Annotated in this window: 106 protein-coding genes and 2 pseudogenes (2 of these 108 cut by a window edge); 67 read left to right on the forward strand and 41 right to left on the reverse strand. The window is 56.5% G+C overall.

Annotated features, from left to right (window positions below; translation table 11 throughout):
• Positions 1-6, reverse strand: partial view of a nicotinate-nucleotide--dimethylbenzimidazole phosphoribosyltransferase gene (cobT, locus tag LA5095_RS20530; protein WP_055118974.1) — the beginning only. The gene continues 1,017 nt to the left of window position 1, outside the view; the window shows 6 of its 1,023 coding nt (coding positions 1-6); the start codon lies at positions 4-6; its stop codon lies beyond the left edge, outside the window.
• 108 nt (positions 7-114) lie between these two features.
• On the opposite strand from cobT, the gene LA5095_RS20535 reads away from it, so the two are divergent.
• The 4 genes from LA5095_RS20535 to LA5095_RS20550 all read left to right on the forward strand — a co-directional run bounded on the left by LA5095_RS20535 (position 115) and on the right by LA5095_RS20550 (position 3,167).
• Entirely contained in the window at positions 115-987 is an 873-nt protein-coding gene (locus tag LA5095_RS20535; protein WP_055118331.1) for an adenosylcobinamide-GDP ribazoletransferase, read from the forward strand.
• 28 nt (positions 988-1,015) lie between these two features.
• A complete protein-coding gene (locus tag LA5095_RS20540) occupies positions 1,016-2,203 on the forward strand; it encodes an alpha/beta hydrolase (protein WP_055118333.1) in 1,188 nt (395 codons plus the stop codon).
• A 71-nt stretch (positions 2,204-2,274) separates the two neighbouring features.
• Positions 2,275-2,454 carry a DUF1289 domain-containing protein gene (locus LA5095_RS20545; RefSeq protein WP_055118335.1) on the forward strand — a complete coding sequence of 60 codons (180 nt, stop codon included), beginning with the start codon at positions 2,275-2,277 and terminating at the stop codon, positions 2,452-2,454.
• On the forward strand, positions 2,454-3,167 hold the full coding sequence (locus LA5095_RS20550) for a retropepsin-like aspartic protease family protein (RefSeq protein WP_055118337.1): 714 nt from the start codon (positions 2,454-2,456) through the stop codon (positions 3,165-3,167). The genes LA5095_RS20545 and LA5095_RS20550 overlap by 1 nt, the downstream gene beginning before the upstream one ends.
• 20 nt (positions 3,168-3,187) lie before the next feature.
• Here the strand turns inward: LA5095_RS20550 and dusA are convergent, their stop codons facing one another.
• A complete protein-coding gene (dusA, locus tag LA5095_RS20555) occupies positions 3,188-4,189 on the reverse strand; it encodes a tRNA dihydrouridine(20/20a) synthase DusA (protein WP_055118976.1) in 1,002 nt (333 codons plus the stop codon).
• Between the two features lie 518 nt (positions 4,190-4,707).
• Here dusA and LA5095_RS20560 point away from each other — a divergent pair.
• From LA5095_RS20560 to LA5095_RS20570, 3 genes are read left to right on the forward strand one after another with little or no spacing between them, the layout of a single operon-like run.
• Positions 4,708-5,190, forward strand: a complete 483-nt coding sequence (locus LA5095_RS20560) for an OsmC family protein (protein ID WP_196892638.1) — start codon at positions 4,708-4,710, stop codon at positions 5,188-5,190.
• 29 nt (positions 5,191-5,219) lie between these two features.
• Entirely contained in the window at positions 5,220-6,455 is a 1,236-nt protein-coding gene (locus LA5095_RS20565) for an NAD(P)-binding domain-containing protein (protein WP_082442837.1), read from the forward strand.
• Between the two features lie 12 nt (positions 6,456-6,467).
• Entirely contained in the window at positions 6,468-7,475 is a 1,008-nt protein-coding gene (locus LA5095_RS20570; protein ID WP_055118340.1) for an NAD(P)H-dependent flavin oxidoreductase, read from the forward strand.
• Here LA5095_RS20570 and LA5095_RS20575 read toward each other — a convergent pair.
• A complete protein-coding gene (locus tag LA5095_RS20575) occupies positions 7,472-8,173 on the reverse strand; it encodes a winged helix-turn-helix transcriptional regulator (RefSeq protein ID WP_055118343.1) in 702 nt (233 codons plus the stop codon). The genes LA5095_RS20570 and LA5095_RS20575 overlap by 4 nt on opposite strands.
• Positions 8,174-8,318: 145 nt before the next feature.
• On the opposite strand from LA5095_RS20575, the gene LA5095_RS20580 reads away from it, so the two are divergent.
• Positions 8,319-8,879 carry a carboxymuconolactone decarboxylase family protein gene (locus LA5095_RS20580; RefSeq protein ID WP_055118345.1) on the forward strand — a complete coding sequence of 187 codons (561 nt, stop codon included), beginning with the start codon at positions 8,319-8,321 and terminating at the stop codon, positions 8,877-8,879.
• Positions 8,880-9,066: 187 nt separating this feature from the next.
• On the opposite strand, the gene LA5095_RS20585 is transcribed toward LA5095_RS20580, so the two are convergent.
• From LA5095_RS20585 to murQ, 10 genes and pseudogenes are all read right to left on the reverse strand, one after another.
• Positions 9,067-9,942 carry a glucosamine kinase nucleotide-binding domain-containing protein gene (locus tag LA5095_RS20585; protein WP_055118347.1) on the reverse strand — a complete coding sequence of 292 codons (876 nt, stop codon included), beginning with the start codon at positions 9,940-9,942 and terminating at the stop codon, positions 9,067-9,069.
• Positions 9,939-11,195: a UDP-N-acetylglucosamine 1-carboxyvinyltransferase gene (gene murA / locus LA5095_RS20590; protein WP_055118349.1), complete on the reverse strand. Its 1,257-nt coding sequence runs from the start codon at positions 11,193-11,195 to the stop codon at positions 9,939-9,941. The genes LA5095_RS20585 and murA overlap by 4 nt, the downstream gene beginning before the upstream one ends.
• A gap of 5 nt (positions 11,196-11,200) precedes the next feature.
• Positions 11,201-11,653, reverse strand: coding sequence for a GNAT family N-acetyltransferase (locus tag LA5095_RS33285; RefSeq protein ID WP_235808866.1), 453 nt, complete (start codon positions 11,651-11,653; stop codon positions 11,201-11,203).
• Positions 11,654-12,760: pseudogene (locus LA5095_RS20595) on the reverse strand (anhydro-N-acetylmuramic acid kinase); the annotation flags it as partial.
• Positions 12,761-12,762: 2 nt separating this feature from the next.
• Entirely contained in the window at positions 12,763-13,770 is a 1,008-nt protein-coding gene (locus LA5095_RS20600) for a serine hydrolase domain-containing protein (protein WP_055118351.1), read from the reverse strand.
• A 3-nt stretch (positions 13,771-13,773) separates the two neighbouring features.
• Positions 13,774-15,498 carry an ABC transporter ATP-binding protein gene (locus LA5095_RS20605; RefSeq protein WP_055118352.1) on the reverse strand — a complete coding sequence of 575 codons (1,725 nt, stop codon included), beginning with the start codon at positions 15,496-15,498 and terminating at the stop codon, positions 13,774-13,776.
• Complete coding sequence (locus LA5095_RS20610) at positions 15,495-16,337, reverse strand: ABC transporter permease (RefSeq protein WP_055118354.1); 843 nt, start codon at positions 16,335-16,337, stop codon at positions 15,495-15,497. The genes LA5095_RS20605 and LA5095_RS20610 overlap by 4 nt, the downstream gene beginning before the upstream one ends.
• Complete coding sequence (locus tag LA5095_RS20615; RefSeq protein ID WP_055118356.1) at positions 16,334-17,293, reverse strand: ABC transporter permease; 960 nt, start codon at positions 17,291-17,293, stop codon at positions 16,334-16,336. Before LA5095_RS20615 ends, LA5095_RS20610 begins: the two co-directional genes overlap by 4 nt.
• Positions 17,294-17,313: 20 nt before the next feature.
• A complete protein-coding gene (locus tag LA5095_RS20620; protein WP_055118358.1) occupies positions 17,314-18,834 on the reverse strand; it encodes an ABC transporter substrate-binding protein in 1,521 nt (506 codons plus the stop codon).
• 34 nt (positions 18,835-18,868) lie between these two features.
• Positions 18,869-19,816, reverse strand: a complete 948-nt coding sequence (murQ, locus tag LA5095_RS20625; RefSeq protein WP_055118360.1) for an N-acetylmuramic acid 6-phosphate etherase — start codon at positions 19,814-19,816, stop codon at positions 18,869-18,871.
• Positions 19,817-20,096: 280 nt separating this feature from the next.
• On the opposite strand from murQ, the gene LA5095_RS20630 reads away from it, so the two are divergent.
• The 5 genes from LA5095_RS20630 (at position 20,097) to LA5095_RS20650 (ending at position 25,615) form a co-directional block, all read left to right on the forward strand.
• Entirely contained in the window at positions 20,097-20,945 is an 849-nt protein-coding gene (locus LA5095_RS20630; RefSeq protein WP_055118980.1) for a MurR/RpiR family transcriptional regulator, read from the forward strand.
• 163 nt (positions 20,946-21,108) lie between these two features.
• A complete protein-coding gene (locus LA5095_RS20635; protein WP_055118361.1) occupies positions 21,109-22,023 on the forward strand; it encodes a LysR family transcriptional regulator in 915 nt (304 codons plus the stop codon).
• Positions 22,024-22,153: 130 nt separating this feature from the next.
• Positions 22,154-23,173 carry a TAXI family TRAP transporter solute-binding subunit gene (locus LA5095_RS20640; RefSeq protein ID WP_158510421.1) on the forward strand — a complete coding sequence of 340 codons (1,020 nt, stop codon included), beginning with the start codon at positions 22,154-22,156 and terminating at the stop codon, positions 23,171-23,173.
• Between the two features lie 38 nt (positions 23,174-23,211).
• Positions 23,212-25,119, forward strand: a complete 1,908-nt coding sequence (locus LA5095_RS20645; RefSeq protein ID WP_082442835.1) for a TRAP transporter permease — start codon at positions 23,212-23,214, stop codon at positions 25,117-25,119.
• Positions 25,109-25,615 (forward strand): RidA family protein, encoded by a 507-nt coding sequence (locus LA5095_RS20650; RefSeq protein WP_055118368.1) that lies wholly within the window; start codon positions 25,109-25,111, stop codon positions 25,613-25,615. Before LA5095_RS20645 ends, LA5095_RS20650 begins: the two co-directional genes overlap by 11 nt.
• Positions 25,616-25,681: 66 nt before the next feature.
• On the opposite strand, the gene LA5095_RS20655 is transcribed toward LA5095_RS20650, so the two are convergent.
• The gene (locus LA5095_RS20655; RefSeq protein WP_055118370.1) at positions 25,682-26,338 is read right to left on the reverse strand and encodes a dienelactone hydrolase family protein; all 657 of its coding nucleotides are present in this window, start codon (positions 26,336-26,338) and stop codon (positions 25,682-25,684) included.
• A gap of 310 nt (positions 26,339-26,648) precedes the next feature.
• Between LA5095_RS20655 and LA5095_RS32810 the strand changes: the two genes are divergently transcribed.
• The 11 genes from LA5095_RS32810 to LA5095_RS20710 all read left to right on the forward strand — a co-directional run bounded on the left by LA5095_RS32810 (position 26,649) and on the right by LA5095_RS20710 (position 37,496).
• Positions 26,649-26,957, forward strand: coding sequence for a hypothetical protein (locus LA5095_RS32810; protein WP_055404473.1), 309 nt, complete (start codon positions 26,649-26,651; stop codon positions 26,955-26,957).
• On the forward strand, positions 26,954-27,679 hold the full coding sequence (locus LA5095_RS20665) for a GntR family transcriptional regulator (protein WP_055118374.1): 726 nt from the start codon (positions 26,954-26,956) through the stop codon (positions 27,677-27,679). Before LA5095_RS32810 ends, LA5095_RS20665 begins: the two co-directional genes overlap by 4 nt.
• A gap of 22 nt (positions 27,680-27,701) precedes the next feature.
• The gene (locus LA5095_RS20670) at positions 27,702-28,982 is read left to right on the forward strand and encodes an ABC transporter substrate-binding protein (RefSeq protein WP_055118981.1); all 1,281 of its coding nucleotides are present in this window, start codon (positions 27,702-27,704) and stop codon (positions 28,980-28,982) included.
• Positions 28,983-29,053: 71 nt separating this feature from the next.
• Entirely contained in the window at positions 29,054-30,070 is a 1,017-nt protein-coding gene (locus tag LA5095_RS20675) for a carbohydrate ABC transporter permease (RefSeq protein WP_055118376.1), read from the forward strand.
• A complete protein-coding gene (locus tag LA5095_RS20680; RefSeq protein WP_055118378.1) occupies positions 30,063-31,136 on the forward strand; it encodes a carbohydrate ABC transporter permease in 1,074 nt (357 codons plus the stop codon). Before LA5095_RS20675 ends, LA5095_RS20680 begins: the two co-directional genes overlap by 8 nt.
• Positions 31,133-32,143, forward strand: coding sequence for an NAD(P)-dependent oxidoreductase (locus LA5095_RS20685; protein ID WP_055118380.1), 1,011 nt, complete (start codon positions 31,133-31,135; stop codon positions 32,141-32,143). Before LA5095_RS20680 ends, LA5095_RS20685 begins: the two co-directional genes overlap by 4 nt.
• 15 nt (positions 32,144-32,158) lie before the next feature.
• On the forward strand, positions 32,159-33,250 hold the full coding sequence (locus LA5095_RS20690) for an ABC transporter ATP-binding protein (RefSeq protein WP_055118382.1): 1,092 nt from the start codon (positions 32,159-32,161) through the stop codon (positions 33,248-33,250).
• Positions 33,247-34,275, forward strand: a complete 1,029-nt coding sequence (locus LA5095_RS20695) for a Gfo/Idh/MocA family protein (protein WP_235808859.1) — start codon at positions 33,247-33,249, stop codon at positions 34,273-34,275. The genes LA5095_RS20690 and LA5095_RS20695 overlap by 4 nt, the downstream gene beginning before the upstream one ends.
• A gap of 10 nt (positions 34,276-34,285) precedes the next feature.
• Positions 34,286-35,305 (forward strand): Gfo/Idh/MocA family protein, encoded by a 1,020-nt coding sequence (locus tag LA5095_RS20700; RefSeq protein WP_055118385.1) that lies wholly within the window; start codon positions 34,286-34,288, stop codon positions 35,303-35,305.
• Positions 35,302-36,381: a Gfo/Idh/MocA family protein gene (locus tag LA5095_RS20705; RefSeq protein WP_055118387.1), complete on the forward strand. Its 1,080-nt coding sequence runs from the start codon at positions 35,302-35,304 to the stop codon at positions 36,379-36,381. The genes LA5095_RS20700 and LA5095_RS20705 overlap by 4 nt, the downstream gene beginning before the upstream one ends.
• A gap of 422 nt (positions 36,382-36,803) precedes the next feature.
• Positions 36,804-37,496, forward strand: a complete 693-nt coding sequence (locus tag LA5095_RS20710) for a GntR family transcriptional regulator (RefSeq protein WP_035898330.1) — start codon at positions 36,804-36,806, stop codon at positions 37,494-37,496.
• A 627-nt stretch (positions 37,497-38,123) separates the two neighbouring features.
• Here the strand turns inward: LA5095_RS20710 and LA5095_RS33535 are convergent.
• A pseudogene (locus LA5095_RS33535) lies at positions 38,124-38,201 on the reverse strand (hypothetical protein); the annotation flags it as partial.
• Between the two features lie 156 nt (positions 38,202-38,357).
• Between LA5095_RS33535 and LA5095_RS20715 the strand changes: the two are divergent.
• The 7 genes from LA5095_RS20715 (at position 38,358) to LA5095_RS20745 (ending at position 45,616) form a co-directional block, all read left to right on the forward strand.
• Positions 38,358-39,386, forward strand: coding sequence for a sugar ABC transporter substrate-binding protein (locus tag LA5095_RS20715; RefSeq protein ID WP_055118389.1), 1,029 nt, complete (start codon positions 38,358-38,360; stop codon positions 39,384-39,386).
• A gap of 63 nt (positions 39,387-39,449) precedes the next feature.
• Positions 39,450-40,490: an ABC transporter permease gene (locus tag LA5095_RS20720; RefSeq protein WP_082442833.1), complete on the forward strand. Its 1,041-nt coding sequence runs from the start codon at positions 39,450-39,452 to the stop codon at positions 40,488-40,490.
• Positions 40,487-41,455 (forward strand): ABC transporter permease, encoded by a 969-nt coding sequence (locus LA5095_RS20725; RefSeq protein WP_035898329.1) that lies wholly within the window; start codon positions 40,487-40,489, stop codon positions 41,453-41,455. The genes LA5095_RS20720 and LA5095_RS20725 overlap by 4 nt, the downstream gene beginning before the upstream one ends.
• The gene (locus LA5095_RS20730; protein WP_055118391.1) at positions 41,452-42,978 is read left to right on the forward strand and encodes a sugar ABC transporter ATP-binding protein; all 1,527 of its coding nucleotides are present in this window, start codon (positions 41,452-41,454) and stop codon (positions 42,976-42,978) included. The genes LA5095_RS20725 and LA5095_RS20730 overlap by 4 nt, the downstream gene beginning before the upstream one ends.
• Positions 42,975-43,838, forward strand: coding sequence for an amidohydrolase family protein (locus LA5095_RS20735; RefSeq protein WP_055118392.1), 864 nt, complete (start codon positions 42,975-42,977; stop codon positions 43,836-43,838). Before LA5095_RS20730 ends, LA5095_RS20735 begins: the two co-directional genes overlap by 4 nt.
• Before the next feature lie 288 nt (positions 43,839-44,126).
• Entirely contained in the window at positions 44,127-45,239 is a 1,113-nt protein-coding gene (locus LA5095_RS20740) for a mandelate racemase/muconate lactonizing enzyme family protein (RefSeq protein ID WP_055118394.1), read from the forward strand.
• A 47-nt stretch (positions 45,240-45,286) separates the two neighbouring features.
• Positions 45,287-45,616 carry an L-rhamnose mutarotase gene (locus LA5095_RS20745; RefSeq protein WP_055118396.1) on the forward strand — a complete coding sequence of 110 codons (330 nt, stop codon included), beginning with the start codon at positions 45,287-45,289 and terminating at the stop codon, positions 45,614-45,616.
• A 184-nt stretch (positions 45,617-45,800) separates the two neighbouring features.
• Here LA5095_RS20745 and LA5095_RS20750 read toward each other — a convergent pair whose 3' ends face one another.
• Positions 45,801-46,868, reverse strand: a complete 1,068-nt coding sequence (locus LA5095_RS20750) for an ABC transporter ATP-binding protein (protein ID WP_055118988.1) — start codon at positions 46,866-46,868, stop codon at positions 45,801-45,803.
• A 182-nt stretch (positions 46,869-47,050) separates the two neighbouring features.
• Between LA5095_RS20750 and LA5095_RS20755 the strand changes: the two genes are divergently transcribed.
• From LA5095_RS20755 to LA5095_RS20785, 7 genes are all read left to right on the forward strand, one after another.
• Positions 47,051-47,782 carry a GntR family transcriptional regulator gene (locus LA5095_RS20755; RefSeq protein WP_082442832.1) on the forward strand — a complete coding sequence of 244 codons (732 nt, stop codon included), beginning with the start codon at positions 47,051-47,053 and terminating at the stop codon, positions 47,780-47,782.
• On the forward strand, positions 47,779-48,750 hold the full coding sequence (locus LA5095_RS20760) for an alpha/beta hydrolase (RefSeq protein WP_144436137.1): 972 nt from the start codon (positions 47,779-47,781) through the stop codon (positions 48,748-48,750). Before LA5095_RS20755 ends, LA5095_RS20760 begins: the two co-directional genes overlap by 4 nt.
• A 28-nt stretch (positions 48,751-48,778) precedes the next feature.
• Positions 48,779-49,996 (forward strand): ABC transporter substrate-binding protein, encoded by a 1,218-nt coding sequence (locus LA5095_RS20765; protein ID WP_055118401.1) that lies wholly within the window; start codon positions 48,779-48,781, stop codon positions 49,994-49,996.
• A gap of 173 nt (positions 49,997-50,169) precedes the next feature.
• Positions 50,170-51,075, forward strand: a complete 906-nt coding sequence (locus tag LA5095_RS20770; RefSeq protein WP_055118403.1) for a carbohydrate ABC transporter permease — start codon at positions 50,170-50,172, stop codon at positions 51,073-51,075.
• Positions 51,072-51,905 (forward strand): carbohydrate ABC transporter permease, encoded by an 834-nt coding sequence (locus tag LA5095_RS20775; protein ID WP_055118405.1) that lies wholly within the window; start codon positions 51,072-51,074, stop codon positions 51,903-51,905. Before LA5095_RS20770 ends, LA5095_RS20775 begins: the two co-directional genes overlap by 4 nt.
• A 19-nt stretch (positions 51,906-51,924) precedes the next feature.
• The gene (locus LA5095_RS20780; protein ID WP_055118407.1) at positions 51,925-52,812 is read left to right on the forward strand and encodes a sugar phosphate isomerase/epimerase family protein; all 888 of its coding nucleotides are present in this window, start codon (positions 51,925-51,927) and stop codon (positions 52,810-52,812) included.
• Positions 52,809-53,801, forward strand: coding sequence for a Gfo/Idh/MocA family protein (locus LA5095_RS20785; protein ID WP_055118409.1), 993 nt, complete (start codon positions 52,809-52,811; stop codon positions 53,799-53,801). Before LA5095_RS20780 ends, LA5095_RS20785 begins: the two co-directional genes overlap by 4 nt.
• Positions 53,802-54,251: 450 nt before the next feature.
• Here LA5095_RS20785 and LA5095_RS20795 read toward each other — a convergent pair whose 3' ends face one another.
• Genes LA5095_RS20795 through LA5095_RS20805 form a run of 3 tightly spaced genes read right to left on the reverse strand, consistent with a single transcriptional unit; the run spans position 54,252 to position 57,359 of the window.
• Entirely contained in the window at positions 54,252-55,316 is a 1,065-nt protein-coding gene (locus LA5095_RS20795) for a TRAP transporter substrate-binding protein (protein WP_055118413.1), read from the reverse strand.
• Positions 55,317-55,332: 16 nt separating this feature from the next.
• Positions 55,333-56,889, reverse strand: a complete 1,557-nt coding sequence (locus LA5095_RS20800) for a TRAP transporter large permease (protein WP_055118415.1) — start codon at positions 56,887-56,889, stop codon at positions 55,333-55,335.
• Complete coding sequence (locus LA5095_RS20805; protein WP_208992792.1) at positions 56,886-57,359, reverse strand: TRAP transporter small permease subunit; 474 nt, start codon at positions 57,357-57,359, stop codon at positions 56,886-56,888. The genes LA5095_RS20800 and LA5095_RS20805 overlap by 4 nt, the downstream gene beginning before the upstream one ends.
• 512 nt (positions 57,360-57,871) lie before the next feature.
• On the opposite strand from LA5095_RS20805, the gene LA5095_RS20810 reads away from it, so the two are divergent.
• Positions 57,872-58,414 carry a peroxiredoxin gene (locus tag LA5095_RS20810; protein ID WP_055118418.1) on the forward strand — a complete coding sequence of 181 codons (543 nt, stop codon included), beginning with the start codon at positions 57,872-57,874 and terminating at the stop codon, positions 58,412-58,414.
• Positions 58,415-58,539: 125 nt separating this feature from the next.
• Positions 58,540-59,421 carry a Vgb family protein gene (locus LA5095_RS20815; protein WP_055118419.1) on the forward strand — a complete coding sequence of 294 codons (882 nt, stop codon included), beginning with the start codon at positions 58,540-58,542 and terminating at the stop codon, positions 59,419-59,421.
• A 48-nt stretch (positions 59,422-59,469) separates the two neighbouring features.
• Here the strand turns inward: LA5095_RS20815 and cydX are convergent, their stop codons facing one another.
• From cydX to cydD, 5 genes are all read right to left on the reverse strand, one after another.
• Positions 59,470-59,595 carry a cytochrome bd-I oxidase subunit CydX gene (gene cydX, locus LA5095_RS32115; RefSeq protein ID WP_082442831.1) on the reverse strand — a complete coding sequence of 42 codons (126 nt, stop codon included), beginning with the start codon at positions 59,593-59,595 and terminating at the stop codon, positions 59,470-59,472.
• 12 nt (positions 59,596-59,607) lie between these two features.
• Entirely contained in the window at positions 59,608-60,765 is a 1,158-nt protein-coding gene (cydB, locus tag LA5095_RS20820) for a cytochrome d ubiquinol oxidase subunit II (RefSeq protein ID WP_055118421.1), read from the reverse strand.
• A gap of 6 nt (positions 60,766-60,771) precedes the next feature.
• Positions 60,772-62,373 carry a cytochrome ubiquinol oxidase subunit I gene (locus LA5095_RS20825; protein WP_055118423.1) on the reverse strand — a complete coding sequence of 534 codons (1,602 nt, stop codon included), beginning with the start codon at positions 62,371-62,373 and terminating at the stop codon, positions 60,772-60,774.
• A gap of 254 nt (positions 62,374-62,627) precedes the next feature.
• Complete coding sequence (gene cydC / locus LA5095_RS20830; RefSeq protein ID WP_055118425.1) at positions 62,628-64,304, reverse strand: thiol reductant ABC exporter subunit CydC; 1,677 nt, start codon at positions 64,302-64,304, stop codon at positions 62,628-62,630.
• The gene (gene cydD, locus LA5095_RS20835) at positions 64,301-66,073 is read right to left on the reverse strand and encodes a thiol reductant ABC exporter subunit CydD (protein ID WP_055118427.1); all 1,773 of its coding nucleotides are present in this window, start codon (positions 66,071-66,073) and stop codon (positions 64,301-64,303) included. Before cydD ends, cydC begins: the two co-directional genes overlap by 4 nt.
• Positions 66,074-66,344: 271 nt before the next feature.
• Here cydD and LA5095_RS20840 point away from each other — a divergent pair, with 271 nt between their 5' ends.
• Positions 66,345-66,662, forward strand: a complete 318-nt coding sequence (locus LA5095_RS20840) for a hypothetical protein (protein WP_055118994.1) — start codon at positions 66,345-66,347, stop codon at positions 66,660-66,662.
• 58 nt (positions 66,663-66,720) lie between these two features.
• Here the strand turns inward: LA5095_RS20840 and LA5095_RS20845 are convergent, their stop codons facing one another.
• A complete protein-coding gene (locus LA5095_RS20845; protein WP_055118429.1) occupies positions 66,721-68,217 on the reverse strand; it encodes a CoA-acylating methylmalonate-semialdehyde dehydrogenase in 1,497 nt (498 codons plus the stop codon).
• 278 nt (positions 68,218-68,495) lie between these two features.
• Here LA5095_RS20845 and LA5095_RS20850 point away from each other — a divergent pair, with 278 nt between their 5' ends.
• Positions 68,496-69,380, forward strand: coding sequence for a LysR family transcriptional regulator (locus LA5095_RS20850; protein ID WP_055118997.1), 885 nt, complete (start codon positions 68,496-68,498; stop codon positions 69,378-69,380).
• 175 nt (positions 69,381-69,555) lie between these two features.
• Positions 69,556-69,789 (forward strand): DUF1871 family protein, encoded by a 234-nt coding sequence (locus LA5095_RS20855; protein WP_055118431.1) that lies wholly within the window; start codon positions 69,556-69,558, stop codon positions 69,787-69,789.
• Positions 69,790-69,841: 52 nt separating this feature from the next.
• On the opposite strand, the gene LA5095_RS20860 is transcribed toward LA5095_RS20855, so the two are convergent.
• Positions 69,842-70,447, reverse strand: a complete 606-nt coding sequence (locus LA5095_RS20860; protein WP_055118999.1) for a thiamine phosphate synthase — start codon at positions 70,445-70,447, stop codon at positions 69,842-69,844.
• 38 nt (positions 70,448-70,485) lie between these two features.
• Entirely contained in the window at positions 70,486-71,013 is a 528-nt protein-coding gene (locus LA5095_RS20865; protein WP_055118432.1) for a P-loop NTPase family protein, read from the reverse strand.
• A 147-nt stretch (positions 71,014-71,160) separates the two neighbouring features.
• On the opposite strand from LA5095_RS20865, the gene LA5095_RS20870 reads away from it, so the two are divergent.
• Complete coding sequence (locus LA5095_RS20870) at positions 71,161-72,096, forward strand: pirin family protein (RefSeq protein ID WP_055119001.1); 936 nt, start codon at positions 71,161-71,163, stop codon at positions 72,094-72,096.
• Positions 72,097-72,660: 564 nt separating this feature from the next.
• A complete protein-coding gene (locus LA5095_RS20880) occupies positions 72,661-73,554 on the forward strand; it encodes an ROK family protein (protein ID WP_055118436.1) in 894 nt (297 codons plus the stop codon).
• 4 nt (positions 73,555-73,558) lie between these two features.
• Here the strand turns inward: LA5095_RS20880 and LA5095_RS20885 are convergent, their stop codons facing one another.
• A complete protein-coding gene (locus LA5095_RS20885) occupies positions 73,559-74,560 on the reverse strand; it encodes a DMT family transporter (RefSeq protein ID WP_208992794.1) in 1,002 nt (333 codons plus the stop codon).
• Positions 74,561-74,864: 304 nt separating this feature from the next.
• Here LA5095_RS20885 and LA5095_RS20890 point away from each other — a divergent pair, with 304 nt between their 5' ends.
• Positions 74,865-75,377 (forward strand): MarR family winged helix-turn-helix transcriptional regulator, encoded by a 513-nt coding sequence (locus tag LA5095_RS20890; RefSeq protein WP_055119005.1) that lies wholly within the window; start codon positions 74,865-74,867, stop codon positions 75,375-75,377.
• Between the two features lie 35 nt (positions 75,378-75,412).
• Here LA5095_RS20890 and LA5095_RS20895 read toward each other — a convergent pair whose 3' ends face one another.
• On the reverse strand, positions 75,413-76,279 hold the full coding sequence (locus LA5095_RS20895) for a LysR family transcriptional regulator (protein WP_055118438.1): 867 nt from the start codon (positions 76,277-76,279) through the stop codon (positions 75,413-75,415).
• Positions 76,280-76,374: 95 nt separating this feature from the next.
• Here LA5095_RS20895 and tmpA point away from each other — a divergent pair, with 95 nt between their 5' ends.
• Both tmpA and tmpB read left to right on the forward strand, forming a co-directional pair.
• Positions 76,375-77,517, forward strand: a complete 1,143-nt coding sequence (gene tmpA, locus LA5095_RS20900; RefSeq protein WP_055118440.1) for a 2-trimethylaminoethylphosphonate dioxygenase — start codon at positions 76,375-76,377, stop codon at positions 77,515-77,517.
• Positions 77,514-78,110: a (R)-1-hydroxy-2-trimethylaminoethylphosphonate oxygenase gene (gene tmpB / locus LA5095_RS20905; protein WP_055118441.1), complete on the forward strand. Its 597-nt coding sequence runs from the start codon at positions 77,514-77,516 to the stop codon at positions 78,108-78,110. The genes tmpA and tmpB overlap by 4 nt, the downstream gene beginning before the upstream one ends.
• 51 nt (positions 78,111-78,161) lie before the next feature.
• Here the strand turns inward: tmpB and LA5095_RS20910 are convergent, their stop codons facing one another.
• A complete protein-coding gene (locus LA5095_RS20910) occupies positions 78,162-79,202 on the reverse strand; it encodes a M23 family metallopeptidase (protein ID WP_055404420.1) in 1,041 nt (346 codons plus the stop codon).
• A 111-nt stretch (positions 79,203-79,313) separates the two neighbouring features.
• On the opposite strand from LA5095_RS20910, the gene LA5095_RS33470 reads away from it, so the two are divergent.
• Positions 79,314-80,078: an FKBP-type peptidyl-prolyl cis-trans isomerase gene (locus tag LA5095_RS33470; protein WP_055119006.1), complete on the forward strand. Its 765-nt coding sequence runs from the start codon at positions 79,314-79,316 to the stop codon at positions 80,076-80,078.
• Positions 80,079-80,141: 63 nt separating this feature from the next.
• On the opposite strand, the gene LA5095_RS20920 is transcribed toward LA5095_RS33470, so the two are convergent.
• Positions 80,142-81,563: an 8-oxoguanine deaminase gene (locus LA5095_RS20920; protein ID WP_055118445.1), complete on the reverse strand. Its 1,422-nt coding sequence runs from the start codon at positions 81,561-81,563 to the stop codon at positions 80,142-80,144.
• A 115-nt stretch (positions 81,564-81,678) separates the two neighbouring features.
• Entirely contained in the window at positions 81,679-83,079 is a 1,401-nt protein-coding gene (gene sthA, locus LA5095_RS20925; protein ID WP_055118447.1) for a Si-specific NAD(P)(+) transhydrogenase, read from the reverse strand.
• A 405-nt stretch (positions 83,080-83,484) separates the two neighbouring features.
• Between sthA and LA5095_RS20935 the strand changes: the two genes are divergently transcribed.
• The 3 genes from LA5095_RS20935 (at position 83,485) to LA5095_RS20945 (ending at position 87,421) form a co-directional block, all read left to right on the forward strand.
• On the forward strand, positions 83,485-85,671 hold the full coding sequence (locus tag LA5095_RS20935) for an anthranilate synthase component I (protein WP_055118452.1): 2,187 nt from the start codon (positions 83,485-83,487) through the stop codon (positions 85,669-85,671).
• 66 nt (positions 85,672-85,737) lie between these two features.
• On the forward strand, positions 85,738-86,262 hold the full coding sequence (locus LA5095_RS20940) for a TerB family tellurite resistance protein (RefSeq protein ID WP_055118453.1): 525 nt from the start codon (positions 85,738-85,740) through the stop codon (positions 86,260-86,262).
• Between the two features lie 220 nt (positions 86,263-86,482).
• Positions 86,483-87,421 carry a hypothetical protein gene (locus tag LA5095_RS20945; RefSeq protein ID WP_208992796.1) on the forward strand — a complete coding sequence of 313 codons (939 nt, stop codon included), beginning with the start codon at positions 86,483-86,485 and terminating at the stop codon, positions 87,419-87,421.
• A gap of 16 nt (positions 87,422-87,437) precedes the next feature.
• On the opposite strand, the gene LA5095_RS20950 is transcribed toward LA5095_RS20945, so the two are convergent.
• The 3 genes from LA5095_RS20950 to LA5095_RS20960 all read right to left on the reverse strand — a co-directional run bounded on the left by LA5095_RS20950 (position 87,438) and on the right by LA5095_RS20960 (position 91,689).
• Positions 87,438-88,529 (reverse strand): metal-dependent hydrolase, encoded by a 1,092-nt coding sequence (locus LA5095_RS20950; protein ID WP_055118455.1) that lies wholly within the window; start codon positions 88,527-88,529, stop codon positions 87,438-87,440.
• A 134-nt stretch (positions 88,530-88,663) separates the two neighbouring features.
• A complete protein-coding gene (ilvD, locus tag LA5095_RS20955; protein ID WP_055118457.1) occupies positions 88,664-90,508 on the reverse strand; it encodes a dihydroxy-acid dehydratase in 1,845 nt (614 codons plus the stop codon).
• 212 nt (positions 90,509-90,720) lie between these two features.
• The gene (locus LA5095_RS20960; RefSeq protein ID WP_144436138.1) at positions 90,721-91,689 is read right to left on the reverse strand and encodes an AraC family transcriptional regulator; all 969 of its coding nucleotides are present in this window, start codon (positions 91,687-91,689) and stop codon (positions 90,721-90,723) included.
• A gap of 134 nt (positions 91,690-91,823) precedes the next feature.
• Between LA5095_RS20960 and LA5095_RS20965 the strand changes: the two genes are divergently transcribed.
• Positions 91,824-92,228 carry a DUF4345 domain-containing protein gene (locus LA5095_RS20965; RefSeq protein ID WP_055118461.1) on the forward strand — a complete coding sequence of 135 codons (405 nt, stop codon included), beginning with the start codon at positions 91,824-91,826 and terminating at the stop codon, positions 92,226-92,228.
• A gap of 95 nt (positions 92,229-92,323) precedes the next feature.
• Here the strand turns inward: LA5095_RS20965 and LA5095_RS20970 are convergent, their stop codons facing one another.
• The 3 genes from LA5095_RS20970 to LA5095_RS20980 form a co-directional block, all read right to left on the reverse strand.
• Complete coding sequence (locus LA5095_RS20970; RefSeq protein WP_055118463.1) at positions 92,324-93,427, reverse strand: alkene reductase; 1,104 nt, start codon at positions 93,425-93,427, stop codon at positions 92,324-92,326.
• Positions 93,428-93,543: 116 nt separating this feature from the next.
• Complete coding sequence (locus LA5095_RS20975; protein ID WP_055119010.1) at positions 93,544-94,143, reverse strand: TetR/AcrR family transcriptional regulator; 600 nt, start codon at positions 94,141-94,143, stop codon at positions 93,544-93,546.
• 103 nt (positions 94,144-94,246) lie between these two features.
• The gene (locus LA5095_RS20980; RefSeq protein WP_082442854.1) at positions 94,247-95,425 is read right to left on the reverse strand and encodes an ABC transporter substrate-binding protein; all 1,179 of its coding nucleotides are present in this window, start codon (positions 95,423-95,425) and stop codon (positions 94,247-94,249) included.
• A 289-nt stretch (positions 95,426-95,714) separates the two neighbouring features.
• On the opposite strand from LA5095_RS20980, the gene LA5095_RS20985 reads away from it, so the two are divergent.
• The 3 genes from LA5095_RS20985 to LA5095_RS20995 all read left to right on the forward strand — a co-directional run bounded on the left by LA5095_RS20985 (position 95,715) and on the right by LA5095_RS20995 (position 98,871).
• Positions 95,715-96,914 (forward strand): SH3 domain-containing protein, encoded by a 1,200-nt coding sequence (locus LA5095_RS20985; RefSeq protein WP_055118465.1) that lies wholly within the window; start codon positions 95,715-95,717, stop codon positions 96,912-96,914.
• A 127-nt stretch (positions 96,915-97,041) separates the two neighbouring features.
• Entirely contained in the window at positions 97,042-97,539 is a 498-nt protein-coding gene (locus LA5095_RS20990; protein ID WP_055118466.1) for a hypothetical protein, read from the forward strand.
• Positions 97,540-97,674: 135 nt separating this feature from the next.
• A complete protein-coding gene (locus tag LA5095_RS20995; protein WP_055118468.1) occupies positions 97,675-98,871 on the forward strand; it encodes a lytic murein transglycosylase in 1,197 nt (398 codons plus the stop codon).
• A gap of 257 nt (positions 98,872-99,128) precedes the next feature.
• Here the strand turns inward: LA5095_RS20995 and LA5095_RS21000 are convergent, their stop codons facing one another.
• The 3 genes from LA5095_RS21000 to LA5095_RS21010 form a co-directional block, all read right to left on the reverse strand.
• On the reverse strand, positions 99,129-100,034 hold the full coding sequence (locus LA5095_RS21000) for a class I SAM-dependent methyltransferase (RefSeq protein ID WP_144436139.1): 906 nt from the start codon (positions 100,032-100,034) through the stop codon (positions 99,129-99,131).
• 187 nt (positions 100,035-100,221) lie between these two features.
• Positions 100,222-100,776 carry a cupin domain-containing protein gene (locus LA5095_RS21005; RefSeq protein ID WP_055119012.1) on the reverse strand — a complete coding sequence of 185 codons (555 nt, stop codon included), beginning with the start codon at positions 100,774-100,776 and terminating at the stop codon, positions 100,222-100,224.
• Positions 100,777-100,802: 26 nt separating this feature from the next.
• Complete coding sequence (locus LA5095_RS21010) at positions 100,803-101,507, reverse strand: metal-dependent hydrolase (protein ID WP_055119013.1); 705 nt, start codon at positions 101,505-101,507, stop codon at positions 100,803-100,805.
• Between the two features lie 142 nt (positions 101,508-101,649).
• Between LA5095_RS21010 and ruvX the strand changes: the two genes are divergently transcribed.
• From ruvX to LA5095_RS21065, 11 genes are all read left to right on the forward strand, one after another.
• Entirely contained in the window at positions 101,650-102,132 is a 483-nt protein-coding gene (ruvX, locus tag LA5095_RS21015; RefSeq protein WP_055118471.1) for a Holliday junction resolvase RuvX, read from the forward strand.
• Positions 102,133-102,223: 91 nt separating this feature from the next.
• Positions 102,224-103,150, forward strand: a complete 927-nt coding sequence (locus tag LA5095_RS21020) for an AEC family transporter (protein WP_055119015.1) — start codon at positions 102,224-102,226, stop codon at positions 103,148-103,150.
• Between the two features lie 124 nt (positions 103,151-103,274).
• The gene (locus LA5095_RS21025) at positions 103,275-104,231 is read left to right on the forward strand and encodes an aspartate carbamoyltransferase catalytic subunit (RefSeq protein WP_055119017.1); all 957 of its coding nucleotides are present in this window, start codon (positions 103,275-103,277) and stop codon (positions 104,229-104,231) included.
• A 12-nt stretch (positions 104,232-104,243) separates the two neighbouring features.
• On the forward strand, positions 104,244-105,545 hold the full coding sequence (locus tag LA5095_RS21030; protein WP_055118473.1) for a dihydroorotase: 1,302 nt from the start codon (positions 104,244-104,246) through the stop codon (positions 105,543-105,545).
• A 132-nt stretch (positions 105,546-105,677) separates the two neighbouring features.
• Positions 105,678-106,457, forward strand: coding sequence for a DUF3108 domain-containing protein (locus tag LA5095_RS21035; RefSeq protein ID WP_158510422.1), 780 nt, complete (start codon positions 105,678-105,680; stop codon positions 106,455-106,457).
• Positions 106,458-106,618: 161 nt separating this feature from the next.
• Positions 106,619-107,284, forward strand: a complete 666-nt coding sequence (gene plsY / locus LA5095_RS21040) for a glycerol-3-phosphate 1-O-acyltransferase PlsY (protein ID WP_055118476.1) — start codon at positions 106,619-106,621, stop codon at positions 107,282-107,284.
• Positions 107,281-108,420: a DNA-processing protein DprA gene (gene dprA / locus LA5095_RS21045; RefSeq protein WP_055118478.1), complete on the forward strand. Its 1,140-nt coding sequence runs from the start codon at positions 107,281-107,283 to the stop codon at positions 108,418-108,420. The genes plsY and dprA overlap by 4 nt, the downstream gene beginning before the upstream one ends.
• A 340-nt stretch (positions 108,421-108,760) precedes the next feature.
• Positions 108,761-111,466, forward strand: a complete 2,706-nt coding sequence (gene topA, locus LA5095_RS21050) for a type I DNA topoisomerase (protein ID WP_055118480.1) — start codon at positions 108,761-108,763, stop codon at positions 111,464-111,466.
• Entirely contained in the window at positions 111,463-113,781 is a 2,319-nt protein-coding gene (rnr, locus tag LA5095_RS21055) for a ribonuclease R (RefSeq protein WP_055118482.1), read from the forward strand. The genes topA and rnr overlap by 4 nt, the downstream gene beginning before the upstream one ends.
• Positions 113,778-114,248 carry a DUF983 domain-containing protein gene (locus tag LA5095_RS21060; protein ID WP_235808858.1) on the forward strand — a complete coding sequence of 157 codons (471 nt, stop codon included), beginning with the start codon at positions 113,778-113,780 and terminating at the stop codon, positions 114,246-114,248. The genes rnr and LA5095_RS21060 overlap by 4 nt, the downstream gene beginning before the upstream one ends.
• On the forward strand, positions 114,245-114,881 hold the 5' portion of the coding sequence (locus LA5095_RS21065) for an NUDIX hydrolase (RefSeq protein ID WP_055118484.1). Its footprint extends 110 nt past the window's final position; 637 of the gene's 747 nt are visible here — the first part of the coding sequence; the start codon lies at positions 114,245-114,247; the stop codon falls past the right edge of the window. Before LA5095_RS21060 ends, LA5095_RS21065 begins: the two co-directional genes overlap by 4 nt.

The raw sequence follows: 114,881 nt of genomic DNA on the forward strand, positions 1-114,881 counted from the left end.
GGACATATTGTTTTTTTCCCGGTCTGTTTGAAGGTCAATGATCCGATACTTGGTGCTGTCAGGCGGCTGATCTATAACGACGCCTTGAAAAAACTCAAGCACAGGACCGGCCTGATGAACCCCGAAACCGACCAAACTTCCAATTCTCGGGAGAACCGCGGTTCCAACAATACCAAAAACAGGTCGAACGGGATGACAGGTGCTTTTTCCAAGCTTGCAGCAGACACCGCCGCGTGCGTGCGATTCTTTTCCCGCCTCCCACTGCCGCAGGTCAATTCTGCCGACGACCCTTCATCGCCACCCGACTTTTCCCGGATCGCGCGGGCCGCGCCCCTGGCCGGTGTTGCCGTTGCACTCCCGGCCGCCGGTCTGGGCATGTTTCTCGCCTATACGCATCTACCGGGGCTCGTGGTAGCTACCATCGCGATAGCTCTGCTCTGCGCAACCACCGGTGCCCTGCACGAAGATGGAATGAGCGATGTCGCGGACGGGTTTTTCGGCGGCACAACGCGGCAACGGCGTCTGGACATCATGAAGGACAGCAGGATCGGAGCATTCGGTGCCCTTGCCCTTGTGCTGACCGTTGTCCTGCGCATTTTTCTCCTCGCATCATTATGGCAAAAGTTCAGCCCCGCAGACGCTGCGCTGCTCTTTCTTGCTTCGGAAGCCATCAGCCGGACCATGCTTGTCTGGCAGTGGTACGAAAGACCTCTTGCCCGCCTGGACGGCCTGGCGGCCAGATATGGCAAACCCGGCGGCGAATCTGCGTTGCAGGCCGTGTTTTTAACTATTCCACTGCTCATTCCCGCGGCATTGATCCTGACTGTGCCGGCTCTTCTGGTCGGCGTTCTGGTTGCTGCAGCGGCGGCTTTTGGCACCGGACGCCTGTCGGTGCAGAAAATCGGCGGCGTCACAGGCGACGTATTGGGCGCTATTCAGCAAATCTGCGGACTTGGATTCCTCACCGGGATGCTTATGGTGCACTGAGAAAGTGCGGTGCAGGCAGCTACACGTCATGAAAAACGAATTTCTCGGCAATCCGATCGAAACATGGTCCTGGACAAACAGGATTGTGGTTCTGATTGCAGTCTTGTTTTGTCTGTCCGCCTGTGGAAGCAGGCCTGAAGTCGGCGCGCTTGCACTTACGGAAGTCCCGGCGCAGGGGGCCAAGACCCACGAGATCCTTGTTGTTACGACGCGAGAACGCGACAGTCGTCCCGACACATATTTCAACGGTGAACGAGGCGAGCAGGTCAACTACGCGCAGGCAACAATCTCCGTGCCGCCGAGCCACGAGCTAAGCCAGGTCGAATGGCCTGACAGCTTGCCCGGCAACCCGGATACGGATTTTGTGGCGCGCAATGCCGGATACATTGCCGACAAGGACGCCTTCACCAGGGAAATCAACACCAGGCTTTCGAGATTGCCGAAGGGCAAGCGAGAGGTCTTCCTGTTCATTCACGGCTATAACACATTGTTTCCGGAGGCGCTTTACCGGTTTGTTCAGGTCGTGCATGACGGAAACATCGAAGCCGTGCCGGTTCTGTTCACCTGGGCGTCTCGCGGCAAGTTGCAGGACTATGTCTATGATCTGAACAGCGCCGCCATCGCCCGACAGGCCCTGGCGCAGACGATGCTACAGCTTGCAAACTCCAAGGCAGAAAAAATCACCATCCTGGCGCATTCCATGGGCAACTGGCTGCTGATGGAAACCGCAATACAGTCGTCTCCGGCGCAAAGAAAAGCTCTTGAGGGCAAAGTCGATGTCGTCATACTCGCAGCGCCCGATATCGACATCGATCTCTTCAAGGCCCAACTGAAGAAACTCGGCACCCCGGCCAATCCGTATGTTGTCGTAGTGTCCCGGGACGACAAGGCGCTCCGCATCTCCCGGGCGATAGCCGGTGGCAAAGAGCGTGTCGGCGCCTATTCCAATGATGAGGAACTTGCCGAACTTGGCGCAATCGTGATCGATGTGACACAACTCGATTCGCTGGATTCTGCAAATCACTCGAAATTTGCACAGCTGGCACAACTCAGTCCGGAATTCCGCAAAACCCTCGGACAATCGGGACTTCGTTCTGCCACCGACGCCGGACGCGGGGCGACGCTCGGCGATAACCTGGGAACGTTCGTCGGCAACACGGTTGCTTTGCCGGTGAACATCATAACCGCGCCCTTTACCTATGGTGGCGGCGGCTGACGCCGTATCTGGGTTCTTTCCAGCCGCTTTCCAGTCTTGGCAAAGCCACAATCTGTCGCCATATCCGCTTCATGAATTCGCCTTGTATAAAATTCTGCCAGATCGATCAGGAATCCGGCCTTTGCGCCGGCTGCCTCCGGTCTCTCGATGAAATCGCCGGCTGGACGGGTTTCAGCGAAAAACAACGCAAGGAAATCCTGTCGCAAATCCCCAACCGCCGCCTGCCCGAGGCTGCCGAAGGCAGCGACTGATGGGTGGCCCCAGACAGATCCGGGGCCTGGTGGTCGCCGCATTGATCATTATCTGCGGCGTCATGATCTTTCTGGCCTTTTTCGGCAATCCGTCAGATCCGGAAAACATCAATTTCGACGACAGTGGACCGCGTCTCGTTGCGCTTTCAGCGTTGGCGTTCGTCTTTCTTGCCAGTTTCATTTTCGGTCAACCGAAAATCCGAGAAATCGTGCAAGGGACGCTATTCTGGGGCGGTCTGTGCGCCCTGCTTGTCGTCGGCTACACCTACCGCACCGATCTGGTTCAGGCCGGATACCGTGTACTCGGCGCACTGGCCCCCGGACTCGCCGTCACCCAACCTGACGGTTCGATCCTGATCGTGCGCGACGCAACCGGTCATTTTGTACTTGATGGCCGTGTCAACGGTGCGCAAACCCATTTTCTGCTCGATACCGGTGCCAGCGCCGTTGTCCTGACATACGGCGACGCCCAACGGGCAGGTTTTCATCCGGAAGACCTGTCGTTCACCGTACCTGTCTCGACCGCAAACGGCCGGACACTTGTGGCACCGATCCGCATCGACACGATCACCGTGGGAGACCATTCATTCAATAACATCCGCGGTTTCGTCGCACGCGAGGGCTCGCTGAGCGGCAGCCTGTTCGGCCTCACCGCCCTCGACCGGCTGCAGAGTTGGCGGATCGAAGGTGACCGACTGATCATGACTCCTTAGAACAAACGGAAAATTTCCCGCTATTCAGCGGCTTCCACATCAAGATCCGTCGGGCTGACTGCGGCCAGGGCCCTGTCAACGACCTCCAGTCCGGCACCGGGCTTGATTGCCTCGACCGTCAGGATCCGCCGCCATGACCGTGCTCCGGGACGTCCGTGAAACAGGCCGAGCATATGCCGGGTCATACGTGCAAGCTTGACACCCTTGCCAAGCTGTTCTTCCAGATAGTTCCTGTGAGCCCGCACCGCATCCCAAGGTGAGACGTCCCCTGTCGTGCCTCCATAAAAACGGCGGTCGACTTCTCCCAGCATCTGCGGTGTGTGATATGCAGCGCGGCCGAACATCAAACCGTCCAGCGTGTCAAGAAATGGCTCCGACTGGTCGAGCGTTTGCAGTCCGCCGTTCAGCCCGATGAACATTTCAGGAAACCGATTTTTCAGGCGCAGGACACGATCATAATCAAGGGGAGGAATATCACGGTTTTCCTTTGGGCTCAGTCCCTTTAGCCAGGCCTTGCGGGCATGTACCCAGAGCGCATCCGCACCGGCCTCGAATACCAACTCGGCCATGCGGTCGAGAGCCGTTTCGGGATCCTGGTCGTCCACACCGATCCTGCACTTGACGGTCACCGGTATCTCGACAGCATCCTTCATGGCCGAAACGCAGGAAGCGACGAGTTCCGGCTCCAGCATGAGACAGGCACCGAATCGCCCGGACTGCACGCGGTCGGACGGACAGCCAACATTGATGTTGACTTCACCATAGCCGTATTCGGCAACGATCCGAGCCGACTCGGCCATCTCCACCGGGTCTGAACCGCCCAGTTGACATGCAATCGGATGCTCCAGACCGGAAAACCCGAGCAGATGATCCCGGTCACCATGAATGACCGCCCCTGTCGTAACCATCTCCGTATAGAGCAACGCATGTCGCGACAACTGACGGTGAAACGCACGGCAGTGCCTGTCAGTCCATTCCATCATGGGCGCAACGGCGATCTTATGTTCTTGATATTTTTTCATTTTTCTTGTTTTCAAGGAACCGGAATTGCACGGGCAAGGTCCAGGTCGGACAAAATTGTCTGTCTTTCGCGGCGAAGTGATCTTCTGGAGAACACACGACGCACCCGCTGGATAGCAAAATTGGTCGCAATTCAAAAGCTCCCTTCTGGTAATTGCGGCGCAATGGTTTGTCGAAAGGACATCTTCAAGTCCGATAGGTTGCGGCGTCGCAAGGATGCCCAAAGCTGACTTTTGTTGCTCTTTATCCAGATGACCGAGATGCGGGACATTGCGGATCTTCAATTCGCGGCGCTGAATGTCAGCTCGGTGATTACTATCATTTGTGTAGTGGATTGCTTTCGTCCGAGAAGTATCTCGTGGTTCGTTCAGTCCTTAGAAGACGCGTCATGGAGCTGATCAATCCCAGCTCAAGACACTTCTGAAAGGATCTTACGATGACAACTTCTACACAAGACAAGCCAGTTTCAAACGGCGTAAACACCGAAGCGCTGATTGGTGCGCGGGGTGTATTTGCAGAGATGCCGCAAGCAGCGTCTTTTACATTCCGTAGCAACTGCGACTGGGTTGATGGCAGCGAGAGCCGCAACACAATCAACGGCTATTTCGGCCTGGGTGAAGAACACATCCGCAAGCAAACCTTCGTCATCAGTTCTGATCACCCGGCGGTGTTTTCGGCCACTGACAGAGCACCAACACCCCCGGAAATCGCGTTATCCGCATTGGCAAGCTGCCTGACCGGCGGCATAGCTGCCGTTGCACAGCATCGTGGCATCCAGTTGCGCAAAGTTCAGGCCGTTGTCGAAGGCGATATGGACATGCGTGGTATTCTGGGCATGGATCCCGACATTCGCAACGGCTTCAGCGCCGTCCGTGTGACGTTTAACATCGACGCGGATGCGAGCGATGACGATATCCGTGCTTTGGTCGCTCAGTCGCAGAAAAGATCGACTGTTTTTGATCTGATGACCAACCCCACCAACGTGCATGTTGTCGTTGCTTAGAAACCCGATGGAAACAGGGAGCGAGTGTCATGCGATGTATTTCGACCGTCATCATTGGCGCCGGGCAAGCCGGGCTCGCAATGAGCAAATGTCTCTCGGACCGTTCCGTCACCCATGTCGTGCTGGAACGGGGCGAGATAGCACAATCCTGGGTAAAAGACAGATGGGACAGTTTGCGCCTGCTCACCCCAAATTGGCAGTCCCGGTTGCCGGGTTTCAGCTACCGAGGACCGGATCCGGATGGATTCATGAACATGCCGCAAATCACGGATTACCTGCGTGATTATGCTCATGTGATTGCCGCGCCCGTGGAAGAACACACGACCGTTAGTTCCGTAACCCCGGACGGGAACAGCTATTTGGTCTGCACCAGCAGGGGCGACTGGATTTGTGACAATGTCGTCGTCGCAAGCGGAGCCTGCGCGCAACCAAGACTGCCGCAGATAGCCAACGCCGTTCCGACAAGTATCGCGCAACTCTCTCTCGCTACCTACAAATCGCCTAACCAGGTTGCACAGGGCGGTGTTTTGGTTGTCGGAGCCTCAGCAAGCGGTGTGCAGATTGCAGCTGAGCTCAGCACGACCGGGCATTCCGTGACCCTTGCGGTGGGTGAACATATTCGCGCGCCGCGTCACTATCGCGGGCGGGACATACAGTGGTGGCTGGATCGCACCGGTGTCCTGGATGCAGCCGTCAAGGATGTAGACGATATTGCCCGCGCGCGTCGCGTACCGTCCTTCCAGCTGATGGGCGACGCGGGGTTGGATGCGATCGATCTGAATACGCTTCAAGCCATGGGAGTAGCCATCACCGGCAGACTGGTTGGCATTCGGCACGGAAAGGCCCAATTTTCTGGCTCTCTGGCCAATCATTGCGCCATGTCGGATCTGAAAATCGGGCGGCTCCTTGAACACTTCGACGATTGGGCCATGTGCGTAAACCTCCCTGATCTGCAAGTCCCGCGGCGACTTCCTCCGACATGTTTTCCCAGTTCACCGCACCTGACGGCCGACCTGAACAATGGTGCATTCCGCACCATAGTTTGGGCAACGGGATATTCTCCGGATTTCAGCTGGTTGAAGCTTCCCGTGTTTGATCAGAAGGACACCCTGATCCACGACCAGGGCGTGGTCGCACCCGGTCTTTATGTGCTGGGGCTACCCTTCATGCGACGCCGGAAGTCCGCGCTGATCGATGGCGTGGGTGGCGACGCCCAGGCTCTTGCCGATCATCTTGTTGCAAATCGAACCAAGCGCGCTGCCTGAAGGAAATCGATCATGGGTACGAAGACAATCCGTCCGGCCATCCCAACGCCGTTCACCAGAATGGTCGGAGTAGATCATCCCATCGTGCTCGCCCCAATGGCAGGAGCCGTGGAAAGCGATCTGGCCGCCGCCGTTGGAAACGCAGGCGGGTATCCAATCATGCCTTGCTCCTGGAGCAGCAAGGAGACCATTGACACCGAACTGGCAAACCTGCGCGCAAAGACTGACGCACCATTTGCCGTCAATCTTTGCCTGGACATGCCCCAGGACGCGCGGCTGGAGTATTGCCTGTCACATCGCCCCAATGCAGTTCATTTCTTTTGGGGGGACGCTGCTCCCTTTGTAGAGCACGTCCATGCAAACGGGGCGTTGGTGATGCAGACCGTTTCAACCTCCAAAGAGGCGAAACGTGCCGTTGAGGCCGGCGTAGATGTGTTGATCGCACAAGGTTGGGAGGCTGGCGGACATGTTAAAGGCACAGTCGCGACATTGCCCCTGCTTCCCGCTGTGGCAGATGCTGCGGGATCAGTTCCCGTGTTGGCTGCAGGTGGTATCTCCGACGGACGCGGATTGGCGGCCGCACTATGTTTAGGGGCAAGCGGTGTTGTCATGGGGACCCGTTTTCTGGCGACGCCAGAAAGTGCAGCGCACGCTGATTACATCGCGCATGTCATTGCGGCCCAGCATTCGGACACAGTTCACGAAACCGACCTGTACAATGTCGGATGGTCAAATGCGGCACATCGCGTGTTGCGCAACGCGTTAGCGGATCGCTGGCTTGAAGAAGGCCGTCCCGACAACCAGACACGCCATCGATCCGGTGAAATCATAGCCAAGCGAGGTGGCAACTCCATCACGGCCTATCAATCTACAACCCCTCACCACACGATGACTGGCGAGATTGAGGCGCTGTCAATGTGGGCCGGCCAAAGCGTTGGTCTGGTAAACAGCGTCGACCCCACCGGCGCCATTGTAGACAGCATTATGGCAAAGGCGCATGCCGCGTTGCGATTGCCTTAACGCGTGGCCAAAATTTCCTCGGCATTCGGCAGACTTGCAAAAATGCAATCGGAGAGCCAACTTGAAATGTTACGTGTCAGAGCGGTAGGCCCAGTGATCTCCATCGCTCCAGAAGCCTTGGCCGCCTTGTAGGTTGTGCGACCCAACCACGCGTCCGCCATCGCGCGAACCCTGGTTGTGATAAACACGTCAACATCCAGGCCCGGATCGGTGGTGCAGACATCAACACTGTCACCCTCAACCGTGATCCACCACTTTGGTTGCTCGTTGAAATCCGTAAACTGGAACAGGACAACCGTTTTGTTGCCGGGTAGATTGTCGGGAACGATGCTGCGCTGAAGATACAGCATCAGCAGTTCAACATCGTAATCCGCGTCGCTCATGAATGCCTTCGACCATTCCATGCCCCAGCTGCCCAGTGCCAACAAGATCGGCTGCAGTTGCCGACAGCTCGCGGTCGGTATGTATTCGTGACCCCGGCCTCCCTGGATACGACGCTTGTACACCAGGTCATACTCCTCCAAAGTGACCAATCTGCGCGTCAAGAGCGTGGGCGAAATTGCTCCCAACCCTCGCTGGAGTTCGGAGAACCGCGTGCTCCCCATCAACAGTTCGCGCACAATCAGCATGGTCCATTTTTCGCCCAGAATCTCGGTCGATTTGGCGATTGGACACCACTGGCCATAGCTGTGCGACATCAAGGTTACTCCAGAAAGTGTAGCAAGGCGCTCCAATCCGTATAGTGTTTTGCTCCAACTTGTAAAGCATCCAGTCTCGTCAGGGTCAGGTAACTCTCATTGCATCAGGCGGCCCAGTCGTGGGTCTGCAAACCGGAGAGAACACATGAACCTACCTATCCACACGGCCCAAACAGCAGCCCTTAAATCACGTGCGATTTTTGAAGCTATCACTCAAGCGCGCGGTTTCGTTCCCAACGTTTATGCCGTCTATGGCAGCCTTCCCGGCGCAATGAACGGATTTGTCGGGCTGACGGGTGCATTTGGCGACAGCAGCCTGTCTCCCGCCGAACGCGAAGTGGTCCAACTTGCGGTGAGTGTCGCCAACAGGTGCCGTTACTGCGTTGCTGGTCACACGGCATTTGCCGCTGACGCGGGTCTCAAAGACGCCCACGTCCGCGCGATGCGCGATGGCCGGGACCCTGATGATGATCGTCTTGGTGCCCTGGCGCGGTTTGCCCGGAAACTAACAACAGAACGCGGCCGAAATTGCGCCAAAGAACGCACGGATTTTCTGATGGCCGGTTACAGCCCGGATCAGGCTCTGGAAGTGATCATAGGCGTCGCAAACAAAACACTGAGCAACATGACCGCCAACTTGCTGGAGCTGCCGCTCGATGAGAATTTTGCACCCTATGCATGGGATCCGAAGGTGGAAGCAGCATGAGCTTTGCAGGTCGCGAAAAAGGCTGAAGATCGCTCAGGCATTGCTTGACAGTATCTGCTGCCCTTGATGTGCCCTCACTATATGCAAAAAGACCTGGGTCTCAGGCCGATCCTGCAACGGACCTACCAAGCTTTCCAGGTCCTGACTTTCAAGTAGGGTGTTCAAGACGTTTCCTTTACGTCTTGTCCTACTCCCCGGCAGAGCGCTGTGCCAAGAGAATAGTGCCTGAGACCGCATCTCCGTCTGCCGGTTTCAAACGTCTGCGCACATCATGGGCAAGCCACGGCTCCAGAGGGCTTGCCAATCCACCGAGAAGAGAAACGCGTGGGGCTCCCTGTGCAAGCAGTGCGCGCACCAGGGTGTCTATCTCGCCAGCGGCAGCCTGAACGATCTGCCGGGCTGCCGGATCGCCCTGCTCGGCATGGCGCAATACCGTGGGAGCGAAGACGGCATAGTCGGTGGCTGTCGCCTGGTCCATCCACCTGACAACCTCCATCGGATCGTGCGAAAATTTTTTCATTACTTCCGCAAGTAGCGCCGTCTTATCCTCCCGGCCATCATGGGCGCGCAAGGCCGCGCGCACCGCGTTCAGCCCCAGATACGCACCGCTTCCCTCGTCGGAAATCGGGAAACCATAACCTCCAACACGGAGTTCCTGCCTGTCGACGAGTCCAATCCCCACCGAACCGGTTCCGGCGATGACAATCGCGCCGTCTTCACCGGAATGCGCTCCGAGACAGGCGCCCATTCCGTCATTGACGAAAACGATTCCCGCAAATTCATGTGGATGGTTCGAAAGGGCCTCCAGTACCCCTTTCCGGCTGAGACCCGCAAGTGCAACGCCGACCCGAACCTGTCCGAGAACCTCTTGTCCGAGACCAGCCTCGCTCATGGCATCTGCGCTCGCCGCCATGATCGCATCCCATGTCTTTTCGATTCCGAGCCGCGTCGCCGCCGGCCCGGCAAGACCCTGCCCGAGAACCCTTCCTGCCGCGTCTTCGATCCGCGCCCGGCAGCCCGTTCCGCCGCCGTCAACACCGAGGAAAAAGGGACCCTCCTTCATGCCGTCAACCGCTCGATGTCGGCACCACAGCGCCTGAGCTTGTCATCAAGCTGCTCGTAACCCCGGTCGAGATGGTAGATCCGGTTGACAACCGTTTCCCCCTCCGCGGCGAGACCGGCCAGTACAAGGGAAACGGAAGCGCGCAGATCCGTCGCCATGACGCTTGTTCCGAACAACTCCGTTTTTCCACGGATCAGCGCACTTGGCCCCTGGAGCTTGATCTCGGCACCCAGACGGCAGAGTTCGGGCAGATGCATGAAGCGGTTTTCGAACACGGTCTCCCGGATGAGAGACGCACCTTCCGCGCAGGTCGCAAGGGCCATGAATTGCGCCTGAAGATCCGTCGGGAAACCTGGATACGGCTCCGTTGTCACGTCCGCTCCGGTGAGCGGGCCACGACGGGCAACCACCATGCCGCGATCACTCGGCCACACCTCCACCCCCATGGTCTCAAGAACCTGGACGACGGACGCGAGATGTTCCAACCGGGCGTTGAGCAATTCAAGCTCGCCGCCGGTAATCGCAGCTGCAACAGCATAGGTGCCGGCTTCGATACGGTCAGGAATGCAATGGTGCCGGGCAGCGCGCCAGCTCGTATCGCCGCTGACGAGTATGCGGTGCGTCCCCTCTCCTTCGATACGCGCACCCATGGCGCGCAGAAATGCAGCCAGATCGGCAATCTCCGGCTCCCGGGCAGCATTCAGGATTTCTGTCTCGCCCTTTGCCGTGGTACCGGCCATCATCGTTGCCGCAGTCGCCCCAACCGAAGGCCCGGGAAGCACGACCCGCGCGCCCCGTAGTCCATTCGGAGCGGAGGCGACAATTGTCCCGCGCTCAAGTGCGATTTCAGCACCGAGCATTTCAAGCGCGTGAATGTGCATATTCACCGGCCGGGCGCCGATCGCACATCCTCCAGGCAGAGAAACCTTGGCGTGACCGCAGCGCGCAAGCAACGGCGCCAGCACCAGAACAGTCGCGCGCATGCGGCGCACCGTGTCGTAAGGGGTTTCCTGCTGCGACAGGTCCTTCGTGGTGATCACCACGCGGCCGATGCCCTTGTCCACCTCGGCATTATGGAAGGAGGCCAGCGTCAGCATCGTGTCGACATCGCGTACGGCAGGCAAGTTCGTCAACTCGACCGGATTGGGATTCAGCAATGCGGCGGCGATCTGGGGCAACGCAGCGTTCTTTGCGCCGGAAATGTCAACCACACCGCGCAGTACGTTGCCTCCCCTGATACGCAATCTATCCATATGCTTCAGCCCTTGTTTGTCGCTTCAAGCGATTTTCGCAGGAAAATCCGCGCCTGCCCTGCGGCAAAATCCGGTAGCTCACCGAAAACTTCGTAACCGGCCTTGCGATAGGCTGCGAGCCCCGATTCACTGAATGTATCGATCCAGGCGCCGGTGCAGCCCCGTTTCTGAGCGCGTTTCTCGGCCGCTTCCAGAAGCCGAATTGCCATTCCCTGATTCCGATGTTTTTCCGCAACCCAGAGCCACTGGATGTAAAGATAGTTCCAAATCGTGAAGCCGAAAGCTCCGGCAATCACCTGCCCCTTCTGGTCGTGCAGCATGACCTGCAATTCGGACCGGTTCGGCTCTCCGACGAAGGCAGCGTTATAGGCGAAGAGATCCTCATGGATCGTCTGCCAGTGGTCGACCGGCGCGTCGGTGATCGTCAGGATCGGGTCACCGGGCCGGTTGGCACGCACAATCCGTCCTCCGCATTGCGGCGTCTCAACACCGGTGGTCGTCGGAAAGGAAATCGGCAGCCCGCGCAGCGTTCTTACCGCGAGCAAAGCGAAGCACTCTGCTTCGACGGCGTCCGAGCGCCAACCGTGATCTTCGGCTGCGACGGCCTCGACCTTCGCGTAGGTCTCAAGCATTTTCATCATCGCCGGGTTCCAGCGCCCACCGCCGCAGACCACCAGGCGGGTCGGGCGTGTCGGCAGCGTGTCGAGACCGGCACCAACGGCTGCGGCTGAAAAGGCAGTCAAAGTCGCGGCACCATCTTCAAGGGACAGGTCTTCCACCCAGTCGTAGCCAAAGTCAAAACGGTCCAGCGATTTCGGATAGGGCTGACTGAGATAAGGTATCGTCAGCCGCTCCGCCAAACGTGGCTCATCGACGGTTCCAGCGAGTGCATTCGCGCCATCGCGGTCCATATCCCCGGCTCCCCTGGAGCGAACGAAATCGTTGATCGGCGCGTTGGCGGGACCGGTGTCAAAGGCTGCAATCTGCCCGTCACCAGAGATCCAGGTGACATTGGCAACGCCGCCGAGATTCAACACTGCAGTGTCTTTCGGGCAACCCGCGCTGGCCAGAAGGGCCTTGTGGTAGATCGCTGACAGGGGTGCGCCCTGTCCGCCGGCGGCAATATCGGCCGAGCGGAAATCATAGGCAACATCCGTGCCCAGAAGTTGCGCCATCAACCGGCCATCACCCAGTTGGCGCGTTGCGCCGATACGCCCGGGAATCGGGGCACGATGAAGGACTGTCTGGCCGTGAAAACCGATGATGCCGATATCGGCCATGGTGAGCCCGGCAGCTTCGACCACATTGCACACCGCATCTGCCTGGGCGCGGGAAATTGCCGCTTCCGCCTCGACAAAGATGTCCGGTTCCGGCCCGTCGAAGGCCCACGCACGCGCTTCGGCGAGCGTCTTTTCAAGCAGACGATTTGTTTCGTCCGGATAAGGGACCAGCTCATAGCTACCGAACTCGGTGATTGTCTCACCGTCGGTCTTCAACAGGGCCACGTCTATATAGCCGTCGAGGACGGTACCGGTCATCAGACCCACGGCCCAGATCGGTTCCATGTTCAGTCCTTCCCATAGATTGCATTGGCAACCGCCTGTCGCAGCGGGATGATGTCACTCTGCCTGAACCTGCTGGGATGCACCCGGTTGGTCAGAAGGGTCCAGGCATGTCCCGCCGCGAAGTCAATCCAGAGCCCTGTTCCGGTGAACCCGGTATGCCCGATGGTCTGGTCCGAGCATTGGCCGCCGCCTGACCAGTCCGGATGCGGCAATTCCCAGCCATGACCACGGGTTGACCCGACCGGGGTCCGCAACAGGCGCGGATGACTGTCTCCAGCTGCTTCCTTGTCGAGAAGGTCTTGTGCAAAGTCCAGAACGGAGCTCACGGTACCGAAGAGGCCCGCATTGCCCGCGCCCTGAAGAGCGAAGCAATTCTCGTCATGAACCTCGCCGACGAGCACACGGCCGCGCCAGTTGCAATATTCGGTCGCTGCCGTGATGGGTGCCTTTCCGGAAAAGGCGAAGCCAAAGCCCGGATCCATGTCCCGTATCCGGCACCCTTCGAGCCGCTCGAGCCCGATGCCGAGCAGAATGAAATTTATGCAGGAGTACACCGCCTCTCCACGGGGCCATTCATGCTGCAACACAAAGGCGCGCAAAAGGTCCGGATCACTGCCATAGGTATAGATCGGAAAGACAGGTGGCAATCCTGTCTGGTGGCCAAGGCACTGGCGAATGGTCAGCTGCCGCTCCCATGCGGTGTCCGGGTGATATTGGCGCAGGTCCGGTATCAGCGTAGTGAGCGGCGCATCCAGATTGATGCGGCCCTCCCTGGCATGGCGCATTATCCGCTCGGTGGTTAAAATGACCTTGGAGAGAGAAGCCAGATCGAACCACGTATCCACGGTCATCGGCCGGGATTCAGGCACGAGCTGCGCCTGGCCGGCGGCACGGGTCATCCGAGCGCCATCCCGTGAGACGAAGCCAAGAACGCCTCCCGGAACATTCCCTGAGGTCACGGCGGTCTCGAACCTGGCAAATGCAACATCGAAGGAGGCTTGTCTGTCCAAGGATCATGCCTCCTGCCGGTAGAAATGATCTTCGCCTGCCCCCAGCCATGCCTCCACTTCGGGTGTAAAACCAATAGGGCGCACCAGGGAAGGCATCGCACGGGAATCGATGCTGTATTCGGCACGACGGCGTTCAAGTGAAGGGACGGCCTCGATCAGCTGCCTGGTGTATCTGTGGCGCGGGTTCGCCAGCAACTCACGGGCATCGCCAATTTCAACGATTTCTCCGGCATAAACCACGGCAATGCGGTGCGCGATGCGCTCGACCACGGCCATGTCATGGGTCACGAAGAGATAAGCCAGGCCAAATTCCCGCTGCAGGTCAATCAACAGATCGAGCACTTTCGCCTGGACAGAGACATCGAGAGCCGAAACCGCTTCGTCCAGTACCAGAACGGAAGGCTTCAGCATGAGTGCCCGGGCGATGCAGACCCGTTGCCTTTGACCACCTGAAAATTCATGCGGATAGCGCGTGAGGCTGTCGGCGGGCAAGCCGACACGGCTCAGCAGTAATTCCATCCGGGTGATGGCCTCTTCATCAATACGGCGCCCCACAGCGGTTATGGGTTCCGCAAGGATACTTTGGACAGTGAGACGTGGATTCAATGAGGCATTTGGATTCTGGAACACCATTTGTGTCGGTTTTTCGGTGCCGCCAATCCGAGTCCGATCGACCTGGGTCACGCCGCTGGTCGGCTTGACGAGGTCTAGAATGGCGCGCGCGGTCGTCGATTTTCCAGATCCGGATTCGCCGACAATTCCAAGCGTCTCGCCAGCCCTCAACTCAAACGAAACTCGCTCGACGGCGTGGATGTTGCCTGTGTGCTTGCGGAACAGGCCCGTACGAACCGGAAAACGGACGCTCAGATCTTCAACCTTCAGCACTCGATCCGCAGAGGCTTTGTCGCTCCGGACCGATTTGCCGTCCGAAAAGTGGGGAACAGCGCTCAAGAGGTGCCGGGTATAGGGATGCTGCGGGTTGTCCAGGATCTTGTCGAGTGGTCCCTGCTCCACCACTTTGCCATCTTGCATGACCATGATCCGGTCAGCGATACCGGCGACGAGGCCGATGTCATGGGTAATGAATATCATCCCCGTCCCGGTCTCGCGCTTCATCTGGGAAAGCAATCCCATGATCTGCGCCTGGATTGTCACATCAAGCGCGGTTGTCGGTTCATCCGCAATCAGAATCCGTGGGTTTGAGGCGAGCGCGATCGCGATCATCACGCGCTGAAGCATGCCACCGGAAAGCTGATGCGGCGCATAGCCAAGACGCCGGGCGGCATCGGGTATACGCACACGTTCCAGGGCCTTGCACGCAGCTTCCCTTGCCTCTGCCCTGGTTAGCCCCTGCTGAAGCCGGAAGATCTCTTCAATCTGCGCGCCGATCGTCATCACCGGGTTGAGCGATGTCATCGGCTCTTGAAATATCATGCCGATTTCGCGGCCACGGATCTGTTCCAGTTCACTCTCGGCAGCCGAGGCAAGGTCCAGCGACGCGCCATCGGAACGCGTGTAACTGATCGAACCGCCGGTGATCCGGCCGCCGCCATAGTCTACGAGGCGGTTCACAGCCATGGATGTTACAGATTTTCCCGACCCGGTTTCGCCGACGATGGCCAGGGTCTCACCGGGATCGAGATCGAAGCTGACGCCGTGAACAACCTGGTTTTCCTCAGGCCGTGGGCCGAAGCCAACCTTCAGGTTTCGAACAGAAAGAAGGCTCATGCCAGCCTCCTCCGGGTCTTCGGATCAAGGATATCGCGCAGGGCATCGCCCAGCAGGTTGAAGCTGAGCACGGCGAGCATCAAAGCAACCGCAGGCATCCAAAGGAGCCAGGGAGCCATCTCCATGAGGTTTCGGGCATCGGAAAGCATCAAGCCGAGCGATGCATTGGGTGGCTGGGTACCGAGCCCCAGGAAGCTCAATCCCGCCTCGGTTACCAGCGCCCACGCGAGTGCAAGCGTAATCTGGACCGTCAGCGGTGCGACGAGATTCAGTGCCAGGTGCCGCGTCATGATGTAACGGCGTGACGAGCCGAAGGTACGGGCGGCGTCGACAAAGTCACGGCGGCGCAGCGAAAGGGCGGGCCCGCGCACGACACGTGTGAAGATCGGGGTGTAGACGATGGCAATGGCCAGGACCGACGTCCAGGTGCCCGGCCCGAAGATCGTGATGATCAAGAGGGCGAGCAGGATAGCCGGAAAGGCCAGCAGAACATCCATGAAGCGCATGACGGCACCATCCCACAGCCCGGCGAACCACGCAGCTGTCAGGCCGAGAACGGCGCCGAGCAAAGAGGCAATGCCTACCGAGAAAAACGAGATTATGAAACTCTGACCGATCCCGTCCATCAAACGCGAAAACACATCCCGCCCGAACAGGTCAGTCCCGAACCAGTGAGCGGCCGAGGGGCCTTGCAGCCTGGCGATACGGTCCTGGATGAGCGGGTCGTAGGGAGTGAAGCCGGTCTTGCCCAAGACCGCAGCGATCAGAAAAACCGCAAATGTGATCAGACCTATACGCCCCGAAGGATGACGCGTGAGATCTTTCAGGAGAGCTGTCATTTGGTTTCGAATCGAATGCGCGGGTCGAGGGCTGCGTAGGCGAGGTCCACCAGCAGGTTCACAACCATGAAGTTGAAGGCAATGAAGAGAACCGAACCCTGGACGAGAGCGTAGTCACGTTGCAAAATCGCATCGAGAACGGTGCGTCCTAGACCCGGCAGCGCAAATATCTGTTCAACCAGCACAGCACCGCCAAGAAGGTACCCGAATTCGACTCCCGAGAGCGTGATCACCGGGATCAGCGCATTCGGCAGGGCATGACGCCAGATCACGCGGCGGCGCGACATGCCCTTGGAGCGGGCGGTTCGAACATAGTCTTCCTGCAAGATGTCCAGCATGGTGGAGCGTGACATGCGAATGACTGCGGCAGCAAAGGCAGTCCCGAGTGTGATGGCCGGCAGGATCATCTGTGCAAGATTGGCAAGTGGGTCCTCGGTGATCGGCACAAAGGTTCCCATTTCGGGCAACACGCCGAAGCCCACGGAGAGCAGATAGATAAGCAGCAGTCCGACAACAAAACTAGGCGTCGACTGACCGAACATTGCGACGATGCGCACGATGAGATCCGATGGCCGGTCCTTGTGTGTCGCGGCATAGATCCCGGCGGGTATACCGATCGACAGGGCAATCAGCATCGACAGGATCGCCAGTTCAAGCGTCAGCGGGAAATGCTGCCAGATGATCGTCATCACCGGCTTTCCGTAAGTCGTTGAAATTCCGAAATCGCCCTGCAGCACGCCTGCGAACCATCTCCAGAACTGAATGAACCAGTTCTGATCGAGGCCAAAATAGGCCCTGAGAGCGTCACGCTGAGTGGGGGTCAGCAGACCGGACTCGGTGCCAAGCATCGCGGTGATCGCGTCGCCCGGCACCAGCCGGATGGAAATAAAGACGAAGACCGACACGCCCAGCATCACCAGCGGAAACACCAGAAGGCGTTTGATCGGGTAGGACATGAGGATCTCCGTCTGCAGGCCTACTTGTTCACACTGACGTTAGCGAGACCGAACAACGAACCGGTGGGTGTCGGTTCGAAACCGTCGACGTAGTCCTGTGTCCCGGCATAGGAATATCCCGTGTAGAGCCAGACCCAGGGCGACACTTCCGCCAGATGTTTTTCGAAGGACTGGAAGATCTCCTTCCGCTTGGCCGGGTCGGCTTCTTCCCTGCCCTGTGCCATCAGGCTATCGAGATCGTCATCGATATAATTGGCAACTTTCTGCAGGTTGCCATCCTTGGTCCAGTAGCGGTTATACATGGTGTAAGGATCCGGCTTGCCGCCATTCAATGCCACGGCCATGTCGAAATCAGCTTTCAGCCAGTGGTCGACATAGACGTTCAGTTCTTTCATCTCGATCGTCAGATTGATGCCGATTTCAGACAGTTGCGACTGGAGAACCTGTGCTTCGGAGGCAGCGGTTGGCGGCTCTCCGGTTGCGGCCATGATGTTCATGTCGAAGCCATCGGCAAAACCGGCTTCGGCCATCAGTTGCCTGGCCTTTTCGAGATCCTGCTGGTAGCAGAAGAGCTGATCTTGCGGCGTCGCATAAGCCGCCATGGTCAGCGGCCCGGTGACAGCCCCCTCGCCCAGGAGCGCAGTGTCGAGAACGTCCTGACGATCGACAGCGCAGGAGATCGCCTGGCGAACCTTTTGTTCGGTCAGCGGACCACGCGACGGGTTCAACTGCAGAACGTGGTAGGAAAGGACCGGCGCCTTGGCCAGTTTGAGGCCGGATGCCTGCGGGATCAGGGTTGCCACAAAAGGATCGTTGATCAGCGCAAAATCCACCTGCTTCGAACGCAGCGCCGCAAGAATCGATGTTTCGTCCGGCAGGACCGAGATATCGAGCCCGTCGATGGCGACCTCACCACCGTGCCAGTCCTCATTGGCGACCAGGGTGGCGCTCGAATTCGGTGTCCAGCTCTCATATTTGAACGGCCCGGATCCCACGACCTCGGTACCGATGGTTCCAGCTTCGATTGCGCTGGCTTGCACAATCGCTGCATTCACCGAAGCGAGTGCGGTCAGGAACGGGACGTTCGGGCCGTCGAGATTGAAGACGACAGTCATGTCATCCGGCGTATCGATCGAGGTAATCGCGGTGAAATTCGCACGGGCTGCCGAACCGACTTCTTCGTCGAGGATGCGTTCGAAGCTGGCCTTGACGTCAGCTGGTGTGACCGCCGAGCCGTCGTGGAACTTGGCGCCCTCGTCCAGTTTCATGGTCAGAACCGTGGCTTCGTCGTTGAACTGCCAGGAACCGGCGAGTGCAGGAACGATCTCGGCATCCTTGTCGAGGCGCACAAGCGGCTCATACATCAGTTCAAGGAATCGGATCGACGAAAAGGCAGTCTGTTTATGCGGATCAAGGCCGGTGGCATCCTGAGACCACGCAACCTTGAGGTTTTCGGCCATTGACACGCCACTTAACGCCGTGGTGCTCAGTATTACGGCCAGGCCGACCGTCCCAAGTGACTTGGTAATCATCTTTGACATAATGCAATCTCCCTCTGTAGAACGATTAGGCGATCTAGTCCGTCAGTCTTGCGCAGATTGTTCCCCGCGTCTTGTCTATTGCTTTCCTCAGTACACCGCCGTTTTCCGCGAGAACCTTACTGGCGGCATCCCGGTTGAGTCCCGTGAGTTTCATGCAGATTGCCAGCTTGACGTCATTGCCAGCCTCGGCAAGAAGAACAGTGGCCTCTTCCGGCTCAACGCCTGTTATTTCCGACAGGATACCGACGGCACGTGTCTGCAGCTTGGAATTTGAGATCGACAGATCAACCATCAAATTCTGGTAAGTCTTGCCAAGGCGGATCATTGCCGCGGTGGTCAGCATGTTCAGCACCATCTTCTGAGCCGTACCTGACTTGAGCCGGGTCGAGCCCGTGACGACTTCAGGACCAACGACCGGTGCAATGGAAATCTCGGCATGGCGTGACAAGAGGGAATTGGGATTGCAGGTGAGCGCCATGGTGCGCGCGCCTACTTCCGAGGCATAGTCGAGAGCGCCGATCACATAGGGTGTCCGGCCCGAAACGGCGATACCGACAACCACATCCAGTTCGGTCAAGGACACGGCCGCCAGATCATCCGCTCCCTGGGCCTCGCTGTCCTCGGCCCCTTCGACGGCATGGCGCAACGCCCGGTCACCTCCGGCGATAATGCCAATGACCATCGACGGCGGCACCGAGAAAGTCGGCGGACATTCGGAAGCATCAAGAACGCCCAGGCGGCCGGACGTTCCCGCGCCGATATAGATCAAACGTCCTCCGGCACGAAACGCATCGGCTATGACTTCGACCGCCGTTGCGATGACCGGCAGTTCCGCCTCGACGGCAGACGCAACCATCTTGTCTTCTGCATTGATCCGGCCAACCACTTCAGGAACCGGCAGCAGGTCGACATCCGTCGTGCGCGGATTTCGCGTCTCGGAAACAAGATTGCGGAGTGAACGAACCGACAGCGGATCGGACATTGGAACCCCCTGTTACTTTTCGCATGATCTTCGACTTAATTATTCCAATAGTCAACGATTTGTTCAATTTTTTATTCCTTATTATTTGCACGTATTGTATCATTGGGGCAAAGAACAGAATATTCAATTTATAATTCATGCACTTAGAAGATTGCCGAAAGAGAGCGCCCCTGCTCCGGAGTATAGACAACAACGAAGCTATTCGCGGCGATGGAAATATCTATTCCATTTGAACGGTTCCTGCGAAATGATGATTCCGAACCTTTCACAAGGATGCACCATGTCGATTCTGACAATAATGAAGGGGCAAATGGACAGCCTTACGGCTGCGGAGCGCGAGATTGCAAAGTTTGTTCTCGCCTCGCCTGACGAGATGATCCATCTTTCGTCCGCTGAACTGGCAGAACAGACCGGTCGCAGCCAGTCCAGTGTCGTCAAGTTTTGCCAGAAACTCGGCTGCCGTGGATATCAGGACTTCAAGGTCGCGGTTACAAAGGCCGCGTCGCAAACGTGGCAGGTGCCAGCGGGAGTAATTCACGGAACGATCGGCAGTGACGACCCGTTCGCGACCATACTGCAAAAACTGCTCGGCTCTAAGATCCACGCCATGCAGCAAACGCTTTCAGTCAACAACGAGAAAACGTTGCGAGCAGCCCTGGACGCAATCCGCACAGCGCGGCGGATCCAGCTTGTCGGCGTCGGCGCCTCTTCGCTCGTAGCCCAGGACTTCGCCTACAAGCTCCAGAAAATCGGCTACATGGTGTTGTTCGACGCAGACAGCCACATCCAGATTGCCAATGCCGCAACGCTTGAAAAAGGCGATCTGTGTATCGCGCTTTCCTATTCGGGCGACACGCTTGAAAGCCGCCGCATTGCCGAGACAGCGCTCAAAAAGAACGCTACCGTGATTTCCGTAACAGGCGTTCAACCCAATCGCCTTGCCGACCTGTCGGAAATCCAGCTCTATATCGTCGCAGATGAGCATCAGGCCCGCAGTTCGGCAATCTTCACCCGTGACGCTCAACTCGCCCTCGCGGATCTCATGTTCATCCTGCTCATTCAGTCCGACAGCCGTGCCAACGGTCTCATCCATGCCGCGGAAGACGCTGTCTCCACTCTAAAAACCTAGGGGATCCGAGGGAACCCGGCCCGTCCAAAACTCTGCGTAGCCACTCGAAACCAGGTAACACAAATTGTTTTGTTTGCCTGCGCTTTGAGGGCGTACACACACATTCAGGGCAATTTCAACAGCTCACGTAAAACACGACTAATTCGCAGGAACCGGCCGGCGCATGGAACAAGAAATGAAGATCACGCTGACCCAACTTCGAACCTTTATTGCCGTTGCCCGCGAACGATCGTTCACGCGCGCTGCAGAACGCTTGTCGTCGTCGCAACCATCTGTAAGCGCAGCAATCAAACATCTGGAAGCGGAGTTGAAGCTTCGGCTCTTCGATCGCACTACAAAAGAACTCCACCTGACTGCGGAGGCCAAAGCGTTCCTGCCGACTATTGAAAGACTGAGTGACGACCTGGAGGCCTCTTTACAGGATTTGCGCGCAACGGCTGAACGTCGCAGAGGCAGGGTCGCAGTCGCCGTGTTGCCTTCCATCGCAACAAATGTGCTGCCGGCCACAATTTCCCAGTTTTCGGCTGCCTATCCAAACATCCGGATATCGCTGCGTGACGACAACACGGCGGCAATCTGGCAACAGGTGCGCAATGGCGAAGTGGACCTCGGCATCGCTGGACGTATTCAGGCTGAAGAAGGCCTTCATTTTGAGACTCTTATCAGGGATCCCTTCGGTGCCGTGATGCATCCCACCCACCCTCTGGCAGGCGAGACAGGACCAATCAGATGGAGCGAACTTGAGGGATACCCGTTTGTTTCATTCGGTGCCGATACAGGAATCAGGCCACTGCTCGATACGATCGACCCGACACCGAACAACATCTCGTCGCCTTGGATTGAAGGCTCCAATATTGCAGCAGTTCTTGCCCTTTTGAAAGCCAACCTTGGGATTGCTGCTCTGCCGGAAATGGCAATGCGGTCCGATGGACGCGACCTGGTGTTCAGAACGCTTCTCGACCCGCCACTCTACCGCAAGATCGGTTTGGTCACCCGCGCAAACCGTGCTCTTTCGCCCGCTGCGCAAGGCTTTGTTGACAATATGCGGGAGGTGCTCAAACCCCAGTGGCTTCGATAGCCTATGGCTGTTCATTTATAATTTTTTCAAATAAATGGTGCTTTTCTATCAAAAAATCACATGAAAATGATTGCCACGCCAAACATCACGTAGTGTCCTCCGCCCATCATTGATGGGAGGAATTCATACAATGGCACCTACTACAATTAATCGACGTTCGATCCTTTCCACCGTTAGCGTCGCACTCGTCACATCAGTTCTGAGCATGGCAACGCCCGCAAGTGCCGATGATCCTGAATTTCTCAACATTGGTGGCGGTCCAAGTGGCGGCACCTTCAACGTTGTCGCCACCGGCCTTGGAAACCTGATGCGCGAAGCATTTCCTGACAGCGTTGTTGGCGTGCAACCAGGCGGTTCCGGCCCGAACCTGCTGCGCGTTTCCGCTGGCGAGGCTGATATCGGCCTGACGTCTGCCAGCAACGCGACCGATGCGTGGCACGGGCGGGACCCGGCAACCCCGGACAAGCCGATCAAGAATGTCCGCGGACTGATGACATTCTTTCCAAGTGCGATCCAGATCTGGGTGGACGCCGATTCCGACATTCACAGCATTGAAGATCTAAAGGGCAAACAAGTCAGCGCCGGTCAACCTGGCCAGACATCCTGGAATGCATTCAACAATCTCCTCGCCGTTCACGGCATGACGACGGATGATATCGAAGCTGATGGCGGTACCATGCACAAACTCAGCTGGAAGGAGTCCCAGAATGGACTTCGCAATGGCCAGCTTGATGCGGTCATGTGGGTAGCGCTTTACCCGCATTCGACGGTGCTTGCCACCGAAACGGCCCGCAAGATCAGGGTTCTGTCACTGGATGAAGCCAAACTTGACGAATACCTGGCAAAGCATGGTGGTGGCTTCCAGAAAGTAGAGCTCCCGGTTGGTCTGTATCAGGGGCAGTCAGCACCGGCAAATTCAGTTGGCACAAAAACCTTCCTGTTTGCTTCCGACAAGATGCCTGATGACGTTGCCTACAAGGTCACCTCGACAATCTGGGACAATCTCGACCGGTTCAAGCAGACCCATGCCCTGCTGAACTTCATCTCGGGTGAGACGGCAGGCCATGGAATGGCCGTACCTCTTCATCCCGGAGCCGCACAGTTCTACAAGGACAAGGGTATTGCGTTTGATGAGCCGGCCCTGAACTGATCCGCCCTGGGTACTTCACCACGTGTTTGAAACCCTGAATGAGAGACATCTCAGGCATGCGTCTTAAGTCCGAACAGGTCGCGGGTGCATTGGCAGTCGCCATGGCAGTGTTTCACCTTGCAGCGGCCTCTCCGTTTGTCCTGATGCCAAACATCATTCTGCGGGGCTGGCATCTGTTGTTCGCCTTGTTGATCGGGTATTTGATCTACAAATTTCCGATCAAACGCCTACGCGGTCCGGTCGATGGTCTTTTCATTGCCCTGTCCGCGGTGTGTCTTGGCTATCTGATTTTCAACCACGCGGAAATTGTCGTCCGTCCTCCCTGGACCCTTGAGGCTTCGCCGTTCGAACTCTTCGTTGCTATTGGCACAGTTATAGCCGTGCTGGAGTTGACGCGGCGAAGCCTTGGGTTGACGATCTCAGCGCTGTGCGTCGTTTTCATCGTCTACGGGTTTGTCGGACCATACCTGCGATATGTAGACATGCTTCGTCCGCTCGCGCATGGCGGCGTCGGCATCAATGAATTTGTCGACCAGATGTATTTCAGCTTCGAGGGCATATTTGGTGTCGCGCTCGGTGTTTCGGCCGACTTCATATTCCTGTTTGTCGTGTTTGGTGCGTTGTTGCAGGTCATAGGTGGCGGCGATTTCTTCGTCAATGTCACACGCGCAGCCACAGGAGCAACGCGTGGCGGTCCCGCAAAAATGGCGGTCATGGCCAGCGCCCTGATGGGCACCATGTCCGGCAGCGCGGTTGCCAATGTCGCCACGACCGGTGCCATTACGATCCCGTTGATGAAAAAACTCGGATATCCCAAGGCATTTGCCGGTGCGGTTGAGGCCGTTGCCTCGACAGGCGGACAGATCACACCACCCATCATGGGCGCGGCAGCTTTTCTGATGGCGGCTATCCTGGGTATCAGCTACCAGGAAGTCATCACCGCCGCGGCGATCCCCGCCATTCTGTTCTTCTTGTCCCTGTTCATTGCCGTTCACTGGGAAGCTCTCAAGCAGGGCCTTCAACCCATGGAGCGCAGGCAACGCGGTGCTACCTGGCAGGAATTCAAGGCCGGCTGGACATTCCTTCTGCCGCTTGTCGTCATCATGACGTTTCTTTTGCTTGGCTATACGCCCAGTCTTTGCGCCTTTTATGGTGTCATGGCAACACTGGCGACGCCGTTCCTGCGGCGTAGCACAATGGTATCACCGGCTGTTCTCGCCGAAGGGCTAAAACTGGGTGCAAAAGCGGCGGTGGTGGTGGCAATTGCCTGCGCCTCTGCCGGTATCATTGTCGGGATCGTGCAGATTTCAGGCCTCGGATTTCGTTTCAGCAGTCTGGTGATTTCATTCGCTGACGGCAATCTCTACCTGGCACTCGTTCTGGCGATGTTTGCGGCATTCGTCTTTGGCATGGGCATGCCGACGACACCAGCCTATATCATCCAGGCAACACTGGTGGCCCCTGCCCTTGTGGATCTGGGGGCGCAACCGCTGGCTGCTCACCTGTTTGTTTTTTATTATGCGGTCCTTGGCCAGATCACGCCTCCCGTAGCGGTCGCCGCATTTGCTGCAGCACCCATAGCAGGCACAAGCCCGACCTCGGTTGGATGGCGTGCCTTCCTGCTGGGTATCCCTGTCTATGTCATTCCGTTCCTGTTTGTTGCCAATCCTGAGCTCCTTGGCCAGGGAGACTGGTCGATGTTGTTTCTGGTTCTGGCGCGCTCTGCCTTGGCAATCATCTGCCTTGCGATGGCTGTGACAGGGTGGCTCTGCGGACGCCCTCTCAAGTGGACAGGTCGGACGCTTCTCGTTGGCGCGGCCGTGATGCTCGTGACACACAATCCGGCGTTCAATGCAGCGGCGATTGTGGTCATTGCGCTGGTAACTGGACTGCAAAGGCACCGGTTTGGACACAGATTGATTGGAAAAGTGGGCAATGAAGAATAACGACCAGCTGGTCCCCAATTCGTCAAAGACAACCGGTCCGGTGGCCTCCCGGCGTGAATGGAAACTACCGCCACCCGAACCGACTGTTTTTGCCTATGAACCGATCACCGTGCATGAACGCATTGCCTATATTGCAGGTCAGATCCCCAAACATCAGGGAAAACTTGCCTATTGTGGCCTGGTCGGAAGTGGCGTGTCGTTTGAAGAAGCAAAAGCGGCCGCGCAGATCTGCGCTGAACAGGCCCTCGCCTGGCTAAACAGGTCAGCGGGTGGCCTGGACAATATCGAACGCATATTGCGTCTCAAATGCTTTGTTGCTCATGCGGAGGGTTTTACGCAAATCTCCGAGGTCGCGGACGCAGCATCAATCTTGCTGGTAGAGTATTTTGGAGATGCGGGGCGTCATTCTCGATCTGTCATTGGTGTCAGAAGCTTACCCAGAAACGCACCTGTCCTGGTCGAAATCACTGCGGCGCTTTGCAGTGAACCGACATGACATGGGCCGTCACAGTGAAACGACAGACACCAGATTGAATTCTTCGTCACCTGGATCGGCGCGCGATCAAAGCGGGGCAAGAAATTGTTTCAGCGCCGCACGCATGCCTGTTGTTTCAGCGTGTCCACCGTTCGGCTCGATAAAAGTTTTCAGGTCGCGGGCGTTCCGCGCGTAGGCGTCGGTCACACGCGCGAACGCAGGTTCAAATGCGGCTTGCGGCGTCAGCGGATCCATGTAACCCGCCCCGATGAACTGAGGTCTTGGTGCAATGAGTGCTGCAACATCTCCCATATCATAGTCCGGCAACAGACCGGGGACGGTCATGTAAATCCCATGAAGATCGTGCGCCCCGGTCCTGATCAACTCACCAATGCTGGAGAATGCGCACAGATGTGAACATCTGGAGATGTCAGGATTTAGTGCTGCATGCCAATAGGAAAGCGTTGCTCCCATGGACAAGCCAAAAGTGGCAATGCGGCCGCGTTCAATCCCCGGAAATGCAGACAGAGCAGAATATGCCCGATCCATGTCGTCAAGCATGAGGCCCAGAAGCGGTCGACCGTGCCACAGCGCCTTTTTGCTGAGCTCAGACTCCGTTCCCTCAGATTGCCGGCGCCCAAAACCCGGCATCTCCGGGCAAAGCACCACGTATCCAAGGCTTGCAAGCCAAAGGCCCACCGGCGGCAGCAACAGGCTCGGCCGTCCGTCAGACACTTCTGTCATGCCGATTTCGTATCGATTTCCATGAGCATGCCCATAAAGAACAGCCGCTCCGTTTCGACTATTCTCCGGTGGACACAGTACTCTGGCCGGCAAAGGGTCTTGGTCACATTCAATGACACCGTCAAAACAGTGAATGCCCGACTGCGTCCAATGACGGTGCTCTACCCATTTGCCCGGACGTTGCGCCTGGCAACCAGTCAAATTCCGGAGTTTTCGCCTGCTCAGTTTCATGGTGCAGCACAGTCTTTGCCAAAATCTGTATACTGGTATACTAGTATTAAAGGGAACAGGAACGCCACCCGTGCAGCACATGCGAAAATGGACTGAGCCGCAATATGCAGCCAAACTGCCGGATCGTCGGCAGCTGGAAGTCTTTGGTGCTGTCCAGGCATTTTACCACATTCCCGCCCCCGCAGCGGGGAGAAAGGACGATTTCCCGAGACAGCGAATTCAGAAATCGACCGAAAGCAACATTCCGCTCCGAAATGATGCCAAAACCACCGTATTCGACACCGTGAACGTCGCGATTACGTTCTGCAAATCCGCATCAAGCGAGTGCACCGACACGGTCCGGGGAGCTCAATTGGGCGAATTCAGAACCAGGGCGTTCACGGCATGAAAGCTCTGACCCGCGATACGGAAGACCTGTTTTCCACTTGGCAAGTCAATCCGTCGCTGCCGATCGCCCCGCAAGCCTATGAATTCCTAAGGCAATGCATTGTTGACAACACATTGCCGCCCGGCGCTCCAATCAGCGAAGGCATTTTTGCGGCCCAGTTGAAAATAAGCCGAACTCCCTTGCGAACAGCCATGCAACAATTGGCGGGAGAAGGTTTGATCGTCACGCGGCCGCAGGTCGGTTCGGTGGTTGCAATGCTGGATACCGAGCGTCTTGAAGAAGCTGTTTTCATGCGCTCGGTTCTTGAGGAAGCCGTCGTGCGCCGGTTGGCCGAAAGAGGGCTTGACCGCCAGGTATTGGCAAAATCCTTTGCGGTTCAGAAGCTGGCGGCCGATGCCGATGATTATGCAACATTCTTTCAGGAAGATGAGCAGTTTCACGCAAAACTGGCTGTATTGGCGGGAGTGCCGAACACCTGGCGCCTCGTCCATTCGGTCAAGGGCCACGTCGACCGGCAACGTTTCCGCATGATGTCGGGCATTCCCTATCGGTCGATGCGGGCATATCGTGATCATCTGAAGATTGTCCGCCGCATTGCGGCGGGGGATGGAGACGGAGCCGCTCTGGAGATGCGCAAGCATGTGCACTCGGTTCTGGAACTGGTGCCGGACAACGGCACATTGCTGCAGCTGCAGGCACAATTGCCTGCCGATGATGGCTAGCAAAAGGTCGGGAGGAGTAACCATGACCAATCGAATGAAAACACTGCTTGGCACCAGCGTCCTGTCGCTGGCGCTTTTGACAGGCAACGCAATGGCGGAAGCCGATTTGCGCATGACCTGGTACAACGACGGCAATGAGAGTGAAGCCATGCAGGCTCTGCTCGACAAATTCGAGAAGCAAAATCCTGACATATCCGTCACGCTCGACGTAGTTCCCTACAAGGCCATTCTTGAAAGTCTGCCTGTGCAGCTTGCTGCTGGCGATGGGCCCGACATCGCCCGTGTGACCGACCTTGGTGGTCTGTCCAAGTATTATCTGGACATGACTCCGTACCTGGAAAACGCCGATTACTGGCGCGAAAATTTCGGTCCGTTCCTTAAATGGCTCGATCCGGACGGAGACCAGATCTCCGGCTTCATGACACAGCTGACCGTTACGGGCCCTTATGTAAACAAGACACTTTTTGAGCAAGCCGGTGTCGCAATGCCAGGAGAAGGTGCAACCTGGGACGACTGGGCCAAAGCCGTCAATGAAGTCGCCGCCAAGCTGGACATCCCCATTCCGATGGCATGGGACAGGTCGGGACACCGGGTATCGGGACCGGCGATCGCGATGGGCGCGAAAATGTTCGACGATGACGGCAACCCTGCACTTGTCGATGACGGTCTCAAGTCAATGGCAACCAAGCTGTACGACTGGCATCAGGACGGCACAATGGCGAAGGAGCTGTGGGGGTCCGTGTCCGGGTCTACCTATCTTGGCGCCAACGAGGATTTTGCCAACGCACAGGTCGTGATGTACATGTCCGGTTCGTGGCAAATCCCGCAATTTGCCGACAAAATCGGTGACGCGTTTGACTGGTGGGCTGTCCCTGCGCCCTGCGGAACCGCTGCCTGTACAGGCATGCCCGGTGGAGCGGCCCTGGTTGCGATGAAGGACAGCGATCATCCGGAAGAGGTTGCCAAGCTCATGGACTTCCTCGCGCAGGAAGAAAACCTGGCGGAGTTTTACGGCAAGAACCTGTTTATTCCGGGTCATCTCGGGCTGGCGACAGGTGGCGTTGACTTTGCCACCGACGACCCGCGTGCCAAACATGCACTCGAAACATTCGCAAATGCCGTACCGGGCATTTCGCCGACCGCTTTCGACCTTCAGGGATACGCGAACAACCGTGTGATGTTCAACGCCCTGATTTCACGCCTCGGCGAGGCAATCGTCGGTGAGTTGACGCTGGACCAGGCATTTGACCGCATGACGCAGGATGTTGAAAAGCAGCTTGCCGAAAAAGAACGCGGCAACTGAGTGTTGTCCGTATCCCGGCCTTCTGGCCGGGATACATTCCTTTTTTTGGCATTTTCCCGCCAGGTTGAACCATGTCTCCCAAACCCAGTAAAACGGCGTCAGAACAGCTTCAGGCCATTGCTGCCTGGCCGTTGCAGATGTTTTTCAGACTTCTCGACATCCCGCTTCGCGGGATACAGAAGATGGGCGGCATCGGGTCGATGCCATACGTATTTCTTCTTCCAAATCTCGCCTTTTTCGGGATGTTCGTGATCATCCCGCTATTCATCAACTTCGGTTTCTCGCTCACCGGCGGAACCAATCTGTTCCTGCAGGACCGCGTGTATGTCGGAGGCGAGCAATACTCGTTTCTGTTCAAATGCGAAAACTACATGGTGTCCGCAACCTGCCAGGAGGACCGCTTCTGGAAGGGCATCTTCAACACCGCGATATTCGTCCTTTTTCAGGTGACATTCCTTGTCATATTCTCCCTGATCACAGCCATAATCCTAAATCGCAAGATCAGGGCGCGCGGCTTTTTCCGTGCTGTTTTCTTCTTTCCCGTGCTTCTGTCGCCGGTTGTCGTTGCGTTGATCTGGAAGTGGATTCTTCTACGTGACGGTATCTTGAACGCATTTCTGGTGTCGCTCGGTCTCGACAAAATACTGTTCTTCGTTTCGCCCGAATGGGCGATGTTCTGGGCCGTTTTCGTCTCGATCTGGGCACATATGGGTTTCTACACTCTCATTCTTCTTGCCGGGCTTCAGGCCATTCCGCCAGACCTTTACGAAGCAGCGGAAATGGACGGTACGTCGAAGGAAAGGGTCTTCTGGCGGATCACGCTGCCGCTTTTGTGGCCAAACATGCTTGTCGTCATTGTGTTGGCGCTGATCAAGGGTGTGCAGATCTTCGACGAGGTTTACGTACTTACGGGCGGCGGGCCCGGCACTGCCACACAATTCATCGTCCAGTACATCTACAACACCGGCTTTACAAATCAGGTTCAGAATTTTGGCCTTGCGTCCGCGTCGTCAGTCGTTCTGGGCGTGGTCTTGTTCGTCCTTACAATGCTGCAACTCGCTGCCACAAGGAGGCGCAACAATGGCTGACGCAACCGCTCATCGTCGGACGATCGGAACGTTGCTCACCGCGAGGCGCGGCAGGGGTAAGCTGCACTGGACGGACATATTCACCTACCTCTACCTGGCCTTTGGCATTCTCCTGATGTTCGGACCTGTCGTCTGGCTGGTTCTGTCCAGCTTCAAGACGCCCGCAGGTCTGCTGGAGTTTCCGCCGACACTTTTGCCATTGGGTCAGATCAGCGCCGAGGTCGAGGGATATGACAAACCGCTGCCGATCTTCCGCGCAACGCTGGAAGACGGTACGGAAATGGAACTGGCGCAAGTCAGGCGCATCGGAATTGTCAGCCAGATGGTTGATCCCGCCAATCCAGACCAGACTTACAAAGTTCCGATTTCCAATCGCACACCTGTTCGCGAATTTCGCATTGCCAGCGAGAACTACACCGAGCCTCTGCGCAAATTCAATTTCGGCGGCTATCTGTGGAATTCCATCATCGTAACAGTGGTTGCAACCGCGATAACGCTGCTGATCAATTCCATGGCCGCCTACGGCTTGTCGATCTACGAATTCAAGGGGCGAAACGCGATCATGATCTTCGTGATCGGAACGCTGATGATCCCGATCACCGTGATCCTGGTCCCGGTTTACCTGGTGGTGACGTCACTCGACATGGTCAATTCACTTTGGGCCGTAATCTTGCCCGGAGCTGCCACTCCGACCGGGGTCTTTTTGTTGCGCCAGTACATGCTGACGCTGCCACGTGATCTGATCGAGGCTGCCCGCATGGACCGTGCGAGTGAATGGCAGATCTACTGGCGCGTCGTACTGCCCCTTGCCCTGCCCGCGATCGCGGTGCTGGCAATATTTTCCATCATGTGGCGTTGGAACGACTTTCTGTGGCCGCTGATCGTCTTGAACCGATCCGAAGTCTACACGTTGCAACTCGGGCTGAACGCCTTCCAGGGCGAGCTCGACGTGCAATGGCACTATATTCTGGCCATGACTGTCGTGACACTGATCCCGGTCGTGGTTGTGTTCGGATTTCTTCAACGGTTTATCACCACGGGTATTGCAAGCTCAGGAATGAAATGACGAAACCTCTTATTTTCCTCGACCCGCATCCACGTAATGAAATGATGGTTTACGATCAGGCGACAGAAGACACGCTGAACCAAATGGGCCGCGTGGTCGCCCATTTCGGCAGCCGGGCGCCTGACCACCTGGTTGACGACATCCTCTCAGAAGTCGAAATCATCATCGGTCAGACCGCCATGCCCAAGGAGCGGCTCGACCGAGCTCCCAGACTGCGTGGCATTCTTAACGTCAAGGCTAACTGGGAACCCAACATCGACTATGCCGAAGCCCACGCGCGCGGCATTCATGTCCTCTCGGCAGCTCCCTGCATGGCCCCGGCTGTCGCCGAATATTGCGTTGGTCAGGCGATCATGCTGGCAAGGGGTCTTCATACGTCCGATGGTCTCTTCCGTGATGGCAGCGAAGCCTATGGAATTGCCGGAAACGAGACTGCTTATTCGCTTTATGGCGCTGACGTGGCGCTTCTCGGCTACGGAAATCTCGGCCGGGCACTTGCGCCGCTGCTGCAACCATTCGGCTGTCGGATCATGGTGCACGATCCCTGGCTTTCGGACAGCTACCTGCGCAACGAAGGTTTGGAACCCGTCTCGCTGGAACATTTGCTGACCCGACCCAAGTTCATTTTCCTGCTCGCGGGTGTGACATCGGAAAACGAGGGTTTTTTGAACCGGAGCAAACTTGAAACGATCCGCCCGGATTCTTCCGTCATTTTGGCCAGTCGAGCCGAAATTGTCTCGTTCCCGGATTTTGTCGAACTGGCGGGCGAAGGACGATTCCGCGCTGCCGTCGATGTCTTTCCACAAGAGCCCGTCGCACCGGACGACCCCGTTCGAATGACACCGAAAGTGCTGTATTCCGCGCATCTGGCAGGCGGGATCCGACCGTCCTATGCGCGCATTCGTGAAGCCATGCTGGACGACGTGGGTCAGATTCTGAAGGGTCTCCCCCCACTTAGAATGCAACGCGCCGAACCCAGCCTGGCCGGCAAGATGCGCAGCCGGTAGCAAGAAGGATCGCGAATGACTCAGATTGATTTGAAAGCTGTGCGCAAGTCCTATGGCACTGTCGAGGTGATCCACGGAATCGATCTTTCCGTGAACTCTGGCGAATTCGTCGTCTTTGTAGGCCCTTCCGGATGTGGCAAGTCCACGCTCTTGCGTATCATCGCCGGACTGGAAGACATAACCAGCGGGACCGTCGAGATTGATCGGTCGGTGGTCAACACCATTCCAGCTTCGGACCGCGGTCTGGCAATGGTGTTCCAGTCCTATGCACTTTATCCGCACATGACGGTCTACAAGAACATGGCTTTCGGGCTGGAAAACTCGAAGATGCCAAAGGCCGAAATTGATACCAAGGTCCGCAAAGCCGCAGAAATGCTGCAGATCACAGACTATCTTGACCGCCGCCCCAAGGCACTTTCCGGCGGACAGCGTCAGAGGGTCGCGATCGGACGGGCAATCGTACGCGACCCGAAGGCATTTCTGTTTGATGAGCCCTTGTCGAACCTCGATGCCGAACTGCGCGTAACAATGCGCAAGGAACTGGCCGCGCTGCATGCCGAGATCGGCGGCACGATGATCTATGTCACCCACGATCAGACCGAGGCAATGACGCTTGCAGACAAGATTGTCGTCTTGCAAGGCGGTGTCGTGGAACAGGTCGGCAAGCCACTCGATTTGTACAACAATCCGCAAAACGCCTTTGTCGCCGGCTTTATCGGTTCACCGCGCATGAACCTTGTCCAGGCAACCGCAGAGGAGGATGGTGAAGGCATTGCGCTGGTGGCAAAAGGCACACGTGTGTCGCTGCCGCCAATTCAGGGTATCAAGCCTGGAGATACAGTGACCTACGGTATCCGGCCGGAACATATACTGCTCACCGATGCCCCCAATTCCAGTGATGCAATCGCCGAGGTCTTTTTGTCCGAGCAACTTGGTGGAGAGACCTACCTCTATTGCAAAGTCGACGGGATCGAGCAGCTCACCATTCATCAACCAGGACAGTTGCCGATCGAAAACGGCGAAACCCTTCACCTGCGCTTCGACAGGGCGCAGATGCACCTGTTCGATGCCAACGGCAAGGTCATCACCAACGGGGTGCAGACGTGAAAAAGTTCGGCCTGGCGGTCATCGGTTGCGGCATGGGGGCGAAACCGCATGCAGGTGCTCTCAAGGAGCTGGCAGATGTCATTGACGTAAAGGGAATTTACGCCCGTAGTGAAGGAACGCGGACGACATTCGCCAGTGAACACGGGTTCGCCGTTGCCGAGAGTGCCGAGAGACTGGCTGCCGATCCGTCTGTTGATGCCGCTCTCATCCTGACGCCTCCCAATGCGCGCGAGGACCTGGTTCGTCTGTTCGCGACCAACGGCAAACATGTTCTGTGTGAGAAACCCCTGGAGCGAAGCGAAGAGGCAGCTCGGCGAATTGTCGGGATCTGCGAGAGCAACGGCGTCAACCTGGGTGTTGTTTTGCAGCACCGATTTCGCCAGGCGAGCGAAAAGCTGGCGGGGCTGCTCGCCTCAAGAGCGTTGGGTGAAATCCGTGCCGTGCGTGTCGACGTGCCGTGGTGGCGCGATCAGAAATACTATGACGAGCCCGGACGCGGCACTTATGCGCGCGACGGCGGCGGCGTGCTTATCTCTCAGGCGATCCATACGCTCGACTTGATGCTGTCACTGACCGGTCCGGTAGCGGCGGTCCAGGCCCTCGCGGCAACGACATCTTTCCATGAGATGGAAGCAGAGGATTTTGTGGCGGGAGGACTGCAATTTGAATCTGGTGCGGTCGGGTCCCTGTTTGCAACAACAGCTGCCTTCCCCGGGGAAGCAGAATCAATCCGCCTCGATTGCGACAAGGGAAGCGTGCTCCTGAAGTCAGGAACCCTGACCATAGACTGGCGGTCGGGCGAACGTTCCGTATTCGGTGAGACAACGACGACCGGTGGCGGTGCGGACCCGATGGCGTTTCCCCATGAATGGCACCGCGATTTGATCGCCGACTTCGTCAAATCCGCACAGTCCGGGCAAAAACCGCGTGTGACCGGACGCGACGCATTGCAGGTTCATGCCCTTATCGCGGCTTTGGAAAAATCTTCGGCCGAACGCGCCTACGTCTCGCTCAATCATTCTTGAGGACAAAACTATGACCCCCCTGACACTCGGGGTGGTGGGCATCGACCACCGCCATATCTTCGGCCAGCTCTCGGGCATGATGGAACTGGGATGCACCTGCAAGGGCTGGTGGACCGAAGGAGAGCCTCAGCCAGTCGAAGGCTTTTTGAAACGATTTCCTGACGTGCCAAGGGTCGGGGATCTTCGCATGCTTCTGGACGATCCCGAGATAGACATGATCCTGATCGCCGATGTTCCAGCGCGCCGGGCGGACCGCGCCATGGAAGCGATGCGATCGGGCAAGGATGTCATGCTGGACAAGCCGGGTTGCACAACCCTGGAGCAACTCGAAGACATCAAGGCCTGTGTCGCGGAAACTGGCCGGATATGGTCGATCGATTTTTCAGAACGCTTCGAGGTGCGTGCTGTCAGCAAAGCTGCCGAACTCGTCAGGGACGGTGCAATTGGGGAAATCATACAGACGGTCGGTCTCGGTCCTCATCGTCTCAACCGGCCAACACGGCCGGACTGGTTCTTCGACGATCGGATGTATGGCGGGATTCTGACCGACATAGCATCTCACCAGATTGACCAGTTTCTGTTTTTCACAGGCTCACAGGACGCTGAAATCATTACGTCTTCAGTGGGTAACTTCGCCAATCCCGATGACCCGGGTTTGCAGGATTTCGGCGAGATCCTGCTTCGGTCCGGCAACCGGCAGGGCTACATCCGTGTCGACTGGTATACACCTGATGCGCTGCCGACCTGGGGGGATGGCCGCCTGGTCATTTCAGGCACGGAAGGTCAGATCGAGTTGCGCAAATATGTTGATATCGCTGGGCGGAGCGGCACGGATCATGTTTTCCTCGTCAACAAGGACCGCTACGAATACATCGATGCGTCCGGAGAAGACCTCCCGTATTTCGCCAATCTCATCAACGATGTGAACACCCGTTCGGAAACCGCAATGTCGCAGGCGCATTGCTTCAAGGTGATGGAGCTGGCCTTGAAGGCGCAGGCAAAGGCCACCCGCCTGGGAACCCTGAAATGACCTATCAGGTCGCCGTACTCGGCGCCGGGATCGGTGTTCAGCACATCAGTGGCTTGCTTCAACTGACAGACCGCTTCCAGGTTCTGACCGTTTGCGATCTAAACAGGGAACTGGCCGAAGCACAGGCCAGCCGAACAGGTGCGAAGTTCTCGACATCCATCTCTGAAGTGCTCCGTGACCCGGAAATCGATATCGTGGACATCTGCTTGCCTCCTCGCCTGCATGTCCCCATCGCAATGGACGCCCTGGCAGCAGGAAAGCATGTCGTCGTTGAAAAACCTCTTGCCGGATCAGTTGCGGATGCCGATCGCCTATGTGAAGCGGAACACAAGGCGGAAAGGAAGATCTTTCCGGTGTTTCAATACCGTAACGGTCGCGCGTTTCACCAGCTCCAGGCATTGAAGGATGCCGGCCTGCTCGGTGCACCGCGTGTCGCCTCTCTGGAAACTCACTGGAACCGAAAAGCCGACTACTACGCTACGCCCTGGCGTGGAACCTTGGCTCATGAATTGGGTGGGGCAGTGTTAAGTCATGCCATCCATATCCACGATTTGATCTCGACCCAGTTCGGTCGCGCTGCCAATGTTTCCGCACTTCTCAACACATCCATCAACGCAATTGAAACAGAAGACTGCGCGGCAATTGCAATGCGCATGGAAACCGGCGCGCTCGTTACCTCCTCGGTCACACTTGGTGCCGCTGATAATACCTCACGGCTTAAAATGGTGTTTCAGCATGCGACTGCGGAAAGCAAGCAGGAGCCATATGCACCCGGTGAGGCCAACTGGACATTTACCGCGCGTGACGCCGATCGACAGAATGAAATCGACAACGTTGTGCGGGCGACAAGCCAATGCCGGGAAGGTTTTGCCGGCTATTTCGAGGCGATAGCCGATAATCTGGACGGCAGGCCCAGCCCCGTGGTGAATTTGTCTGATGGGCTGGCTGCGGTTGAACTGGCAACGGCCATATACCTCGCCGATCGCACCGGTGAACGTGTGGTTCTGCCACTCGACCGTAGTTTGCCCATTTGTCGAGGATGGGGCGATCTGTCTCATGCCACTGTTTCATCTTGACCAACAAGGTTTTGTTCGCTTCCGGTCCATTTGTATTTTGATTTGGAGGAGCTGGTTCGCTTAAGTCCGATCAAGCGTGAAACGCGTCGTGGCGACGTGTTTTTTCCATTGGCCGGCCGGATCTTGCGCGTCATACGGGATGCGAGGATCCACTTCAGCGAAAAGTCGTCACGGTACCCGGAACTGGCAAGACAGCAGCAAAACGTGTCTCGATCTGCCAGGCAAGGAACCCGGCCGCCTTTCAGGAGACATGCAAATTGTTCAAAGGTGAGCGCGCGCGCCTTTCGGACCAGGTAAATCGATCATTTTTGCACGCCCTGATGTCACTCTGTTTCCTTTGCAGCAGCAAGCCTGTATATTAGTATATTAAATTCAACGACAGACTAAGCCGTCAATGGCGACGCTGATGCAAAGCGGACCAAATGAACACTTCTGAGAACCTAAAACAGCGGATCGTCGGGCAGTCCATGACGGATCGTGTCTATGATGCAATCCTCGCGATGATCCTCCGGCTTGAGATCAAGCCACGCGAAAAATTATCCGAAGTACAGCTGTCGAAGGAACTTGGTGTTAGCAGAACGCCCGTCCGTGAAGCATTTCTTCGCCTGGAAAGCCTGGGGTTTCTCGACATCGTGCCACAGCGTGGAACAATCGTGGCACCGATGCGGGATGCGGAGTTTCGCAAGTCGCAATTCATGCGGGAAGCGTTCGAACTGGCGCTGGTACGCAGGGCCATCGAGCTTGAGGACAATAGCGAACTTTGCATGGCGCTTGACCGCGAGCTAAAGCTGCAAACAGTCCACTCGGAGCTTGCTGACGAAAACTCGTTTTTCGAATCCGATGAAGCCTTTCACGAGGCCATTGCTGTTCATTGCGGGGTAGCGGAAATCTGGCCTGAAGTGCAACGTGTCAAAATGCACATGGACAGGTTCAGATACGCGATCAGGTCACAGCGCGAAACATCAACGATCCTGGAGCAGCATCGAAGAATTGCAGAAGCAATTTGCAATCGCAACGAAGCCGAGGCGCTGGCGGCCATGACATTACATTTGCGCCGTGCCAATCACCTGATTGCCGATGCAGCGAAAGAACACCCGGAATATTTCGAGCTGTGACAATGGCTTGATCACGATTTTCTTTTTTTTCAATAACTTAGATTTTAATAACCTCACAAGACCGGACGTGAGACAAGTGATCGCGCTCGGCACTTCGTCTGAATCACACTGGCGTTTTGGCGATATTGAGACCGATTGATCGCCCAGGTCGCCCGGCGAATTGAAGGCTCTGCGCGTCACGTCTGAATGGGCAAAGGCCGGGCCCTCGCATCGGTCGTCTTACTTCCCGTACCCAATTCAAGCACAATGCTAACAGCCAATCCGATCGTCGCCGCCCGGGAAAGACTGAAAGCCATACCGGCCTGCACGCCACCCGCGCGTCGCGCAAGACGACACATCGATGATGCCCCCTCGCCTGCTTGAATCATACTGGGAATGAGTTGCCGGCTCTACTGCAACGCGCTTTCAAAAGGCAACGCCATGGCTCCTCTGAGGTCGGCAAACTATGTTTCAAGGAATATCCTGATCGCCTTGTATCGCGCATCGCTGATTTGCGCATCAACCCGTCCTTGGTTGCCGAACATATGAACTCAGCAACGGATCGCACCGACCATTGAACCGGGATCAGTCAGAGGCGGCTGGAACCTTTCACTTGGCTCGCCGGCCGAGCGTCCCAACCCGTTGCGATCAAGTTTCCCCTCGACGGCATGGATACCGCCGCTTTCCTGCTGACAGGCAGCTGCACTGACTTTCATTCAGGCGGCAACGGAAAGAAAGACGAACCGCTCAGCGGTGCGTTTCCACGCGTTGATGTTTCCTTACAACTCCGCTTGCCGACCACATAATTGTATATTACCATACAAGTAAGAAAAAGGCGTATTGAAAGCTTGAAAACTCGAAACCGGGAGGAAGTTTAGGATAATGACCGACATCAAGAAGCTATCAACCATGTGCGCCGCCGTTGCGGGACTGGTGTTAGGAACGACCGCGGCAATGGCAGATTCCAGCACACGGGTCGCGTTGGTTCCTGGCGGCCCGCATCCGTACTTTGCTGCCTGGGAGCTGGCAGGAAAAGACGCTGCCAAGGATTTTGGACTGGGAGCTGCAGACTACAAGGTTCCGCAAAAGTGGGAATTGAGCCTGCAGAACCAGATGCTCGAAAGCCTCGTAACCCAGGGTTATAATGCTTTCCTCGTCTTTCCAGGTGACCCGGTTGGTACAGTCGCGATTGCCGATGAGCTTGCTGCGACAGGTGCCCCGGTTATGGCACTGGCGGGATGTCTGAAAGATCCCTCCCAAGCCGTTTTCTGCATGGGAACGGATACCGGCAATTCAGCTTATCTGGGGACACAGGAACTTTTGAAGGTTCTTCCCAAGGGCGCGAAAATCGCTCATTTCACAGGTTTTCTGGTCGACCCCAACACACAGCTGAGGATTGACGCTGTCGAAAAAGCTGCCTCCGAAGGAGGAGCCGAAGTGGTCCAGGTGATCGCAGATATCGATGCACCCGAGCCTGCAGAAGAAAAGATCAATGCCTATCTTGCGGCACATGCAGATGACGTTGACGGTATCATCACGACTGCCTGGGTTCCTGCGGTCGTCGCATCAAACGCGCTGCGAAAGATTGGTGACAAGCGCATCAAGATGGTGGGCATCGACCATGATGAGGTTGTCCTGGGCGCCATCAAGGACGGCTATGTCCATGGAACAATGCTTCAGAATCCATACGGCCAGGGCTATCTGGGTTCCTACGCAGCCGATCGCCTGCGTTCCGGCTGCACTGTGAAGGATGATGCGCCGTTCAAGTCGATCGCGTTGACCGACAAGTTTATCGACAGCGGAACCGTATTTGCAGGTGCTGATGCGGTCGACAACTACGTCAGTTCGATGCAGAACATCACCAAAGAGATCTTTGATGGTTTCGAAGACACCTACCTGAATTGCGGCTGACAGCTGTCTTGGAGGAGCGACCCCGCTCCTCCATCTTTCCTGCACGGCAATCGGTAGTCGACAATGTCCCAGATCGAAAACGAAAATAAGACCGGGTCCTCGGCCATACCCAAACAGGGACGCCGTTTCGACCCGATCCAACGCTTCCTCTTGAGCAATGAATTCGGGCTGATCGTCCTCATCGTTGTCTTTGCGATCATCTTCTCAACCGTTTCCCCGATGTTTCTTTCGAAGTTCAGCCTTTACGCTCTGGGCAGGACATCGGCTGTCAATATCATGATCGGCTTCTCGATGATGATCGTTATTGTCACCGGCGGTCTGAACCTCGCTGTAGGGGCGATTGGCGTGTGCGCGGCCATGGCAGGCGGCTGGTTGATGCAGGCAGTTGGCCTGCACTGGCTTCCTGCCTTGATGGGCGGGCTGGCAATTGGCGGGCTCCTCGGTGCAGTCAATGGTGTGCTGATCGTTCGAAGCGGCCTGCACAGCTTTGTCATAACGCTCGCAACCATGAGCATCATGTTCGGTGTCATGATCTTTCTGACCCAGGCAGAATCGTATCGCGAGATTTCTCCCGCCTTTACCGCATTTGGCCGGATGAAGCTCTGGGGTGTCATCCCGCCGATGCTGCTGGTTACGATCGGTATCGGCATCTTGCTCTGGGTGCTGTTCGTCTATAGTTCGCTCGGCCGGCAAATCCTTGCAGCCGGCGCAAGTCCAGCTGCGGCTGAATTGTCGGGGATCCATGTCGACAGGATGATCGTCTGGTGCCACGGCCTGTCGGGTGTTCTTGCCGGCGTTGCCGGTTTCATGCTGGTTTCGCGAACCGGCGCGGCAATTCCTTCCATGGCGGGTCAACTTGGCCAGGACTGGCTTTTGCCTGCATTCCTGGCCCCTGTGCTCGGGGGAACCCTTTTGACCGGAGGAAGAGTTTCGGTTCTCGGGACACTTCTCGGCGGTTTTCTCGTGACAATGCTGACCAGCGGACTGCTGCTGATGCAGGTGGGCGCCTTTTGGATGCAAACCTATCTCGGTCTTTTGCTGCTCCTGGCAGTTCTTCTTGATCTTGCCCGTCGCTCTTATCTGTCGAGGAACAAGCTGGTATGAAGCGAGAGTTTTTGAAGCAGGACTGGTTCGGCCCCTTCATTGTCACCTTGTTGGCGATTGTAATTGTCGGTGCACTGAAGCCCTCGTTCCTGTCGCCGTTCAACATTCAGATCCTTTTGCTCGCCATCTCGGTCAACGCGCTGGTGGCCTTTTCCCAGATGGTCATCATCGCGATCGGCCAAATGAATCTTTCGGTCGGAGCAATCGGTGGACTTGCCGCGATTTCGTTTGCCGGAATGATGGAAATATGGGGACTGCCCTGGCCCCTCGCCGCAGTCTTGTCGCTCGGAATAGGCCTGTTCGCAGGACTGACGAACGGATTGCTCTGTGCCTATACGGGTATTTCGGCCTTTGTCATCACGCTGGCAACCTTGTCTGTTTTCAAGGGCATAAATCTCGGCATTACCGAAGCGCAGCCATTTTATGATGTTCCGGAAGTCGTCAAATGGCTTGGCAATGCAACAATGGTTGGACCGATCCCCTGGCTTGTCGTTCCATTTGCGCTGTCCGCAATCGCACTATGGTACCTGTTGTTCCGACTGCCACTCGGGCGTTCGGTGCTCGCAGTGGGTGGCAACACCCATGCGGCGGAGTTGTCAGGCATCTCGGTGCCCTGGATTGTTGTCTTTGCTCACTCGGTATCAGGTCTTCTTGCTGCGTTGGCAGGTATAATGCTGGTTGCCCGGCTACAACTGGGACAGCCAAGTATCGGTGACGATTGGCTGATCCTGAGCTTTGCCGCACCGATAATCGGTGGCGCGATCCTGACCGGCGGCCGCGTGAGCGTCGGTGGCACCTGTTGCGGTGTCGCCATCGTGGCAATCATCACCCAGGTTCTGGTGCTGTTCAACATCGACCCGTTCCTGGTGCAGGTCGTCCTGGGTGGCTTGATCCTCTGGGCAGTCAGTGTGAACCGTATCCGTGAAGTCAGGGAGCAGCGCAAGGCTGCTGCTGGTGCGTCATGAGCAACCCTGTATTCGAAGCCACCGACGTCACGAAAGTCTTTCCGGGCGTGCTCGCTCTCGACAAGGTGGGCTTATCGTTGTCGCCAGGATCAATTCATGCGCTTCTTGGTGAAAACGGGGCCGGCAAATCCACACTGATCAAGATCATGACCGGCGTGCATAGACCTGACGGCGGGTTGATGTCGCTCGACGGGAAACCGTTTTCACCCCATACACCACGCGACGCAATTTCAAGCGGGGTTGGTGTCGTCCACCAGGAACGGAACCTGATCCCGCAGTTCTCCATTGCCGAAAACATATTCCTGGAACGGCTGAGCACCACGCCATTCAAGAAAATCGACTACCCAAACTTGTATGCTGAAGCCCAGAAGTGGCTCGACCTCCTGGAAATCGATGCCAGGCCCGAGACACAGGTTGACAAGCTCAACGTAGCCAGAATGCAGTTGGTCGAAATTGCAAAGGCATTGTCACTGGACACCCGTATTCTCTTGCTCGACGAACCGACAGCGTCACTGACCCAGCACGAAACGGAGACATTGTTCGGTATCCTGAACCGGTTGCGGCAGGATGGTGCGAGCCTTGTATTCGTCAGCCACAAGCTTGAGGAAGTCCAGGAAATCTGTGACCGGGTAACAGTCTTGCGCGACGGTCACAACGCCTGCGAAAGCCGATCCCTGACGGGACTGGACCGACAAGATATCGTTCGCCTCATGATCGGGAGAAGCGAGCAGATTCCGCAATGGAGCCAACGTGACAACTCCGGCCACAATGTAGCGCTCGATGTCCAGAATGTTGCGACCCAGGATGGACATCGCAACATAAGTTTCCAGCTTCGCAAGGGGGAAGTTCTGGGCCTTTACGGTCTTGTCGGCTCAGGACGGACAGAACTTGCCAAAGCACTGATCGGGGCCGGCAAGGTTACGTCCGGCGATATCCTGATCAATGGCGAGAAAGCCTCGATAAGCTCTGTAGCTGACGCTCTTCACAACTACAGTATCGGATATGTCAGTGAAGATCGCAAAGGAGAAGGATTGATCCTGATCCATTCGATCCTGGAAAATGCCGGTATCACCGTCTGGAAACGATTGATGAATGCGATCGGGCTCGTGACGGATGGAAAGGTTGAGAGCGCTGTCGATCCCGTACTTAAGAAGCTTGAAGTGCGAACGCCGTCATTGCGACAGATAGTCGGCAATCTCTCAGGTGGAAATCAGCAAAAGGTCAGTGTCGCCAAATGGTTGGCTGCAAACGTCAAAATCCTGATCGTGGACGAACCAACTGTTGGTGTTGATATCAAGACAAAAGCCTACGTCCACGAATTGATCCGGGAGCTTTCCGACGCAGGCACTTCAATATTGCTTATCACGAGCGACATGCCTGAAATGGTCACGGTCGCCGACCTAATTCTCGTCATGGATGAGTTCGAGTTGCGTGGCGAAATCGTGAATGATCGCAATTACGACGCAGTCAGCGAGCGCATCATGCATCATATTCATGGTTCCACAGAGGAGGCTGCCGAATGAACCGTCTCATCGACACGCATCATCATCTCTGGGATACAGCAAAAACGGACTATCCCTGGATGACGGCAGAACTTGATGCCATCCGTCGTCGGTTCGACACGGACGACCTGCTCGCGGTAACCGGTCCGGCTGGCGTGACAGGCACCATTCTGGTGCAGACCCGGAGCAGTTTCGAAGAATCCCAGGAATTTCTGGCAGTTGCAGCGGATACAGACCTGATCCTCGGGGTCGTGGCTTGGGTCGATTTGAGCTCACCCGATGTTTTCGAACAGATCACGACCTTGAAATCGGGAAAGGGTGGAACCTATCTCGTTGGCATTCGTCATCAGGTTCACGATGAGGAAGACGAGAACTGGCTGTTGCGGGAGGACGTTCAACGCGGACTGTCCGCCATTCATGCCCAAGAACTTGCCTATGACCTGTTACTGCGTCCACGTGAGTTACCGGCAGCCATCGGTGCAGTACGGAACCTGCCGGACATGCATTGGGTGCTGGATCACATAGCCAAACCGGAAATCGCGAAGTGTGGCTGGCAGCCTTGGGCAGATCACATCGAAGACCTTGCAAAAGCATCACCGACTTGTTGGGTCAAACTGTCAGGTATGGCGACCGAGGCAGACTGGAATGCATGGACCATCGATGATCTGAGACCCTATGCAAACCACATCATAAAGTCATTCGGACCGCAACGATGCATGCTCGGTTCGGATTGGCCCGTCTGCCTTCTTGCTGCGCCATACCGAAGAATTATGGACACGGCACAGGACTTGATCACGAACCTTCCCGCTGATCAGCAGGCGGACATTTCGTTCAGCAACGCAATAGAAGCTTATCGGCTGGAACCTGATGCGAGGAACTGAAAGCGTGAACCGTGATGCGCAGTCATGCAAGACCCTGCGAGCGCTGCAACCTCCGGCAACCGGCGTCTTGCACATTGCTCCTGTCGCGCTCCATCACGCACACCGGACAGCTGGATGCCGCTATTCCCATGCGGTCAGATCATGGCCAAGTCAATGTCCGAGACAGATGTTTGGGATCATCGCGCCATTGTGCCTTCATCAATCGGCTCAAGGGACTGTCCGTGCTGCTTCTTGTTGCCGTGGCCACGTCGATGCATCTGACCTGAGGCGAAGAGAAGGAAGCAGCGCATGGCAGTGATCAAGCGGGCGGAATTGACTATGGTTGACCTCAAGCCCAAGGTCGAACGCACCGATGCTATCCAGGCCTTCGTGAGTCAGGAAACGCCCATTCTCCGGTTGACCGATGCAGACGGCAACGTCGGAACCGGGTACAGCTATACCATCGGGTCAGGTGGACCGGCGATCATCAGCCTCTTGCGAGAAACGTTGCTGCCGAAATTGATGGGGCGAGAAGCAGAAGAAATCGGAGGCATCTGGCAAGATCTGCTGTTTTCCACCCACGCAACGTCAGTTGGCCCGATCACATCCCTTTCGCTTGCCTGCATTGACACTGCCCTTTGGGATTTGCGTTGCCGTCGCGCCAACCTGCCACTTTGGCGCCTGGCTGGTGGCGTCAAGCAATCGGTCCCGCTCTACACGACCGAAGGAGGCTGGTTGCAGCTTCCGCAAGAAGCGCTTGTTGCCGATGCGGTCGCGATGAAGGACGCAGGCTTCACCGGTGCCAAAATAAAAATAGGAAAACCCACGATCGCCGAAGATCGCAGCAGGCTTGCAGCTGTGAAGGAAGCCGTTGGCGACGCATTCCGCGTGAAGGTTGATGCGAACCAGTCATTTGATCTCGCGGAGGCGATCCGGCGTGCGGACATGTTGGCAGATGTCGGCATCGACTGGTTTGAAGAACCAATGCGCGCGGATGACATCGGTGCGCATCAGGTCCTCGCACAACGCTCACGCGTTCCGATTGCCGTGGGTGAAAGCATGTACAGTCTGAGCCAATTCAAGGATTACCTTGAAAGAGGAGCCTGCCACATCGTGCAGGCCGATGTGGCACGGGTTGGCGGAATTACGCCATGGCTCAAGATTGCCCACATGGCTGAGGCATTCAACGTCCCTGTTTGCCCGCACTTTTTGATGGAACTGCATGTTGCGCTTGTTTGTGCGGTACCCAACGCTCCTACACTGGAATACATCCCTCAACTCGACGACGTGACGCGCAAACCGATGAACGTGAAGAACGGTTTCGCTATCCCTTCCGATGAGCCTGGCCTGGGTATTGATTGGGACTGGGAAGCGATTGGCCGCCTTTCGGACCCAGGTCACAACGTCTGTGTGACGTCCTAGCCGCATATGATGCAAAGGATGGATTGTCAGAACATGAAGGATTGAAAATGCAACGTATCGGGATGATGGTTGGCATTCGAGCTGAAAAGATTGAGGAATACAAGCGACTGCACGCAGACGTCTGGCCAAGTGTTCTCGCGCAGATTTCCCGCAGCAACATCCGCAATTATTCAATTTTTCTGCGCGAGCCGGAAAACGTTCTGTTTGGCTACCTCGAGTACCATGGTGAGGACTTTTCGGCTGACATGGCACGAATGGCGCAAGACCCGGAAACGCAGAGATGGTGGACGCTGACCGACCCCTGCCAGGAACCCCTGGCATCACGCGCGGACGGTGAGCAGTGGTCCATGATGGAAGAAGTTTTCTACTACAACTGAAATTGCTACCAGGTGCGTTGACAGGAACATGTCCAGCTGGCCTTTCAAGTACCTAACCTGAAAGGTGCGAACCTTGGTTTCACAAAGAAATAAAACGGTTTGCGCGCTTGCTTGTGTCTGATGAGGCGTGCCGCTTGAAAGTTGACCCTGAATGCGGTGAACCGACTGCTTCAGCCTTCCAGCGTCAAAGCCGCAGGTGCGTCTCAGCATCGAACAGATGAACATCCTGCGGGCTTACCTTCAAATGAAGTACGCTGCCCGGACGCAAGGCAGGATCGGGAGCAAGACGGGCGGTCAATTCCTGTCCATCCAGCATGCAGATTGCCATTGTGTCGGACCCAAGCGGTTCCAGAACGTCGATTGTTGTCTGAAACATTGCTTCACCCGCGTCGCAAGGCGTCAGGTGCTCGGGCCTGACGCCGACAAGAATTTTTCCCTCCGCCGGAAATCTTTTCCCAGGCAACGAAATCGGAACGCCTCCGATCCTGATTGCCGCCCCGGCCTCCCCGGTGCTGCAAGTACCATCCAGAACGTTCATCTTGGGCGACCCGATAAACTCCCCGACAAATCGCGTTTTCGGAGATGTGTAGACGTCGACCGGTGCCCCTTGTTGTACCACTTCACCATCCTTGAGAATAACCACCCTGTCCGCCAGCGTCATCGCTTCGACCTGGTCATGGGTGACATAAATTGTTGTCGTCTTGAGGAGACCGTGCAGACGCTTGATCTGCGTGCGCATGTCCACGCGCAACTTGGCGTCCAGATTCGACAGGGGCTCGTCAAACAGGAACACCTTGGGCCGGCGTACGATTGCCCGTCCCATCGCAACGCGCTGACGCTGTCCGCCGGACAACTGGCCGGGTTTGCGGTGCAGGAGTTGGGTGATCTGCAAGATGTCGGCCGCCTGTGCCACTTGTGACTGCCGTTCGTCCGCCGTCATTCCGCGCATCTTCAATCCAAAGCCGATGTTTTCGGCAACCGACATGTGCGGATAAAGCGCATAGTCCTGGAACACCATCGCGATATCCCGCGCTCGTGGCTCGAGATCATTCACCACCTTACCGGCGATCTTGAGATGCCCTCCGGTAATTTCCTCAAGACCGGCAATCATGCGAAGGAGTGTGCTCTTGCCGCATCCTGACGGACCGACAAATGCCACGAACTCTCCGTCCTCGACTTCAAGGTCAACCCCTTTCACAGCGCAGAACGCACCATATTTCTTAACAATCCCCTGAAGTTGAATTTCGGCCAAGTCCACCTCCAAATACTCTCAGCACGCCTGCTGCCACTGCCTTGTGCCATGTCTCGCGACCCTGGCGCATTTGGCATTCCACCGGGGTCGCTCACACTCCACTTGCCGCACAGGCTTGACCGGCATCACATTATCGGTACATTATCGATAACGTTATCGATACACAAGAGATCAAACGAGATATGGCGGCTGAAAGCTTCGACGATCAGGGCAGTAGCAAGATGGGCAGGGCCAGACAGCAGATGCGCAGAAGCGCAAAGCGCAGCCACGTCATCTTTGAAAGCCTGCAAAAGGAAATCATGCTGGGGCAGCTCCCCCCCGGCACGACCATCCTGGAACTGGAACTCGCCAACCGTTTCGAATGCAGCCAAAGTACTGTGCGCGAAGCTCTCATGTTCCTTCAGACCGATGGTCTGGTCGAACGCCTGCATCATCGCGGCACTTTCGTCGCGGACAGCCGAATTGAAGATGCACGCGAGCTTATCCTGATCCGGCATGACATTGAATGCAGAGGCGTCAGACGGGTGCTGAGCCGCTTTGGCCCGTTCCTGCGAAAGGAACTGGAGGCCGATCTCGACGGAATGCGGGCGGCGGCCAAGAATGATGACGAATACCAGTTGTCACTGCACGACCGGAACTTTCATTTGAACCTCTACAGCGCCGCCGACATGCCGACCGTGCGTCCAATCCTGCGCCGCTGCCTGATCCACAATCATCGTTTCAAGATCCTGAATTCAGAGCCTAACCGCGGGCTTTTGGAAACTGCCGAGCGCCATGTTGCCATTTTGGATGCCCTGGCTGCGGGAGATGAGACAAACGCTGTCCAGGCATTGTCCCACCACATCACGACAATCGTTGATTTCGGTCCCAGCATCCTGACCGGCGACGCGGAAAAACCAGAGCCCGGCCAATGACTTTGCCAGAGCCAACTCCCTCTGACCTCATACCGTCCGAGCGCATGCAGTGGCTACTGGAAAAACTGGCCATGGAAGACGCCGGTCTGGGTGACCCAACGCAGCTTTCGCCGGTCGAGGGGCGCGCGCTGGCCGAGCAGACCAACCAGCGCTGGAATACAGACCTGCCGGAGATGACTTCAACCGATTTTGCCGTTCCGGCTTCCGAAGGTCACACGATCGAATGCAGATTGCTCAGCCCGTCAAATGCAAACGGGCTGATTATGTTCATTCATGGTGGGGGCTGGGCATTGTGCAGCCGCGATACGCACGAAAGAGCAGCCCGTCTCCTGGGGCTTGAATCAGGGGCTCATGTTCTGACATTCGACTACCGGCTGGCGCCCGAAGCACCCTATCCGGACGGGCTGAAAGACTGCTTGACGGTCTGGGAAGCAATTCTTGGCGGACACGACAAGCTTCGCGATTGCGGGCGGCCTTCGGCTGTTGCAGGCGACAGCGCCGGAGCCAACCTCGCCTTGTCCCTGCTGCTCTCGCTGCAGACTGATGGCAAGACACTTCCTGACGCAGCGCTGCTATTTTACGGTGTCTACGATGCGAATTTTCAGACCGTCTCCTATTGCGACCAAAGGGACGGCCCGGGCCTGACCCGAGAGAAAATGAAACGTTACTGGGACTGGTACGTTGCCAAAACGGACCTACGCAGTACTCCACTGGTTTCACCAATGCAGGCAAGCGACGCACAGCTTCTTGCTCTTCCGCCGCTTTTTTTGAATGCGGCAGCGATCGATCCCCTTCGCTCAGATACGGAAAATCTCGTCCGGCGGCTACGCAGCCTTGGCCGCACGGACCCCTACATCCTTTATCCGGGCGTCGTCCATGGGTTCATGCAAATGAGCCTCGAATTACCCGAAGCACGATTGGCTGCCACGGAAGCCGGGAGGGCTTTTCGCGAACTAACAGGTAACTGAAAACAAACAAATTCAAGAGGAGGAAGTCATGCCCAAACTCGTATCGGTCGCACTGGCCCTCGGCCTGCTGGCCGGAACCGCTGCCGCCCAGGCGGATGAAACCGTCAGGTTCTGGTATCATTTCGACAACGCCGACAATCCGATGTCCGAACTTGTCGCCAAATTCGAAGCAGAAAATCCGGGCATCAAGATTGAAGCCGAGAACATTCCCTGGAACAGTTATTACGACAATCTCTACACGTCGATTGTTGCAGGCAATGCACCCGATGCGGCAATGGTGAAGATGTTTGCCCAACCCCGCCTTGTTGAAATGGGCGCGCTGGAGCCGATCGGCGACAGGATCGATGCCTGGGAAGGGAAAGCCGACTTGCAGGACAATCTCCTGAACCTTGCACAGGCTTCTGACGGCAACTCCTATTATCTGCCGGTTCAGTACGTGGTTCTATACCTGTACTACCGGCAGGACATGTTCGAGGAACTGGGCCTGGAAGTTCCCAAGACATGTGACGACTTCCGTGATGCGGCAATCAAGTTGACACGCGATACTGACGGCGATGGTCAAACCGACGTTTACGGCTTTGGTTTCCGGGGAGGCAAAGGTGGCCACGATCACTGGGGAAGCCTGGTTCTGTCCCGCAGCGGTGTCGACTTTTCCAAGGACAGCCTCGGGAGCGAGGCCGGTGTCGCAGGTTCCCAGTGGGTGGTTGATCTGTTCCAGAAAGACAAGGTTTTCCCGCCATCGGCGCCCAATGACGGCTTCAAGGAAGTCACAGGCGCTTTCAAGGCCGGCAAGACGGCAATGACCATTCACCATATCGGATCTTCCAATGGCATGGTCGAAGCTCTCGGCGACGCCGTTTCCGCTGCGCCGGTTCCCGAGTGCGGTGGTGGCCACTGGACGGCGTTTGGCGATGAATCAACCGCCATATTCTCGTCGGCACAAAACAAGGACGCTGCCTGGAAATGGATCTCGTTTCTGTCAAGCGAAGGCAACAACAAGGAATTCAACATGGCGACCGGACAGCTTCCCGTTACCAAATCGGATTCCGAAAACTGGACCTTGCATGAAAAGCGTTTTGTCGATGCAACCGTCGGCTCCCTGCCATTCGCAAATCTCTTGCCGAACACGCCTGAAACATCCGATTTCGTAAACACGGTCTGGCCGGTGAACATGCAACGTGCCCTGACGGGAGAAATTACCGCGGAGCAGATGAACGCCGAAATCAACAAACTTTACAATCCGTGAGCTTGCTGTGGCGGGGTGTTCGGTTCGGAGCCGAACACCCCGCTTCAAGGTGATCACGTCAACGGGAAATTCATGGACCGCATTTCTTACCTGCCTTCGGAAACACCGCCGGATGCGCCAACCCGAAATTGCACGCCACGCTCACATCATCGGCTCCGGACGGACAGATAGACATGCTCACGATGAACGAACCGATGGGCCGGGCAGCCCTGGCCAGAAAAGTGCTCCCCTACGCACTTCTTTCGCCTGCCGTTCTGGTTACCCTCGCCATCGTCTTCTTTCCGATGATCCAGGCTGCCTGGATGAGCCTGCACGACTACATTCTTTGGAAACCCAAGGATTTCACGTTTGTCGGCCTCAAGAACTTCGCCACGGCCCTTGGTGACGAAGTGTTCTGGATTTCTCTGAAACATACCGTCATCTGGATCGCACTGACCATCCCGGCCCAGCTCCTGCTTGGACTCGCGACAGCTTTGCTGCTCAATCAGGAATTTCCCTGGCGTCCGTTGGCCAGAGCGCTCGTCATCATTCCCTGGGCACTGCCCAGCGTCGTCATCGCGCTCATGTGGGTCTGGATATATGACGCCAATTACGGGATCCTGAACGAATTCATGCTCAGGCTGGGACTGATCAAGGCCTCCGTTCCCTGGCTTGCCGATCCCGATACCGCGCTTTATGCGATCATACTGACGCTTACCTGGCAGGGTTTTCCCTTCTTCGCGGTCATGATACTTGCAGGGCTCCAGTCCATCCCAAAAAGCTATTACGAGGCGGCGTCGCTGGATGGCGCCAGCACACTTCGACAATTCTGGCACATAACCTTGCCGGGCATTTCCGGTGTTCTGATCACTGCCGTACTGCTACGGACAATCTGGGTCGCCAACTCGATTGACGTCATTTTCGTGATGACCGGAGGAGGTCCAGGTTATGCCACGTACACGTTGCCTCTTTATGCCTTCATCAAGGCGCGAACCAATCTCGACTTCGGTTACGGATCTTCGCTGGCCGTCCTTTTCACTCTAATGCTGCTTGGACTTGTTGTCGTTTATCTGCGCCGTGCAGGACGGGGGATCGATTGATGGTCGGCCGAAAATCCCTTGTGAAGCGCCTGCTAACCGTCGATCTGCCGATGCTGGCAATTCTGACTTTCACCCTTGGCCCTTATCTGTGGATGCTTCTGACCTCGCTGACATCGGAAGACCGATTATTCACGGAAGGGCCGAGCCTGGTCGGAGCGACAATTGAAAACTACGTCCGGTTGTTCGCTACGGTCGGCTTCCTCACAAATCTGGTCCATTCCTTCATTATCGCAGCGGGAACTGTCGTGGTTGGCCTCACCCTTTCGGTCACCGCCGCTTATTCCTTTTCGCGCTTTTCATTCCGCGGCAAGCGGTATCTTCTGCTTCAATTCCTCATCATCAACATGTTTCCTGTCGTGCTTCTGATCCTGCCACTTTTCGTGATGATGCGGGTCCTCGGCATCCTGGATACGCATCTGGCCCTCATCATAGCCAATGCCACGGTAGCCATTCCGTTTTCAGTCTGGATGATGACCAGCTACATGAACGGTATTCCCAGAAGCCTGGACGAAGCAGCGATGACAGACGGCTGCAGTCGCCTCGGAGCCTTGTGGCGAGTCGTGCTGCCACTTTGCACACCGGGCATCATCGCAACAGGTATCTATATCTTCATCACCGCATGGAACGAGTATCTTTACGCCCTCACTCTGGGCGGGCGGAACGTGAGACCCATCACAGTCGCGATTCAGACCCTTATCGGCGAATACGAAGTCGAGTGGGGTCTTCTGACGTCAGGCGGCATCATCGGCGCCCTGCCCGCCACGATACTATTCCTTATCGTTCAAAAACGCCTGATCAGCGGCCTTACTCAAGGAGCGGTCAAGGGATGACAACACACAGGGCCTCAAAGTGAAAAATCCGGTCGGTATAATTTCCATGCAATTCGTGCGTCCGTTCACGCGCGAAAATCTCGGCCTCTTCCAGTCCATTCGTGATCTTGGATTCGACTTTGTCGAACTGCTGGTTCCCGAACCCGGAGACAACCTTGACTTGACAGAGACACGGCAGGCGCTGGACGACGCCGGAATTGACGTCGTGCTTGCAGCCCGTGTCAACCTTCAACGATCCATCGCAAGCGAAGATGCCACCTGCCGCAAGGGTGGGATCGAATATCTGAAACGCTGCGTTGATGTGGCGGTGCAGCTTGGAGCAAGGGTTATTGGCGGCCCGCTCTACGGCGAACCTCTGGTCTTTGCCGGACGTGCTCCGGCCCCCTGGAGTGCAGAGCAAATAAGAGCGCGATCGGATCGCACAAAGGAAGGGCTTGCGAATGTGTCTTCTTTCGCAGCAAAGGCGGGCTGCGTCCTTGCGCTGGAAGCCCTGAACAGGTTCGAAACCGATATCGTCTCCACAACGTCTCAGGCCATCGAGGTCGTGGACGCGGTGTCCTCACCCGGCCTTGGCATTGTTCTGGACACATTTCACATGAACATGGAAGAACGCTCCATCACAGGTGCCATCCACGCCGCAGGATCTCGGATCGTACATTTTCAGGCCAACGAAAATCATCGTGGCTTTCCGGGAACCGGACATCTGGACTGGCCGGCCATCATGCGAGCACTCGTGGACACCGGATATGACGGCCCGATTTCGCTGGAACCATTCCGCCGCGACGACGACAGGGTCGGTCTGCCGATTGCCCATTGGCGCGCACCGCGGGAAGACGAAACTGAAAAACTCAGGACGGGGCTTGCCCTCATCAGGTCCTGTCTGGCCATGGCGGGATCGAACCAATGACGTTGAATATCGGATGGATCGGATGCGGTCGCCATGCCACACAGATGCTCATGCCGCAACTCGGACGCAACGACCTCAGAGTTGCAGCGGTGTGCGACATCAATACGGAAGCAGCTGCACGTGCTGCCTGGCAGTATGGCGCAGACGAAGTCTATGCCGACTATCGCGACCTGATTGCTCACAAGGGACTTGATGCCATCGGCATGGCGGTGGGGCCGGACCTTCACCATGTTGCCTCAATCGAAGCTCTGAAGCAGGGCCTTCCAGTTTTCCTGGAAAAGCCGCCTGCAAAAAATGCGGGCGACACGGCGGAAATTGCTTCGGCATCCGACAAATATGGAAAACCTGTTCTGCTCGGGTTCATGAAACGGTATTCGACCGGCAACAGAATTGCCGGCAACTATTTGAAAAGCGGTGATTTTGGAGATGTTCTGGGTGTCTCGGGAACCTACATGACCGCCCCAACCTATTTTGCCGGTGAAGTCGATTTTTCAGGCTTCTATCTCCATCACTGTGTCCACTACATGGACCTGATTCCCTGGTTTGCCGGTTCGGACTTTACCGACATGGCACTTCGCAAGAATGAGCCCAAGCCCGGCCACCTTCTCTTCCATCTCAATTTTGAATGCGGAAACGGGGTCATCGGGACAGTCATTATGGGAACTGTTCAATCACGCGGCACACCGATGGAATTTATCCAGATCATGGGTGACCATGTTCGTCTCGAAGTGGACAACATCATCAATGTGGCCTGCTATCGCGATCCGCCCTTCAAGGCAGAAGACCCTGCAGCAACATTGCTAGTTGGCGCGGACACCCTGTCCTGGACACCAAATTTCACCGCCGCCGCAAACGAGGACCACAAAGGCTACAACGCGCTCATCGCAGACGTCGCAAATGCGTTGAAAGGAGGCCCGTCGAACGCCCCGGATATCAGGGACGGTGTGCGGGCAATGGTAAATCTGGAGCGCATGATTGCTCTCATTTGAACAAGCCGCAGACCGCGTTCCCCCGGTATGTGCGGCTAACTGGCGGGTGGTCGGTCGACAGATCGATCGCCCGCCGGGCTCGCGCCGGCAACGACCATTTTCAAGGAATATCGGCGACGACGAAACATCTGCCTTGTCATTTTCGCTCACGACAGAACTGATCGGAAAATTGATCTGTCGCAGAACTGATCTGGCCCGCGACGACCGGTTCGACAACACCACTGGCCGCACTCTACTGGCCCGGCCGGATGCAACAGCGGCAGGAGGCAACCAGGGTAAAACTGCAGCCAGGCAATCCTAAACCGACATCAAGAACACGGTCATTGGCCAACTCTGATCGCCCGGTTCGTCCTGGAACCCAGGGCATTGCCGGCATCACATCACCCGGAAGGATCGGGCTGAATGGCGGTTCCGGCGGACATGAATGGCATGCCGCCGAAACCTGATTTGTCAGACCCGTTGTGTGAAGGTGGCCGCTTTCACTTCGATGGCATAGTCTTTTGCAAGATCCAGAAATGCATCGTAGCTCTTCTGGACTTCGGCGAATTTTGGATTGGCGGAAGCATTTTCAGCCATGACTTCGCTGACTGCTTTCTTCAGTGCCGCTATCACATCTTCGGGGAACGCACCGAAAGTCACGCCCTCCGACTTCAGCTTCTGCATGGCGACTGCATTGAAATAGTCGAATTGTGCCGTCGTTTCGACAGACGTCGCTTCAGCTGCATTGGCGATGACCGCCTGGAGATGCGTCGGCAGGCCGTCAAAGGCGTCCTTGTTGACGACGATTTCCAGCGCTGCGGATGGTTCGTGGAAGGCCGGGACGTAGCAGTATTTGGCAACTTTCTGGAGGCCAAAAGCCATGTCCAGCATTGGCCCGACCCATTCGGCGGCATCGATCGCACCGGACTGGAACGCCGGAAATATTTCCGGAGGCGGCAGCAAAACGGCATTGACGCCCAGCTTGCGCATGGCTTCTCCACCGAGACCTGCGATCCGCATGTTAAGACCAGCCAGATCATCAAGGCTTTCGATAGGCGTCTTGAACCATCCGGCGGCCTGGACGCCGGAATTGCCGGAATAGAAGGGTTTCAGACCGCGTTCGGCATAGATCCCGTCCCAAAGCTCCTGCCCACCGCCATAGCGGAGCCAGGCGGTTGTTTCCACTGCGGTCATACCGAAGGGAACGGCTGAAAAGAAGTGCAATGCGGAGTTCTTGGAAGCTGCATAATAGGGCGTCGAATGACCGATCTCGGCTGTGCCCTGTTCGACGGCATCCTCGACCCCGAAGGGCGGGACCAGTTCGCCTCCGGAAAACACCTTGAGGGTCAGTTGACCGTCGGACATGGCCGCGACGCGGTTGGCAAACGACGTTACGTTGGTACCGACACCGGGCGCCTTGGCTGGAAAGGATGTCGGCAGCTTCCATTCCACCTTGCCCTGGGCAATGGCAGGCGCTGCCAGAAGCGTTGCAGGTGCGGCGACCGCCCCTGCTCTCAGAAAATCCCGTCTTTTCATGTCAAATCTCCTCTGATCAAAACAAAACTCCGGGCAGCCAGGTCGCGAGCGCCGGAAAGACGGCAACGAGGCCAAGTGCCAGCAACTGGATCGCCACGAACGGTATCACGGCGACATAGATCTGCGACGTTCGAATGTCTTCCGGCGCAACGGACCGGAAGTAGAACAGCGCGAAGCCGAATGGTGGCGTCAGGAATGATGTCTGCAGGTTAAGCGCAATCAGCACGGCGAACCAGACGGGGCTGATATCTGTCTGCAGGATGATCGGACCGACGATCGGCACGACAATGAATATGATTTCCACGAATTCGAGAATGAAACCAAGCAAAAAGATCACCAGCATTGTCAGCAACAACATGCCGTAAGCGCCACCCGGCAGTGATTGCAGCAATTCGGCCACATGTTCGTCGCCGTCAAACCCCCTGAAAACCAGGGACAAAATACTCGCCGCGATCACTATGCCGAAGATCATGCCGGTTATGGTCACGGTCTCACGCAGCGCTGCCAGCAGCACGCCGTTTTTTACAAGCGAAGTGGAAATGGTGAGGAGCAGTCCAAGTACGATCGCTGTCAGGGCAACCGAATAGATCGACTTGACCGTCCAGCTGATCTTTCCCGCTTCGAATACCAACCCCAGAATGCCGGACTGGCGCAGGAACAAAAGACACAAGGCCAGCAGGGCACATGCAAGGGCCACCCGGCCGACAGTGCCCCCCTGCCCGCCAACCGAGATCAACAGTGCACCGGCAACACCGACGCTGGCAGCTTCCGTCGGCGTGGCAATGCCGACGAGAATACTTCCAAGCACGGCAATGATCAGCCCCAGCGTTGGAGCAATGCTCCAGGTCAGCTCCCGGAAAGTGATCCGGGACTGATCAATTGCGTTGTCCGGTTGGCTGTCCGATCGCCGCAGCCTGAAGAGGACATAACCGGCATAAAGCGCGACCAGCAGGAGACCCGGAAGCAATGCGCCGGCGAACAGGTCGCCAACCGTGACAGGGTCCGGTGCGAAGTTCCCCGCCTCCTGTTGCGCCTCGAAATAGGCATTCGAGACCTGGTCCCCCAACAAGATCAAAACGATAGAAGGAGGGATAATCTGTCCAAGGGTTCCGCTGGCACAGATCAGCCCGCTGCTCATGTGTTTGTTGATACCTGCCTTGAGAAGCGCCGGCAGCATGATGGTTCCGAGCATGACGATGGTTGCACCGATGATCCCGGTCGAGGCTGCGATCAGCGCGCTTACAAGCACAACGGACAGTCCGAGCGCCGACTGGTTTCCACCCAGTGCCGTCGAAAGGCTTTTGAGCATCCGCTCCGCCTGCTGCGATTTTTCCAGAAGCAGACCCATGAACACGAACAAGGGCACCGCCAGCAAAAGCGGGTTCGACATGATGCCGAAGACCCGTTGCGGTACCGCCTGGAAAAACACCAGGTCGAAGTCCCCCACCATCGCCGCCAATAGAGCGATCAGTGTCGAGGCACCGGCGATTGCGAGCAAGACGGGAACACCGGACAAGATGCAGCAGAAGACAGCCACGGTCATCAACAACAGCCAGAATATATCAGCGCTCATGAAGCATTCCGCCGAAAGAAACCAATGACCCTGACGAGCGTCAGAAGCACTATCAGGGTCGGCAGAACAAGCAGACAAGTCTTGACCAGAAAGAGGCCCGGTAACCCGCCGGTTTCCGGCGAACCTTCAAGGATCACCCACGAACTTCGCACCAACGGGTAAGCCATCCACATCATGATTGAAAATACGGGCAGTGCCAGGAAAAGGTCTCCCAGCCAATCGATCCACCGATTGGCATTCCCGCCCAGTTTCTGACGGAAGATATCGACGCGCACGTGTTTGTCGGCGCTGAAAGTCACCGCCACGGACAACGCGACAAGAGCCGCAAACGCATAATTGACCGCATCCTGGATTTCAAGAAAGCCATATCCCAGCAGGTAGCGCATGAGAACCATGGACAATTGTCCAAGAAAGACGATCACGGCAAGAACCATGCAAATCCGGCGCACACCTGAAAACACAGCACGCATCAAAACTCAAATCCTGCCACTTGCAGATTTCCATACAGAATCGCCCTTTTGAGGCGGCATCAATCTAGGGAGCAATCCTGCAATTGTATACAGACATCTGATGAACTTCCTAAGCGAACATTCGCGATTTGATCCGTGCGGGTAGCGTGATCTGCAAATCGAAATCAAATCGTTGATACACCGCCTTCTGATGCCGACCGTGCAGTGCGGCATGAAGCCTCATTCCGAAGCGACTCTCAGGCGCCATGTGATTGCTCGCTTATTGTCGATTATGGAAATTATTGTATTTTTTCAATATATTACAAAGTCGACACCCTCAATCTGGTGTGTGGATTTAACTCATTTCACGTTAAAAATTCACCTTGCGGCGATGCAGCAACTTCGATACGCGATTTCTACCGGATGCTTGGTGCTCTGCACCCGGCGGGCGTATTACCCGTTCCGGAATTCAACACAGTATCCGTCATGAAATCCCGTCGCCCTGAAGATATTGATACATTCGGAGTTCAACCATGCTCGGCAAGAAAATTCCCTTCGTTACCTTTCGCACCCGCGTCCGTGACGATTCAATCGAGGGACCAAATCCGTTCCGCTGGGAAGACAAAACCAGTGACGACTATTTCAGCGACAAGAGAGTTGTGCTGTTTTCTCTTCCAGGTGCCTTTACCCCGACCTGCTCTACATTCCAGCTGCCGAATTTTGAAAAACTCCATGGTGAGTTCCAGGCAGAGGGCATCGATGAGATCTACTGCATTTCCGTCAACGACGCTTTTGTCATGAATGCGTGGGCCAAGGCACAAGGTGTTGAGAACACAAAGGTGATTCCGGACGGGTCCGGCGAATTCACACGCAAGATGGGCATGCTTGTCGCCAAGGACAATCTCGGCTTCGGAATGCGGTCCTGGCGTTATGGCGCTGTCGTTGATAACTGCGTTGTCGAGCAGTGGTTCGAAGAAGACGGCTTCTCCGACAATTGCAATACCGACCCTTACGGTGTCTCTTCTCCGCAGAATATCCTGGAACAGCTCAGAGCAGCCAAGATTGAAGCCGCGTAGGCCGAGCACATCATGCCGATGCCTGAAGAACCCTGGCCAATCGCCAGGGTTTTTTTGCGTCTCTTTTCCTCTGGTCTTGACGATCGCGCCGCCTATTTCATTTGTAGTTATGGAGGAGACTGCAAATGCGCAAGTGTGTCGGGATGGCGGCCATCGTTTCGTCTTTCGTTTTTTTGGTCCCGGCTATAGGGCAAGAATCTCCAGCTCCCTTCGCCTCTTTCGACAAGGCCGGACCAGAAGAATTGAACGACCCGCACGATCTTGCCTTCGGCCCGGATGGCCGTCTCTACGTTGCAGACAAATTTGGCCACCGGATCGCCGTGCTCGATCCTGATTCACTCGAGCTGGTAGAAAGTTACAGTTCGGGAAAACTGCCCGGTGTTCACGATGTTTCCTTCGGTCCTGACGGACGTATCGCGGTCGCGGTGACGGGAGCGGGCGGCGTTTTTGTCTACAGCGGACTGGAAACGCTGGATATTGCACCGACCGCTGTTCTGGCAGCACCGCGTACCGAAGGCGCACTTGCCCACAGCAATGGCCGCATTTATGCCATGGCCGGGGGAACCGGACTGTTGATCGCCTATGAAAACGGCGAAGCTGTTGCCACTGCGGGCTCGCACCCGGGAGCGCACGACGTGGCCGAAGGACCGGACGGATCTGTCTGGGTCGCCGATAATTTCAACCGCCGCCTTGTTCGTTATTCCCCTGAACTGGAAAAACTACAGACTGTCGATGGTCCGGAATTCGGGTTTTACGGACCAAGGTATCTCGATGTCGATACTTTCGGCAGGCTTGTCGTTGCAGATCAGGACGCTCATCGCATCTTGATGATCGATCCGGACGCCGAGGGTGGAGCCGTCCTAATCGGCGTGCTCGGAACAGGTCGCCCTGGCAAGGGAGCGAACCAATTCGATGACCCGGAGGGCGTCGCAATCCGGGGCAACGAGTACTATTTCTCCGACAGCGACAACAACCGGATTGTCCGCTACACGGTCGCGATAAACTGAGCCGGAATGGAAACGGCCGGACACATGGTCCGGCCAGTTTGACCGGACTCAGAGACGCTGACGGCGTTCCCGTTCATGCCGTTCGTCATCTGACCTGAGTTCAAGCCACATGGCATTCAGGATTGCCAGACAGCAGGCCAGCGGCATTCCAAGGATCCAGGCAAAATACCACATGCGATTGTCTCCTCAATAAGCCGTGTGATTGTCGCGCTCGATCGTTTCTTCGTCGACCTTGCCCCAGAGCACCTTGTAGACCCATGCCGTGTAGACAAGGATGATGGGCAGGAAGATCAATGTTGCGACCAGCATGTTGAACAGCGTCCTGTGCGTCGAAGACGCATCCCAGACGGTCAGGCTCGCTTCGGGCTGTACCGAAGACGGTAGAATGAACGGAAACATAGAAATGCCCACCGTCGCAATGATCCCGACGATTGCCCATTTCGAGAACACGAAAATGAGCATTTCGAGACGGGTCTGAAGCAATACCAGCGTTCCGATCAAGCCGAGAAATCCCAGACCGGGAACGAGCCACAACCAGGGATATGTCGCATAGTTGGTCATCCAGGCTCCATCTTCGATAACAGCCTGTTTGGCGAGCGGATTGGCCTGCATGTTGGGGTCAACTTCGGACGTAATCCTGAAACCGTCGACATATCCGCTTGCCACCAGATATCCGCCGAGCGCGAAGAGGATAATTGCAAAAAGCGCCGCCATCGTTCCGTATCTGCGGGCTCGCCGCGCAATCTCACCCGATGCCCGCATGACAAGCCAGACGGCTCCGTGCATAACCAGCATGCTGACAGACAACAAGCCGCACAGAAGCGGGAATGGCGAGAACAGCCCGAAGAACGAGCCCTCGTAGGTCATCCGCAAATCATTGTCGAGCGAGTACGGTACACCAAGCATCACGTTGCCGACGGCAACTCCGAAGACGAGCGCAGGCACGAAAGAGCCGATGAAGAGTGCCCAGTCCCAGCTGCTGCGCCAGGAGGGGTCGGGTTTCTTCGACCGGTATTTGAATGCGACCGGTCGCAGGATCATGGCGGCAAGCACCACGAACATTGCAAGGTAAAAACCGGAAAAACTGATCGCATAGAGAGGTGGCCAAGCGGCGAAGATGGCTCCGCCACCGAGTATGAACCAGACCTGGTTTCCCTCCCAGGTCGCTCCGATCGTGTTGATCACCACCCTTCGTTCGATATCCGTCTCGGCAATGAAGGGCAGCAAGGCCCCTACTCCCATGTCGAAACCATCGGTTACGGCGAATGCAATCAGAAGCACACCGAGCAGCACCCACCAGATGACTTTCAGCGTCGAGTAGTCGATCAATTCATAAAGGATCATCGCGCTTTACTCCGCAGGAACTGGGACTGTGCCGGATACGGGGCGTATTGATGCCGGCGGCACTTCTGGCTCTTCACCATCGTCAGGGCCGATCCTTATGTACTTGAACATCAACGTGACCTCGATCACCAGAAGCGTGCTGTACAAGAGAACAAACCCGGCCAGCGTGAGGAGAACTTCCACCACGGACAGACTTGAAACTGCCGCCGACGTCGGCAACATGCTTTCGATGATCCACGGCTGGCGACCGTATTCGGCAACAAACCAGCCCATCTCGCAAGCAACCCAGGGAAGCGGTATCGACCAGACGGCAACATGCAGGAGCCAGCGTCGCTTTTCCCTCAGGACATCGAGTTTTCCGGCCGAAGAGTAGTAGAAGAAGACCGATGTCAACAGGATGAAGAAGAATCCGCAAGCGACCATGATGCGAAAGGCATAGAACATCGGAAAGACGTTCGGAACGGTCGACCATGCAGCCTCGTCAATCTGCTCGGTGGTCGCTTCCATCGGGTTGTCGGTATAGGGAAGAAGCAGATAGGCATACCCGAGTGAATTGGCGTTATATCGAAACGTCTCACGGACCTCTTCAGACACTGTGTCGGGATTTTCTCTGATTTTCTGCAGCGCGTCCCAGGCGACCGCGCCCTGGCGGATCCTGTCCTTGGACCGGTCAACCAGCTCGTGGATACCGGGAATGATCGTATCGAGCGACCGTGTTGCAATAAGTCCCATGACATACGGCACCTCGATCGCGAAAATATTCTCGCGATTTTCCATATCGGGCCATGCAACAACGTTGAAGGCCGCTGGAGCCGGCTCGGTATGCCACATGGCCTCTATTGTCGCGAGCTTCATCTTCTGGTTCAGATTGGCCTCATAGCCGCTTTCATCACCGAGGACGACGACTGAAAGCGCTGAAGCAAAACCGAATGCCGAGGCAATTGTCATGGAGCGCTTGGCGATCTGCAGATGCCTGCCCTGCAGCATGTACCAGGCGGATATACCCAGCATGAAAAGGGCAGCCGTCACGTAACCTGCCGATACCGTGTGAACGAACTTGGCTTGGGCAACCGGGTTGAAAAGCACGTCAAAGAAGCTGCTGACTTCCATGCGCATGGTGTCGGGATTGAATTCGGCACCGATCGGGTTCTGCATCCAGCCGTTTGCGATCAGGATCCAGAGCGCTGAAAAATTCGTTCCAATTGCCACGGCCCAGGTCGCTGCAAGGTGCTGCCGCCTGGAAAGCTTGTCCCAACCGAAGAAGAAAAGGCCGACAAAGGTTGCTTCCATAAAGAAGGCCATCAGCCCTTCAATCGCAAGCGGAGCTCCGAAAACGTCCCCGACATACTGGCTGAAATAGGCCCAGTTCATACCGAACTGAAATTCCATTGTCAGCCCGGTTGCGACGCCGAGAACAAAATTGATTCCGAAGAGCGTGCCCCAGAATTTGACCATGCGCTTCCAGATCTCGCGGCCGGTCATCACATAGACCGTTTCCATAGTCGCGAGCAGAATGGACAACCCAATGGTCAAGGGTACGAACAGAAAGTGGTAGAGCGCGGTCATGGCGAATTGCAGCCGTGACAGATCGACGACGCTTAGTTCCATTGTATTCCCCCTCTTCAAGCCGGCGGCTTGAGCTCAAGGTCAGGCGGACCTCTGAACCGATCCGGTGCCACTTCCCTCACACTCTTTCAAGCAAGGACGCGCATTCCGTTCCCGTCAAAAAACCAGTTCAGAGCAATACACTAACTGCTTCGGATGGTGGCGCAGCCACACCACAAGGTCAATGCGACAGATCGTATTCGACAACTTAAAATCGCAGAAAACTGCGGCAGGATCCTTTGAAAAAACGAAACAATTCAGGGCAGCCGCGTGTCACTGCCGCTCAAACGAACGACACGGTCTGCAACATCAAGTTCACGATCCTTGTGCGCAATCATCAAGACCGCCTGATCTGTCCTGAAGTCAAGAAAACGCGCCAGAACCTCGGCCCCAGTGTTCTCGTCCAGACCTTCAGTCATTTCGTCCAGAACGTACAGGCTTGGTCGCGTCAGGAACGCTCGCGCCAACGCAAGCCTGCGTTGCTCGCCTCCGGACAATCCGAGGCCCGCTTCGCCCAGAATGCTTTGCAGTCCTTCCTCGCCCTGAGCAATTCGCTCAGCCAGGGCGGATCGTTCCAGAGCTTCCCATAGCTCGGCCTCACCGGCATCGGGATTGGCAATACGCAAATTCGCAGCAATGGTGTCGTTGAAAAGATAGGGCCGCTGGCTCAGAACAGCTACGGATCGGCGCAAGTCACTTTCGGAAAAATCCCTGATATCTGTCCCGTTCAGCCAGATTGTGCCTTTGTCGGCATCAAGAAGCCGAGCTGCGAGCGAGGCCACCGTGGTCTTGCCACAGCCGCTGCGCCCGGCAACAGCCACGACCTCACCGTGCCCAATTTCCAGCGACAGACCATCCAGGATGGGCCGCGCCGCGCCAGGATAGTTGAAGCGCACCGATTCGAAACGTAAGACAGCATCCGTTGTATCTTCCAGCTCACTTGGCGCTTCCGGTTTTGCCGTTGATCCATCAGTTCCCGCATTCTTCCTTCGCGCCGCTATCGAACGTTCTGCGGCCAATTCCGTTCGCGGCAGATTTGCCAGGCCAGGAAGCATTGCCGAAAACAGTTCGGGCAAAGCCATGACCACCAGCACAAGGCCAACGGCGGGTGCAAGCGTCAGGCGTCCATCCGCGACCTCCCAGGCGCATACAAGGAGCATAAAGGCAAGAAAAGTCTGACCGTTCAGGCTCGATAAACCGACGAGCCGGTTCGACCGTTGCTCCAGCTTTTCCTCAACTTCCATCAACCGGCCGTCTGCTGTCAGAATATGGTCTGCTGCATCTCCAAGACCGCCATAAACGGCGATATCGCGCCTCCCCCCGGCAAGATCGGCCGCACGCAGACGCATGGCATCTGAGGCGGCATCCGCCCGGCGAACGGTATTGCGTTCAGAATTGTCAAAAGACCGCCACGCAAGAATTGCCCAGGCTGCGATGAAGATCAGGCCAAAAGTGAAAACCGCCCGGGAAACCGTTGCCCAAACGACCAACAGGAAAGTCGCCACGATCACGGCAAGCACGATTGGGACCACGAGACGCAGGTAGACTGAGTCGAGCGCGTCTATGTCCGCCGTCAATCGGTTCAAGACGGTTCCGGACCGCTTCTTTTTCGCCGGCTCAATCGCGTAGGCCTCAAACAGGCGGTTACGCAAGTCAGTCAAGAACCTGAACGTCGCATCATGGGTCAGCACGCGTTCGCCGTAGCGTCCGGCTGTCCTGATGATGGCAAGCGCGCGAATGATTGCGCTTGGTGCGAAAATATTGAGAAAGGCACCACTCAGTCCTGCCAGCGCCGCGGCCGTGATGAACCAGCCCGAGACACCTAGCAGAAGAATGCCCGCAGCAACTGGCAACAAGGAAACCGCAATACCGACCCAGAAATGGAGCCTGCTGAAGCGTTGCTGGCTCTTTATGAATTGCCAGACAGCCGTCATTTCACGTTCTCCGGCGCCACAGGCGTTTTTGCAATGTCCAGATCAAGGTGTCGCCCGGAAATTTCCAGGACGGCCGGGTCATGGGTCGCGATGAGGCACGTTCGTTCCTTCGACAGAATTTTCAAGCCTTCGATCACATCCGCAGCAGTGTCCGGGTCTAGGCCGGCAGTGGGTTCATCAACAATCAGTATCCTGGCTTCCTTGCGCATCGCGGCACGCGCCAGTGCGATCCGCCTGATTTCGCCGACCGACAGACCAAAACCGTCTTCACCAAGTTGCGTCGCCAGGCCGCGCGGCAGCCGGCTGACCAAATCCTGGGCGCCTGCGAGGTGCAGCGCAGTCTGGATGTCGGCATCTTGTACCCCGGATGGATCCGGCATTGCCTTGAGCAGATTTGCCTTCACGCTGCCATGGAACAACCGCGGCGCCTGCCCGAGATACATGACCTTCCGGCGCAACGCGTCCGCGACCATTGAAATGTCATCCCCGTCAACGAGCACATTGCCGCAGTCAGGCATTCGAAAGCCCAGAACAAGATCCAACAAGGTCGTCTTGCCGCACCCGCTTCTGCCGGTGATCAACAGCGTTTCGCCAGGCTCGATCCGACAATTGAACCGGTCGAATACTTTGCGACCTGCCAGATCGATCGTTACGTTGCCAAAGGAAATGCCGGGAGCTTCGAAAAGCCATTTCTTGTCCTGGTGCATTTGCGGCTCAACGGCTGTCCTCACCGCGGAGACAGCAGCAGCCGGCGTATCGATGGCATCCAGCATTTCAGACAATTTCTGACGAGCGGCAAGCCCAGCTGCACGGTCATGGTAAGCAGCGGAAAAAGATCGCAAAGGCGCAAAAAACTCGGGCGCCAACAACAGGATAAACAATCCTTGCGCGTATCCGAGCGACTTCCCCCAGACACCGATCTCGATATCACCAAGCAGCGAAAACCCGACATAAACTGCCGAAAAGGCAATCCCTAGAGCGGAAAACAACTCCAGGACAGTCGACGACAGGAAGGCGACCTTCAAAACCCGCATGGTGCCGAGTCTGAAGCGTTCACCGGCATCACGGATTTCGGATCTCGAGTTTCCAACCGCGCCGAACAGGACAAGTGTCTCCAATCCTCTTATCCGGTCCAGAAGCATACCGCTTAGTCGTGCCAGTTCCTCCTGCTGATCGGCGCTGGCAGTCTTGGCGCGCGCACCGATCAATGCCATGAAAACCGGTATGACAGGGCCGCTGATCACGAGGATCAACGCTGCAAGCCAACTGAACCAAGCCGTCACAAGGACAATTGCGAGCGGAACCAGCTTCAGCCTCATAAATTGTGGCCAATAGTTCCGGTAATAGGGACCGAGCAGATCGACCTGATCGGTGACATGCGCAGCAAAGGCGCCTGAAGGCGGAAAACTCTGCGCCGGTGAACGTGCTATCGCCGCAAAAAGGAGGTCCCCACGTGCCTTCTTCTGAATGCGCCGAGCCGCTCGTTGAGCCTGGCCCTGAGCCAGTATCTGCAGATACACTCGAATGAGAGCGATCATGACAAGACCGGCGACACATGTCAGGAGCACAACCGGCAGCTCTGAATTTGCGCCTTGGCTGTCGACGGTTACATCTGAAAGGACCAGACCAAGTGGCCATGCAATGAGGCCGGCCTGCGGAATCCAGAGAAGATCGGCGACCGCCAGAATTGTCCCGGCCCAGTTCAGCGCCGTTTTTTCGGAGATGTCGGCATCACCGATCTCCTGGCCACTTTTTCCGCTGTTTTCCAAGTCCTTCCCCAGTGCACCGCAAACCGTATGACGCGTATTTGCGCAACGATCAGGATTGTCTCCCCGTCAATCATGGTTTGCGTCACTGCGCAAGGAACCATCCGAGGAACACCTCTTACATTCTCGAGCGGCGTTTCTCCACAAAACGTCGGTCAAAAATCGAGGACGTTTTGGCGCATCGCGTTTTCAGTGTCCTGACGGAATGCTGTCAGGAGGCCTGTGCGATGAAGGCAAACAGGGAATATTCCCTCCAATGTCCAAGGAGAAAGAGATGAGTGACCCCTGCCTTGAGGTGGTGATTTTCAAAGTCAAAGACAGCGAAAAAGCCCGCGTTGCCCGCAGAGCAGCGCAAGACACCGTCAAACACTATGACGGTTTCATCTCCTGGACCGCCTACGAGTCCTGCGAGGAGAAGAACCTGTTCGCCGACATTGTTCTGTGGAAGGATCTGACGACTGCCAAGGACGCGGCTAACAAGGTCATGAAGGACCCGGCCTTTGTGGCCATCATGGCGGAAATCGATGGATTGATATCAATGTCTCACTACACGGCAGACCGTGTTGTCGAAGCAAACGCTGTTGCTGCCTGACAAAAAAGGGGCGGCAAAGTGTGCCGCCCCTTTTCATCAACAACAGATACGGAACCAACTACATTGTCGGAATGACAAACTCGGCACCGTCCTTCAGGCCCGACGGCCAGCGGGAGGTCACGGTCTTGGTCCGTGTGTAGAACTTGAAACCGTCAGGACCATGCTGGTTCAGGTCTCCGAAACCGGATTTCTTCCAGCCACCGAAGGTGTGATAGGCAAGCGGCACAGGGATCGGCACATTGATGCCGACCATGCCGATATTGATCCGGGAAGCAAAATCGCGCGCGGTGTCGCCGTCACGCGTGAAGATCGCAGTGCCGTTTCCGTATTCATGGCTAAGCGGCAGATCCAGGGCTTCTTCGTAAGTCTCAGCACGCACAACAGACAGGACAGGGCCGAAGATTTCGGTCTTGTAGATGTCCATGTCCCTGGTGACGTTGTCGAACAGGCATCCCCCCATGAAGAAACCGTCCTCATAGCCCTGCATGGAAAAATCACGGCCATCGACGACCAGGCTCGCGCCCTCCTTGACACCCTGGTCCACCAGTCCCCTGACACGACCAAGTGCTTCCTTTGTGACGAGCGGTCCGAAATCAACGTCATTGCCGGCGGTATACGGCCCGATTTTCAAGGCTTCAACCTTGGGCGCCAGCTTCTCAATGAGCGCATTTGCAGTCGTTTCACCGACAGGAACGGCAACAGAAACAGCCATGCAACGCTCGCCGGCAGCACCATAGCCAGCACCGACCAGTGCATCGGCAGCCTGATCCAGATCGGCATCCGGCATGATGATCATGTGGTTCTTGGCACCGCCGAAGCACTGTGCCCGCTTGCCGTTTGCTGTCGAGCGGGAATAGACATACTGGGCGATCGGTGTGGAACCGACGAAACCGACGGCCTGAATGGTCTCGGCGTCGCAGATAGCGTCAACCGCGCTCTTGTCGCCGTTGACAACGTTCAAGACACCCGCCGGCAACCCTGCTTCGATCATCAGTTCCGCCAGCATGATCGGCACGGACGGATCGCGCTCGGAAGGCTTGAGAATGAACGAGTTGCCACAAGCGATAGCCGGACAGAATTTCCACATCGGTATCATGGCCGGAAAGTTGAACGGCGTGATACCGGCGACAACACCGAGCGGCTGGCGCATGGAGTACATGTCGATGCCGGGACCTGCACCTTCAGAGAACTCACCCTTCAGGTGATGTGGGGCACCAATGCAGAATTCGGCAACTTCCAGACCACGGATAACATCTCCCTTGGCATCCGGAAGCGTCTTGCCATGTTCACGGGACAGAGCTTCCGCGAGCTTGTCCATATCGCGGTTGAGCAGGTCGACGAATTTCATCATGACTCGGGCACGACGCTGCGGGTTGGTTGCAGCCCATCCGCGCTGTGCCGCTGCGGCATTGGCGATCGCAGCGTCCATTTCAGCCTGACTGGCGAGCGCAACCTGCGCCTGGATTTCTCCCGTCGCCGGGTTGTAGACGTCGGCAAAACGACCAGACGTACCTTCCACGTGCTTGCCGTCAATAAAGTGACCGATTTTCTGCATATCGCATGTCTCCCATCTGGCCCGAGGCAGCCAGCCGACGGCTGATCTCCCGGAAAATTTGTTCTGGTGTTTTTCGCTCTTATTTTTGTTATATACAAGATCCAGTTTTCCGGATCTGTTGTGCGTTTTTTATAGTTATGTCATCTATCTGCCATAACCTTGCAAACACTCCTGGAATTGTCATCCCTGAAAAGTGCGGGATCCGGGATGTGGTGCTTCTGACAGTTCCACGAAACCAGCAACTTTTTGACCAGGGCAGAGACAAGGTCATGAAATTAATGAATTGGGACGACATCAGAATTTTTCTGACCATTGCAAGAACAGGTCAGATTCTGGCAGCAGCAAAACGCCTTGCCCTGAACCATGCAACCGTCGCAAGGCGGCTTACCTCATTGGAAGAAAGCCTCGGCGCCCGATTGTTCGACCGATCAACGTCGGGCTGTGTGCTCACGGAAGCAGGCAGCCGCTTTTTAGACCGGGCCGAACGCATGGAAGCCGAAGCTGTTGCCGCGGAAGCAGACCTCGGCGGCGACACCCCGGAAATTGCAGGAACGGTCCGAATAGGTGCCCCAGACGGGTTTGGGGTGGCTTACCTTGCCCCGCGCCTTGGCAAGCTAACGGAGAGACATCCTGGCTTGACCGTGCAACTGGTTCCCATAGCACGTTCCTTTTCTCTCTCGCGACGGGAAGCCGATATCGCGGTGACGATTGACCGACCGGAAACCGGAAGGCTGGTCGCGGGCAAGCTGGTCGACTATGCCCTCGGACTTTATGCGTCCAGAACCTATCTGGAAACAAGGGGAACTCCCGCCTCTTCATCCGATCTAAGCGCGCACGATCTAATCGGCTACGTCGAAGATCTTCTCTATTCCCCTCAACTGAACTACGGGACAGAGTTTTCCAAAGACTGGACTGCCCGCTTTGAAATCGCCTCAGCTCTTGGCCAGACAGAAGCCGTTCGCGGCGGTGCGGGAATTGGCATACTTCACGATTTTATCGCGCGGGAGGACAAGGCGCTCGTGGCCGTATTGCCGGAATTGAAATTGCGCCGGTCATACTGGATGGTGACACACGAGAGTTCACGACCGCTACGGCATGTTGCCGCCGTTCAAGATTTTCTTCGCGATCAAGTCGCGCGCGATAAAACAATTTTCAGCGATTGAATTCTTCATCCATGTGTTCTGGCGCAAGTCCTATTGGTATCGCACGATCACGCACGCCTGATTGTGATTGCAGTCACAATCAAAGTGCAAAAAATCATGTATTAAAAAACAAGAATTAATTATTCCGCATATTCATGGAGTTTTACATCTAAAAATTACTTTTGAGGAGGCAATTATGTCTTTTGGATTTTCTTCAGACGACAAAAAGAACGAAACATTCAATTTTGACTTTTCCAATTCGGAACAGGATGTTGCTGATAATCTCCAGAGCACATCAGACGAAGATGACCCTTCAACCCTGGCTTATGTCGTGAAACATGTTTTCGTTAAGTCCTTTTCCACCAGCGGCGATGCTGATGACAGTGTTCCTACGGCGCAAGCCATTGATACAGACGACTATCTGATGTGACTTGAACCGGGCCAGAGCTGCATCAGATGCGTTGCAAACCTGTGGTTTGCCGCTAACGCCAGTCTTGCGTTTCCGCGATCCAGTCAAGTGTGCGTTGATCCGGAGTGGAATTTTTCGTGACATCGCTGATGATCGCGACGCTGTTTGCACCGCTTTGCAGAACATCCCTGCTCCGCTCAAGCGTGATACCGCCGATCGCGACCAGCGGCAAGTCGCCGATTTTCCGTTTCCAGCCTTCGATTTTCTCGAGCCCCTGAGGTTTCCAGCTGAGCGCCTTGGAACTCGTGGGAAACACCGGGCCCAGCGCCACATAGTCGGGTTTGACAGAAAGCGCGGCATCGAGTTCCGCGCCGTCATGGGTCGACACGCCCAGTCTCAGCCCAGCGCGCCGAATTGAAGCCAGATCTGCGTCTGCGAGATCTTCCTGCCCGAGGTGAACATAGTCGCAGCCAAGATCGACCGCCAGGCACCAGTGATCGTTGACGATGAGCTGACAACCATACTTCCGGCAAGTTGCCTGAGACGTTGCAATCTCCCGCCGCAGTGTTTCTTCCGACGCATCCTTGATGCGCAATTGGACGAGTTTGATGCCAAGCGGCACAAGTCGGTCAATCCAGTTTGAACTGTCAACGATCGGATAGAACGGGTCGAGATCCATCACACTCTCTCTGACGATGCTTGAAATCCGTGTTTCCATTAGCAAGTCTGGCCAGTTGGAGCTTGCAAAAAGGCAGCGAACTCCGACTTTGTTCGAATGCGAACAACCCGGAGATGTTGCGGAGGGTTCTCATAGATCTTCATCAATCTGGCGCGCGCGCTGCGCCGTGTACGCCAGATGAAGTGCAAGAACTCGATTGTTTGCAAGTTGAAACGTTCCGGACATCCTTCGGCCAGATCAGGGCGCGATTGCCCGTAGTACCGCAGCGATCGTTTCAGCACCCGGAATATCCTCAGGGCAACGGGAATATCAAGCCAGACAAACGTGTCGGCCCTGGAGACGCGCTCTTCAAATGTATTGGAATGGCCACCTTCAAATATCCAGGAATCCTTCATGTGCACTTCGTGGGTCAGAAGATCTTTTTCTTCCCGGGTGCGCTCCAGCCAGCCCGCACGATAATGGATCTTGTCCATGTGGTAGACGGGCAGGCCTGACTGCTTGCCGAGAAGCCGAGCGAGCATGCTCTTGCCCGACCCCGGGCCACCGACGATCATCACCCGTTTCATGGAAGCACCTTGATAAGGAAATTGCGGGCCGACGTTATACACTCTTCCGATTGTCTGAAAAGATGGAAACGCACTGTTCAGTGGACACATTCACCACGCAGACCCAATTTAGGCTTCAGACGTGCATTGATTGGCAAGGAGAAGCCGATGAGCTGGTTGAACAGTCCCGATCCAATTCCCGGTGTTGCAACAAGCTGCGACCCTATCGACACGATTATCGTCCCGCGAACCTCTGACCTTGGTGGCTTTTCGGTTCGACGGGCCTTGCCCTCGGCAAGACGGCGCATGGTCGGTCCATTCATCTTCTTTGATCAGATGGGTCCGGCTGAACTGTTGGTGGGCGGTGGTATCGACGTGCGCCCTCACCCGCATATCGGTCTTGCCACGGTCACTTATCTCTTTGAAGGCGAAATGTACCATCGCGACAGTCTCGGCACCGAGATCGCAATCGCCCCGGGCGCGTTGAACTGGATGAGCGCCGGCAAGGGCATTGTCCATTCCGAGCGCGAGCGCCCGGTACGTCTGCAGGAAAAACGCCCGCTGTTCGGCCTGCAAAGCTGGGTGGCACTGCCGAAACAGCTGGAGGAAGGGGATCCCTCATTCCAGCACCATGGAGCAGAAGAGCAGCCTGAATTTGCAGATAACGGTGCCTCGGTGAAACTGATTGCCGGCAACCTCTATGGCCATGAGGCACCGGTGCAGACCGCATCAGACATGTTTTATGCGGATATTTCGCTCGAACCCGGTGCAAAGGTTCCTCTGGATGCCGGCTGGGAAGAGCGCGGCCTTTACACGATATCGGGACAGATCACTATTGCCGGGCAGCCCTTTGACCCCGCGCAGTTGCTGGTTTTCAAACCTGGCGACCATCTGGTGATCGAGAACACGACATCTTCACCCGCGCGGTTCGTCGTGCTCGGCGGTGAACCGATGGATGGAAAGCGATACATCTGGTGGAATTTCGTCTCGTCATCAAAGGAACGTATCGAGCAAGCCAAGGAAGACTGGAAACTAGGGCGGTTTGACACCGTTCCGGGAGATGCAGAGGAATTTATCCCGCTTCCAGACCGTCCAGGGCCGTAAAGGTGCGCATACCGCAATACCCTGCCTTCTAACAGCATACAGAGCCGGTCACTTCCGGCTCTGTATTTTTCATTTTCGCCTCTGCATCAGCAGGCCTATAACCGATCGTACGGTTTCGGTTGGTTTTGCGCGTCAGCTACTTGCAATCGCAACCGGTTCTCTGCCAATAAGGTGCCCGATCCGAGAGCGCTTCGCGCGCATTTTGTCTTGTTGACCGCGAGAGCCTCATGCAGAGCAAACATTCCGCTTCATGTGTCACTCGGGAACTCGAAAACGAAGTCTTCGGATCGGCAAGCGCGCTTTCTTTTGCGACTGGATCCGCAGTCGAAGCGTTTCGCGCAGTCTTTTGCCCGGCGCAAAGGACCAATGCATGGCCGCACGACGGCGGACAATATGAGAGAACGGACCGATCGATCTTGTTGGTTCTGTCCCAGGCCAGATCGCAATCTTCAGCGAAATTGAGGCGGCTGCGGACCGGACAGAATTGAAATGTGACGGCAATCAAGAAGACAAATCGAGCAAGGGCAAAACCTGTATTTGACTTGCTGACACGGGTGGAACGACATGCGGCTTGGAATTGACTGGGGCGGAACAAAAATCGAGATCATTGCGCTGTCCAACGAAGGCAGCGAACTCTTCCGGCAGAGAGTCGACACTCCCAGGGACGACTACCAAGGGTGCCTGGAAGCGGTAAAACATCTGGTAAATGAGGCAGAGACGGCGACCAGTCAATCCGGAACGCTCGGCCTCGGCATTCCGGGATCACTGTCGCCAAAGTCGGGCCTCGTCAAGAATGCCAATTCCACCTGGATGAACGGCAAGCCACTCGACAAGGATCTTGAATACGTCATCGGCAGACCTGTGCGTATCCAGAACGACGCCAACTGCCTTGCCGTCTCCGAGGCGACCGATGGTGCCGGCGCAGGTGCGCATATCGTTCATGCCGTTATCATCGGGACCGGTTGCGGTTCGGGGATTGCGATCGACGCCAGAGCACATCAGGGTGCAAATGGCATCGGCGGCGAATGGGGTGCGATTACCGTTCCCTGGCTCAAGGAAGACGAGTTTCCGGGGCCGGACAGCTGGATCGGGCACCAGGGGGTTATTGACCGCTGGTGTTCAGGTACGGGATTTCAGCTCGACTACAAGGAAAAAACCGGAACCTTGCTGAAGGGGCACGAGATCATGGCGCTCAAACGTTCCGGTGACCCCGTGGCAACACATGTCTATGAGGCTTATGTGAGCCGCCTCGCCCGGTCACTGGCAATGTCCGCCAATCTGCTTGATCCGGATGTTTTCGTTCTGGGCGGCGGCATGTCGAACATCGATGAGCTCTATGAAGATCTGCCGCCCGCCATGGTGCCTTACATTTTTTCCGATACGTTCGACACACCGATCCGCAAAGCCGTTCACGGCGACAGCTCAGGTGTACGAGGCGCCGCCTGGCTCTGGAACTGAACAGCTAGTCGGTGGACTGCCAGACCCGGCGTTGCCCAACGGTGACCAGAATAATGCCGACGCCTACAGCCGCCACCGCAGCCAGTTTCGCGGCATTCGGCACTTCGTTGAACACCAGATACCCGAGACCGAGGCCCACGACTGCTGCGACAGACCCTATCTGACTGAGATAGACCGGCCCCGCGGTTTGCTGAAGCCGAAAATAAAGACCGTATTGAAGTCCGAAGATGGCGGTCTGCGCCGCGAGCAATCCTGCCGCTTCGGGCGTCCACGCAACCGGCGCGACCGGTATTCCCCAAGTTGCGGTGAAGACCGACAGAACGAGAAAACCCACCACCATCATGCCGAGTGCCAAATCTACCGGTTTTGCTCCTTTTGGCCATTTCAGCGTTCTGTATATGTTTCCAGCTGCCAGAAACAGGGGAATTGCAAGCGCCAGCAACGACCAGAAAGACGCCTCTGCAGACAATTCCGACCCTGAAATCGCCAGTAAAATTCCGCCCGCGACACCGAAGAACACGCCGGCGCCCATGATCCACTGGAAACGCTGAAGACGCAGGACAACCGCAAAGGCGTAGGTCAGTACCAATGGAAACGCAAAACAGAGTGCCACAAACCCGGCTCCCACCCTGGGTGCGGCCGCCACGGCGATCATGTTCGGCAAGATGAACAAGAGGCCTGTGATCAGGATGTAGATCACCAACCGTTGCTGGTGCCCCTTTTCTTTTGCGACCCTTGTGCTGCCGTTTTTCAAACCGGCCAGTCTGGTGGCGCCAAAAAGTCCGATAGCGCCACCGAGGATCGACCACTGCAGCAGCGCGATGGGATGCCAACCGATTTCGGGAGCTGCCTTGGCAAAAACCGTTGAAACTCCGAGAAACGAGCCGACAATCAGCATAAGCACAAGCGGCCTATCCAGTGGGCTCCTGCCTCCTGCCGAAGACTTGTACCCCTGTCCGATACCCCCGGAACTCGATTGCGTATCCTGTCTGGCCATGGCTGACATTTGATCGTCCTTTTGATCTGTTTGGCAACAGCGCGTTTTCGCCTGGAGGTATAGGTATCATTTTTTATCTTTATTTCAAGATACTTTATGTCAAGATTCTTGGCGCGTATTGACAGCAGGTATCGAAAAGGAAAAGGTCGGTTCACCAAACCATTGGAGATGCCGGACTGTCTGTCGGTGGATTTCATTCTCCCGACAATGGCAGAAACGCAGAACAATACGTTCCCGGGACGACGCTATGAACAAACCTTCCGACACGCGGTCAAAACCATCGAAACACCTGTTCGGCGACCCGGCGGACCTAATGACCGACCGGGCTGAACGCGCGCGGCGGCAATGGCAGAAGGAAGTCCCGGAAGTTGCCGAACAACTGCTGCCGATGGTGTTGCTCGGGCGCCTGAACGAAGCGGCGCAGTTGATGAACCGCGATTACCTGGTTCCGGCCTACGCGAAAATCGGTCTGAAGCTGGGTGAATTCGATGTGCTGGCGACACTGGTCAGATCCGGTCCTCCCTACAAACTGACACCGACCGAGCTTTATCGCTCAACGATGATGAGTTCAGGCGGCATGACTGCGCGTGTGGACAAGTTGGAAAAAGCCGGTCTGGTTGAACGTTGCCCGCATCCCGACGACCGTCGTGCCCTTACCGTGTGTGTCACTGACAAAGGCCTGCAACTGGTCAAACGCATGATCCCACAGTATGTCGACATGCAGGCCCGTGCAGTCGAAGGTCTGACGGCGAACGAACAAGACCAGCTCTCGGCACTTCTTGAGAAACTCATCCGAACCGCAAACGATCCCATTACGGGCAAATAGGTGCGAAACGGACAAACGGTGTTGTGACAGATCTTTCAGTCACCGATTGCCTTCAATCCCTTTTCCAGCAGGTTCCATTGTTTCCTTGAAACGGCTTCCTTGGACGCCAGCAACCAGTATGTCTGGTGATGGGGCAGATTTTCAGTTGAAACACGTTGCAAGCGTCCGGTCTTCAAGTCCTCCTGACAAAGTGGCAGAGAAGCAAGCGTGACCCCAAAACCTTTTCTTGCCGCGGACAAAGCTGCAAAAAAGGTGTCGAAGCGAAGATCGGCAAGCGGCGTCGACGGCGTTCCGAACCTGGCTGACCAATCGTTCCAGCCGGGTCGAGGTCCAACGACCGCGATCCGGGGCAGGCCTGTCCAATCTGCGGAACGTCCCAAAAGCTTCGGCGAGGCTACGGGTGCGATGACTTCACTGTAGAGTGGCAGTTTATACGTGTAGGGCCAATCTCCCGACCCGTATCTTATCTGGATGACACCGGGTTCTTGCTGAACTTCCGAGGAAAGAACAAGTGTCTTGAAGGAAATCTGCGCATCTATTTCAGATGACAGTCTGTACAATCGAGGCATCAGCCAAAGTTCAATGATTGACGCACTCGCCGAGATCGTTACCCGATTTCGTGATATACCGAATATTCCCTCGGAACTTTCCCTCAGACTCTCCAAGGCAGAACGGACGTGCGGAACCCATGTTTCGCCCTCGACCGTCAGGGAAATGCTGCGCGGCTGGCGCAAAAACAACTGTGTTTCCAGGCGCTTTTCGAGCTTGCCGATCCGCTGACTGATCGCTGATTGAGTCAACCCGGTTTCCTGCGCAGCGGCTGTAAAACTTCCTGTACGCGCCGCGACCTCGAACGCCCTCACCCACTCCAGCGGCAGGTTCTCAAATCTGGACTTATCCATTAGCAAAACGAACTCTAAGTCTCTTAATTCCTAATTTGATTTTATAGCAAAACAGCACGATCTTGTCATTGTCCAGACAGGAGAGGCTTTGGCGGATGACACAGGTGGCAATCAATGAGTCGGGTAATATTCTTGTTCTCGACCACAACCGGGAACAGTTTCGCTTCCACGCGGTCTGGCTACGTGACAATGCCTGGGACACGGAGACAAGATCCCCATCGAATGGTCAAAGGCTGATTGCGTTGCGGGATATCGATCCTAAGGTCCAGATTTCCGCGGCAGCAGTCGAAGGCACAACGCTCAAGATTACATTTTCACCTGAAAACAAGGACGTCGATTACTCAATCGACTGGCTGATTGCGAACGCTTACGACCGGCCGCGAGTCTCTGAAAAGGGCTGGCTCGCCGATAGCATCGAGACCTGGGACGCGATGCTCAATGAAAATGTTCCTTCTGCCGATTTCAATCACATAGCCTCGGATCCATCGGCAAAGCGAGCGTGGCTGGAAAGCGTTGCCAGGTACGGTTTCGGAAAACTCAGCGGTGGTCCGGCCGAAGACCAGGCGCTGATGAAAGTCGTCCAACTGTTCGGTTTTGTCAGGGAAACAAACTACGGAAGGCACTTTGAAGTCCGGACCGAAGTCAATCCAACCAATCTGGCCTTCACGGGACTGGGACTTCAGGCACATACCGACAATCCCTACCGCGATCCCGTGCCGACAATTCAGGTTCTTTACTGCCTGGAAAGTTCAGCTGCCGGCGGCGAAAACATGGTGGTCGACGGATTTAAGGCGGCAATGCGCCTGAAGAACGAAAATTCCGCGTGGTTCGATGTCCTGAGCCGATACTGCGCGAAATTTGAATATGCAGGCGAAAAGGGCGTTGCCTTGACGTCCCGCCGACCGATGATAGAGCTTGCGCCTGATGGCGAACTCATAGCGGTTCGCTTCAACAACAGGTCTGCAGCCGCAATAACCGACGTGCCTTTCGAAGATATGGCCCTTTATTACGAAGCCTACCGCAGGCTCGGCGAAATCATTGACGATACGGCAATGGAAGTGACTTTCCGTCTCGAGCCCGGCGAATGCTTCATCGTCGACAACACGCGAGTACTACATGCCCGCAAGGCTTATTCGGGAACCGGTTCGCGTTGGCTACAGGGGTGTTACGCCGACAAGGATGGCCTGCTTTCGACGCTTGCGTCCCTTCAATCGTCTGTCCAGGAGGCAGCTGAGTGAGCAAGCCGGATTTTTCAACACTCAATCGCGATAACATCGTCGCGTTCATAGGTGATATCTTTGAGCGCTGCGGAGACGAGGAATATCTCGGCGAGCCGGTCACCATGGCTGAGCACATGCTCCAGGGCGCCACGATCGCGGAACGGAACGGCCTTGACGAGGAGATCATCGTCGGGGCCCTGCTTCACGACATCGGACACTTCACTTCGGAGTTCGGAACCTTTTCCATGGAAGACACCGAGGACCGTTTTCACGAGGAAGCGGGTGCACAGGTTCTCAGCTCATACTTTCCGTCGGTGATCGTCGATTGCGTGCGTCATCATGTTGCTGCAAAGCGCTATCTGTGTGCGACGAAACCGGACTATTTCAAACGCCTCTCCGAGGCATCTGTCCATTCGCTCAATCTCCAGGGCGGTCCGATGAGCCCCGATGAAGTCGCGGATTTTGAAAAGAACCCGAACCTGAAGAAGATCATTCAGGTTCGATATCTCGACGAAGCCGGCAAACAGGCAAATATGGAAACTCCCGACTTCTGGCATTTCGCGCCCATGGTGCAGACTTTGGTCGACAGACACCTGGAGACGCGCGCCTGAATTCGGCCAACCAAACAAGATCAGGCAAGGCCATTGCCGCACGTGAACTGTTTACGGATTTCCCAGCGAGAACAAGGTCGTTTCCTGCCGGAAGATCTGCTCGTTTCTGATCAGCATGGCCGTGCCGACATATTCGCCGGCAGGCCAGGCCTCTCCCCTCAGCTTGCGGCCGGCAAAGGCAACCCATTGTGCCTTTTGCCGCTCGAGCGGTTCGCCTTCCGATTCCGCCATGACGCCTTCGGGGCCGACGAGACGAAGCGCAACCCGATCACCTTTCTTCAGATTTATCAGTCGCGCGAAAAAGACAAAAACAGGAGACCGGGTCCCGGGTTCGGCTTCGGTTCCCGTTTCCAGATCAATCGACTTGACCGCACTGTCCGCAAACCCGGTCTGAATGATCTCGCCGTCGGCATCCTTCAACAATGCAACGAGGTCACCTTGCCAGAGCGAACCGTCGTAAGCCGCCCTAGCCTCTGCAACGGACGCACACTGCGCAAGACGATCCTCTGCGGCTTCCGGATGCCCAAGGAACGGGTCGACAACCTGGCCGTCCTTCCTCAAGGAAAGATGCACATGCGGAAAGGCGGCGAAACCGGAAAAACCGACCTCGCCGAGGACATCACCGCGCTCGACACGATCTCCGCTGGAAACAATCACTGAACCTTGCCGCATGTGGCAATACTGGGTCTCCCAGCCGTTCCCGTGGGAAATCACCACTCCGTTGCCGCACTCCTTGCCCTCGACCCGCTTTCGATCTTCTGCTGATTGAACGAGCCTGTCCGGCATGTCGTTTCGAACAGCCTTTACGACGCCGGGCGCGGAGGCGATGACGCCGGCATTCTGGTTGGTGTTCAATACCCGGAAATCCGTTCCCTTGTGACCGTCATAGCCGGCCTGTGCACACGTGGCGGTCTGAACGTCCGGTCCCGGATCAATATCAACGTAGTTCTGGACAAAACAGTCCTGCCCGAAGTCGCAATCGATCGGCAAGGACACTTCAAGCTCAGCAGCCGAAACATGCGTGTCATGTGCCGCACCCGTCACTTGGACAGCAAAGACCGCGACAAGGATTGTGCCAAAGCGCCACATCATCGATTAGTTCCTTTTCAATTGATGTCCCGTTCAAGTAGCGTGACTTGCAATCCGGCGAATGATCGCCGACTGTCTTCGAACATCTTTCAGGCAATTTATGGAACAAGCGTGATGATTAAGTGGCTGTCCACTCTTCTGATATCTGCATTCATGATCTTTCCCGCGGCAGCGCAAAGCGAACTGCAGATACGGGATATCGAAAAAGGCAGTGGCGAGGAAGCCAATGTTGGCGAAACCGTCGTCGTTCACTACACCGGCTGGCTGATGGACGGGACCAAGTTCGATTCCAGTGTGGACCGAGGACAACCCTTCTCCTTCACGCTTGGTGAACGCCGTGTCATTCCCGGATGGGAAAAAGGCGTTGAAGGCATGCAGGTGGGTGGCAAGCGTGAGCTGATCATTCCACCTGACATGGCCTACGGCTCCCGCGGCGCAGGCGGCGTCATTCCACCTGATGCGACGCTCAAGTTCGAAATCGAGCTTCTGGACGTCAAAGGCAAGAAATTTTCCGATATCGGCAATGACGAACTGAAGGAAAAACTTGCGTCCGGCGCGACGGTTATCGATATCCGGAGGCCTGACGAGTGGAAACAGACCGGGGTTGTTGCCGGTAGCCATCTCGTGACCTTTTTCGATGAAAACGGCAATGTGAACCCGGATTTCGGCCCTTCGCTCCAGAAGCTTGTCGCCGGTCCCGAGGATGAGGTTGTGCTCATCTGCCGGACAGGAGCCCGTAGCAAGGTCTTGTCCCAGTACCTGTCGGAGCAGGCCGGCTTTACAAATGTCGTCAATGTCGAAAGTGGCATCATGAGCTGGATCGGAGACGGCCAAGCCGTCACGGCTGCTGTCTTGCCGGAAAATTGCTGGCTCTGCTGATAAAAATCGACCAACAGCAATTGATCGGTCCGGGACCACAATTACCGCAACAAAGCTATCCCTCTAGTGTCCCGCGGCAAGTTCGAGGCTCATCCGGTTATGATCGGTGACGACCTTGCCCATCTCCATCGTGACGATCTGCCCATCATCGACCACGACCTTGCCGTTGACGACGGTTGTTGAAGCCCCTTGCGGGCAACAAAAGACGACCGCAGCGACGGGATCATGCAGTCCGCCTGCAAATTGAAGCGTGTTGAGATCCAGGGTGAAGAAATCAGCACACTTGCCTGTTTCCAAAGAACCAATATCGTCCCGTCCCAGCACCGCGGCGCCGCCTCTCGTGGCAAGTTCCAGAGCTTCCCGCGCAGTCATCCATTCACCAGCGCGCAACGGATGTGATGGCGGCAGCAGTGCATGTTTCCGGGGGCCTTCGGGCGGCATCAGTCCCAGCTGCAGCCTGGCGAGCAGCATGGCCTGTCGCACTTCTCCAAGCATATTGGACCCGTCATTGCTGGCAGAGCCGTCAACACCCAGCCCCACCTTCACTCCGGCTGCCATATACTTCTTGACCGGTGCAATACCCGAGGCAAGCCGCATGTTGGAACATGGGCAGTGTGCTGCCCCGCAGCCGGTGCCCGCGAACAGGCGAATTTCCTCGTCGTCGACATGGATTGCATGGGCGAACCAGACATCGGGGCCGGTCCAGTCAAGACCTTCCATCCACTCCACGGGACGTTTGCCGAAACGCTCAAGGGTGTAGCGTTCCTCATCCAGCGTCTCGCACAGATGCGTGTGCAACATGACGCCCTTGTCACGCGCCAGGCGTGCACTTTCCCTCAAAAGGTCTTCCGACACCGAAAACGGCGAACACGGAGCGACCACAATCCGGGTCATCGATCCTGGCGACGCATCATGATAGCGGTCTATCACCCGGATGCTGTCTCTCAGTATGTCATCTTCTTCCTCAACACAGTCGTCCGGCGGCAATCCGCCCTTGCTCTCACCCAGCGACATCGAGCCACGGCTTGCATGGAAACGGACACCGAGATCCCGGGCCGCTTCGATCTGAAAGTCCACCTTGTTGCCACTCTGAAAGAGATAGGAATGGTCGAAAACAGTGGTACAGCCCGACAGCACAAGTTCTGCAAGACCGACCAGGGCGCTGTTTCGGGACGCTTCCGGGTGGGTCTTCGCCCAGATCCGGTAATGGGCCTGGAGCCAAGGAAAGAGGTTGTTGTTTTGCGCTGCGGGAAGATTGCGCGTGAGCGTCTGGTTGAGGTGATGGTGAGTGTTGACGAAACCCGGCAGAACAATCTGGCCGGTCGCGTCGATCACTTTGTCGGCGGTCTTCGGCAGCTCCTCGGTGGGCCCGACCTGTGTGAGCATTCCGTCTTCGGCAAAGAGCCCGCCATTTTGGATTTCACGGCGCTCGTCATCCATCGTGACAAGGATGTCGGCATTCTTCAGAAGCAGTGTCCGGCCCATGGCAGCCCTTCGCATCAATTCGACTCAGGTTCAGGTCGCGGCCAAGCGTATCTGCTAAGTTGTCCCAGAACTATGTTGTCAAAAGAGGAAACACTTTCAGCAATTTGTCGGAAATCTAATCTTCCAAAGGCGGCATCCGGTTCCACGCATCGAGCGCGGCAATCTTGTATGCTTCGGCAAGTGTCGGATAGTTGAAGGTGTTTTCGACAAAATATTCCAACGTGCCGCGAAGGTTCAGGACTGCCTGACCGATATGAACCAGTTCGGTTGCCCCTTCTCCGACAATATGGCAGCCAAGTAGCCGCCTGGTCTTCAGGGAAAAGATCATCTTGAGCATGCCCGTATCAAGGCCCATGATATGCCCGCGTGACGTTTCGCGAAACCTTGCAACACCGCACTCATAGGGAATTCCGCGTTCCTTGATTTCCTCTTCCGTCATGCCGACGGTCGAGATTTCAGGAACCGCATAGATCCCGTAAGGAAAATACTCGGGCGGATCGTGGGCCGCTTCGCCAAGCGCATGGCACGAAGCGATACGCCCCTGCTCCATCGATGTCGAGGCGAGGCTCGGAAAACCAATCACATCGCCGGCGGCAAAGATATGGGAGACTTCCGTCTGAAACGTTTCGGGATCGACTTCGAGGCGGCCACGGTGGTCAACCGACAAACCGCAACTGTCCAGATTGAGAGACGGTGTCGCGCCCATGCGGCCGGCGGCAAACAGGATGACGTTGGAGCGAACACTCCGCCCCCCCTCAAGCTTGATCTCGCAATCGGCAGGACCATGCTTTTCAATTGCTTCAACCTTGGCTCCGAAGCGCATGGCGATTCCGCGATCCCGCAATTGGTGGGTGAAATCGGCGACAAGTTCCTTGTCCAGAAAATCCAGCATCGTTTCGCGGGGTTCAACGAGTGTCACGTGAACGTCGAGCGCCGAGAAGATCGAGGCATATTCCACGCCGATAACCCCTGCCCCGATAACGGCGATCGAGCGTGGAATCTCGCCCAGATCGAGAATCTCATCGCTGTCGAGCACGAATTTCCCGTCGAAGGGAACATAGCCGGGACGAAAGGGGTTTGTCCCGACGGCGATGACAAATTTGTCCGCGCTGTATTTCAGGATCTCCCCGGCATCGCCTTCCACCTCGATCATGTGGCTCTCGACAAAGCGTGCCTCACCCCGGACCGTGTCGACCTTGTTGCGGGAGAACTGATGCTCAAGCACATCCACTTCGTGGTTGAGCGTGATGTGGAGCCGCGCCCTGAGATCGGCGGCGGTCAGGTCCTGCTTGACACGATAGGAGCTGCCGTAAAATCCGCGCTCGCGCCATCCCGTCAGGTTCAGAACTGTCTCTCGCAGTGTTTTTGAGGGGATTGTTCCAGTGTGAACCGAGACACCACCGACCCTGCGGCCCCGTTCCACCACGAGTACGTCGCGCCCGAATTTTGCTGCCTGGATCGCAGCCCGACGGCCCGCCGGCCCGCTGCCGATCACGATAAGATCGTAGTGTTCCATGTGCCCCTCAATGCCGTTCGACCAACGCGCTGTTTTCCCGCCGATTCTCCTTGGCGTTTCTGTCTGTCGAGGCACTGCAAGACAGCATCTTTGTTCCCGGGTCAAGAGCTCGCGAAAATAACGCGTGGACCAAGACCGCAAACTGATCAAAAACGACTGTTTTTTCCTTCCCGGTCAATAGACCATTGCCTTCCCATCGCGCTTCGGCTATGCGTCGTCTCATGAAGACGAGCCTGAAAGCAGTATGGTGGTGGCGCGGCGCGACATAGGCGGCCAGCGAACAGTCATGCTCTGAAAGGATCAAGCAATTCACCAAAGGCCGCCGCGGGACACCGCTGGCGGCCTTGGTGCATTAAGAGGCCGCCAACGCCGCAAACGGCCACCAGAAACGGGAACGGAAAGACCATGCCGGTACTGGCAGATCAGACCTATGAAACCGAAAGCGGGATTACGATCCTTCGGACCTCACGCCCCTCCGACTACGAAACCGGAACGTCCGACTGGATCGACCGGCTCGACAGCGAATTGGGCGCGGTTCTTTCTTCGTCCTACGAGTACCCCGGCCGCTACACCCGCTGGGACATGGCGCTGGTCAATCCCCCTCTTGTTCTGGAGGCTGCCGACCGAAAGGTCGAGATACGGGCCTTGAACGATCGCGGCAAGGTTCTCATACCTGCAATCGTCGAGGCCTTGCGGACACACGATGTTGTTGAAACCTTTGATGCCGGCTCTGACAGGATCGAACTTACCGTCAAGAAACCGGATCGCCTCTTCAATGAAGAGGAGCGCTCCCGCCAGCCGTCGACATTTTCAATCGTTCGCGCGCTGAAGGACCTTTTTGCCTGTGGCGATGACCAGCTCGGCCTCTACGGAGCCTTCGGTTATGATGTGGCCTTCCAGTTCGAACCGATCGACCAGAAGCTGGAAAGACCTCACGATCAGCGTGATGTCGTTCTGTTTCTCCCCGACGAAATCCTGATTGTCGACCACCACGGAAAACGGGCCTATGTGCTTGAATACGATTTTGTGGTCAACGGCAAGACCACGAAAGACCTGGAGCGAACGGGCGAACAAAGTTCCTATGCACCGGCGAACAAAGACCCTGGCCGGGGAGATCATGAGCCGGGTGAATATGCCGAACTTGTTGAAAAGGCGAAGGATTACTTCCGGCGGGGCGATCTGTTCGAGACCGTTCCGGGGCAAACATTCTATGAACCCTGTGCCAACCCGCCCTCGGCTGTTTCCAGGCGCCTTGCCCAGATCAACCCTTCCCCTTACTCGTTCTTTTTCAACCTCGGCAACAACGAGTACCTCGTCGGGGCTTCGCCGGAAATGTATGTGCGTGTCACAGGTGGCCGACGCGTGGAAACCTGCCCGATCTCCGGCACGATCCGACGCGGCAAGAACGCGATCGAGGACGAGGCGCAGATCCGCAAGCTGTTGAATTCGGCAAAGGACGAGGCGGAGCTGACCATGTGTTCCGACGTCGACCGAAACGACAAGAGCCGGGTTTGTGTCCCAGGCTCAGTCAAGGTGATCGGGCGGCGGCAAATTGAGATGTATTCCCGGCTGATCCACACGGTGGATCATATCGAAGGTACTCTTCGAGAGGACATGGATGCGCTGGACGCCTTCCTCTCCCATACCTGGGCCGTCACAGTGACGGGGGCGCCGAAACGGTGGGCGATGCAGTTCATCGAGGATCACGAAAAGTCACCGCGTGCCTGGTACGGCGGGGCCATCGGTGCCGTTCTCTTCAATGGCGACATGAACACCGGCCTGACACTGCGGACCGTCCGCATCAAGGACGGACTGGCGCAGATCCGGGCTGGCGCAACACTGCTTTACGACAGTGTTCCGGAAGACGAAGAAGCGGAAACCGAACTCAAGGCAGAAGCCATGCGTGCGGCGGTTCGCGAAGCCGGCCTGGCGACCCGTTCCACCGAAACGACTGAAACCCACAAGCCTGGCGAGGGCCTGAAGATCCTGCTCGTGGATCACGAAGACAGTTTTGTGCACACGCTTGCGAATTATTTCCGGCAAACGGGCGCCGACGTCGTCACCTACAGAACGCCGGTTGCCGACCATGTCTTTCATGACGTCAATCCGGACCTGGTTGTTCTGTCACCAGGCCCCGGCAACCCTAAGGACTTCGACTGCGCAGCGACGATCGGTCGAGCCCGCGCCCGCGCGTTGCCGATCTTCGGCGTCTGCCTCGGACTGCAGGCACTTTCGGAGTATTTCGGTGCGGAACTCGGCCAACTGGATATTCCAATGCACGGTAAACCGTCACCGATCAGCATCTCCGGGAATTCCCTCCTCTTTGACGGTCTCAATGCGCCGGTGATCGTCGGCCGCTATCATTCGCTGTTTGCGAAGAGGCCTACCCTGCCCGGGGATATTCGGGTGACGGCGGAGACCGAGGATGGTGTCGTGATGGCGATTGAGCATGAAAAAGAGGCCATTGCCGCGGTGCAGTTCCACCCGGAATCCATCATGTCACTGGATCAGGACGCAGGTCACATGATCATCGAAAATGTTGTCAGCCGGCTCGTTTCGGCGAAGAGCCGTGAACGCGAAGACGCCTTGTAATTTTTGTCAAGACACGTTGGCGGTATTTGCGCTAAGGATGCGAGTGGAAATTGAAGGAGACACCCTTTGCATATTCTGCTCGCAATTCTTGCCGCCCTCGCAGGCGCTGCGTTCTGGATCTACCGGGCCCGCCAGGCGGCCGACAGCACACGAGTTGTTCTGGAAGCGGCCCAAGACGTCAAATCTGCGGCCCGGCGCTTCGGTTTTCGGACCCGTGCCAATCAGCATCCGACCGAAGGCGTCGATGATCCACGGGTGACGGCTGCTACATTGCTTGTTTTGACAGCCGAGACGGACGGCGGCATCTCGCGGGCAGAACAAGACGCCATCCTGGAGCAACTGCAAACCGTGTTTCAGATGTCTGCTGCGGAAGCCGACGACCTTTACCTGTTCTCAAGGTGGCTTGCCAATCAAAGCAGCAATCCCGACGACATGATCCGCCGCCTGATCAAGAGAACAGTTCACCTTGGCGGTCGCGACACGATTCCGGACCTAATCCAGATGGTTTCACTTGTCGGCAACGCCGATACGGGAACATTGACAGACGACACGATACACATCGTAGAAAAACTCAAGCAATTGCAAGGTTGAACGAATTTTGTCTGAAGGAATTCTACAGTCTGTCAGATCACCCGAACATACCAAGTGATACTGAACAGATTTGGTTTCATGGAACATCTTGGGTTGAAAAGAAAGTTGATTAACGGACTGCAACCGAGTTCTATTGAATTCCAGGTTTGATTTTGCACTGTCTTCACCGGGTGGCATTATAACAGACAGGATCCGACAACACGGGGTCTCGGGAGAAACAATGACGGGCGGCGCCGACAGGAAATCTGCATGGTTTGACAGGCCGCGCTGCAAAAAGGCCGGCGCTTCCTTGCTCGTGTGCGCTGCCGCGGTCTTTGCTCTGGCAGCAGGAGCAAATGCCCAAGAGGATACCGGACTGAAAAACCATATCCTTGGAATTGGAAATTGTCCGCCGTGGAACCCTCAATCGCCTGAAATTTGCCGCAACAGCCTGGACAAGGTGGTGAGTGCTTTGGGTCCGAGGCTTGATGCCGGTCCGGACAACATTCACCTTCTCATCAACGAGGGTGCCAATGCGTCCGCCTTGAAGCGAAAGGCCACGGAGCTGGCCAATCGTCTTGGTCCGGAAGATCGTCTGATCATCTATGCCAACCTGCCTCTGGGCCAGAAGGATGATGATCCTTCGGGCGAGACCAATGGCTACGTGCTCGAGTTCTGGGCAGACCAACGCCCCGAAACAGCAACAGATGCAATCAGCGAGGGCACGTGGGTATCAGCGCCAGCCTTTGCGGCAATGATCCACACTATTCCGGCCGCCGAGGTTATCCTTGTTCTTGATACCAACAACTCCTATGCGGTCAATATGCACCTATTCGACGCACACAGGGTCGACCACAAGGAACGTCCCGAAGCGCTGGTTTCCTCGGCAGGTGCCGGACAGGCCGCCAACTATTCGGCAGATCGGACAATATCGCTGTTTGCGAAGCACCTTGCGTCGGCGCTTCATGAAACGGATGGCTCCCTGCTGGATGTGATGAGTGTGGCAGCCGGTGGTACACGGCAGGCAGCGATACCGATCTGCGCGGCGCTCAAGGAGCACCAGGACGAAAACGAGGCTCAGTCGGCGGATTGCCAGCAGGTCCCCGCCATTCACGATCCCGATGCTCTCCTGGGTGAAACGGCCCTTGTTCCGTTGGCCGAGTCCGGTTTGAACGACTAAGAACCGGGCTCGCCGTTTATCCGGAGAGGCCCCCGCCCGCATTGCAGCTTGCCGAAGCCAGAACGTTCAATGCATCACCTGTGTTGGCTTCCGCTTTTCTGATACTCGGTCGTCCCTGGAGCCGCTCCACGAACCAGTCCCAGTCATCGGCATCAATCCGCGCCAGACCGGAATCACGGAGCGGCGCAATCGGCTGAATGCCGTTTTGGCCGACCTGGCCGATCGCGAAACGAAAGGCGTAGCCAGGGGTCAGGCCCATGCGCAGATCCGAAACGACAACCTTGTCTCCGACAAGCTCTGTCCTGAAATATCCCCTGCTGAACCATTCCAGCTTTTTGAAGGCAGCTGTATTCGTCAGGCATGCAGCCAATTCCGGATGCCGGGGATGTTCATAAATCTCAGGTGCGCCTTTGCCGTCGAGCAAAGAGAAATACAGGTTGTCGTAGCCGTCTTCCCGCAATCCGATGACTTTCCAGAGCAAAACATTGAAAGGCGCAGCAATCGCGTAAACGGCATCCGGTTCCATGCCCTGGCTCTGAAACACCGATCGCGCCTGAGACTGCACATATTGCTGAAGCACAGCGCTGAGGCCAAGATAACCAGTCGTCAACACCAATGCGCCTGCGACCCAGTTTCGAAGTCGTGACGTCCAGTTTTTCTTGCACAGTGCATAGATAACCACGACGAGCAGCGGGATCGTGTAAACCGGATCGATAATGAACACCGAGCCGACGCCCACCGGGTCCGGGTAAAACGGCCAGAACAGCCTTGTGCCATAAACTGTCATCGCGTCGATGATCGCGTGCGTCGACAGGACAAGAAAAACCGCTCCCCATGTCAACCAGCGTTGATCCCGCAAGCCTTTGAACAATCTCATCAATGCTTCGCCGATTACCGGCGCGGCCAAGGCATGGACGAAGATCGAATGCGACCAGCCGCGGTGGTAAACGAAACTGTCGATGGGGTCGTCAAACGGAATAAACACATCCAGATCCGGCAATGTGCCGAGCAGGCCACCCACCAACACTGCCTTGCGTGGTCCGATCTTTGGTCCGAGGCAGGCGGTTGAAACGGCGGCACCGAGAACGAATTGAGTGAGTGAATCCATTTATTGGTCCGTGGGTAACACAGCAGGAAAGTCAGCCGGATATGTGGTAGCGTGCACCCATTGGCAATGCATCACGCAAAAAAGGCGGATCAGTCAACCCGCCCTTGTCTCTTGTTCGTCAAAATCGAGGCGACTCAGTCCACTTCCCTGACCGCTCCCTTGGCCGCACTTGTCGTCATCTTGGCGTAAGCACGCAATGCCTTGGTGACCTTGCGCTTGCGCGTTTCGATCGGCTTCCAGGCCTTGTCACCCCTCGCTTCCATTGCGGCGCGGCGTTGTGCCAGTTCGTCATCGGAAATGTCGACTTTCAGGACCCGGTTCGGGATGTCGATAACGATTGTGTCGCCTTCTTCCACCAGGCCGACAGCGCCACCTTCTGCTGCCTCCGGAGACATGTGGCCGATCGAAAGGCCCGAGGTTCCACCGGAAAAACGCCCGTCCGTCACCAGCGCGCATTCCTTGCCCAGCCCCTTCGATTTCAGGTAACTGGTCGGATAGAGCATTTCCTGCATACCGGGCCCGCCACGCGGTCCCTCGTAGCGGATCAGCACAACGTCACCGGATTTGACCTTGTTCGTCAGAATCGCCGAAACCGCACTGTCCTGACTTTCAAAGATACGCGCCGGACCGGTAAACTTGAGTATGCTATCGTCAACCCCTGCGGTTTTTACGACACAGCCTTCTTCGGCAATGTTGCCGTACAACACCGCAAGGCCGCCGTCATTGCTGTAGGCATGCTCGCCTTCGCGAATGACGCCCGTTTGGCGGTCAAGATCGAGTTCGTCCCACCGCCGGTTCTGACTGAAGGCAACCTGCGTCGGCACACCGCCAGGGGCAGCCTTGTAGAAATTGTGCACGCTTTCAGAATTGGTCTGACGGATATCCCAACGTGCAAGGGCTTCCCCCATCGTTGAGGAGTGAACTGTCGGATTGTCGGTATGCAGTTTTCCGGCGCGATCCAGTTCACCAAGGATAGCCATGATGCCGCCGGCCCGGTGAACATCTTCCATATGGATATTTTCAACCGCCGGGGCGACCTTGCAAAGCACAGGCACTTGCCGCGACAGCCGGTCGATGTCATCCATCGTAAAGCCGATTTCCCCTTCATAGGATGCGGCCAGAAGATGCAGGATCGTATTGGTCGACCCCCCCATCGAGATATCGAGGGTCATGGCATTTTCGAACGCCTTGAAATTCGCGATATTACGCGGCAGAACACTTTCATCATCCTGCTCGTAATAGCGTTTGGCGAGATCGACGATCAGGTGACCGGCTTCGACAAAGAGCCGCTCGCGGTCCGCATGGGTTGCGAGTGTGGAGCCATTGCCCGGCAAAGCCAGGCCGAGTGCTTCCGTCAGACAGTTCATCGAGTTCGCCGTAAACATTCCCGAACACGAACCGCAGGTCGGACACGCGTTCTGCTCCAATGCAAGGACATCGGCATCGGACATCCTGTCATCTGCCGCTGCGACCATGGCGTCCACCAGATCGACGGATTTCTGTACACCGTTCTCCAGGACAACCTTGCCTGCCTCCATCGGTCCGCCAGAGACGAACACAACAGGAATGTTCAACCGCATGGCCGCGTTCAGCATGCCCGGCGTGATCTTGTCGCAGTTGGAAATGCACACCAGGGCATCGGCGCAATGGCCGTTGACCATATATTCAACCGCATCGGAAATCACTTCGCGGGACGGCAGCGAATAAAGCATACCGTCATGGCCCATGGCGATACCATCATCCACCGCGATCGTGTTGAATTCCTTGGCAACGCCACCAGCCTTTTCGACTTCGCGCGCGACAAGCTGGCCGAGGTCCTTCAGGTGAACGTGTCCGGGCACAAACTGGGTAAAGGAATTGGATATTGCGATGATCGGCTTGCCGAAATCATCGTCCTTCATACCTGTCGCACGCCAAAGGCCGCGCGCACCAGCCATGTTGCGGCCATGAGTGGAAGTTCTGGAACGATACGGGGGCATATCTCGTCTCTCCCAAAGTCTGCAGACAATCCGGCCGTATCAGCTTGAATATGGTTGCTGATACCGGCAGAAAACCCGCGCCCGAATTTGATTTGATATGGGGTTTGACAGGTTTTTGACCAGAACGAAAGGTCTGAAAACACAAAAAGAGTACGCTCCGGTACGGTTGCTTCCAATTGAAACGCCCGGCGCGCCTGGTAACTCCCGGGGGCCTAGCGCGACACCCGGCGCACCGATCCGGGTGTGTGCCCGGTAACTCGTTTGAATGCCCGTGAAAAGGCCGCTTCAGAATCGTAGCCAAGCTGCGCTGCAACCTGACCAAGTGACATCTCTCCATCCTGAAATTCGGTCCAGGCCAGCTGCATGCGCCAGCGCGTCACGTATTGCATGGCCCCTTCTCCTGTCATTTCCTTGAACCTGGCAGAAAAGGCCGATCTCGACATACCGGCGCACCTTGCGAGCCTTGCGACCGTCCAGGTGATATGAGGCTCGCGGTGAAAGGCCTGCAAGGCGCGTCCGAGTTTCGGATGCCGGAGAGCGCCGATCCATCCGGCCTCGTGCCCATCCGACTTTTCAAGCCAGCTTCGGATCGCCTGGACCACCAAGATGTCGGCCAGGCGTGTCAGCACCACCTCACCCCCAGGCCTGGGGTCTCCGGCTTCTTCTGCCAGATACCGGAGTGTACTGTGAAGCCAGGTGCTTGCACCCTGATCGAAAGTGTCGAGGAAAATCTTGGACGGCAGCAGGTCGATCAACCTTTTTGCCACGGCATGATCAACCCGCAATACGCCGCAGATCATGCGCGTGAGACGACCACTGCCACCAAAGATCATGGTTTCGTAATTCGGACTATGCCGTTTGGCGGGGATGTCGAAAAGTGGGGTGGCGGTCACGTCCCTTGAGCTTTTCAATTTCACCGGCCGCCCGTGAGGGAGAAGTATCAACTGACCGGGCCTCAGTTCGATCTCTGTCTGGTCCTCAAGAAAGAGCACACATGCCCCCTCCGTGACTGCAACGAGAACCATCCGTTCCGCGAGATCGGGCACATCAATGCCCCAGGGCTCCCTCAGCTCGGGAGCACAATAAAAAGTCCCGGTCAGTTTGAGCAGATGAAAAACGTCTCCAAGCGGATCTGCCATTGTCGCTGGTGACGACGGTGTCAACTGATCAGTTGCTGTCACGGATACCTCCCCAAATCGAATATGCAGGATCCAGTTTTCTGGATGAACTGCAAGTTTTTTCAGATTTCAAGACATAGAAAGTCCAAAGCAACCCGTACAAATTGAAGGCGCAGATAATTATTTGGAGATCTCTCATGTCAAATCCGAACAGAAAAATCGCGCTTGGACTGTCCGCCTTCACCCTTTTGCCAGTTGGCACGCTGGTCACGTTTTTCCCCGCGTCACTCTATGCGCTCAACGGGCGCGTGCTCGATCCTTCCGCCGCCATGATGAGCGAAATACGGGCCCCGGGTGTTTTTATCCTGCTGGCAGGGGTACTCGCGTTATGCGGTCTCTTCAGGCAGGCACTCGAGGGACCTGCCCTGCTCGCATCCGCCGGGCTGCTCTTGTCCTATGGCATCGGCCGGCTTATAAGCCTGCCGCTCGACGGCCTGCCTCCCGTATCCCTGCTTGTTGCCATGGGCATCGAGGTTTGCCTCGGCACCTGGTGCGCGGTCCTCTATGCTGATCGGGTGAAGTTATCTGGGCAATTCGCATGAAAAGAAAGCCGGCACAGGTGGAGGACCTGTACCGGCTATCTATCAGACTGCCCTGGAGGGGTGGATGTCGGACAGCCTGAAAGAGGCAACTGTTGTTATGCTGCTACGGAGCTTTCGGCCAATGTCGGATAATCCGTGTAGCCCTTCTCTCCACCGCCATAGAGGGTCTCTGGATCCAATGCGTTCAGCGGTGAAGCACTTGCAAGCCTGTCGACCAGGTCCGGGTTTGAAATAAAGGGGCGACCAAACGCGACAAGATCGATTGCCTCCGAGTGAACGGCATTGATTGCCAAGTCCCGGTCATAGCCGTTGTTGCCCATCTTCGCCCCTTCAAAGAGCGCATAGAGCGCTGCAAGATCTCCGCCTTCAGGTATGTCCCGGGGCCCGCCCGTCTGGCCTTCGACCAGATGAAGATATGCAAGCCCATACCCGTTCAAAAGCCTGATGGCATGGGAGAACGTTTCCTGCGGGTTGCTGTCTGCGATATCATTGGCATTGGAGAACGGGCTCAGGCGGACGCCGACCCTGTCAGCACCCCAGACCGCGACGACCGCATCCATGACTTCCTTCAGAAAGCGCGTTCGGTTTTCAATCGAACCGCCATACTGATCGCTCCGTTTGTTGGATCCGTCCCTCAGGAACTGGTCGATCAGATATCCATTCGCTGCATGCACCTCAATCCCGTCAAAGCCGGCCTCCTTGGCGTTTTCAGCCGCCTTTCGGTAGTCTTCGACAATGCCGGGAATTTCGTGCCTTTCCAGAGCGCGGGGGCTGGGGGTGTCGACAAACTGTGTTCCGTCGAATGTCTTTGAATTCGCTGCAATAGCCGACGGAGCAACGGGGTCGGCTCCACCAGGCTGCAATACGGGGTGTGAAATCCGGCCGACATGCCAGAGCTGGATGACGATCTTGCCGTCTTTTGCGTGCACGGCGTCAATCACTTTTTTCCAGCCTTCCACCTGTGCGTCCGAATGAATGCCCGGGGTCCAGGCATATCCCTTTCCTTGTGGTGAAATTTGCGAAGCTTCCGTGATGATCAGCCCTGCACCTGCGCGCTGTCCGTAATATTCAGCATGCAATTCGATCGGAGCATCGTCTTCAGGTCTCGCCCGATTGCGTGTCAGCGGTGCCATGACAATGCGATTTTTCAACTCAATCGCGCCGGCCCTGGCGGGTGCGAACAGTTTTGCATCAGACATTATCGGTTCCTTTTTCTGTCGTTTAAGTTGCCAGATCTATTTATGGAACATTCGGTCCATAAATAAGCCTGCATGATCACAGGCAGTGTTGCACTCATTCCACCGGACATTTCTTGTCAGGCAGTTAGAATTGTTTGTGCTTGTTTCAGGGTATCGGCTATGCAATCTGCCGAAAATCCAGCCTTTCGAAGCGCAAGCGTTCCGATCGCAAGTGATGAATAGGCGCGCGCCCTGTCGCGAACGGCATCCGGATTGCCGGGGTCAAGAACCTGCGCGAAAATCTCCTCGATCTTCTCGAGATGCCGGCGGCCGATTTCGGCAACTTCTGCGTCATGCGGTGCCAGCTCCGTTATACAGTTAACCAGCATGCAGCCTTTCGACCCGCCCTGCGGGTCGGAGAGAGCCTGCATCATTGCTTCCACGGGATTTCCGTCAGACGTCTCCGCCACATCTTTCAAGTTGCGAAGCCCGTTGCGCGAGTAATGCTCCAAGGCCCTCAGAAAAAGGGCCTGCTTGCTGTCGAAGGCTGCATAAAAACTCGACCTGCTCAAGCCCATCGCCTTTGTGAGATCTTCCAGCGAAGTGGCCTCGTAGCCTTTTTTCCAGAAGACGAACAATGCTTGTTCCAGAGCAGTCGCCTCATCAAAATTACGCGGCCGTCCCGGTCCGGCCGGGCGGCTTTTCGATGTCGGGGACTGAGCGCTCGTTTTCGTCATGCACCATGATATGGACCGTACAGTCCGGAATGCAAGACCCTCGAAACCAATTTGTGGACTGACCGTTTCAAAAAGGTGGTGGGAATACAGCTCCCCTGTCAGGTCACATGCGGCACGAGCCAGAAAACGCATCCCCAACGTCATCGAAAACGCGGGCAATCGCTTCCATCTCATAGAGCCTGCTGGTGCGCCTGACGCCTTCCACCAGATAGAAGTCCTGGATCGGAAACTGGTTGGAATTGAAGCGGAAATCTCCGCGAACACTTTCGAAAGGGGCTGCGTGAATGGCTGAAAGCATTGCTTCCTGATCCTTCACACCGCCAGTCAACTCAAGCGCAAAGTGAATCAGCTTTGCCGCATCATACCCTTGCGCGGCATAGACGGAGGGAGCGTAGTCGTACGCACGGCCGAATTCACGAACGAACCGTTTGTTGGCCGGATTATCGAGGTTTGGTGCCCAGTGAGATGCCGAAAACAGCCCCTCTCCCGTCTCCTTTGAATGTGGCAATGTCACCCCGTTCACGGTCTGGGACGACAGAAAGGGAATGATGCCCTTTATTCCAGATGTCTGAAACTGCCTGACCAGTTCCACTCCCATCCCTCCAGGCATGAATGCGTATATTGCGTCCGGTTCAATTCCCGCGATCTGGTCAAATTCGGCCGAAAAATCGGTTTGTCCCAGCTTGGGAAAGATTTCCCGGGCTATCTGACCTTTGAAATGTCGGCGGAAAGCCGCGATCGCGTCGCGGGCGGCCTCATAATCCGGGGCAATGGTCACAACCTGCTGGTATCCCTTGAGGCTGGCATAGCGGCCCATGGTCTCATGAACCTGATCGTCCTGCGACGCGGTGGAAAAGAAGTAGCGATTGCAATCGCGGCCGGCGATCGGCGCTGGACCGGATCCTGTTCCGATAAACAAGGTTCTGGATCTTACGACGGGATCGTGGACGGCCAGCATTACCTTTGAAAAATTTACGCCAACGAGAAGATCAATGCCGTTTTTGTCGATCAGCTTCGTGACCTGCTCGACTGCATAGTCCGCGTCGAGCTTGTCGTCGACGACGAGGACATTTGTCGGCAGGCCGCCAAGCGCTCCATTGGACTGATTGACCGCAAGCATGAAGCCGTCACGCATGTGTTCGCCGTAAATGGCGGCCGGTCCCGACAGGGTTGCCATGAAACCGATCCTGAGCTGCTTTTCTTCCTGCGCCAAAGCAGCGTCGCCCATGAGGCCGATTGCGGCCAGAACACCGGCAGTTTTTACCAAGATCCCACGTATCATTTCTTTTTTGTCCGATCGTCCCGCGGCCACGCCGGCAAATATGGCTTCGCGTACCAGCCATTCATTTGCCCGTATCGAATCTCAGCATCGCAAGAACTGGTTAGGCATTTGCAAACGTCCACGGCGTGAGGCACGGCAAAATCACAACCCTGTCATAATTCACGAGAAATTCCCCATAGTCGCCGCAATCCGGCCTGTGTGCGGTCGCATTAACGAAGATTAATAAAACGATAATCAGGAATAGGTGACCGCCCAGCGCGCGCCCGAACCGCGATATCAGGAGGGCCAAATGTATTCAGTATCCGCGCCTGCCAACACTTGCGATGCCAGAACGGGCCGCAACGAGGATCAAACTCCAGAGCAAGCGGAGACCTGTGACCCGCGCTTGGTCAGCGGCTCACAGTCGAACGATGAGTTTCGAGATACGCTCCAGAGTATCGATCCAGGCGAACTCGCTGCGAAAATACTTCAGCTGCACACAGATGCAAAAGACAAACACGCCTCCGATATCAAGAGACCCAGAATGATCGAGGACGGGGAAGAGGACACGTTCGAAATGCCGAATGTTCTTCAAAACCGAAGCATCCGCGAATTGCCCAAAAGCACCCCGATCCAGGTGACGGATAACCGCTCCAAAAACCCCGCAAAAAACTCTGGTGGACCCAGCTTCAGGTTTCTGCTGGCCAGCACTCTGGTTATCGGTCTTGCCGGGGGAGCTGCGCTCGCACTCGGACTGCCCGAAATGCTGAATGCAGAAAAAAATGTCGCGCGACCGGTGGAAACAGAGCTGATTTTGGCAAATCCCTCTCTTGATACACCCTCTTCAGAAACATCAGGAACCCTCGTTTCCGGGGAAGAAAATCGGAGCTCCAGCGGATGGCCGTCCGCCACGCCAGCTCAAATAGCAAAGGCCAAGGACAGAATTCAAAAAGCCTTTGCAGTTGGCGGTTCAAGCACGCCGGATCCCGTCACGCTTGCAAGGGTTTCAAAAAGAACGGCGACGAATTCGACTTCTTCACCGCCCCGCGCAACAGACCAAAGTGACCGGCGTATTGATGCCGCAAATGCAGAAGAACCGTCTCTTCGGACCGGCTATCCTCTCCTGGCCAGCAACGCAACCGTGACGCCCGTCCCATCCCCCTTGGCCTCTTCAGCGGAGACCCGGGAAAGTGCAGCGATTGAACCTGTTGTTTCCGCTTCACAAAATGCAGTTGATGAGAATGCATCACGATTGCCGGTGCGATCGGGAGCTGAGCAAACCAACGTCTCTTACTCGAACACGGGACGAACACTGGCCTCTGTCAACATGCGTTCGACGGAAGACAAGAACGGCAAAATCATCGCAGTGATCCCGGAAGATACGCATGTCAGCTTCCAGGTCTGCGGAGCCTGGTGGTGCGGTGTCACATATCAGGGAAAGACAGGCTTTGTCGGCCAGAAATTTCTGGCACGGCCAGCCTCCCGGGAGGAATTTGAACCAGTTCGGTAGAAGCTTGTTAAGTCCGCTCCAGTAGGTTTGGCGTCAGCAATATGCAAAGCCCGACAATCCACATCGGCACATGCGAAGACGGCTTGCTCGCCATTGCTCCTGCTGAGGGATGTCCCGGAGACCGACCATGTTTCAACGACCGGCCATTTTATCCAGTGTCCTTTTTCTCGTGCTGGGGGTGATTTCGCCAACGACCGCGCAGGCCGGTGGCACCGATTGTGTCGTCTATGCGACCGACTACGCAAATTCCTATGTCGGAAGCGGTGATGTTGTGGGGGACACGGTTTCCGGCGGCATGGCCGGGGCCGTCGTCGGCGGTGCTTGGGCCGGACCGTCCGGAGCCCGGCGCGGCGCGCGCGCCGGCGGGGCACTCGGAGTGTTGAACAACATGGGGTCGCTTCCTGGCGGCTGGCAGGCGCTCTACGACATGGCCTATCAGATGTGCGAACAGCAAACGTCCGGAGCGAACGTGGCACCCTTTCATTCCACGCCCGGATACCCCGCAGCAGGCATTCAGAATTCCCCTTCCTCAAATTGCCGCTCGTCGGCCAGTGTCAATGCACCTTTGAAGAGGACGCCGGAAGGCGGCATCATTGTCGGGTCGGATTTCGGAAGCTGCCGCTGAGCATCAATGGTCTTCGTGGATGAACCGACCTTAGTCAGCCGTTCCTGTTGACCTTGCTGGCGAAGCACAGTCAACTATGGCCGATTTTCAGGCCCGCTCCTTCACTGGCCACACACAGGAACGACAGGACTTTTCATGACACGCCGCGCGCATTTCACGCTTAAATCCGTTTCCGGCTTTCTAGCAGGTCTTTGCCTTTTGACAGGTGCCGCTTCTGCCCAGCAATGCGGTGGCGATTTCGGGCAATTTCTTGCCGGCGTAAAACAGGAAGCCGTGGCAAAGGGTTTGTCCGCAAATGCGGCCGACCGGACACTTTCAGGAGCCCGGATCGACCGCAAGGTCCTGTCCCGTGACAGGGCGCAGGGCGTCTTCAAGATGACCTTCCTGGACTTTTCCAAGCGGGTAATCTCCAACTACCGCTTGAAAAACGGCGCTGCCAACATGAAAAAATACGCCAGCATTTTCCAGCGTACGGAAAATGAGTATGGCGTACCAGCACCTGTCATCACCGCCTTCTGGGCCCTGGAGACCGATTTCGGCGCCGTGCAGGGTGATTTCAATACCGTCAACGCGCTGGCGACACTTGCGCATGACTGCCGCCGGCCGGAACTGTTTCGCCCCCAGCTGATTGCGGCAATCGAAATGGTCCAGAACAGCGATCTCGACCCGCAGCGCACAACGGGCGCATGGGCCGGCGAAATCGGCATGGTTCAGATGTTGCCGGAAGACATCATCAAGTTCGGGAAGGATGGAGACGGCGACGGTCATGTTCGCCTCAAGCAAAGCGCGGCGGACGCGATCCTGACTGCAGGTGCCTTCATCAACCATCTTGGTTGGCGCCGGGGAGAACCCTGGCTGCAGGAGGTGGCCGTTCCACAAAACCTCAATTGGGCGGAATCAGGCCTCGGCAAGACCAAAACAGGCGCCCAGTGGGCGGCGCTCGGTGTGCAGCCGCGCTGGGGTTCGATATCCTCAAATCTGCCCGCCTCGCTGCTGCTTCCACAGGGACGCAAGGGCCCGGCCTTCCTTGCCTATCCGAACTACAACATTTACCTGGAATGGAACCAGTCGTTCATCTACACGACATCGGCGGCCTATTTCGCCACACGCCTTGCCGGTGCTCCCCGCTACGATGCCGGTAATCCGGACCCGGGCCTCAACGATGCCCAGATGAAGCAACTCCAGACGAAGCTTCGGAACAAGGGGTATGACGTCGGCAAGATCGACGGCATCCTCGGTGCAGGCACAAGAGCGGCGGTTCAGGACGTACAGCAAAAACTCGGAATGCCGGCCGATGCCTGGCCAACCCCTGCCCTGTTGAACCGACTCTGACGGATCAAACGCCGACAAAGGAAGCCGGCTTCAACAGCAACTGTAAGCAATGTACACCAGGTTTCGATCTTCAGATCCGGTGTTCTGTTTACCGGCGACCGTTTGCGGCAGTTCCCTTGCGCCGATGCGCTTCAGGCGCATCGGCGGTTCAACGGGACCAGCTTTGCCGGGCCCCTGCCGGGTACATCCATATCCGCGTAGTCCGGCTGGACTTCAAACAACGAGCCAGCCGCCGTATTCAGACCGGCTCCCCGATCCTATGACGGCGCCCTGCCGGAACCAGACTTGTGCAGCGTGACGTAGTCCTGCGTTTGCACCAACGGGCGTTGCGGCAACCAGAAGTGTTCGATGATAAACTCCGTAATCTCGATCTTCTGGTCCAGGGAATAGTCATGCCCTTGCGGATAAAGAAGTATCATCCAGACGACGGACATGAAGAGATCGAAATCATCGACCCAGAACTGGACCTTGTGTGTTTCCGAGATAAACTCGCAGTCAATCAGACCCTTGTTGTGGCTCAGTTCGTGTCGAAGGCCGGGCAAATCCTGATCCGTTGAAGACCCGAAATACTCGCCGGCAAAATGATTGTAGAGCCAGGTCGTCGTAAAGGGAGCCGTTTCTCTCGCCGACATCATGACCATGTGAATTGCGCCGGTTGGCGTCAGCACTTGATCGTAAAGAGCCCTAACCAGGCAAGGCCACTCGCTGGCCTTCGAATAATAAAGGCAATGGTGAAGCGTGATGAGATCCTGCCTTTGTCCATCGAAGATCGTTTCGAGTGATTGCCGGGCAACGGAACTGTCCTGAAAATCACGCCTGTAGTCACCCTGCACCAGACGAACCGTTTCCAGTGCCTGGCGCACCTGCCGCTCCCGGATCGTCGCAAGTGCAGCTCCGTCTATGTCGTAAAGCCAGAGACCACGTTGAAAAGCCGACTGCAGAATCCTGAATTGCGGTTCGTTGCCCGCTCCGACAGACAATGCCGAAAGCTCGCGGTCATCCGTCATTCTCGAATGAAGAGCCCGGATAGTTCTCATCAGGCTTGCCGCGACATCAGGCTTCTCGTTCGAATAGCGAGCCCATATCCTGTTCTGCTCGAAGATGTTGTATTCCGCAGCCCGCAGGCCGCGGTCGATGAGGTTGTCCGACTTTACCAAATGCACGAGAAGGCCCTCCGAAATCAGCTGGCCATACCAAGTCAAATTCCCTCTGCCAGCGCCTTGAAGGTTAGATATGATCGCCGACCGGAAATTCCCGTGAAACTTTGTTCATGTTGGGCAAAAGAAGACTAGAAACATTTCATGTCACCGGCTGCAATTCTTTGGAAAGGCAAACGGGCATCCGAAACAGTCATTGGATCTTTTGCTGATCGGAACCCGGCGGTTCTTCGGCAACGACAGCGTGCGAATTGTCACCGAGCAGGAAAACGGCGAGGATCCTGGCTGGCCCATCCCCCGTGTTTTCACCCCGGTGCGTAACATTCATGGCTTCCAGCAAGCCTTCTCCCTGGCGGTACAGTTTCTTGCCGATGCCGTCATAGGTCACGGTGATTTCACCTTCCAGCATATAGGCAAACAGCGGAGCTCCATGCTTGTGCCAGCCGGTGACTTCGCCGGGCTCCATCGTAATCTCAAGGGCTTTCACCGACTGATTTCCCTCGGGAAACACGACCTTTTCACCCGCTACCGTCAAATCGCCTGCATAGACCTGTCTCACCTTGTCGTAAGACTCGTTGTCCGTTGTCGCAGATCCGTTCGGCTCGGCTGCCTGCGAGCCCGGTTTGGCAAGCGGCTGAGAAGGCGCAGGTTTGCCGTTGGGTGTGATCGACTTGTCGGCAGCTGTCGCAGAAGCCGTTGCAAGACACGCGGCCAGAAATAGGCCGATTGGAAACAGTCTGAAATTCATCTTGGCCTCACCGCTCACAGTCTTTCCTAAATTTCGATATTCACGCCCGGTCTCATGGCATTCACCCTGCTCGCCTCGGCTCCCATGGCGGTGACAAAGGCATCGGCGGTTTCGTCTATGATCGGAAACGTCCCGTAGTGGCACGGTACGATCGTGTCGAAATCGAAGAAGCGGGTACAGGCCATGGCCGCAACTTTGCCGCCCATCGTGAATCGATCTCCCACCGGAACGATCCCGATCTTCGGCCGGTAGATCTCGTTTATCAAGGCCATATCCGAGAAGATATCGGTATCGCCCATGTGATAAATCACCTTGCGACCGGGAACTTCGATGATGACCCCATGCGGATTGCCTAGATAAACGGCTTCGCCGTCCGCTTGTTTCGAAGAGGAATGTTCAGCTTTTGTCAGCGCAATCTTGAACGGTCCGGCATCAACCATGCCTCCGGTATTCATGGGGCTGATATTGTTTACACCCTGACGGTTGGCCCACATGCAGATTTCGAAATTCGAGGTGAGTTGAGCCCCGCTTTTCTTCAGAATTTCCACTGCGTCGCCGATGTGATCGTCGTGCCCGTGAGTAAGCACAACATGGGTGACGCCGTCTGACACCTGATCCACCGAGAGCTCCTCAGGAAAGGACGGGTTTCCGGTCAAAAACGGATCGATCAGAATGGATGTGTCGTCAAATTCAATCTTGAACGCAGAATGGCCGTACCAGGTGAGCTTCATGAGAATCTCCTGAGAGAACACAGTGACAAGATTGGAGAATAGACCTTGCCCCGAATTGCGCAAGAACAGGTTGGTTGCACAAAGTCTCGATCGCGGAGAGTTCAAACTGGTCTTTTCGGAGCCGCCCTGATAAAGCCCGGCCATGGCAAACGACCCCGCACTTTCACTAGAGAACTTTCTGGCAGAGCTGACTGCCAACACTCGCCTGATCGGCCTTGATCTGGGCACCAAGACCATCGGCCTTGCGCTTTCCGATCTCGGACGCGGCATTGCTTCCCCGATGGAAACAATCAGACGCAAGAAATTCACTATTGATGCGGAGCGGTTGCTGGCAGTTTGCGCTGAGCAGGAGGTGGGCGGAATTGTGCTCGGTCTGCCACTGAACATGGATGGCACCGAAGGGCCACGTGCCCAGGCAACCCGAGCCTTTGCGCGGAACCTTTCCCAGAAGACAGAGCTGCCGATCACCTATTGGGACGAACGTCTTTCAACAGCTGCCGTGACACGCACGTTGCTTGAGGCAGATTCCAGCCGGGCAAAACGTGCCGAAGTCGTCGACAAGATGGCCGCTGCCTACATTTTGCAGGGTTTTCTGGACCGGCTCGGGTTCATGAGTTCAGACTGATCACCAACCTCTTACGGTCACCCGTCATTCCCTCACCTTCTCTCCGACGCCTTTCGGCATGTCCGGGTTCCGTCAACCGCGAAAGCAAGCCATGTCCGCGACAGTCGCCGCTCTCCTCCCGGTCATCCTTGTCATTGCCTCAGGGTATCTGATCGCAAAAACCGGGCTGATCACGGATGAGCAATGGCGCGGTGTCGAAAGGCTCGCCTATCTCGTACTGTTCCCCGCCGTTCTGTTTCAAACAATATCGCAAGCAGATTTCACGAGTTTTCCAACTTTCGACATGGGTGGCGCACTTCTTGCCACCATCGCTGTCATGGCGACCTTGCTTTTCATCATGCGCCCGATCCTTGAACGCTCCCTCGGAATAGCGGCCGTCCGTTTCACGTCGATTTTTCAAGGCACTCTTCGCTGGAATGCAATGATCGCGCTTGCCATCGCGAACAATTTTGCCGGAGAAACAGGGCTGGCATTGCTTGCGGTCGCCATGGTGTTCCTGATTCCTGTCGTGAACATCATGAGCATCGTGGTGCTGTCACGCTTTGCCAGCGGTTCAGCACCGAGCAGTGCAAAGATCTTCAAGGACCTCTACACAAATCCGTTCATTCTTTCGATCGGCGCCGGTGTTGTTTTCAACTTCAGCGGCCTTTCCCTGCCATTGGTCTTCTCCGACACGCTGGAAATCTTTGCGCGTGCCGCCCTGCCGATCGGCATCATCTGTGTCGGGGCCGGACTGGACCTGGGATCGCTGCGCAAACCGGGTCCCGCGCTCGCGCTCGGAACCTTTCTGAGGCCTGTCTTCATGCCTCTCGTAGCCTTCGGTTTTGCGAAGCTGTTCGGGATAGAAGGGACGGCCCTTGCCGTCGTGATCATCGCAAGCTCGGTTCCCTGTGCCAGCAACTCCTATCTGCTTGCACGGCAAATGGGCGGCGACGCAAAACTGATGGCGGAAATCGTCACGTTGCAAACGCTCTCGGCCACGGTCACCATTCCCCTGGCTCTCCTCGTCTTTACCTAGGTCCTCAACAGGACATCGGTATTTTGTCCATTTGTTCAAATATTTGGCGATCATGTGGACATCGGGTACGAGATGAAATCTGATCTTGTGCATGTCCACGATTCCACCTATAGGGATGGTCTCGATGACCGCGACAGATATCCATCGAGACAGCCCCTTCCCCCATCGTCATTTGCTGGGCATAGAGGGACTTCATCCCCACGAAATATTGGGACTATTGGACCGAGCCGAAGAAGCCGTCGAGGTTTCCCGGCAGGTGAACAAGCGAAAGCATGTTCTGCAGGGCCGGACCCAGATAAATCTCTTTTTCGAGAATTCCACGCGCACCCAGAGTTCATTTGAACTGGCCGGCAAACGGCTTGGTGCGGATGTCATGAACATGGCCGTGTCCCAGTCCTCGGTCAAAAAGGGTGAGACGCTGATCGATACGGCAGCGACGCTCAACGCCATGCATCCCGATCTGCTGGTGGTAAGGCATCACGCGGCCGGCGCCGTCCACCTGCTTGCCCGCAAAGTTGGCTGTTCTGTTGTCAACGCAGGAGACGGTCCGCACGAGCACCCGACCCAGGCACTCCTGGACGCCCTGACGATACGGCGACACAAGGGCAAGATCGCCCGGCTGACGGTCGCAATCTGCGGAGACATTGCGCATTCGCGTGTCGCACGCTCCAACATCATTCTCCTGAATGCGCTCGGGGCGAGAGTTCGGGTCGTTGCCCCGACGACGCTCTTGCCATCCGGCATCGCCAAGATGGGGGTCGAGGTTTTCAGCGACATGCGGGAAGGCTTGAAGGGCGCCGACATCGTCATGATGCTGCGGCTTCAGCGCGAACGCATGAACGGTGCGTTTGTCCCTTCGGTTCGCGAATACTACCGCTACTTTGGCCTCGACGCCGAAAAACTGGCGTTTGCAAGGGACGACGCCCTTGTCATGCATCCGGGACCGATGAACCGGGGGGTGGAAATAGATGCTTCCATCGCCGACGGACCTCAGAGCCTGATCCGCGAACAGGTCGAAATGGGCGTTGCCGTGCGCATGGCCGTGCTCGAGGCGCTTGCCGCCAACCTGCCGAACAACTAGAGGAACTTCATCGTGGCACTCGATACCCCAAGACCTCTGGTTCTTTCCAATGCCAGGGTGATCGACCCGGCACGCGAGCTGGATGCCCCCGGCTCTATCATCATCGCGGACGGCACAATTCTGGCAGCCGGCCCCGAAGCGGCGAACCAGGGAGCGCCCTACGGTGCCGAAATCGTCGATTGCAAGGGCGCGATCGCCTGTCCGGGGTTGATCGACATGTGTGTTTCCGTCGGCGAACCAGGGGCAGAGCATCGCGAAACACTCGCCAGTGCCTCTCAGGCGGCAGCGGCCGGCGGCGTGACAACGATCTGCACAATGCCCGACACAGACCCCGTGATCGACGATCCGGCCCTGGTCGATTTCATTTTGCGCCGGGCCCGGGATACGGCGATTGTCAATGTGCATCCTCTGGCCGCCCTTACAAAAGGGCTTGAGGGTAACGAGATGACGGAAATCGGACTTCTGAAGGAAGCTGGAGCCGTCGCCTTCACCAACGGACACAAGTCGGTCAAGAACGCCCAGATGATGCGCCGGATGATGACCTATGCGCGCGACTTCGATGCGCTCGTCATTCACCACACGGAAGATCCGGACCTTGCGGGCGGCGTCATGAATTCCGGCCTCAATGCGAGCTGGAAGGGGCTTTCAGGTGTTCCGCGCGAAGCCGAAATCATCATGCTTGAACGCGATCTTCGCCTTGTCGCCATGTCGAAAGGAAAATATCACGCGAACCTGATTTCGACATCCGACAGCACCGAAGTCGTCCGAACAGGAAAGAAACGCGGCCTGGATATTACCGCAGGCGTGTCGATCAATCATCTTACACACAACGAAAATGATATCGGCGCCTATCGGACCTTTTTCAAAATGTCGCCTCCCCTGCGCGACGAGGACGATCGCCAGGCCATGATTGCCGCTGTCGCGGACGGGACCATCGACATTATCTGTTCCAACCACGATCCGCAGGACGTCGAAACCAAGAGGCACCCCTGGGCAGAGGCCGAAGACGGCGCGATCGGCCTCGAAACACTTCTGGCCGCGGCGCTGAGGCTTTACCATTCCGAACAGGTCGACCTTGTTACGCTGCTCGGCACGATGACCAGCGGACCGGCTGACCGGTTGGGTCTCGAAACCGGCCGCCTGAGCAAGGGTGCACCTGCCGATGTGACGGTTTTCGACCTCGAAAGACCCTGGGTTCTGGAAAAGAGCACAATCAGGTCAAGGTCCAAGAACTCTCCTTTTGAGGATGCGCGCTTTTCCGGTCGGGTCGTGCAGACCGTAGTCGCGGGCAGAACAGCCTACACCTATTCCTAGAAGGTCCTGAATTTCAGGCATACGATGCATTCAGATTGCATTCAGGCTGGATGGTGTTGGATCCGGCCACCCCATTCGCGTCAAATTCGCCCAGATAATTGACGCGAGCGAACACTATGAATGGATCTGTCGATGCGCCCGATATACCTGTCCCTGTTTGCCCTTACCCTGACGGCCGGTCAGGCCGCAGCCGCTGATCTCTACATGAAGTACAAACTGTTCGCGGTCGGCCTTCCGATCGGTTCGGGTGTCCTTTCGGTGGATTTCAATGACACCTCGTACTCTATCGATGCCAGCGGAGGAACAGCAGCCTTCGGTAAACTCGTTTCAGATGGCAAAGGCTCCGTCAACGTGCGCGGCGGGATCAGCAAAGGTGAACTTGAACCCGAAAGTTTCGCGCTCAATGTCATCAGCGAAGACGAGAACGGCTCGATTTCAATGCAGATGCGAAAAGGGGCCGTCAGCAAAGTTGCCGTCAATCCGCCGCAAGACAAGATGAACCAGCGCATCAAGGTGACTGCCGCACACCTGAAAAACGTACTGGATCCGTTGACCGCCGCCGTCTTCCCCGCGCCCAATGGTCTGTCAAAAGAGAGCTGCAACCGGTCGCTGGAACTTTTTGACGGCAAGGAACGCTATAACGTTCACCTGAGCTACAAGACAAAACGGCAAGCCAGAACGTCAGATGGTCGTTTCAAAGGGGATGTACTGGTATGCAGAGCCCGGTATGAACCGGTAGCCGGTCACAGACCCAAACGGAAAACCATTCAACAACTCGCCAAAAACAAATCAATGGAAGTCTGGCTGGCTCCCGTCGGCAACAAACCCTTCCTCGTTCCACTGAGGGCGAGCATTACGGCGCCATTCGGACCACTGGTTGTCCAGGCCGAAAAATACAAACTGTCAAAATGACCGGTTTATTCCCGCTTTTGTCCAACGCGGCCCATTTTTGCGTGGCGATAGAACAGAGTTGCCAGGCAAGTCACGACGGCCGGTTCCGGACTTGATCCGGGACGCCATATCGTTACAGTGCCGCTTCAACAACCGATTGCGCGAAAAGGGAGATAGTCCGCGTGCCAGATCCGATCAGCTGGGAATTCGCCTGGCCCTATTATCTCGGAGCTCTCGCCTTCGGCTATCTGCTGGGATCCATCCCGTTCGGCCTGATCCTTACACGACTGGCGGGCCTTGGAGATATCCGCAATATCGGGTCCGGCAATATCGGGACGACCAACGTCCTGCGCACCGGGAACAAGCCCCTGGCAGCCGCGACTCTTCTGGGCGATGCGTTGAAGGGCACCGCAGCCGTCCTGATCGTGAGCAGTTTCTACGGGCAGGAAATGGCGCTCGTAGCGGGATTTGGCGCGTTCCTCGGACACCTGTTCCCGATCTGGCTCAAGTTCAGGGGTGGCAAGGGTGTTGCCACCTATATCGGCATCATGCTCGGGCTTTTCTGGCCTGCGGGACTGATCTTTGTTGCGATCTGGATCGGAATGGCGGTCCTGTTTCGCTATTCTTCTCTTTCCGCCCTGTCGGCCAGCCTTGCAACACCGGTGATCCTCTATCTGGTTTTCAACCGTTTTCAGTTGGCGGAAATGGCACTGCTCATGACCGTCCTGCTCTGGGCCAAGCATCATGAAAACATCGGCCGGCTCCTGCGCGGCGAAGAAAGCCGGATCGGAGCCAAATCGGGTTCGTCCCCTGCGCCGGAAACAAATACCGGCAACGGAGGCGCATGAGAGGCGCAACGTCAAATAAAACCCGTTGTCTTTCCGAAAGTCAGCGTCTTGCATGGCTGCGCCTGATACGTTCGGAAAATATCGGCCCGGCGACTTTCCGCGACCTCCTGAACCATACCGGTTCCGCCGAGAAGGCACTTGAGTTGCTGCCCGAACTTTCAAGGCGTGGCGGCAAAAGGAGTTACAGGCTTTGTTCAGAAGACGATGCCGCCGACGAGCTGGAGGCACATCGTCATTTCGGGGCTCGGCTTGTTGCCCTGGGAGAAGCTGACTATCCTCCTCACCTGAAGCACATTGATGGCCCGCCGCCGCTGCTGTCGGTAAAAGGTGGAGCCGTCACGTCAACTCCGCGAATGATCGCCATTGTCGGTGCGCGCAATGCTTCGCTTTCCGGCCGCAAGCTTGCCGGCAGTTTTGCTCGCGATCTGGGAACGCACGGATTTGCGATTGCCTCCGGCCTGGCGCGCGGGATAGATGCCGCCGCGCATGAAGCGGCTCTGCAGACGGGTACATTGGCGGTCTTTGCCGGTGGGCTCAATGTACTTTATCCCCCGGAACACGAACAGCTCCTTGCGGCCCTCATCGAGACCGGTGGTGCGGCTGTCAGCGAAATGCCGTTCGGCTGGAAGCCTCGCGGGCGGGACTTTCCCCGGCGCAACAGGTTGATCTCGGGTGTTTCTCTTGGTGTCGTGGTGATTGAAGCGGCAAAAAAATCAGGGTCACTACACACCGCACGCTATGCGCTTGAGCAGAACAGGGACATTTATGCAGTTCCGGGATCTCCGCTGGATCCACGCTCTGAAGGTGCAAATGGTCTCATCAGGCAAGGTGCCATCCTGGCCCGGTCGGCTGAAGACGTCCTTGAAGACCTTGGAAACCGCGGCGACCCTGCCCTGCCGTTGTTCCAGGGCGTTCTGGATCCAGCCGGTGAAAAACCCGTCTTGCGGAGTGAACCAGACGACAGGTTGCGGTCGAAAATTACCGCCGCTCTGGGTCCGAGCCCGATAGAAATCGATGAACTCATCCGCTTTGTCGAAGGCAACACCAGGTTGGTCAACGTTATCCTGCTGGAACTGGAACTCGCCGGCCGTCTTGAACGGCATGCCGGGCAAAAGGTTTCGCTGGTGATGGGATAGAAAAAGAAACCGGACGGCCCACCGTCGTCGACAGAACCTGGAACCGTCACACCAACCGCAGACGATTTTCGAAGAAATTTGGGAAGCAGTCTTGCCTCAGCCGGGTTACGTGGGCATGTGCGTTTCAACCAATTCTGCGCACTATGACTTTTTCGCGCCTCGTAGCTTTTCAACATGCCGATTCAACCGTGGAAAACTATGCCAAGCAAGAGGTCACTTGACCCCGGACGCGCAAAGGTCCATTTGACAGTCGGCGCGCGATCCGTGATCGTCTGCGCAACTTAATTCTCCTTCTCCACCGGGCGGGGGCTCCGTTTCCGGCAAAAAAATTTGGGTAAGAATGAACGTCGTCATTGTGGAATCGCCGGCGAAAGCCAAGACGATCAACAAATATCTTGGCACCGACTACACGGTCCTGGCCTCTTATGGTCACGTGCGAGACCTGCCTCCAAAAGACGGCTCGGTGCAGCCAGACGACAATTTTGCCATGAGTTGGCAAGTGGACAGCAAATCCCAGAAACGGCTGACGGAAATTGCAAATGCGGTCAAGGAAGCCGATCGTCTTATTCTGGCGACCGACCCTGACCGCGAGGGAGAGGCAATTTCCTGGCACGTTCTGGAGGTGCTGCAGAAAAAACGCGTGCTGAAGGACAAGCAAGTCGAACGCGTTGTGTTCAACGCGATCACGAAAAAAGCGATCCTTGAAGCGATGGACAACCCGCGCCAGCTGGATACACCGCTGGTAGACGCCTATCTCGCCCGCCGCGCACTCGATTATCTCGTTGGCTTTACCCTGTCTCCCGTGTTGTGGCGCAAATTGCCAGGTGCGCGATCCGCAGGCCGGGTCCAGTCGGTCGCGCTGCGCCTGATTTGCGACCGCGAGATGGAAATCGAAGTCTTCAGAGCGCAGGAATACTGGTCGATCTTCGCCAACATGAAGACACCGGCCGGAGATATGTTCCAAGCCGGACTTACCGGTTTTGACGGGCGGAAAATCGGCCGCCATGACATCAACAACGAGGCTGAAGCCTCGACCATAAAGTCGATGCTGGAAAGCGCCAGCTTTGCCGTCGAAAGCGTTGCCTCGAAACCGGCCAGGCGCAATCCCGCAGCTCCTTTCACAACCTCCACGCTGCAACAGGAAGCGTCCCGTAAACTCGGCTTTGCAGCTTCCCGCACGATGCAGGTTGCCCAGAAACTTTACGAAGGCATTTCCATCGGTGGCGAGACCTCCGGCCTCATCACCTATATGCGTACCGACGGCGTGCAGATCGCCGGCGAAGCCATCGCGGCTGCCCGGAGCGTGATCAGTCAGGACTTCGGCGCAAACTATGTGCCTGAAAAACCGCGTGTTTACTCTACAAAAGCGAAAAACGCTCAGGAAGCACACGAGGCAATCAGGCCCACAGATCTCTCGCGGCGCCCGAAAGACGTGGCCAGGTTCCTGGATCCCGACCAGGCGAAACTCTACGAACTGATCTGGAAGCGGACGATGGCATCGCAGATGGAATCTGCCGTCCTGGAACGCACCACGATCGAAATCCTTGCAAAAGGAGCTGGCAAGAACGCCAATCTCCGCGCAACCGGTTCCGTTGTGCGGTTTGACGGTTTTCTGGCGCTCTACCAGGAAGGGCGCGACGACGAGGAAGACGAGAACTCCCGGCGGCTCCCCGCTGTCGACGACGGCGCGACGCTGACCGCGACATCCGTTGATGGTAAGTCGGATGCGATCGAGGCGTCGCAGCATTTCACCACCCCCCCGCCCCGCTACACGGAAGCGAGCCTCGTGAAAAAGATGGAAGAACTCGGCATCGGTCGTCCTTCCACTTATGCGTCCACCCTGCAGACCCTGCGCGACCGCGACTATGTCGAGCTGGAGAAGAAACAGCTGGTGCCGCAGGACAAAGGTCGTATCGTCACCGCGTTTCTTGAGAGTTTCTTCCAGCGCTATGTCGAGTTCGATTTCACTGCAAGCCTGGAAGAGAAACTCGACAAGATATCTGCCGGGGAACTTTCCTGGCAGGATGTCCTGCGCGATTTCTGGACGAACTTTTCGGGCGCTGTCGACGAGATCAAGGACCTCCGCGTTTCCGAAGTGATCGATGCCCTCAACGAATTGCTCGGTCCGCACATCTTTCCTCCGAAGGAAGACGGCACGGACCCGCGCAAATGCCCGACTTGCGACACGGGTCAGCTCTCATTGAAGGTCAGCCGCTGGGGCGCATTCATCGGCTGTTCCAACTATCCGGAGTGCGGCTTCACCCGCCAACTCGGAAAACCCAATGGCGAGGATGGTGACGCCGACGAAGGTCCCAAGGTACTTGGCGTCGACCCGGAAAGCGGACTGGATGTCTCCCTGAGGAAAGGGCGCTTCGGCCCCTATGTTCAGCTCGGCGAAGAGGCAAAACCCAAAAGAGCCTCGCTGCCCAAGGGCTGGTCGGCACCGGACATGGACCTGGACAAGGCGCTTCAACTGCTGTCGCTGCCGCGTGAAGTCGGATTGCACCCTGAAGACGGCAAGATGATTTCCGCCGGGATCGGTCGCTATGGTCCCTTTGTGCTGCACGAGGGAACTTATGCCAATTTGACGACACCCGATGAAGTCTTTTCGGTCGGCATCAACCGTGCCGTGGATGCGCTGGCTGAAAAACGCGCAAAGGGTGGAGGACGCCGTGGCGCTGCAGCCACGCCGCTGAAGGAACTCGGGGAACACCCTGACGAAGGCGGGCCTGTGAATGTTTTTGACGGACGCTACGGTCCTTACGTGAAACACGGCAAGATCAATGCAACCTTGCCAAAGGACACGGATCCGAAGGCCATCACCCTGGAACAGGCGCTCGAACTGGTTGCCGCAAAGGCGGCAAAGGGCGGCGGTAAGAAAAAGTCCGCCGCCAAGAAGTCCAGCCCGAAGAAGACCAAGACGGCGAATGGTGAATCCAAACCGACTGCCGGAAAGGCGGCAGCGAAAAAAACGAGTGCCAAATCCACGAAGGAAGTGGCTGTCGACGCATCGTCGGATGAAGTGCCGTGGGATGATGCGTCTTGAGCGCGAAACGCATTAACACACGCAAGCACACCAAGAGAAAACACGCCAAGGTTCCAGGCGAAACGCCCTCCCGCGAAGACATTCTCGCTTTTGTCGCTGATAATCCGGGCCGGGCAGGCAAACGCGAAATCGCACGCCATTTCGGAATTATCGGCGGCGCTCGCATCCATTTGAAAAAGATGCTGAAAGATCTCTCCGAAGAGGGGCTGATCGAAAAACGAAACAAACGCATGATCAGGCCAGGCGACTTGCCTCCGGTATTCGTGGCGAACCTGATCGGGCGCGACAGCGACGGCGACCTGTTGGGCGTGCCAGTCGACTGGGACGAGGACGCCGGGGATCCACCCAGGATCCTGGTGCTGACCGGCAAGACAAAGGCGACGCAGCCAGGTGTCGGCGACAGGGCCCTGATACGTTTGACCGAAGCTGAGGCCGGTCCTGAGGCCAGCCATGTTGCGCGCGTCATCAAGGTCCTTGAAAAGAAACAAGGGGCCGTCCTCGGCATCTTCCGCAAGCGTGACGGCGACCGCCTGCCCTACCTGGAACCTATCGACCGCAAACAGCGTGAACTCGATGTAGACCCTTCAGACCTGAAGGAAGCCGATGATGGCGACCTTGTCAGTGTTCAGGTGACGCGTTCCGGTCGATTCGGGAATCCGCGCGCCTCCATAATTGAACGATTCGGATCGATGAATTCCGAAAAGGCGGTTTCGGAAATTGCCCTTCAGTCTCATGGCATTCCGCACGTGTTTCCAGCCGCGGTCGAAGTTCAGGCCGAGGAGGCAAAACCGGTTGAAACGCTCGGCAAGCGAGAGGACTGGCGCCGGATACCGCTGATTACAATCGACCCGCCGGATGCGAAGGATCACGACGACGCGGTTTTTGCGGAACCGGATGACAGTCCGGAAAACCATGGCGGCCAAATCGTTTATGTGGCCATTGCAGATGTTGCCTACTACGTGACACCGGGTTCGCCGATGGACCGGGAAGCCAACATCCGCGGAAATTCGGTCTATTTTCCGGACCGTGTCATTCCGATGCTGCCGGAGCGCATTTCCAATCAACTCTGCTCGCTGCGGGAGTTGGAGGACAAACCGGCGCTCGGAGTTCGCATGGTCTTCGACAAGACGGGGCGCAAGATCAGCCATACCTTTCATCGCGTGCTGATGCGCTCGGCAGCCAAACTCTCCTATCATCAGGCGCAAAAAGCGATCGACGGATTGCCCGATGACAAAACCGGAACACTCCTGGAAGGAGTGCTTCAGCCGATCTGGGATGCATATGCGGTTGTCAAGAAGGGTCGCGACGCCCGAGAGCCTCTTGAGCTGGACCTGCCGGAACGAAAGATCAAGTTGAAGGACGATGGCACTGTTGATCATGTCTTCGTGCCTGAGCGGCTGGATGCCCACAAGCTGATCGAAGAATTCATGATCCAGGCCAACGTGGCGGCTGCAGAAACGCTGGAGAAAAAGAAGAGCCCTCTTCTCTACCGTGTGCACGACGCGTCGACACCCGAAAAGCTGGAAAGCCTCAAGGATTTTCTTTCCACGCTCAACATGAAACTGCCTTCATCCGGCGGGCTGCGTCCTTCGGTGTTCAACGGAATACTGGCCAAGGTCAAGGACAGCCCACAAGCAAATCTCGTGAACGAAGTTGTTTTGCGCAGCCAGGCACAGGCGGAATACACGCCACAGAATATCGGACATTTCGGACTTAACCTTCGCCGCTACGCACATTTCACCTCACCCATCCGCCGCTATGCCGACCTGATCGTCCACAGAGGTCTCATATCGGCGCTCGGGCTGGGAAAGGACGGCTTGCCGGAAGGCATTGAAAGCAAACTCGAAGCGATCGGAGCGGAAATCTCGGCTGCAGAGCGCCGGGCCATGCTGGCCGAGAGGGATACGATCGACCGGCTGATTGCGCTCTGGATGAGCGATCAGATCGGTGCGACTTTCCAGGGTCGCATCGCGGGTGTCGTCAAGTCCGGAATGTTCATCCGCTTGCAGGATACCGGAGCGGACGGATTCGTTCCCGCGTCAACCATCGGCCTCGACTACTACAGGTACGACGAAGGGTCGCACGCATTGATAGGTGACAAAACCGGTGAGACCTACCAACTTGGCGATCAGGTGGAAGTCAAACTGGTGGAAGCAGCACCGTTTGCAGGTGCCCTGACATTCGAGCTGCTCAGTCACGGACGCATTGCCGGCAAGAAAATCCGCAAGACCGCACCGAAAGTCCGTCGCGGACCTCCCAAGGGTGGCCGCTCCAAGACCTCCACGCGAAAAACGAGCCGAAGGAGGTCCAAGTGACGGTTCGCTACGACTTGAAAGACGACGTGGACATTCCGGAAATCTACGCCGAAAAACCGCGCCGTCCCGTTATGCCGGCCATGTTTCGTGGCGCGATCAACAAATGCATGAATTGCGGTCGAGGGAAAATCTTCGATGGCTTTCTGACAGTCCGTCATGCCTGTTCAGAGTGCGGTGAGGAGTTTCATCATCATCGCGCGGATGATGCGCCACCTTATTTCACGATCACGATTGTCGGACACATCATCATTCCGGCGCTGCTGATCGTGGAGGTGTTATGGCGCCCCGCGATCTGGATCCACATGTCCATCTGGGTCCCCTTGACGATCATTCTGTCGCTGGGGCTCATGCGCCCCGTCAAAGGCGCTCTGGTCGGCCTCCAATGGGCGCTTTACATGCACGGGTTTGACCCGGACGCCGAGGACGACTTCCCGCTTGCGCCTTCACCTTCCGAAAGGATCTCATGAGCGGTTCATTCGAAAAGCAGCTGGCGAAGGATGAAAAGGCAGGAGACTACCCCTACATCCGACCAAAAGACGCGGCGACACTGCTCGTTCTGGATCGTGATTCCGGTGGAACCGTAAGACTGCTGATGGGGCGACGTCACATGCGCCACACCTTCATGCCCGGAAAATTTGTATTCCCGGGTGGGCGGGTCGATCCTTCCGACTCGCGCATAGCCAACGTGATCCCCTATCATCCCGACGTGGAGGCAAGGCTTTCGAAGGGCCTGAAGAACGGCAAGTCGGTCGCCCGGGTTCGTGCGTTCGCATTGGCAGCCATCAGGGAGACATATGAAGAAGCCGGGCTCTTTGTCGGCCGCAAAACCCCGGGAAGCGAGTTGCGCCTGGGAACGGGTTTCGAAGCTTTCAAGGAACGCGGCATTCAGCCCGACCTTGGCGGATTGCGCATGGTGGCAAGAGCAATTACCCCGCCGCAACGTCCACGACGCTTCGATACGCGTTTTCTTGCGGTCTGGTCAGATGCGATCGCGGATCAGCTACCGGAAGGAACCGGACCTTCAGGTGAACTTGAGGATTGTGCCTGGCTCACCCTTGATGAGGCACGGGAGAAGGAACTGCCCCTGATTACAACAAAGA

Source organism: Roseibium album, assembly GCF_001404515.1.
Taxonomy (GTDB): domain Bacteria; phylum Pseudomonadota; class Alphaproteobacteria; order Rhizobiales; family Stappiaceae; genus Roseibium; species Roseibium album.

Excerpts from the sequence above, each read along its gene's own strand:
- LA5095_RS21010 (WP_055119013.1), bottom strand. The coding sequence starts at position 101,507 with ATGAAGCTCACCTGGTACGGCCATTCTGCGTTCAAGATTGAATTTGAC.
- LA5095_RS20605 (WP_055118352.1), bottom strand. The coding sequence starts at position 15,498 with ATGAGCCTTCTTTCTGTTCGAAACCTGAAGGTTGGCTTCGGCCCACGG.
- LA5095_RS20690 (WP_055118382.1), top strand. The coding sequence starts at position 32,159 with ATGACTCAGATTGATTTGAAAGCTGTGCGCAAGTCCTATGGCACTGTC.
- LA5095_RS20745 (WP_055118396.1), top strand. The coding sequence starts at position 45,287 with ATGCAACGTATCGGGATGATGGTTGGCATTCGAGCTGAAAAGATTGAG.
- dusA (WP_055118976.1), bottom strand. The coding sequence starts at position 4,189 with ATGAAAAAATATCAAGAACATAAGATCGCCGTTGCGCCCATGATGGAA.
- LA5095_RS20965 (WP_055118461.1), top strand. The coding sequence starts at position 91,824 with ATGTCAAATCCGAACAGAAAAATCGCGCTTGGACTGTCCGCCTTCACC.
- LA5095_RS20870 (WP_055119001.1), top strand. The coding sequence starts at position 71,161 with ATGAGCTGGTTGAACAGTCCCGATCCAATTCCCGGTGTTGCAACAAGC.
- LA5095_RS20725 (WP_035898329.1), top strand. The coding sequence starts at position 40,487 with ATGAAGCGAGAGTTTTTGAAGCAGGACTGGTTCGGCCCCTTCATTGTC.
- LA5095_RS20710 (WP_035898330.1), top strand. The coding sequence starts at position 36,804 with ATGAACACTTCTGAGAACCTAAAACAGCGGATCGTCGGGCAGTCCATG.
- murQ (WP_055118360.1), bottom strand. The coding sequence starts at position 19,816 with ATGTCCGATCCGCTGTCGGTTCGTTCACTCCGCAATCTTGTTTCCGAG.
- LA5095_RS20700 (WP_055118385.1), top strand. The coding sequence starts at position 34,286 with ATGACCCCCCTGACACTCGGGGTGGTGGGCATCGACCACCGCCATATC.
- cydX (WP_082442831.1), bottom strand. The coding sequence starts at position 59,595 with ATGTGGTATTTTGCCTGGATCCTTGGAATGCCGCTGGCCTGCTGTCTG.
- cydB (WP_055118421.1), bottom strand. The coding sequence starts at position 60,765 with ATGATCCTTTATGAATTGATCGACTACTCGACGCTGAAAGTCATCTGG.
- LA5095_RS20665 (WP_055118374.1), top strand. The coding sequence starts at position 26,954 with ATGAAAGCTCTGACCCGCGATACGGAAGACCTGTTTTCCACTTGGCAA.
- LA5095_RS20760 (WP_144436137.1), top strand. The coding sequence starts at position 47,779 with ATGACTTTGCCAGAGCCAACTCCCTCTGACCTCATACCGTCCGAGCGC.
- LA5095_RS20825 (WP_055118423.1), bottom strand. The coding sequence starts at position 62,373 with ATGGAACTAAGCGTCGTCGATCTGTCACGGCTGCAATTCGCCATGACC.
- LA5095_RS20575 (WP_055118343.1), bottom strand. The coding sequence starts at position 8,173 with ATGTCGCACAGCTATGGCCAGTGGTGTCCAATCGCCAAATCGACCGAG.
- LA5095_RS20860 (WP_055118999.1), bottom strand. The coding sequence starts at position 70,447 with ATGGATCTCGACCCGTTCTATCCGATCGTTGACAGTTCAAACTGGATT.
- tmpA (WP_055118440.1), top strand. The coding sequence starts at position 76,375 with ATGACACAGGTGGCAATCAATGAGTCGGGTAATATTCTTGTTCTCGAC.
- LA5095_RS20715 (WP_055118389.1), top strand. The coding sequence starts at position 38,358 with ATGACCGACATCAAGAAGCTATCAACCATGTGCGCCGCCGTTGCGGGA.
- LA5095_RS20570 (WP_055118340.1), top strand. The coding sequence starts at position 6,468 with ATGGGTACGAAGACAATCCGTCCGGCCATCCCAACGCCGTTCACCAGA.
- LA5095_RS20645 (WP_082442835.1), top strand. The coding sequence starts at position 23,212 with ATGAGAGACATCTCAGGCATGCGTCTTAAGTCCGAACAGGTCGCGGGT.
- LA5095_RS20990 (WP_055118466.1), top strand. The coding sequence starts at position 97,042 with ATGTTTCAACGACCGGCCATTTTATCCAGTGTCCTTTTTCTCGTGCTG.
- LA5095_RS20805 (WP_208992792.1), bottom strand. The coding sequence starts at position 57,359 with ATGCGTGCTGTGTTTTCAGGTGTGCGCCGGATTTGCATGGTTCTTGCC.
- LA5095_RS20675 (WP_055118376.1), top strand. The coding sequence starts at position 29,054 with ATGTCTCCCAAACCCAGTAAAACGGCGTCAGAACAGCTTCAGGCCATT.
- LA5095_RS20855 (WP_055118431.1), top strand. The coding sequence starts at position 69,556 with ATGTCTTTTGGATTTTCTTCAGACGACAAAAAGAACGAAACATTCAAT.
- LA5095_RS20670 (WP_055118981.1), top strand. The coding sequence starts at position 27,702 with ATGACCAATCGAATGAAAACACTGCTTGGCACCAGCGTCCTGTCGCTG.
- LA5095_RS20770 (WP_055118403.1), top strand. The coding sequence starts at position 50,170 with ATGCTCACGATGAACGAACCGATGGGCCGGGCAGCCCTGGCCAGAAAA.
- LA5095_RS20720 (WP_082442833.1), top strand. The coding sequence starts at position 39,450 with ATGTCCCAGATCGAAAACGAAAATAAGACCGGGTCCTCGGCCATACCC.
- LA5095_RS20945 (WP_208992796.1), top strand. The coding sequence starts at position 86,483 with ATGACGGGCGGCGCCGACAGGAAATCTGCATGGTTTGACAGGCCGCGC.
- LA5095_RS20920 (WP_055118445.1), bottom strand. The coding sequence starts at position 81,563 with ATGGGCCGGACACTGCTTCTGAAGAATGCCGACATCCTTGTCACGATG.
- LA5095_RS20840 (WP_055118994.1), top strand. The coding sequence starts at position 66,345 with ATGAGTGACCCCTGCCTTGAGGTGGTGATTTTCAAAGTCAAAGACAGC.
- LA5095_RS20935 (WP_055118452.1), top strand. The coding sequence starts at position 83,485 with ATGCCGGTACTGGCAGATCAGACCTATGAAACCGAAAGCGGGATTACG.
- LA5095_RS20540 (WP_055118333.1), top strand. The coding sequence starts at position 1,016 with ATGAAAAACGAATTTCTCGGCAATCCGATCGAAACATGGTCCTGGACA.
- LA5095_RS21025 (WP_055119017.1), top strand. The coding sequence starts at position 103,275 with ATGACCGCGACAGATATCCATCGAGACAGCCCCTTCCCCCATCGTCAT.
- LA5095_RS20535 (WP_055118331.1), top strand. The coding sequence starts at position 115 with ATGAACCCCGAAACCGACCAAACTTCCAATTCTCGGGAGAACCGCGGT.
- LA5095_RS20755 (WP_082442832.1), top strand. The coding sequence starts at position 47,051 with ATGGCGGCTGAAAGCTTCGACGATCAGGGCAGTAGCAAGATGGGCAGG.
- LA5095_RS20800 (WP_055118415.1), bottom strand. The coding sequence starts at position 56,889 with ATGAGCGCTGATATATTCTGGCTGTTGTTGATGACCGTGGCTGTCTTC.
- topA (WP_055118480.1), top strand. The coding sequence starts at position 108,761 with ATGAACGTCGTCATTGTGGAATCGCCGGCGAAAGCCAAGACGATCAAC.
- ilvD (WP_055118457.1), bottom strand. The coding sequence starts at position 90,508 with ATGCCCCCGTATCGTTCCAGAACTTCCACTCATGGCCGCAACATGGCT.
- ruvX (WP_055118471.1), top strand. The coding sequence starts at position 101,650 with ATGGCAAACGACCCCGCACTTTCACTAGAGAACTTTCTGGCAGAGCTG.
- LA5095_RS21005 (WP_055119012.1), bottom strand. The coding sequence starts at position 100,776 with ATGAATTTCAGACTGTTTCCAATCGGCCTATTTCTGGCCGCGTGTCTT.
- LA5095_RS20615 (WP_055118356.1), bottom strand. The coding sequence starts at position 17,293 with ATGTCCTACCCGATCAAACGCCTTCTGGTGTTTCCGCTGGTGATGCTG.
- sthA (WP_055118447.1), bottom strand. The coding sequence starts at position 83,079 with ATGGAACACTACGATCTTATCGTGATCGGCAGCGGGCCGGCGGGCCGT.
- LA5095_RS20740 (WP_055118394.1), top strand. The coding sequence starts at position 44,127 with ATGGCAGTGATCAAGCGGGCGGAATTGACTATGGTTGACCTCAAGCCC.
- LA5095_RS20765 (WP_055118401.1), top strand. The coding sequence starts at position 48,779 with ATGCCCAAACTCGTATCGGTCGCACTGGCCCTCGGCCTGCTGGCCGGA.
- LA5095_RS20980 (WP_082442854.1), bottom strand. The coding sequence starts at position 95,425 with ATGATACGTGGGATCTTGGTAAAAACTGCCGGTGTTCTGGCCGCAATC.
- LA5095_RS20985 (WP_055118465.1), top strand. The coding sequence starts at position 95,715 with ATGTATTCAGTATCCGCGCCTGCCAACACTTGCGATGCCAGAACGGGC.
- murA (WP_055118349.1), bottom strand. The coding sequence starts at position 11,195 with ATGGATAGATTGCGTATCAGGGGAGGCAACGTACTGCGCGGTGTGGTT.
- LA5095_RS20975 (WP_055119010.1), bottom strand. The coding sequence starts at position 94,143 with ATGACGAAAACGAGCGCTCAGTCCCCGACATCGAAAAGCCGCCCGGCC.
- LA5095_RS33470 (WP_055119006.1), top strand. The coding sequence starts at position 79,314 with ATGATTAAGTGGCTGTCCACTCTTCTGATATCTGCATTCATGATCTTT.
- LA5095_RS32810 (WP_055404473.1), top strand. The coding sequence starts at position 26,649 with ATGCGAAAATGGACTGAGCCGCAATATGCAGCCAAACTGCCGGATCGT.
- LA5095_RS20730 (WP_055118391.1), top strand. The coding sequence starts at position 41,452 with ATGAGCAACCCTGTATTCGAAGCCACCGACGTCACGAAAGTCTTTCCG.
- LA5095_RS20630 (WP_055118980.1), top strand. The coding sequence starts at position 20,097 with ATGTCGATTCTGACAATAATGAAGGGGCAAATGGACAGCCTTACGGCT.
- LA5095_RS20850 (WP_055118997.1), top strand. The coding sequence starts at position 68,496 with ATGAATTGGGACGACATCAGAATTTTTCTGACCATTGCAAGAACAGGT.
- LA5095_RS20585 (WP_055118347.1), bottom strand. The coding sequence starts at position 9,942 with ATGAAGGAGGGTCCCTTTTTCCTCGGTGTTGACGGCGGCGGAACGGGC.
- LA5095_RS20880 (WP_055118436.1), top strand. The coding sequence starts at position 72,661 with ATGCGGCTTGGAATTGACTGGGGCGGAACAAAAATCGAGATCATTGCG.
- LA5095_RS20640 (WP_158510421.1), top strand. The coding sequence starts at position 22,154 with ATGGCACCTACTACAATTAATCGACGTTCGATCCTTTCCACCGTTAGC.
- LA5095_RS20890 (WP_055119005.1), top strand. The coding sequence starts at position 74,865 with ATGACCGACCGGGCTGAACGCGCGCGGCGGCAATGGCAGAAGGAAGTC.
- LA5095_RS21035 (WP_158510422.1), top strand. The coding sequence starts at position 105,678 with ATGCGCCCGATATACCTGTCCCTGTTTGCCCTTACCCTGACGGCCGGT.
- LA5095_RS20550 (WP_055118337.1), top strand. The coding sequence starts at position 2,454 with ATGGGTGGCCCCAGACAGATCCGGGGCCTGGTGGTCGCCGCATTGATC.
- LA5095_RS20865 (WP_055118432.1), bottom strand. The coding sequence starts at position 71,013 with ATGAAACGGGTGATGATCGTCGGTGGCCCGGGGTCGGGCAAGAGCATG.
- LA5095_RS20685 (WP_055118380.1), top strand. The coding sequence starts at position 31,133 with ATGACGAAACCTCTTATTTTCCTCGACCCGCATCCACGTAATGAAATG.
- LA5095_RS20655 (WP_055118370.1), bottom strand. The coding sequence starts at position 26,338 with ATGACAGAAGTGTCTGACGGACGGCCGAGCCTGTTGCTGCCGCCGGTG.
- LA5095_RS20895 (WP_055118438.1), bottom strand. The coding sequence starts at position 76,279 with ATGGATAAGTCCAGATTTGAGAACCTGCCGCTGGAGTGGGTGAGGGCG.
- LA5095_RS20845 (WP_055118429.1), bottom strand. The coding sequence starts at position 68,217 with ATGCAGAAAATCGGTCACTTTATTGACGGCAAGCACGTGGAAGGTACG.
- LA5095_RS20635 (WP_055118361.1), top strand. The coding sequence starts at position 21,109 with ATGGAACAAGAAATGAAGATCACGCTGACCCAACTTCGAACCTTTATT.
- LA5095_RS20620 (WP_055118358.1), bottom strand. The coding sequence starts at position 18,834 with ATGTCAAAGATGATTACCAAGTCACTTGGGACGGTCGGCCTGGCCGTA.
- dprA (WP_055118478.1), top strand. The coding sequence starts at position 107,281 with ATGAGAGGCGCAACGTCAAATAAAACCCGTTGTCTTTCCGAAAGTCAG.
- LA5095_RS20795 (WP_055118413.1), bottom strand. The coding sequence starts at position 55,316 with ATGAAAAGACGGGATTTTCTGAGAGCAGGGGCGGTCGCCGCACCTGCA.
- LA5095_RS20785 (WP_055118409.1), top strand. The coding sequence starts at position 52,809 with ATGACGTTGAATATCGGATGGATCGGATGCGGTCGCCATGCCACACAG.
- LA5095_RS20650 (WP_055118368.1), top strand. The coding sequence starts at position 25,109 with ATGAAGAATAACGACCAGCTGGTCCCCAATTCGTCAAAGACAACCGGT.
- LA5095_RS20565 (WP_082442837.1), top strand. The coding sequence starts at position 5,220 with ATGCGATGTATTTCGACCGTCATCATTGGCGCCGGGCAAGCCGGGCTC.
- LA5095_RS20680 (WP_055118378.1), top strand. The coding sequence starts at position 30,063 with ATGGCTGACGCAACCGCTCATCGTCGGACGATCGGAACGTTGCTCACC.
- LA5095_RS20950 (WP_055118455.1), bottom strand. The coding sequence starts at position 88,529 with ATGGATTCACTCACTCAATTCGTTCTCGGTGCCGCCGTTTCAACCGCC.
- LA5095_RS20810 (WP_055118418.1), top strand. The coding sequence starts at position 57,872 with ATGCTCGGCAAGAAAATTCCCTTCGTTACCTTTCGCACCCGCGTCCGT.
- LA5095_RS20735 (WP_055118392.1), top strand. The coding sequence starts at position 42,975 with ATGAACCGTCTCATCGACACGCATCATCATCTCTGGGATACAGCAAAA.
- LA5095_RS20560 (WP_196892638.1), top strand. The coding sequence starts at position 4,708 with ATGCCGCAAGCAGCGTCTTTTACATTCCGTAGCAACTGCGACTGGGTT.
- LA5095_RS20815 (WP_055118419.1), top strand. The coding sequence starts at position 58,540 with ATGCGCAAGTGTGTCGGGATGGCGGCCATCGTTTCGTCTTTCGTTTTT.
- LA5095_RS20610 (WP_055118354.1), bottom strand. The coding sequence starts at position 16,337 with ATGACAGCTCTCCTGAAAGATCTCACGCGTCATCCTTCGGGGCGTATA.
- LA5095_RS20580 (WP_055118345.1), top strand. The coding sequence starts at position 8,319 with ATGAACCTACCTATCCACACGGCCCAAACAGCAGCCCTTAAATCACGT.
- LA5095_RS20885 (WP_208992794.1), bottom strand. The coding sequence starts at position 74,560 with ATGTCAGCCATGGCCAGACAGGATACGCAATCGAGTTCCGGGGGTATC.
- LA5095_RS20970 (WP_055118463.1), bottom strand. The coding sequence starts at position 93,427 with ATGTCTGATGCAAAACTGTTCGCACCCGCCAGGGCCGGCGCGATTGAG.
- LA5095_RS20910 (WP_055404420.1), bottom strand. The coding sequence starts at position 79,202 with ATGATGTGGCGCTTTGGCACAATCCTTGTCGCGGTCTTTGCTGTCCAA.
- cydC (WP_055118425.1), bottom strand. The coding sequence starts at position 64,304 with ATGACGGCTGTCTGGCAATTCATAAAGAGCCAGCAACGCTTCAGCAGG.
- LA5095_RS21020 (WP_055119015.1), top strand. The coding sequence starts at position 102,224 with ATGTCCGCGACAGTCGCCGCTCTCCTCCCGGTCATCCTTGTCATTGCC.
- LA5095_RS20545 (WP_055118335.1), top strand. The coding sequence starts at position 2,275 with ATGAATTCGCCTTGTATAAAATTCTGCCAGATCGATCAGGAATCCGGC.
- LA5095_RS20995 (WP_055118468.1), top strand. The coding sequence starts at position 97,675 with ATGACACGCCGCGCGCATTTCACGCTTAAATCCGTTTCCGGCTTTCTA.
- LA5095_RS20705 (WP_055118387.1), top strand. The coding sequence starts at position 35,302 with ATGACCTATCAGGTCGCCGTACTCGGCGCCGGGATCGGTGTTCAGCAC.